The organism is Roseovarius spongiae, assembly GCF_003651245.1.
GTDB classification, from domain to species: domain Bacteria; phylum Pseudomonadota; class Alphaproteobacteria; order Rhodobacterales; family Rhodobacteraceae; genus Roseovarius; species Roseovarius spongiae.
The window spans coordinates 55,637-170,979 of the sequence record NZ_RAPE01000004.1; the positions used below are offsets into that span (position 1 = coordinate 55,637).

At 66.9% G+C, this 115,343-nt stretch carries 98 protein-coding genes, 2 tRNA genes and 1 riboswitch (2 of these 101 running past the window's edge); of the genes, 53 read left to right on the forward strand and 47 right to left on the reverse strand.

What is annotated here, in order from left to right:
- Positions 1-981, reverse strand: partial view of a PAS-domain containing protein gene (locus tag D6850_RS13905; protein WP_121168011.1) — the 5' portion only. The gene continues 543 nt to the left of window position 1, outside the view; the window shows 981 of its 1,524 coding nt (coding positions 1-981); its start codon is at positions 979-981; its stop codon lies beyond the left edge, outside the window.
- Positions 982-1,062: 81 nt separating this feature from the next.
- A complete protein-coding gene (gene regB / locus D6850_RS13910; protein WP_121168013.1) occupies positions 1,063-2,454 on the reverse strand; it encodes a sensor histidine kinase RegB in 1,392 nt (463 codons plus the stop codon).
- Between the two features lie 142 nt (positions 2,455-2,596).
- Between regB and D6850_RS13915 the strand changes: the two genes are divergently transcribed.
- Together D6850_RS13915 and D6850_RS13920 are read left to right on the forward strand one after the other, a co-directional pair.
- Complete coding sequence (locus tag D6850_RS13915; protein ID WP_121168016.1) at positions 2,597-3,226, forward strand: SCO family protein; 630 nt, start codon at positions 2,597-2,599, stop codon at positions 3,224-3,226.
- 89 nt (positions 3,227-3,315) lie between these two features.
- Positions 3,316-3,867, forward strand: a complete 552-nt coding sequence (locus tag D6850_RS13920; protein ID WP_121168018.1) for an ActR/PrrA/RegA family redox response regulator transcription factor — start codon at positions 3,316-3,318, stop codon at positions 3,865-3,867.
- Between the two features lie 78 nt (positions 3,868-3,945).
- Here D6850_RS13920 and D6850_RS13925 read toward each other — a convergent pair whose 3' ends face one another.
- A complete protein-coding gene (locus tag D6850_RS13925) occupies positions 3,946-4,542 on the reverse strand; it encodes an HD domain-containing protein (RefSeq protein ID WP_121168020.1) in 597 nt (198 codons plus the stop codon).
- Positions 4,543-4,702: 160 nt separating this feature from the next.
- Positions 4,703-5,344, reverse strand: a complete 642-nt coding sequence (locus D6850_RS13930) for a VPLPA-CTERM sorting domain-containing protein (RefSeq protein WP_121168023.1) — start codon at positions 5,342-5,344, stop codon at positions 4,703-4,705.
- Positions 5,345-5,705: 361 nt separating this feature from the next.
- Here D6850_RS13930 and ahcY point away from each other — a divergent pair, with 361 nt between their 5' ends.
- From ahcY to D6850_RS13955, 5 genes are all read left to right on the forward strand, one after another.
- Positions 5,706-7,091, forward strand: a complete 1,386-nt coding sequence (ahcY, locus tag D6850_RS13935; RefSeq protein WP_121168025.1) for an adenosylhomocysteinase — start codon at positions 5,706-5,708, stop codon at positions 7,089-7,091.
- A 249-nt stretch (positions 7,092-7,340) separates the two neighbouring features.
- The gene (locus D6850_RS13940) at positions 7,341-8,033 is read left to right on the forward strand and encodes a PRC-barrel domain-containing protein (protein ID WP_121168027.1); all 693 of its coding nucleotides are present in this window, start codon (positions 7,341-7,343) and stop codon (positions 8,031-8,033) included.
- A gap of 198 nt (positions 8,034-8,231) precedes the next feature.
- On the forward strand, positions 8,232-8,573 hold the full coding sequence (locus tag D6850_RS13945; RefSeq protein WP_121168029.1) for a DUF2853 family protein: 342 nt from the start codon (positions 8,232-8,234) through the stop codon (positions 8,571-8,573).
- A 202-nt stretch (positions 8,574-8,775) separates the two neighbouring features.
- Positions 8,776-9,876: a GTP cyclohydrolase FolE2 gene (gene folE2, locus D6850_RS13950; RefSeq protein ID WP_121168031.1), complete on the forward strand. Its 1,101-nt coding sequence runs from the start codon at positions 8,776-8,778 to the stop codon at positions 9,874-9,876.
- Positions 9,877-10,031: 155 nt separating this feature from the next.
- Positions 10,032-10,331 (forward strand): hypothetical protein, encoded by a 300-nt coding sequence (locus D6850_RS13955; protein WP_121168033.1) that lies wholly within the window; start codon positions 10,032-10,034, stop codon positions 10,329-10,331.
- Positions 10,332-10,337: 6 nt separating this feature from the next.
- On the opposite strand, the gene D6850_RS13960 is transcribed toward D6850_RS13955, so the two are convergent.
- The 5 genes from D6850_RS13960 to D6850_RS13980 form a co-directional block, all read right to left on the reverse strand.
- On the reverse strand, positions 10,338-11,237 hold the full coding sequence (locus D6850_RS13960) for a dihydrodipicolinate synthase family protein (RefSeq protein ID WP_121168035.1): 900 nt from the start codon (positions 11,235-11,237) through the stop codon (positions 10,338-10,340).
- Between the two features lie 14 nt (positions 11,238-11,251).
- The gene (locus tag D6850_RS13965; RefSeq protein ID WP_121168037.1) at positions 11,252-12,223 is read right to left on the reverse strand and encodes a D-2-hydroxyacid dehydrogenase; all 972 of its coding nucleotides are present in this window, start codon (positions 12,221-12,223) and stop codon (positions 11,252-11,254) included.
- Positions 12,224-12,418: 195 nt separating this feature from the next.
- On the reverse strand, positions 12,419-13,600 hold the full coding sequence (gene metZ / locus D6850_RS13970) for an O-succinylhomoserine sulfhydrylase (protein ID WP_121168039.1): 1,182 nt from the start codon (positions 13,598-13,600) through the stop codon (positions 12,419-12,421).
- A 53-nt stretch (positions 13,601-13,653) separates the two neighbouring features.
- Positions 13,654-13,730, reverse strand: a riboswitch (SAM riboswitch).
- A 22-nt stretch (positions 13,731-13,752) separates the two neighbouring features.
- Positions 13,753-14,367, reverse strand: coding sequence for an inner membrane-spanning protein YciB (locus tag D6850_RS13975; protein WP_121168041.1), 615 nt, complete (start codon positions 14,365-14,367; stop codon positions 13,753-13,755).
- A 17-nt stretch (positions 14,368-14,384) separates the two neighbouring features.
- The gene (locus D6850_RS13980; RefSeq protein ID WP_121168043.1) at positions 14,385-15,287 is read right to left on the reverse strand and encodes an EamA family transporter; all 903 of its coding nucleotides are present in this window, start codon (positions 15,285-15,287) and stop codon (positions 14,385-14,387) included.
- Between the two features lie 93 nt (positions 15,288-15,380).
- Between D6850_RS13980 and D6850_RS13985 the strand changes: the two genes are divergently transcribed.
- Positions 15,381-15,869: an MgtC/SapB family protein gene (locus D6850_RS13985; RefSeq protein WP_245964195.1), complete on the forward strand. Its 489-nt coding sequence runs from the start codon at positions 15,381-15,383 to the stop codon at positions 15,867-15,869.
- 1 nt (position 15,870) lies between these two features.
- Here D6850_RS13985 and ftsY read toward each other — a convergent pair whose 3' ends face one another.
- Both ftsY and D6850_RS13995 read right to left on the reverse strand, forming a co-directional pair.
- Complete coding sequence (gene ftsY / locus D6850_RS13990; RefSeq protein WP_121168045.1) at positions 15,871-17,247, reverse strand: signal recognition particle-docking protein FtsY; 1,377 nt, start codon at positions 17,245-17,247, stop codon at positions 15,871-15,873.
- A 152-nt stretch (positions 17,248-17,399) separates the two neighbouring features.
- Positions 17,400-19,085 (reverse strand): NAD(P)H-dependent oxidoreductase subunit E, encoded by a 1,686-nt coding sequence (locus D6850_RS13995; RefSeq protein WP_121168048.1) that lies wholly within the window; start codon positions 19,083-19,085, stop codon positions 17,400-17,402.
- Positions 19,086-19,221: 136 nt separating this feature from the next.
- On the opposite strand from D6850_RS13995, the gene D6850_RS14000 reads away from it, so the two are divergent.
- The 4 genes from D6850_RS14000 (at position 19,222) to D6850_RS14015 (ending at position 24,702) form a co-directional block, all read left to right on the forward strand.
- Positions 19,222-20,265, forward strand: a complete 1,044-nt coding sequence (locus D6850_RS14000) for an alkane 1-monooxygenase (RefSeq protein WP_245964196.1) — start codon at positions 19,222-19,224, stop codon at positions 20,263-20,265.
- A gap of 51 nt (positions 20,266-20,316) precedes the next feature.
- Entirely contained in the window at positions 20,317-20,715 is a 399-nt protein-coding gene (locus D6850_RS14005; protein WP_121168052.1) for a hypothetical protein, read from the forward strand.
- 187 nt (positions 20,716-20,902) lie between these two features.
- Positions 20,903-22,957 (forward strand): hydantoinase/oxoprolinase family protein, encoded by a 2,055-nt coding sequence (locus tag D6850_RS14010; RefSeq protein WP_121168054.1) that lies wholly within the window; start codon positions 20,903-20,905, stop codon positions 22,955-22,957.
- Positions 22,954-24,702 (forward strand): hydantoinase B/oxoprolinase family protein, encoded by a 1,749-nt coding sequence (locus D6850_RS14015; RefSeq protein ID WP_121168056.1) that lies wholly within the window; start codon positions 22,954-22,956, stop codon positions 24,700-24,702. Before D6850_RS14010 ends, D6850_RS14015 begins: the two co-directional genes overlap by 4 nt.
- Positions 24,703-24,715: 13 nt before the next feature.
- On the opposite strand, the gene D6850_RS14020 is transcribed toward D6850_RS14015, so the two are convergent.
- Positions 24,716-25,042: a DUF3775 domain-containing protein gene (locus D6850_RS14020; RefSeq protein ID WP_121168058.1), complete on the reverse strand. Its 327-nt coding sequence runs from the start codon at positions 25,040-25,042 to the stop codon at positions 24,716-24,718.
- 150 nt (positions 25,043-25,192) lie between these two features.
- On the opposite strand from D6850_RS14020, the gene D6850_RS14025 reads away from it, so the two are divergent.
- On the forward strand, positions 25,193-27,211 hold the full coding sequence (locus D6850_RS14025; protein WP_121168060.1) for an NADPH-dependent 2,4-dienoyl-CoA reductase: 2,019 nt from the start codon (positions 25,193-25,195) through the stop codon (positions 27,209-27,211).
- 5 nt (positions 27,212-27,216) lie between these two features.
- On the opposite strand, the gene D6850_RS14030 is transcribed toward D6850_RS14025, so the two are convergent.
- The 7 genes from D6850_RS14030 to D6850_RS14060 form a co-directional block, all read right to left on the reverse strand.
- Complete coding sequence (locus tag D6850_RS14030) at positions 27,217-27,912, reverse strand: ABC transporter ATP-binding protein (protein WP_121168063.1); 696 nt, start codon at positions 27,910-27,912, stop codon at positions 27,217-27,219.
- On the reverse strand, positions 27,913-28,620 hold the full coding sequence (locus tag D6850_RS14035; protein ID WP_121168065.1) for an ABC transporter ATP-binding protein: 708 nt from the start codon (positions 28,618-28,620) through the stop codon (positions 27,913-27,915).
- Positions 28,617-29,561 carry a branched-chain amino acid ABC transporter permease gene (locus D6850_RS14040; protein WP_121168067.1) on the reverse strand — a complete coding sequence of 315 codons (945 nt, stop codon included), beginning with the start codon at positions 29,559-29,561 and terminating at the stop codon, positions 28,617-28,619. The genes D6850_RS14035 and D6850_RS14040 overlap by 4 nt, the downstream gene beginning before the upstream one ends.
- Positions 29,558-30,484 carry a branched-chain amino acid ABC transporter permease gene (locus tag D6850_RS14045; protein WP_121168069.1) on the reverse strand — a complete coding sequence of 309 codons (927 nt, stop codon included), beginning with the start codon at positions 30,482-30,484 and terminating at the stop codon, positions 29,558-29,560. Before D6850_RS14045 ends, D6850_RS14040 begins: the two co-directional genes overlap by 4 nt.
- A gap of 174 nt (positions 30,485-30,658) precedes the next feature.
- Complete coding sequence (locus D6850_RS14050; protein ID WP_121168071.1) at positions 30,659-33,670, reverse strand: efflux RND transporter permease subunit; 3,012 nt, start codon at positions 33,668-33,670, stop codon at positions 30,659-30,661.
- Positions 33,671-33,677: 7 nt separating this feature from the next.
- Complete coding sequence (locus tag D6850_RS14055) at positions 33,678-34,730, reverse strand: efflux RND transporter periplasmic adaptor subunit (protein WP_121168073.1); 1,053 nt, start codon at positions 34,728-34,730, stop codon at positions 33,678-33,680.
- 145 nt (positions 34,731-34,875) lie between these two features.
- Entirely contained in the window at positions 34,876-35,712 is an 837-nt protein-coding gene (locus D6850_RS14060) for a MurR/RpiR family transcriptional regulator (RefSeq protein WP_121168439.1), read from the reverse strand.
- Between the two features lie 179 nt (positions 35,713-35,891).
- Here D6850_RS14060 and D6850_RS14065 point away from each other — a divergent pair, with 179 nt between their 5' ends.
- From D6850_RS14065 to D6850_RS14095, 7 genes are all read left to right on the forward strand, one after another.
- The gene (locus D6850_RS14065) at positions 35,892-36,680 is read left to right on the forward strand and encodes an N-formylglutamate amidohydrolase (RefSeq protein ID WP_121168075.1); all 789 of its coding nucleotides are present in this window, start codon (positions 35,892-35,894) and stop codon (positions 36,678-36,680) included.
- On the forward strand, positions 36,673-37,269 hold the full coding sequence (locus tag D6850_RS14070) for a TRAP transporter small permease subunit (RefSeq protein WP_121168077.1): 597 nt from the start codon (positions 36,673-36,675) through the stop codon (positions 37,267-37,269). The genes D6850_RS14065 and D6850_RS14070 overlap by 8 nt, the downstream gene beginning before the upstream one ends.
- Positions 37,269-38,594 carry a TRAP transporter large permease gene (locus tag D6850_RS14075; RefSeq protein ID WP_121168079.1) on the forward strand — a complete coding sequence of 442 codons (1,326 nt, stop codon included), beginning with the start codon at positions 37,269-37,271 and terminating at the stop codon, positions 38,592-38,594. Before D6850_RS14070 ends, D6850_RS14075 begins: the two co-directional genes overlap by 1 nt.
- A 47-nt stretch (positions 38,595-38,641) precedes the next feature.
- Entirely contained in the window at positions 38,642-39,685 is a 1,044-nt protein-coding gene (locus tag D6850_RS14080; protein WP_121168081.1) for a TRAP transporter substrate-binding protein, read from the forward strand.
- A gap of 75 nt (positions 39,686-39,760) precedes the next feature.
- Positions 39,761-41,122 carry a glutamine synthetase family protein gene (locus tag D6850_RS14085; protein WP_121168083.1) on the forward strand — a complete coding sequence of 454 codons (1,362 nt, stop codon included), beginning with the start codon at positions 39,761-39,763 and terminating at the stop codon, positions 41,120-41,122.
- 93 nt (positions 41,123-41,215) lie between these two features.
- Complete coding sequence (locus D6850_RS14090) at positions 41,216-42,598, forward strand: aldehyde dehydrogenase family protein (protein ID WP_121168085.1); 1,383 nt, start codon at positions 41,216-41,218, stop codon at positions 42,596-42,598.
- Complete coding sequence (locus D6850_RS14095) at positions 42,595-43,740, forward strand: iron-containing alcohol dehydrogenase (RefSeq protein ID WP_121168088.1); 1,146 nt, start codon at positions 42,595-42,597, stop codon at positions 43,738-43,740. The genes D6850_RS14090 and D6850_RS14095 overlap by 4 nt, the downstream gene beginning before the upstream one ends.
- Here D6850_RS14095 and D6850_RS14100 read toward each other — a convergent pair.
- Positions 43,722-44,615 (reverse strand): LysR substrate-binding domain-containing protein, encoded by an 894-nt coding sequence (locus D6850_RS14100; protein ID WP_121168090.1) that lies wholly within the window; start codon positions 44,613-44,615, stop codon positions 43,722-43,724. The genes D6850_RS14095 and D6850_RS14100 overlap by 19 nt on opposite strands.
- 102 nt (positions 44,616-44,717) lie before the next feature.
- Here D6850_RS14100 and D6850_RS14105 point away from each other — a divergent pair, with 102 nt between their 5' ends.
- Entirely contained in the window at positions 44,718-45,422 is a 705-nt protein-coding gene (locus D6850_RS14105; RefSeq protein WP_121168092.1) for an SDR family oxidoreductase, read from the forward strand.
- 5 nt (positions 45,423-45,427) lie between these two features.
- Here the strand turns inward: D6850_RS14105 and D6850_RS14110 are convergent, their stop codons facing one another.
- The 6 genes from D6850_RS14110 to D6850_RS14135 all read right to left on the reverse strand — a co-directional run bounded on the left by D6850_RS14110 (position 45,428) and on the right by D6850_RS14135 (position 54,551).
- Positions 45,428-46,021, reverse strand: a complete 594-nt coding sequence (locus D6850_RS14110) for a GNAT family N-acetyltransferase (protein WP_121168094.1) — start codon at positions 46,019-46,021, stop codon at positions 45,428-45,430.
- 139 nt (positions 46,022-46,160) lie between these two features.
- Positions 46,161-50,687 carry a glutamate synthase large subunit gene (gltB, locus tag D6850_RS14115; RefSeq protein WP_121168096.1) on the reverse strand — a complete coding sequence of 1,509 codons (4,527 nt, stop codon included), beginning with the start codon at positions 50,685-50,687 and terminating at the stop codon, positions 46,161-46,163.
- Positions 50,684-51,109: a GFA family protein gene (locus D6850_RS14120; RefSeq protein ID WP_342769540.1), complete on the reverse strand. Its 426-nt coding sequence runs from the start codon at positions 51,107-51,109 to the stop codon at positions 50,684-50,686. Before D6850_RS14120 ends, gltB begins: the two co-directional genes overlap by 4 nt.
- 52 nt (positions 51,110-51,161) lie before the next feature.
- Positions 51,162-52,598 carry an NAD(P)-dependent oxidoreductase gene (locus D6850_RS14125; RefSeq protein ID WP_206019278.1) on the reverse strand — a complete coding sequence of 479 codons (1,437 nt, stop codon included), beginning with the start codon at positions 52,596-52,598 and terminating at the stop codon, positions 51,162-51,164.
- A gap of 150 nt (positions 52,599-52,748) precedes the next feature.
- Positions 52,749-53,552 carry an undecaprenyl-diphosphate phosphatase gene (locus D6850_RS14130; RefSeq protein ID WP_121168100.1) on the reverse strand — a complete coding sequence of 268 codons (804 nt, stop codon included), beginning with the start codon at positions 53,550-53,552 and terminating at the stop codon, positions 52,749-52,751.
- A gap of 18 nt (positions 53,553-53,570) precedes the next feature.
- Complete coding sequence (locus D6850_RS14135) at positions 53,571-54,551, reverse strand: complex I NDUFA9 subunit family protein (RefSeq protein ID WP_121168102.1); 981 nt, start codon at positions 54,549-54,551, stop codon at positions 53,571-53,573.
- Between the two features lie 148 nt (positions 54,552-54,699).
- Here D6850_RS14135 and D6850_RS14140 point away from each other — a divergent pair.
- Positions 54,700-54,785 (forward strand) — tRNA-Leu (locus D6850_RS14140).
- 297 nt (positions 54,786-55,082) lie between these two features.
- Here the strand turns inward: D6850_RS14140 and D6850_RS14145 are convergent.
- Positions 55,083-55,158, reverse strand: a tRNA-Thr gene (locus D6850_RS14145).
- A 68-nt stretch (positions 55,159-55,226) separates the two neighbouring features.
- Complete coding sequence (locus tag D6850_RS14150) at positions 55,227-56,102, reverse strand: hypothetical protein (protein ID WP_121168104.1); 876 nt, start codon at positions 56,100-56,102, stop codon at positions 55,227-55,229.
- Positions 56,103-56,274: 172 nt separating this feature from the next.
- Here D6850_RS14150 and uvrB point away from each other — a divergent pair, with 172 nt between their 5' ends.
- The 5 genes from uvrB (at position 56,275) to infB (ending at position 64,049) form a co-directional block, all read left to right on the forward strand.
- The gene (gene uvrB, locus D6850_RS14155) at positions 56,275-58,497 is read left to right on the forward strand and encodes an excinuclease ABC subunit UvrB (protein WP_121168106.1); all 2,223 of its coding nucleotides are present in this window, start codon (positions 56,275-56,277) and stop codon (positions 58,495-58,497) included.
- Positions 58,498-58,709: 212 nt separating this feature from the next.
- A complete protein-coding gene (gene rimP, locus D6850_RS14160; RefSeq protein ID WP_121168108.1) occupies positions 58,710-59,285 on the forward strand; it encodes a ribosome maturation factor RimP in 576 nt (191 codons plus the stop codon).
- Positions 59,286-59,289: 4 nt separating this feature from the next.
- Entirely contained in the window at positions 59,290-60,909 is a 1,620-nt protein-coding gene (gene nusA / locus D6850_RS14165; RefSeq protein WP_121168110.1) for a transcription termination factor NusA, read from the forward strand.
- A 24-nt stretch (positions 60,910-60,933) separates the two neighbouring features.
- Positions 60,934-61,569, forward strand: a complete 636-nt coding sequence (locus D6850_RS14170; protein WP_121168112.1) for an RNA-binding protein — start codon at positions 60,934-60,936, stop codon at positions 61,567-61,569.
- The gene (gene infB / locus D6850_RS14175; protein ID WP_121168114.1) at positions 61,566-64,049 is read left to right on the forward strand and encodes a translation initiation factor IF-2; all 2,484 of its coding nucleotides are present in this window, start codon (positions 61,566-61,568) and stop codon (positions 64,047-64,049) included. The genes D6850_RS14170 and infB overlap by 4 nt, the downstream gene beginning before the upstream one ends.
- A gap of 78 nt (positions 64,050-64,127) precedes the next feature.
- Here infB and D6850_RS19865 read toward each other — a convergent pair whose 3' ends face one another.
- The 4 genes from D6850_RS19865 to D6850_RS14190 form a co-directional block, all read right to left on the reverse strand.
- Positions 64,128-64,262 (reverse strand): hypothetical protein, encoded by a 135-nt coding sequence (locus tag D6850_RS19865; RefSeq protein WP_281272595.1) that lies wholly within the window; start codon positions 64,260-64,262, stop codon positions 64,128-64,130.
- A 167-nt stretch (positions 64,263-64,429) separates the two neighbouring features.
- Positions 64,430-64,828: an 8-oxo-dGTP diphosphatase MutT gene (mutT, locus tag D6850_RS14180; RefSeq protein ID WP_121168116.1), complete on the reverse strand. Its 399-nt coding sequence runs from the start codon at positions 64,826-64,828 to the stop codon at positions 64,430-64,432.
- Positions 64,825-66,054, reverse strand: a complete 1,230-nt coding sequence (gene argJ, locus D6850_RS14185) for a bifunctional glutamate N-acetyltransferase/amino-acid acetyltransferase ArgJ (protein WP_121168118.1) — start codon at positions 66,052-66,054, stop codon at positions 64,825-64,827. The genes mutT and argJ overlap by 4 nt, the downstream gene beginning before the upstream one ends.
- A 4-nt stretch (positions 66,055-66,058) precedes the next feature.
- Positions 66,059-66,919, reverse strand: coding sequence for a peptidylprolyl isomerase (locus tag D6850_RS14190; protein ID WP_121168120.1), 861 nt, complete (start codon positions 66,917-66,919; stop codon positions 66,059-66,061).
- A 190-nt stretch (positions 66,920-67,109) separates the two neighbouring features.
- Between D6850_RS14190 and secA the strand changes: the two genes are divergently transcribed.
- The 3 genes from secA to D6850_RS14205 all read left to right on the forward strand — a co-directional run bounded on the left by secA (position 67,110) and on the right by D6850_RS14205 (position 72,524).
- The gene (secA, locus tag D6850_RS14195) at positions 67,110-69,821 is read left to right on the forward strand and encodes a preprotein translocase subunit SecA (protein ID WP_121168122.1); all 2,712 of its coding nucleotides are present in this window, start codon (positions 67,110-67,112) and stop codon (positions 69,819-69,821) included.
- A 136-nt stretch (positions 69,822-69,957) separates the two neighbouring features.
- Positions 69,958-70,941: a hypothetical protein gene (locus D6850_RS14200; RefSeq protein ID WP_121168124.1), complete on the forward strand. Its 984-nt coding sequence runs from the start codon at positions 69,958-69,960 to the stop codon at positions 70,939-70,941.
- A gap of 23 nt (positions 70,942-70,964) precedes the next feature.
- Positions 70,965-72,524, forward strand: a complete 1,560-nt coding sequence (locus D6850_RS14205) for a substrate-binding domain-containing protein (RefSeq protein WP_121168126.1) — start codon at positions 70,965-70,967, stop codon at positions 72,522-72,524.
- Positions 72,525-72,588: 64 nt separating this feature from the next.
- Here the strand turns inward: D6850_RS14205 and radC are convergent, their stop codons facing one another.
- Positions 72,589-73,350 (reverse strand): RadC family protein, encoded by a 762-nt coding sequence (radC, locus tag D6850_RS14210; protein ID WP_121168128.1) that lies wholly within the window; start codon positions 73,348-73,350, stop codon positions 72,589-72,591.
- A gap of 102 nt (positions 73,351-73,452) precedes the next feature.
- On the opposite strand from radC, the gene D6850_RS14215 reads away from it, so the two are divergent.
- From D6850_RS14215 to D6850_RS19535, 9 genes are all read left to right on the forward strand, one after another.
- Positions 73,453-73,869 (forward strand): protein tyrosine phosphatase family protein, encoded by a 417-nt coding sequence (locus D6850_RS14215; RefSeq protein ID WP_121168130.1) that lies wholly within the window; start codon positions 73,453-73,455, stop codon positions 73,867-73,869.
- Positions 73,870-73,872: 3 nt separating this feature from the next.
- Entirely contained in the window at positions 73,873-74,580 is a 708-nt protein-coding gene (locus D6850_RS14220) for a 2-dehydro-3-deoxygalactonokinase (RefSeq protein WP_121168132.1), read from the forward strand.
- Between the two features lie 115 nt (positions 74,581-74,695).
- Positions 74,696-75,940, forward strand: a complete 1,245-nt coding sequence (locus D6850_RS14225; RefSeq protein ID WP_206019280.1) for a multidrug effflux MFS transporter — start codon at positions 74,696-74,698, stop codon at positions 75,938-75,940.
- A 73-nt stretch (positions 75,941-76,013) separates the two neighbouring features.
- A complete protein-coding gene (locus D6850_RS14230; protein ID WP_121168136.1) occupies positions 76,014-76,661 on the forward strand; it encodes a helix-turn-helix domain-containing protein in 648 nt (215 codons plus the stop codon).
- A gap of 131 nt (positions 76,662-76,792) precedes the next feature.
- The gene (locus D6850_RS14235; RefSeq protein ID WP_121168138.1) at positions 76,793-77,686 is read left to right on the forward strand and encodes a class II glutamine amidotransferase; all 894 of its coding nucleotides are present in this window, start codon (positions 76,793-76,795) and stop codon (positions 77,684-77,686) included.
- A gap of 1 nt (position 77,687) precedes the next feature.
- Entirely contained in the window at positions 77,688-78,374 is a 687-nt protein-coding gene (locus D6850_RS14240; RefSeq protein ID WP_121168140.1) for a GltB/FmdC/FwdC-like GXGXG domain-containing protein, read from the forward strand.
- Between the two features lie 8 nt (positions 78,375-78,382).
- Positions 78,383-79,729 carry an FMN-binding glutamate synthase family protein gene (locus D6850_RS14245; protein WP_206019282.1) on the forward strand — a complete coding sequence of 449 codons (1,347 nt, stop codon included), beginning with the start codon at positions 78,383-78,385 and terminating at the stop codon, positions 79,727-79,729.
- An 81-nt stretch (positions 79,730-79,810) separates the two neighbouring features.
- Positions 79,811-81,139, forward strand: coding sequence for a type III glutamate--ammonia ligase (gene glnT, locus D6850_RS14250; RefSeq protein ID WP_121168142.1), 1,329 nt, complete (start codon positions 79,811-79,813; stop codon positions 81,137-81,139).
- Between the two features lie 115 nt (positions 81,140-81,254).
- On the forward strand, positions 81,255-83,405 hold the full coding sequence (locus D6850_RS19535) for an OmpA family protein (protein WP_166434075.1): 2,151 nt from the start codon (positions 81,255-81,257) through the stop codon (positions 83,403-83,405).
- A gap of 69 nt (positions 83,406-83,474) precedes the next feature.
- On the opposite strand, the gene fdhF is transcribed toward D6850_RS19535, so the two are convergent.
- A complete protein-coding gene (gene fdhF / locus D6850_RS14265; protein ID WP_121168148.1) occupies positions 83,475-86,255 on the reverse strand; it encodes a formate dehydrogenase subunit alpha in 2,781 nt (926 codons plus the stop codon).
- 191 nt (positions 86,256-86,446) lie between these two features.
- Between fdhF and D6850_RS14270 the strand changes: the two genes are divergently transcribed.
- The 6 genes from D6850_RS14270 (at position 86,447) to D6850_RS14295 (ending at position 92,744) form a co-directional block, all read left to right on the forward strand.
- On the forward strand, positions 86,447-87,097 hold the full coding sequence (locus D6850_RS14270; RefSeq protein WP_121168150.1) for a histidine phosphatase family protein: 651 nt from the start codon (positions 86,447-86,449) through the stop codon (positions 87,095-87,097).
- 19 nt (positions 87,098-87,116) lie between these two features.
- Positions 87,117-87,734, forward strand: a complete 618-nt coding sequence (locus D6850_RS14275) for a glutathione S-transferase family protein (RefSeq protein WP_121168152.1) — start codon at positions 87,117-87,119, stop codon at positions 87,732-87,734.
- 9 nt (positions 87,735-87,743) lie between these two features.
- Positions 87,744-88,799 carry a saccharopine dehydrogenase gene (locus tag D6850_RS14280; RefSeq protein WP_121168154.1) on the forward strand — a complete coding sequence of 352 codons (1,056 nt, stop codon included), beginning with the start codon at positions 87,744-87,746 and terminating at the stop codon, positions 88,797-88,799.
- Complete coding sequence (locus D6850_RS14285) at positions 88,796-89,950, forward strand: saccharopine dehydrogenase family protein (RefSeq protein ID WP_121168156.1); 1,155 nt, start codon at positions 88,796-88,798, stop codon at positions 89,948-89,950. The genes D6850_RS14280 and D6850_RS14285 overlap by 4 nt, the downstream gene beginning before the upstream one ends.
- Positions 89,951-89,985: 35 nt before the next feature.
- Positions 89,986-91,374 carry a hypothetical protein gene (locus tag D6850_RS14290; protein ID WP_121168158.1) on the forward strand — a complete coding sequence of 463 codons (1,389 nt, stop codon included), beginning with the start codon at positions 89,986-89,988 and terminating at the stop codon, positions 91,372-91,374.
- A gap of 86 nt (positions 91,375-91,460) precedes the next feature.
- Positions 91,461-92,744 (forward strand): ABC transporter substrate-binding protein, encoded by a 1,284-nt coding sequence (locus D6850_RS14295; protein ID WP_121168160.1) that lies wholly within the window; start codon positions 91,461-91,463, stop codon positions 92,742-92,744.
- Positions 92,745-92,783: 39 nt separating this feature from the next.
- Here D6850_RS14295 and D6850_RS14300 read toward each other — a convergent pair whose 3' ends face one another.
- The 4 genes from D6850_RS14300 to D6850_RS14310 all read right to left on the reverse strand — a co-directional run bounded on the left by D6850_RS14300 (position 92,784) and on the right by D6850_RS14310 (position 96,661).
- The gene (locus D6850_RS14300; RefSeq protein ID WP_121168162.1) at positions 92,784-93,557 is read right to left on the reverse strand and encodes a DUF3037 domain-containing protein; all 774 of its coding nucleotides are present in this window, start codon (positions 93,555-93,557) and stop codon (positions 92,784-92,786) included.
- The gene (locus D6850_RS19315) at positions 93,554-94,324 is read right to left on the reverse strand and encodes a HipA family kinase (protein WP_166434076.1); all 771 of its coding nucleotides are present in this window, start codon (positions 94,322-94,324) and stop codon (positions 93,554-93,556) included. The genes D6850_RS14300 and D6850_RS19315 overlap by 4 nt, the downstream gene beginning before the upstream one ends.
- Before the next feature lie 88 nt (positions 94,325-94,412).
- Positions 94,413-95,705, reverse strand: a complete 1,293-nt coding sequence (gene pncB, locus D6850_RS14305) for a nicotinate phosphoribosyltransferase (RefSeq protein WP_121168164.1) — start codon at positions 95,703-95,705, stop codon at positions 94,413-94,415.
- Between the two features lie 65 nt (positions 95,706-95,770).
- Entirely contained in the window at positions 95,771-96,661 is an 891-nt protein-coding gene (locus D6850_RS14310) for a DMT family transporter (protein ID WP_281272596.1), read from the reverse strand.
- Positions 96,662-96,822: 161 nt separating this feature from the next.
- Here D6850_RS14310 and D6850_RS14315 point away from each other — a divergent pair, with 161 nt between their 5' ends.
- Positions 96,823-98,886, forward strand: a complete 2,064-nt coding sequence (locus D6850_RS14315) for an oxidoreductase (protein WP_121168166.1) — start codon at positions 96,823-96,825, stop codon at positions 98,884-98,886.
- Between the two features lie 4 nt (positions 98,887-98,890).
- Here D6850_RS14315 and rfbA read toward each other — a convergent pair whose 3' ends face one another.
- The 4 genes from rfbA to rfbC are packed head-to-tail and all read right to left on the reverse strand — an operon-like array spanning position 98,891 to position 102,210.
- Positions 98,891-99,763 (reverse strand): glucose-1-phosphate thymidylyltransferase RfbA, encoded by an 873-nt coding sequence (gene rfbA, locus D6850_RS14320; protein ID WP_121168168.1) that lies wholly within the window; start codon positions 99,761-99,763, stop codon positions 98,891-98,893.
- Positions 99,760-100,608, reverse strand: a complete 849-nt coding sequence (rfbD, locus tag D6850_RS14325) for a dTDP-4-dehydrorhamnose reductase (protein WP_121168170.1) — start codon at positions 100,606-100,608, stop codon at positions 99,760-99,762. The genes rfbA and rfbD overlap by 4 nt, the downstream gene beginning before the upstream one ends.
- Positions 100,605-101,657, reverse strand: a complete 1,053-nt coding sequence (gene rfbB, locus D6850_RS14330; RefSeq protein ID WP_121168173.1) for a dTDP-glucose 4,6-dehydratase — start codon at positions 101,655-101,657, stop codon at positions 100,605-100,607. Before rfbB ends, rfbD begins: the two co-directional genes overlap by 4 nt.
- The gene (gene rfbC, locus D6850_RS14335; protein ID WP_245964197.1) at positions 101,647-102,210 is read right to left on the reverse strand and encodes a dTDP-4-dehydrorhamnose 3,5-epimerase; all 564 of its coding nucleotides are present in this window, start codon (positions 102,208-102,210) and stop codon (positions 101,647-101,649) included. Before rfbC ends, rfbB begins: the two co-directional genes overlap by 11 nt.
- A gap of 201 nt (positions 102,211-102,411) precedes the next feature.
- On the opposite strand from rfbC, the gene D6850_RS14340 reads away from it, so the two are divergent.
- Both D6850_RS14340 and D6850_RS14345 read left to right on the forward strand, forming a co-directional pair.
- Positions 102,412-105,000 (forward strand): calcium-binding protein, encoded by a 2,589-nt coding sequence (locus tag D6850_RS14340; RefSeq protein ID WP_121168177.1) that lies wholly within the window; start codon positions 102,412-102,414, stop codon positions 104,998-105,000.
- Positions 105,001-105,073: 73 nt separating this feature from the next.
- Positions 105,074-105,940 (forward strand): sulfotransferase, encoded by an 867-nt coding sequence (locus D6850_RS14345; RefSeq protein ID WP_121168179.1) that lies wholly within the window; start codon positions 105,074-105,076, stop codon positions 105,938-105,940.
- Here D6850_RS14345 and D6850_RS14350 read toward each other — a convergent pair.
- Positions 105,937-106,740 (reverse strand): ABC transporter permease, encoded by an 804-nt coding sequence (locus tag D6850_RS14350; protein ID WP_121168181.1) that lies wholly within the window; start codon positions 106,738-106,740, stop codon positions 105,937-105,939. The genes D6850_RS14345 and D6850_RS14350 overlap by 4 nt on opposite strands.
- A gap of 106 nt (positions 106,741-106,846) precedes the next feature.
- Between D6850_RS14350 and D6850_RS14355 the strand changes: the two genes are divergently transcribed.
- Together D6850_RS14355 and D6850_RS14360 are read left to right on the forward strand one after the other, a co-directional pair.
- On the forward strand, positions 106,847-108,022 hold the full coding sequence (locus D6850_RS14355) for a KpsE/RkpR family capsule polysaccharide export protein (protein WP_121168183.1): 1,176 nt from the start codon (positions 106,847-106,849) through the stop codon (positions 108,020-108,022).
- Complete coding sequence (locus tag D6850_RS14360; protein WP_121168185.1) at positions 108,022-108,684, forward strand: ABC transporter ATP-binding protein; 663 nt, start codon at positions 108,022-108,024, stop codon at positions 108,682-108,684. The genes D6850_RS14355 and D6850_RS14360 overlap by 1 nt, the downstream gene beginning before the upstream one ends.
- On the opposite strand, the gene D6850_RS14365 is transcribed toward D6850_RS14360, so the two are convergent.
- Both D6850_RS14365 and D6850_RS14370 read right to left on the reverse strand, forming a co-directional pair.
- Entirely contained in the window at positions 108,627-109,838 is a 1,212-nt protein-coding gene (locus D6850_RS14365; RefSeq protein WP_121168187.1) for a glycosyltransferase family 4 protein, read from the reverse strand. The two genes, D6850_RS14360 and D6850_RS14365, sit on opposite strands and share 58 nt — an antisense overlap.
- 22 nt (positions 109,839-109,860) lie before the next feature.
- Positions 109,861-110,787: a glycosyltransferase gene (locus tag D6850_RS14370; protein WP_166434077.1), complete on the reverse strand. Its 927-nt coding sequence runs from the start codon at positions 110,785-110,787 to the stop codon at positions 109,861-109,863.
- Between the two features lie 142 nt (positions 110,788-110,929).
- Here D6850_RS14370 and D6850_RS14375 point away from each other — a divergent pair, with 142 nt between their 5' ends.
- Positions 110,930-112,207 (forward strand): glycosyltransferase, encoded by a 1,278-nt coding sequence (locus tag D6850_RS14375; protein WP_166434078.1) that lies wholly within the window; start codon positions 110,930-110,932, stop codon positions 112,205-112,207.
- Complete coding sequence (locus tag D6850_RS14380) at positions 112,204-113,475, forward strand: glycosyltransferase (protein ID WP_166434079.1); 1,272 nt, start codon at positions 112,204-112,206, stop codon at positions 113,473-113,475. Before D6850_RS14375 ends, D6850_RS14380 begins: the two co-directional genes overlap by 4 nt.
- Here the strand turns inward: D6850_RS14380 and D6850_RS14385 are convergent.
- Both D6850_RS14385 and D6850_RS14390 read right to left on the reverse strand, forming a co-directional pair.
- The gene (locus D6850_RS14385; RefSeq protein WP_121168195.1) at positions 113,414-114,268 is read right to left on the reverse strand and encodes an SDR family oxidoreductase; all 855 of its coding nucleotides are present in this window, start codon (positions 114,266-114,268) and stop codon (positions 113,414-113,416) included. The two genes, D6850_RS14380 and D6850_RS14385, sit on opposite strands and share 62 nt — an antisense overlap.
- Before the next feature lie 117 nt (positions 114,269-114,385).
- Positions 114,386-114,805, reverse strand: a complete 420-nt coding sequence (locus D6850_RS14390; RefSeq protein ID WP_121168197.1) for a VOC family protein — start codon at positions 114,803-114,805, stop codon at positions 114,386-114,388.
- 87 nt (positions 114,806-114,892) lie between these two features.
- On the opposite strand from D6850_RS14390, the gene D6850_RS14395 reads away from it, so the two are divergent.
- A protein-coding gene (locus D6850_RS14395) for an AMP nucleosidase (RefSeq protein WP_121168199.1) crosses the window boundary here: on the forward strand, positions 114,893-115,343 show its start. The gene runs 1,031 nt beyond the window's last position; 451 of the gene's 1,482 nt are visible here — the first part of the coding sequence; it begins with the start codon at positions 114,893-114,895; the stop codon falls past the right edge of the window.

Here is a 115,343-nt window from a genome sequence, read left to right on the forward strand (position 1 = left end):
TTCGATCACCTCGTTGACCTGGGTGCGCCAGCACGCATAGTTGCGCGGTTCGGGCATGACCTGCCGGTCGCGCAGCATGTCGAAGACCCGCATGAGCTCGGGCCGCGCGCTCAGAAAGTCGGGCGGCAGCCCGGTGAGGTCGACCAGCGCGGGGTTGAACAGCGCAAGCTGGCGGTTCTTGTCGAACACGGCGAGGCCGATTGCCAGGTAGGCGAATGTCTTGGTCAGGGTCTGGAGGAAATTGCGCTGCCCGGTCTCGGCGCGCACGATCTTGGTCACCTCGGCGGCGTGGTGCATGACATGCCCGTCGCTCGCGGCGGACTGCACCTCGAACCAGCGTGGCTCGGACGGGGTATCGCCGGGGATCGAAAAGCGGGTTTCGCTGGTGTGGCCGGGATCGGGCGACGGCACGTTCTTGCGCAGGCTGCACGATTCGAACGTCTGCGCGCAGGCCGCGTTGCGCCAGATCAGCGTTCCGTCCGCGGCGGTTTTCCAGATCGGGTAGGGCGCCGCCTGAAGGGCTCGCCGCAGCTCGGCCAGCCGCGCCTGTTCGGCAAGTGCGGCGTGCCGTTCCGCCGGGCAGGCATGCGGCGGGTCGGACAGGATCGCGCGCAGGGTGTCTCCTGTCCGCGTCAGTTCGACCGTGGCGCCGTCATCGGGCGCGTCGTATGAGGGAACGACGATCGACTCGCCCGCCATCGCCTCGATGTTCGCGGGCAGGCCGGGAAACCGAGGCGTCAGCCAATTGCGCAGATCGGACCACGATACCGCGCTCCCCCCGCTGTCGGGAAGCGCGCCGGCGTCGTGATCGATCAGCGCGCCATCCTCGAACAGGAAGCTGGCCGCGCCGCGGGCGGGCGGGGCCGCGCCGGATGCGCCGCCCGTGGGCAGGAACAGCCCGATCAGCCAGAGCGCCGCGAGAGATCCCCCGGCCGCGACCAGGGCCAGCCCGATCCACATCGTGACGCCACCTGCAAACATGCGCTTCGTTCCCTCGATAGCGGACTCATGGGAAACAGCCTTGACCAGCTTCGGTTAACCACGGGTTAAAAGCGGTGCGTTTCAGGGCGTGATCGGCCTGTCCGCTCCTGCCTCCGCGCCACCGGCCGCGGCCTCGAGCGTCTTGCGCGGCCAGGCGACCTCGACAAAGGCGCCGGTGCGCTCGGCCAGCGCCGCGTTGCGGCCGAACGCCTCGGTTCCGTTGGCGAAACTCAGATCGGCGCCCGACCGCTCGAGCAGGGTCTTGGCGATGAACAGACCAAGGCCCATCCCCTCGTAATCCGGGCGCGCCGGGTCGATCCCGCCGCCCCGCCGACGCATCAGCGGATCGCCGATCCGGCCCAGCAGGTGCGGCGGATAGCCCGGCCCGTCATCCATGATGCGGATGCTGACGCGCCTGTCGTCCCAGTCGGATTCGACCCAGACCGTGCGAGCGGCGAAATCGACGGCGTTCTGCACCAGGTTGCGCAGCCCGTGGATCACCTCGGGACGGCGCAGGATCAGCGGCTGCGTGGTCAGGCCCGCGCGGCTGCTGGCGCCGTGATCGAAAAGGATCGTCTTGCCGCGCCCGACATGAGGCTCGGCCGCTTCCTCGATCACCGCCGTCAGCGGCGCGGTGCGCAGGTGCACGTCGTCCTTGCCCGCGCGCCCCAGCGAACGCAGGATGTCGCGGCAACGATCCGCCTGCTCGCGGATCAGCAGCGCGTCTTCGCGCGCGTCGCTTCCCTCGGGCAGTTCGTCCGCCAGTTCGGAGGAGGTGAGCTTGATCGTCGCGAGCGGCGTGCCCAGCTCATGCGCGGCGGCCGCCACCACGCCGCCGAGGTCGGTCAGCTTCTGTTCGCGGGCAAGCGCCATGCGCGTCGCCTGCACCGCGTCCGACATCACCGCCATTTCCGAGACGACCCAGCGCGAATAGACGCCGAGGAAGATCACCGCGATCACGATCGCCGCCCAGTTGCCGAAGAGAAAGATGTCCGGCATGCGCAGGATCTCTCCGTGCTCGGTGCGCAGCGGCAGGTGGATCAGCGCCAGCGCCGAGACTATGGCGATGGCGATCAGCCCGAGAAATACCGTGGAGCGCCTGGAAAGCGACGAGGCGGAGACGATCACCGGGCCGACGATCAGCATCGAGAAAGGGTTGTTGAGCCCGCCGGTCAGGTAGAGCATCAGCCCCAGCTGCAGCATGTCGAAGAGCACGACGGCGAGGTTCTCGGATTCGGTGAGCCGCCTCGTCGCCGGATAGATCGCCGAGGCGACGAGGTTGCTGATCACCGCCGCGCCGATCACCAGGAAACAAAGGCCGATCTCGAAGTCGAGCCGGTAGACGCGCTGCGCGATCACCAGCGCCGCCACCTGCCCGAGCACCGCCCACCAGCGCAGGTAGACCAGCGTGCGCAGGCGGATCCAGTTGCCGCCCGCGCGCAACCGGATCGGATCGGGTGAACTCTTTGTCATCTGCGCGGTTTCGCCCTATTGCGACCATGCCGCGGCCTGCTAGATGTGCCGCGATGAAACGAACCTGCCACAGTCGGGCGGCATAGCCCAGCCCGGCCGGGCCCGCCCCCAACCGGGTCGGGTCGCAGCCAAGGAGACACCCATGACCCGCTCCATCGCGCTTGCCGCCGGACTCGCACTGATCGCTCTCTTGGGGGTGACTTATTACCTGCTCTTTGCGCGTGATGGCGACGACCGCTTCGCCCAGTGCCGTGCCTCGCAGATCGCGGGCGGCGCGGGCAGCATCGGCGGCGATTTCACGCTGCTCGACGAAACCGGCGACACAGTGACCAGCGCCGAGGTGTTGGATGAGCCGGCGCTGATCTATTTCGGCTACACCTTCTGCCCCGATGTCTGCCCGCTCGACGTGGCGCGCAACGCCGAGGCGGTGGAGCTGCTCGAAGAGCGCGGCAAGATGGTCAGGCCGGTCTTCATCTCGGTCGATCCGGCGCGGGACACGCCCGAGGTTGTCGGCGACTACGCCGAGATGATGCACCCCCGCATGGTTGGCCTCACCGGCACGCCCGAGCAGATCAAGGTCGCCAGCGACGCCTACCGCACCTATTACAAGGTCCACGACGCGGCCCCGGGCCAGGAGGATTACTACCTCGTCGACCACTCGACCTTTACCTATCTCACCCTGCCGGGCGAGGGCTTCGTCGATTTCTTCCGCCGCGAGATGAGCGCCGAAGAGATGGCCGACAAGGTCGCCTGTTTCATCGACGCGGACTGACCCGGCCGCACCCGCCGCTGTTTGACGCCTCCCGCCGCGCGGGCTACTTAGGTTCCACGCCGCAATGCACCACCGGGAGACGGGGACACATGGCTGATAGCGATAGCCGGATCGGCGAGGACAACTCGCTCCTGTTGCTCGATGACGACGAGCCGTTCCTCAAGCGGCTCGCCAAGGCGATGGAGAAGCGCGGCTTTGCCGTGGAGACTGCCGAATCCGTCGCCGAAGGGCGCGCCATCGCCAGCGTCCGCCCGCCCGCCTACGCTGTCTGCGATCTGCGGCTCGAGGATGGCAACGGGCTCGACGTGGTGGAGGTGATCCGCGAGCGCCGCCCTGATGCGCGCATCGTGGTGCTGACCGGCTATGGCGCGATCGCCACCGCGGTGGCCGCGGTCAAGATCGGCGCGACCGACTACCTGTCCAAGCCCGCCGACGCCCGCGACATCACCAACGCTCTCCTGGCGGACGAGGACGAACTGCCGCCGCCGCCCGAGAACCCGATGAGCGCGGATCGCGTGCGTTGGGAACATATCCACCGGATCTACGAGCTCTGCGACCGCAACGTGTCCGAGACCGCGCGGCGGCTCAACATGCATCGGCGGACCTTGCAGCGCATCCTCGCGAAACGCTCGCCCCGATAGCCGGTCCTCCGCCCTTCGGGCGTCCTCGCGCAATCGTCCGCCGGCCGGGTATTCTCACCGGGAAAAGCATCCCGCGAGTCACCCCGTCTGTGCGAGCAGCGCCGCCGTGCGGTCGGTATAGGCGGCACGGGTTTCCAGCGGCGCGCGAAGCAGGATGGCGAGGTCCGCCATCACCTTCGGGTCGGGACGACCGAAAAAGCGGTCCGCCTCGGCGTTCGTGAAACCCGCGATCTGCGTCGCCTCCATCCAAGCGCTGATCTTGTCCGCCTTCTTGATCTGTTTCCTGACCGTGGCGGGAATCGCGGCGGGCAGGCCGAAACGGATATGGATCGCCGCGGACAGCCGCTGATCGAGGTCATCATAGCCCGGCCCGACAGCGGCCTTCACCGGCGAGATCATGTCGCCGATCACGTATTCCGGCGCGTCGTGCAACAGCGCGGCCAGTCGCCATTTCGCCGCCGCCTTCGGGCTGAGACGGCCGAACAGCGTCTCGACCAGCAGCGAATGCTCGGCCACCGAATAGGCGTAATCGCCCAGCGTCTGCCCGTTCCAGCGTGCGACGAAGCTCAGCCCGTGGGCGATGTCCTCGATCTCGATATCGACCGGGGTCGGATCCAGCAGGTCGAGCCTGCGGCCCGAGAGCATTTTCTGCCAAGCGCGTGCAGGTCTTGCCATGCGGGTTCCCTCGTCTCATCCGATGCCGGATCGGTTTGTCCCATGAAATCCGCTTGCCTGAAAGGCGCTATCGCTTGGACGGAGCAAAATACAGATCCCGCGACGAAGAAGGGCGTCCCATTGGGACGCCCCTTGTCAGAATTTCACATATTGCTTGAGATCAGGCTGCCTTGCGCCGTTTCCGGCCAAGGGCGACCAGACCGCCAATACCGAAGAGCAGCAGTGGCGCCGCGGCGGGCAGCGGAACTGGCGCTATGTCGGATTGCAGCCAGGCGTTGAGCGAGTACTGGCCTGTGTTTATGCCAGTGAAGTTCGAGGGAGCGCCGACCGCGCCCGCGAGCGCCGCTGTCAGCACTTCATCAAGCGTCACACTGCCATTCACGTCCATCGTAGTCGCTGTCGGAAAGCTGTAGCTGGTGATATCGAAGGTAGCTCCGCCGGCATGACCCGTGCCGACCGCGGCCAGCATCTGGTTGATCGAGAACGATCCAAGGTCGACGGTGTCGTTATAAGACACAGGGCCGAACACGGTCGGATCGTCAAAGGTCGGGGATGCCGCCATGAACTCGAAGCGGAGTTTGAACGACAACACTTCGTCCCGATCAAGAGCCGCGCCCGAGGCCGTCAGGGCGACATGCGCGTCAGGATCGGTGAACGTGACCGTGGGAACGCTCCCGTCGTAGTAGTACGATCCTGTCGAGTAGAGCGCGGCGTAATCGACCGGCGCCGCCGCAGCCATTCCTGCAACTGCGGTGAACGCAGTCGCGCCGGCTATCATCTTGAGACTAGTCGGGAATTTCATAACCTATCCTCACTGTTACTGTCGTTCCATTCATAGGGCGGTCGGCCGTTGGCCAATCTGGATTGGCTCTGACGCATTCGCCCGGACTCAACCTATCAACTATGTGCTTGGGAAAGTAGTTGCAACTGTTCACATGAATGTGATCGCCTGAGCGGGAACGCGCGCGATCTTCCTCCATAACGGATCGCCAATATACAGTTTACCGTCTCGCAAGTCTGCCCCGCCGGCGTCGGCGCCGGGGCCGCGCTTCAGAACGGAGCGCGGCCCGGGTGGGGCGCGGCGGCCCTGCACTTGGCAGATTGTTTTCCACAACGCCCGCTGCTAGAGCCTGACCAAGCTTGAGAGCAAAGGATTATTGCACATGACCGCTGATTATATCGTCAAGGACATCGGCCTCGCCGGCTATGGCCGCAGGGAACTCGACATCGCCGAAACCGAAATGCCCGGCCTGATGGCCCTGCGCGAGGAATTCGGCGAGGACAAACCGCTGAAAGGCGCGCGCATCGTCGGCAGCCTGCACATGACGATCCAGACCGCCGTCCTGATCGAGACGCTGAACGCGCTCGGGGCCGATGTGCGCTGGGCGTCCTGCAACATCTTCTCCACGCAGGACCACGCCGCGGCGGCGATCGCCGAGGGCGGCACGCCGGTCTTCGCCGTCAAGGGCCAGACGCTGGAGGAGCATTGGGATTATCTCGACCGCTCGTTCCAGTTCCCGGAAGGGGCCAACATGATCCTGGACGATGGCGGCGACGCCACGCTCTACGTGCTCCTGGGCGCGCGTATCGAGGAGGGTGAGGAGTTCGGCGTTCCGACCTCGGAAGAGGAAGAGGTCATCCAGGCGCAGATCAAGAAGCGCATGAAGGAAAGCCCCGGCTGGTTCGTCAAGACCCGCGACGCGATCAAGGGCGTGTCCGAGGAAACCACCACCGGCGTGCATCGTCTCTATGACCTGCACAAGAAGGGTCTGCTGCCCTTCCCGGCGATCAACGTGAACGATTCGGTCACCAAGTCGAAATTCGACAACAAATATGGCTGCAAGGAATCCCTCGTCGACGGCATCCGCCGCGCCACCGACACGATGATGGCGGGCAAGGTCGCCGTCGTCATGGGCTATGGCGACGTGGGCAAGGGCAGCGCCGCATCGCTGCGCGGCGCCGGCGCGCGCGTCAAGGTCACCGAGGTCGACCCGATCTGCGCGCTCCAGGCCGCGATGGACGGGTTCGAGGTCGTGCGGCTGGAGGATGTGCTGTCAAGCGCGGACATCTTCGTCACCACCACCGGCAACAAGGACGTGATCCGCATCGAGCACATGCGCGAGATGAAGGACATGGCCATCGTCGGCAACATCGGCCATTTCGACAACGAGATCCAGGTCGCCGCGCTCAAGAACCACAAGTGGACCAACATCAAGGAACAGGTGGACATGATCGAGATGCCCTCGGGCAACCGCATCATCCTGCTGAGCGAGGGCCGCCTGCTGAACCTCGGCAACGCCACCGGGCATCCGAGCTTCGTCATGTCCGCGTCGTTCACCAACCAGGTGCTGGCGCAGATCGAGCTGTGGAAGAACGGCGACCAGTACGAGAACCAGGTCTACATCCTGCCCAAGCATCTCGACGAGAAGGTCGCGCGCCTGCATCTCGACCGGATCGGCGTGCGGCTGACCGAGATGACCAAGGAGCAGGCCGACTACATCGGCGTGCCGCAGCACGGTCCCTTCAAGCCCGAGCATTACCGCTACTGACGGCTCCGCGCCGCTTTAGCGGCGCCGCGACATGTTCAACGCCCGCCCGATCTTCGGGCGGGCGTTTTGCTGTCATGCGGCATGAAAATGGCGGTGTGGACGCCTGGTTCAGTGGGAACCCGCCTATCCCGGCTGCGCCAATCGGCAGGATTCTGCATGGACGCGCGCCTGCCTGACTGGGGCGGAAACCCGAGCGCCCGCCCACGCATTTCGTCATCAGAGCTTCACGCTGACGAAAGGAGTTAAGCCATGAAACTCAAGACACTGATGATGAGCGCAGCCATGTCCGCGCTGGTGGCCGGGGGCGCCGTCGCGCAAACCGACACGGACGCCACCGCCCCGGCCGACGGATCGAGCGCGGCAGGCGTCACCGCCGACGTGAACGCCGCGGCGGCCACGCAGTTCAGTTCGCTTTCGGATATGACCGTGGGCGATCTGATCGGCCAGGACGTCTATACTCCCGATGGCGACACGATCGGCGATGTCGATTACGTGATCGACCAGGGCAGCGGGCCGGAGGCGGTCGTCGGGGTCGGCGGCTTCCTGGGACTGGGCGAATACACGGTCGCCCTGCCGCTGGGCGAGTTCGAGTATGACTCAGCCCAGCAGATGGTCACGCTCAACGCGACCGAGGACCAGTTGAAACAGCGTCCCGAGTTCGATGAATCCACCGCTGAAAGCTTGCCTGACGAAACCGGCCTTGCCGACCTGATGGAAAGCGATGGCGCGTCAGGGAACGCCGCGACAACTGGCGAAGCATCAACCAACGACATGGACTCGGACGACATGTCGGAGTCGGACAACATGTCGGACGGCTCCGCGACGTCGGACGGCGCGGCGATATCCTACGATAACGAGCCCGAGGCCACCGACGATGCGACGCAGACCGACGATTCCGGCGTGACCGACGGCGCCGGCGAACAGGAGAAAACCGACGGTTAACGTCTGGCGGCAGCCTGTCCTGAACCAGTCGCGCCCCCCGGCCCCTGCGGTCCGGGGGGCGTTTGTTCCTTGGCGTCTGCGGGGAACCGTGGCGGATTTTCCCTTTGTCATGCCCGGACAAATCGTTAACCTTCGAAGCCAAGCCGGAATGGCTTGGACAATTAATGTGGCGAAAACTGCCCCGAGGGAGAGACGACAATGGGACGACGTGATGACCTGATCGCGAAATACGCGGATGATCTGCGCACGAAATGCGGCATGCAGCCGGACATGGATCTGCTGACCAAGGTGACGATCGGCTGCGGCCCGGCGATCTACGATGCGGATGCATCCACCGTCGCTGGCGGACAGCCCCACGAACTGGAAACGGTCAAGGACAACTTTCTCATCAAGAAACTGGGGCTGAGCGACGGGCCGAACCTGATGGCGGCCATCGACAGCGTGCTCGACACCTACGGGCGTTCCAACCCGAACAAGTATCGCGCCGTCATCTACTACATGCTGACCAAGCATTTCGGCAAGGAATCGGTCTATAGCTGAGCGACGTCATCGCTGAATGGCATGCGCCCGCCCCAGGTCCGGCGGGCGTTTTGCTTGGCCCTCCGGCATTTTCATCAAGAAGAAACCATTGACGCCCCTGCCGGATGGCGCGACTGCGCGCCGCGAACGGGCGCGAGGCATGGCATACGGCGCTGAAAGGTCTTAGGTATGGTGTCACCATGGCGGTGAGGATGAGAAACCGATGAACCGACACATACCGGACGTGCAACGCGGCCCCGACCGCGACGAGGCGGAAGAGGCGCTCGCGCTCCTGCGGCGCTGGGCGACGCAGGCGACGCCCGAGGAGGTCGCCGATCTCGCGCCCGGCATCGCGCGGCTGTTGCCGGACGCCGGACTGCCGAACTACCCGGCGCTTTCGCGCACCTTCCCCGAGGATTTCAAATCCGACGACGCCTATCGCGCGAGCCTGCCGGATCTGCAGAACGGCCCTGCGTCGCTGATCCGCGGCTCTCGACAGCAGTTGCAGCATGTCGGCATCTCGAATTTCCGCCTGCCGATCCGGTTTCATACCCGCGACGGCGGGGATCTGACGCTTGAAACCTCGGTGACCGGCACGGTCAGCCTCGAGGCGGGGCGCAAGGGCATCAACATGTCGCGCATCATGCGCAGCTTTTACCGGCACGCGGAAAAGACCTTCAGCTTCGAGGTGATCGAGGCGGCGCTCGACGACTACATCGCCGATCTCGACAGCGTGGACGCGCGCATCCAGATGCGGTTCTCCTATCCGGCAAAGGTGAGATCGCTGCGTTCCGGGCTGGAGGGCTTCCAGTATTACGACATCGCGCTCGAACTGGTCGAGGCGGGCGGCGCGCGGCGCAAGTTCATGCATCTCGACTACGTCTATTCCTCGACCTGTCCCTGTTCGCTCGAACTCAGCGAACACGCCCGCCAGATGCGCGGCCAACTGGCGACGCCGCACAGCCAGCGGTCGGTCGCGCGCATCTCGGTCGAGGTCACGGGCGAAGACTGCCTCTGGTTCGAGGACCTGATCGACCACGCCCGCGCCGCGGTGCCGACCGAGACGCAGGTGATGGTCAAGCGCGAGGACGAGCAGGCCTTCGCCGAACTGAACGCCGCCAACCCGATCTTTGTCGAGGACGCGGCGCGGCTGTTTTGCGAGCGTCTGCTGGCCGATCCGCGAATCGGGGATTTCCGCATCATCGCCAGCCACCAGGAAAGCCTGCACAGCCATGACGCGGTGAGCATCCTGACCGAAGGCGACACCTTTACCGTCCAGAGCATCGACCCAAGGCTGTTTTCCACGCTGTTTCACGTCGGTTGATCCCGGTCCGGGATCCGCGGCCCGGCGGGGGATTCCATCCACAGGATCGGCGGATTCCCGTGCATCGGGGCGCCGGGCATCATGCCGCATAGCAGGCGTGTGCACGTCATGCGATACTGGGGCCAGTTCATCCTTCTGCCAGAGGAGACAGGACAATGTCCCGCTCATACACGCCACCTCACTATTCCGCGGTCGGGATCCAGATGATGGGTCAGATGTTCGAGCAGCAGATGCGCATGGCGCAGACCTTCGGCATGGCCGCGATGGCGTCCAACCCGCTGTTCGCCCGCCAATTGGCGCGCGAAACCCCTTCGACCGGGCCGGAACAGGCTGACTTGCCCAAGAAGGCGCGCCCCGTGAACCAGGTCGGCGAGGCGACGATCCGGCGCGCCCGGATGCCGTCCCCGCCACCGATGACGCCGACTTTCGGACGCACCCGCGCCACGCCGGTCTGAGCGCGCTCAGAGCCGCGCGAGCGTGTCCGCCAGCGGCCCGGCCAGCGCCGGATCGGCGGGCATCAGCGGCGCGCGCAGGTTGAGCCAACGCGCGTCCCCGGTCTGCCGCGCCTTCAGCCCCTTCAGTCCCGGGATCAGCCCGCCCGCCTGCACCGCGTCGCGATGCGCGTCGATCTGCGGCGCCAGCGCCTTCGCGCCCTCATCGTCCCCCGCGCGCAGCGTGTCGTATAGCGCGCGGATGCCGGCCACGTTGGTGTTGCAACTGGCCGAGATGCACCCGCCCCCGCCCAGCGCCATCGCGCGCATCATCACGCTTTCCGATCCCGGAAAGACGGAAATGCCCGGCGCGGCCTCGATCACGGCCTTGGTGTTGTCCCAATCGCCCGAGCTGTCCTTGTAGGCGACGACCACCTCGGGGAACGCGTCGTTGAGCCGCCCGGCAAGCGCGGGCGAGACGGCGATGCCGGTATTCTGCGGGATATTGTATAGACATATTCTGAGCGCATCCGATCCCACGCCCTCGATCAGCTGGCTGAAATAGCGGTAGAGCCCCTCGTCGCTCGCCTTCACGAAAAAGAACGGCGGCAGCGTCATCACCGCCGCGCAGCCGAGTTCGACCGCGTGCCGGCTGAGCGTCAGCGTTTCCTCGAGGTTGCACAGCCCCGTGCCCGGCATGAGCTGATCCGCGCGCGCGACCCCGTTCTCGACCAGTTTCTCCAGCGCGTCGATGCGTTCGCGCACCGAATGGCTCAGCGCCTCGCTCGTGGTGCCGAAGGGCGACAGGTAATGCGCCCCATCGGCGAGGCAGCCGGCCGCGTGATCGAGGTAGAGATCGAACGCGATGCTGGAATCGTCGTTATAGGGGGTGAGGAGGGGGGTGATCACCCCGGTGAAACGGTCGGTCATATGATGTCCTTCTTTCAGTAGCCCCGCGCGGGGCTGACGATGTTGGCAAGCGTCTCTCCCCGCCGCCAGCGCGCCAGATTGTCGATGAAAAGCTCAAGCGACGCCATCCCCCAACCTTCGTACACGGCCGAGCAATGCGGCGAAATCAACACGTTTTCTAGATCCCAGATCGGTGAGTCGACCGGAAGCGGTTCGGGGTCGAACACGTCGAGCGCGGCCGCCGCGATCGCCCCGCCGCGCAGCGCGTTGACAAGCGCGGCGCCATCCACCACGCCGCCGCGCGACACGTCGACGAGGATCGCGCTTTCCTTCATCGCGCCCAGCGCCTCGGCCCCGACCAGCCCGCGCGTGGCGGGCAGAAGCGGCACGCTCACCACGACGAAATCGGCGCGAGGCCAGAGACCGGGCAGCGAGTCGGGGGAATGCACCTCGTCCACATGCTCGGTCTCGACGGGGCGCGCGCGGGTTCCGATCACGCGCAAGCCCAGCGCCTTGGCGCGCGCAGCGACCGCCTGTCCGGTATGGCCAAGGCCGACGATAAGCATCGTCTTGCCGTGGATCGGCGTGACCTGCCGCGCGCTTTCCCAGTGATGCGCGGCCTGGTCAAGCATGAGGCCGGGAATATCGATTGCAAAATGCAGGATCGCGCCGAGGACATATTCGGCCATCATCGCGGCGGCGACCCCGGCGGAGTTGGTCACGGTAACCTTTTCTTCGTCCCACATGCGCAGGTGATCCACGCCCGACCCTGCGACCGTGATCCAGCGCGGCCCGTCCGGCCCAAGCAACGCCTCGCGCGGGTAGCCCGAGCGACCGGCAAAGCAGACGCCATAAACAACGTCGGGCCTGAACTCGGCCAGCATCCCGGCCAGCCCCGCGTAGTCGTTGCAGGTCGCGATCTCGGCGTCGGGGGCCGCCTCGGCCAGCCGCGCCTTCATCGCGTCGGTGTCGTCGTTGTGCAGCAGGATGCGGGGGGCGTCGGTCATGGTTTCTCCGGTGGTGCGTGGAGCAGGGTGGCGAGTTCGCAAAGTCGCGCATCGGGCACCGGAAGTCGATCCCGCATCGCCCGGAGGGCGCGGCGGCGCTCTTCTTCCAGGCCTCGGCATCCTCCATCCGCGCGTCCGGCCCGCCGCGCGCGTCGCCACGTCAAACGCGGCACCCTTCGTCGCGCCTGTCCTCAATCAGGCCGCGTCGAGCGCCTGCATCACGTCGGCGAGAAGGTCATCGGTATCCTCTATCCCCACCGAAAGCCGCACGAGGCCGGGGGTGATCCCGAGCGCGGCGCATTGCGCGTCCGTCAGCCGCTGGTGCGTCGTGGTCGCGGGATGGGTGGCGATGGATTTCGCGTCGCCAAGGTTGTTCGAGATGAGCACGATCCGCAGCGCGTCAAGGAACCGGAACGCCGCCGCCTGCCCGCCCGCGAGGTCAAGCGCCAGCACCGTGCCGCCGCCGCCCATGCGTTCGCGGACAAGCTGCGCCTGCGGGTGGCTGCCATGTCCGGCATAAAGCGCGCGGGCGAGTTTCGGATGCCCCTGAACCGCGTCGGCGATGGCATGCGCCGTCGCCGCCTGCGCGCGCACCCGCAGGTCCATCGTCTCGAGCCCCTTGAGCATGATCCAGGCGGTGAAGGGCGACATGGAGCCGCCGGTGTGCTTCATGTAGGTCTGCACCGTGTCGCGGATATAGTCCCGCTTCCCAAGGATCACGCCGCCCAGCGCGCGGCCCTGCCCGTCGATATGCTTGGTCGCGGAATAAACCACCACGTCGGCCCCCTGTTCGACCGCGCGGGAAAACACCGGCGTGGCGAAGACGTTGTCGACGATCACCGTCGCGCCGACCTGGTGGGCGAGCTCTGCGACGGCGGCGATGTCGATCACCTCTAGCGTCGGGTTGGCGATCGTCTCGAAGAACACCGCCTTGGTGTCCTCGCGCAGCGCCGCCTTCCACTGGCCGAGATCGGCGCCGTCGACGAAACTCACCTCGACCCCGAACCGCGTCAGCACCTCGTCCAGAACATAAAGGCACGACCCGAAGAGCGCCCGCGCCGCGACTACGTGATCGCCCGCGCGCAGCATGGAGGTGAGCGCGCCGCTCACCGCCGCCATGCCGGACGCGGTGGCGAAGGCGGCCTCGGCGCCCTCGAGCGCGGCGATGCGGTCCTCGAACATCGCGACCGTGGGGTTGCCGTAGCGCGCGTAGATGAATTCGTCCGGGCCCGATTCGATGAACCGCGCCTCGGCGTCTTCGGCGCTGTCGTAGACGAAGCTCTGCGTCATGTAGATCGCTTCGCTCAGCTCATTATACTGGCTGCGCCGCGCGCCGCCATGCACCAGCCGGGTGCGGGTGTTCCAGTTCTCGCTCATGTCTGACCTCCGGGCCGCGCCCACAAAAAAAGCCCCCGCGCCGGTCAAGCAGAAGGGGCTTCTTCCTGACCTTTTAGCGGCATGTTTAACGTGGCCCACAATCCGGTAACAAATCGCCACGGTGTTTTGTGTAATCCCGCGCGGGTAGCGCGTCAATCGGGCGATGACCCGTCCTCGTCCCCGGTTCCGTGTTCGCGGAACAGTTTGCCCTGCGTGACGAAGAACAGGAAGATCGCCGCGGTGAGGCCGAAGGTCTTGAAATAGACCCAGACCTCTTCGCTCTGGGTGCGCCAGATCGCCTCGTTCAGGATGGCGAGGCCGAAGAAGAACAGCATCAGGCGTTTGGTCAGGATCATCCAGCCGGCATCGGTGAGCGGCATCAGACCGTCCATCACCGATTGCAGCCAGGATTGCCCCCGCAGGAGGCCGAGCCCAAGCAAGCCGCCGAACAGCAGGTAGATGATCGTCGGCTTCATCTTGAAGAAGCGCGGATCGTTAAACCAGACACTGAGTCCGCCGAAAACGGTGATGAGCACGGCGGTCATCACCTGCATCTTGGAGAGATGACCGGTCAGCTTCCACAACAGCGCGATGGACAGCAGGAAGGCGGGGATGAACCCGGCGGTGACGACGACGAAACCGGCGTATTCCGTGCCGCCGAGATTGTAGGTTTGATCCTTCAGCCACAGGTAGGCGAGGAAAAAGGCGAGGATCGGCCCATACTCCAGCCCCGCACGCAGCCCGCTGTTGATCTTCTTGCCTGCCATGTCCGTCCTGCTTTCCCTTATCCGCCCATTTCAACGATGACCGCGCCCAGCGCGATCAGACACATCAGCGCGATCCGGCGCGGCCCGACCGTGTCGCGCAGCACCAGCCAGCCGATCAGCGCGGCGAAGACGGTCGATGTCTCACGCAGAACCGCCGCCTCGCCGACCTTGTCCAGCCGGGTGGCCAGCATGATCGACCCGAAGGACATAAGCGCGATCACCCCGCCAAACACCCCCCGAAGCATCAGGGGGCCGGGGGCGGGCGCGTCCGGCATGGCCCGCCAGCGCCGATAGGCGTAAACCGGGATCGTCAGCCCGTCGATGAAGAAGAACCACGCAAGGAACGTGAACGGATTTTCGGTGGCCCGGATGCCATAGGCGTCATAGGTCGTATAGAGCGCGACCACCAGCCCGGTGCAGAAGGCCAGGCCCAGCGCCAGCGGCAGCGTGTCGCGCGCCTTGACCAGGAAGATCAGGTTATAGACAGCAAGCCCGAAGATGCCCGCCATCAGAACGCCCACGCCCGCCCATTGCGTCAGGCTGAAGACCTCGCCGAAGATGAGATAGGCGCCGATCACGGTGAAGAGAGGCCCGGTCCCGCGCACCACCGGGTAAACCACGGTGTAAGCGCCCTTGGTATAGGCCATCGCCTGCAACACCTTGTAGAGCGTGTGGATCGCCCATGCCCCGGCGAAGATCGGCCACATGTGCGGCTCGGGAAACGGGACGAAGAAGAATGCGAAGGGCGCGGCGATCAGCGCATAGCTGAAATCGACCGCCCCGCGCGTCAGCCAAGGATCGTGTCGTCCCTTCTGCAGCGCGCCGAAGACCGCGTGCAGGAACGCCGCCATCAGCGCCAGCCAGAGCGCGAGCGTATGCCCCGCCTGCGTTCCCTCGAGCGAGATCAGCCAATCGCTCATGCCGCGATCACGTGGGCAAGGGAACCGGAGCCGCGCGTTCTGCGTTCGGCGCACAACCGCGCGCATCCGCGCGCCACGATTCGGGGGGGACGGGTGGAAGCACTGACAGATGAACTGAGTGGCACGTTCTCGGCCGTGCCACCCTCGGTAGCGGCGATCCGGCTGAGCGTCGCCATCGTGCTAGGCGGAGTCATCGGGTTTGAACGCGAACACCGGGGCAAGCCCGCAGGGTTGCGCACGCACATGCTTGTCTCGATGGCTGCGTGCCTCTTCATCATCGTGAGCCAGCAACTCGCCACCATGCCCTTCGGGGCCAAGGACGCGATCCAGGTCGATCCGCTGCGCCTGATCGAAGCGGTGACCGCCGGGGTCGCTTTCCTTGCGGCGGGGATAATCTTCGCCTCGGGCGGGAAGGTGCGCAACACCACCACCGGCGCGTCGATGTGGCTCGCGGGCGGGATCGGCCTTGCCTGCGGGGCCGGGCAGATGCCGCTGGCGGCGATGGCGGCCGGCATCGTGGTCGCGGTTCTGATCGTGCTGCGCGCGCTGGAACGCTGGATGGGCACGCACGACGACAATTGAGTCAAACCTCGAGCCCGGTCAGCGCGGCGGCGAACTCTTCGGGGTCGAAGGGGGCGAGGTCGTCGATCTGCTCGCCGACGCCGATGGCGTGGATCGGCAGGCCGAAGCGGTCGGCAAGCGCCACCAGAACGCCGCCCTTGGCGGTGCCGTCCAGTTTTGTCATCACGAGGCCCGAAACATCCGCCAGTTTCCGGAAGGTCTCGACCTGGGACAGCGCGTTCTGCCCCGTCGTTGCGTCCAGCACGAGCAAGGTGTTGTGCGGCGCGTCCGGGTCCTTCTTGCGGATGACGCGCACGATCTTGGCAAGTTCCTCCATCAGGTCGGCGCGGTTTTGCAAACGACCGGCGGTGTCGATCATCAGCAAATCCGCGCCCTCGGCCTGGGCCTGCCCCATCGCGTCGAACGCAAGGCTGGCGGGATCGGATCCTTCCGGCGCGGTCAGCACCGGCACGCCCGCGCGTTCGCCCCAGACCTGCAACTGTTCGACCGCCGCGGCGCGGAACGTGTCGCCCGCCGCGATCACCACAGACTTGCCCGCGGCGCGGAACTGGCTGGCGAGCTTGCCGATGGTGGTCGTCTTGCCCGAACCGTTGACGCCGACCACCAGCACCACCTGCGGCGTCTTGCGGTAAAGCGGCATCGGCTTGGCGACCGGCTCCATGATGCGCGCGATCTCCTGCGCCAGAAGCTCCTTGATCTCCTGCGTGGAGAGCCGTTTGCCCATGCGCCCCTCGGCCAGATTCGCGGTGACGCGCAACGCGGTGTCCACCCCCATGTCGGCAGCGATGAGCAATTCCTCGAGCTGTTCGAGCATGTCGTCGTCGAGCGCGCGGCGCACGACCCCGGCGTCGCCCCCCCGGCCCAGAAGCCGCCCGAGAAGCCCGGGCTTTGGCTGCCCTGCGCCCTTGGGCAGGGTATCGAGCGGGATTTCCGTCGGCGGCTGTGCCGGCGGCGAATCCGCCGGCCGCTGCGGGATCTCCTGCGGCGGCTCCGGCGGCGTGGGCGACGGCGGCGTCGGCACCTCGGTCGGCGGTTCGGGCGCGGGCTGCGGGCCGGGATCGGGCTGCGGCACGGGGTCCGGAGTCGGCGTCGTGTCGGGCTTGGGGTCCGGCACGGTGGTCGGCTCCGGCTCGGGCACGGTCGACGGGCCGGGGTCGGGCACCGTTTCGGGTTCGGGCTCGGGCGTTGTGTCCGGGCCGGGATCGGGGACCGTCGCCGGCTTGGGTCCGGGTGTCGTATCCGGTGTCGGATCCGGTTGCGACGGCTCCGGCAGGTCGGGTTCGGGCGTGCCGCCCTCCTCGACGATCGCGTCGAGCCCGTCCTCGAGCCGTGAGGACGACTTGAACAGCCTGTCCTTGAGTTTCTTGAAAAACGCCATGTGTTATCCCCTCTGGTCTGACCACTCAGGTTACGGCGCGTCTCGCGCGGGATGTGCGGCGCGCCCGAGGGTGAAACGCGCGGCCACGCGCCCGGGTTGCACGGGCACCGCTCTAGCGCGGTCCGAGGGGATTTGAAAGGGCGGGCGTTGCGCTAAACTTCGTCCGGGAAATGCTTCATGGTCAGGCGGATCGGGTTCGGCGCCGCCTGGCCCAGCCCGCAGATCGACGCATCGCTCATCGCCTGGCACAGTTCCTCGAGCAGCGGCTGGTCCCAGCGGTCGGCCTGCATGAGCTTGACCGCCTTTTCGCAGCCCACCCGGCATGGCGTGCACTGGCCACAGCTTTCGTCCTCGAAGAAGCGCAGCATGTTGAGCGCGGCGTCGCGCGCCGAATCCTGATCCGACAACACCACGACCGCGGCCGAGCCGATGAAGGTGCCGTGTTCCTGCAACACGTCGAAATCCATCGGTATGTCGCCCATCGACGCGGGCAGCAGCCCCGCCGACGGCCCGCCCGGCTGATAGGCCTTGAACGCGTGCCCGTCGAGCATACCGCCGCAGGCCTCGATTATGTCCTGCATGGTGGAGCCGGCGGGCAGCAGGTGCACGCCCGGGTTCTTGACCCGCCCCGAAACGGAATATGAGCGCAGCCCCTTGCGCCCGTTCTTCTCGACGCCCGAAAGGATCTCGCCGCCTTCGCGCAGGATGCGCGCGACCCAGTAGAGCGTCTCGATATTGTTCACCAGCGTCGGGCGGCCGAAGACGCCGATCTGCGCGACGAAGGGCGGGCGGTGGCGCGGCAGGCCGCGCTTGCCCTCGATGCTCTCGATCATCGCGCTTTCCTCGCCGCAGATATAGGCGCCGGCGCCGCGGCGCAGTTCGATATATCCCGGCGCGACGATCTCCGCCTGCTCGAGCGCGGCGATCTCGCGGCGCAGGATCTCCAGCACCGCCGGGTATTCGTCGCGCATGTAGATGAAGCAGGTCTTCGCCTCGATCGCCCATGCTGCGATCAGCATCCCCTCGAGAAAGAGATGCGGCGCCCGTTCGAGGTAGTAGCGGTCCTTGAACGTGCCCGGCTCGCCCTCGTCGCCGTTCACGGCAAGGTAGCGCGGCCCCGGCTCGGCCCGCACAAAGCCCCACTTTCGTCCCGACGGAAAGCCTGCGCCGCCCAGTCCCCGCAGCCCGGCGTCCAGAAGCGTCTGCTGAATCGCCTCGAAATCGCCGCTCTTGCGGATCTCTTCCAGCGTTCCGTAACCGCCATCGCCGCGATAGGCCGCCAGCCCCTCGTAATCGGGAACATCCGGATGCACGTTACCCGCCTCGATAGCCGCCTGCACCTTCTCCGGCGTGGCGTGGTCGATATGGTTGTGACCCAGTTCAAGCACCGGCGCGGTGTCGCAGCGGCCCATGCAGGGCGCGCGCAGCACGCGCACCTGCGCCGGGTCGAGCCCGTCCTCGAGCGCCGCCTTCAACTGCTGCGCGCCGGCCAGTTCACATGACAGCGAATCGCAGACCCGGATGGTGAGCGCGGGCGGCGGCGTCTCGCCCTCCTTCACCACGTCGAAATGCGCGTAGAAGGTGGCGACCTCGTACACCTCGGCCTGCGCGATGCGCAATTCCTCGGCCAATGCGCGCAGATGCGCCGCCGAAAGGTGGCCGTACTTGTCCTGGATGAGATGCAGGTATTCGATCAGCAGGTCGCGCCGCCGCGGCCCGTCGCCCAGCAGCGCGCGGACCTCTTCCCACGGCCCATCCTCGAGCTGCCGCCCCTTGGGCGTATGGCGGCCCTTGCCCTTGCCCGATTTCCAGACGCCCTTGCGATCATCCAGTGCCATGATGAATCCTCGTACCTGTTCCGCTCCCGGACATATCGGCTCGTCCGGGCGCGCGCGACGCCAAAAGCGACGGAAGCGTTGAGACAATCGCCGCATTGCCCGTATCCTGCCGCCAGAGTGCCGCAATCAACGCGTCATGTCACGCGCAGCCAAGGATATGGATATGCCGCTCTTCGCCCTCGCCACGCTGACGCCCGCCGCGCTGATCGCATTCGGCGCGCTCCAGGGCGGCTGGGCGGCGGCGCTGGGGCTGCTCTACATGACGGCGCTGGTCGCCCTGATGGACCGGCTGATCGCCCGCGCGGCGATCAATTCCGACCCCGAGGCGGAGTTTCCGGGCAGCGACGCGCTTCTTGCCGCGCTTGGCGTGGCGCATTTCGCGCTGCTCGCCCTCGTTCTCTGGACTGTCGCGGGCGCAAGCGGCCTTCACGCCCTGCCGCGGGCCGCGATCGGCATCGCGTGCGGACTGGTCTTCGGGCAGATCTCGCACCCGGTCGCGCACGAGTTGATCCACAAGCGCCCCCGCGCGCTGCGCCTGCTGGGGCGGCTGGTCTATACCAGCCTGCTGACCGGCCACCACGCCAGCGCGCATCTGCGGGTGCATCACGTGCATGTCGCCACCGCCAAAGATCCCAACAGCCCCCCGATGGGGACCGGTTTCTACCGATTCGCGCTGTCCGCGGCGCCGGGCAGCTTTCGCGCCGGCCTCGCCGCCGAAAGCGCGATGCTGACGCGCGGAGGCAAGCCGCGGTGGCGGCATCCCTACCTGCTCTATGTCGGCGGCGGCATGGCGATGATTGCCGGGGTCGCCCTGCTGGCCGGATGGCGCGGTCTGATGGTCTACATCGCGCTCTGCCTCTACGCGCAGATGCAGATCCTGCTGTCCGATTACGTCCAGCACTACGGCCTCAGCCGCCGCACCCGAACGGATGGCGCCCCCGAGCCGGTCGGCCCGCAGCATTCCTGGAACGCCCCGCACTGGTTTTCCTCCGCCGTGACGCTGAATGCGCCCCGCCACTCGGATCACCACGTCACCCCCTCACGCGCCTACCCGGCGCTGCAACTCGACGCGGAGCGCATGCCGATGCTGCCCCGCCCGCTTCCCGTCATGGCGGCGGTCGCGCTGGTTCCGCCGCTCTGGCGCCGGATGATGGACGCGCGCGCCCGCCGATGGAACTGACCGCGGGCGATAGCGGTGGCGTCCCGCCCCGCGCTCTGCCAGACTCCGCCCATGAGACACCTGACCCTGATCCCCGCTTTGCTCTGTCTTGCCCTGCCCGCCGCCGCGCAGGACAGCATGAGCGCCGCGGAATTCGACGCCTATACCCGCGGCAAGACGTTCTACTACGGCAGCCTCGGATCCCCTTACGGCGCCGAGGAATATCTTGACGACCGCCGGGTGCGCTGGTCCTTCCTCGACGGGAAATGCCAGGACGGCGTCTGGTATGAGGACGGCCCGCTGATCTGTTTCGTCTACGACGAAAACCCCGACCCGCAATGCTGGAGCTTTAAGCGCGACAGCGGCGGCCTGATCGCCCGGTTCGAAAACGACCCGACCCAATCCGAACTCTACGAGGTCGAGAAAAGCGTCGAACCCCTCCTATGCCTCGGCCCCGACGTCGGCGTCTGAAGCGCCCCCTTCGCTGCATCTTCTTGCCCGAAATATCCCCGCCGGAGGCGCCGCCGACGCCCGCGGCATGGCGCCGATAAACTGATCCGTGCGCCGCAGGCGCTCATCCGGGTCAGCCTCGGCTTTCGTTGACTTTTGCCGGCCTCTCGCCAACTCTCGCCAACAAAGCGGACCGAAGGGGCGGCATGTGAGCGATAACGCGCGGCTGGTGGCCGGGATCGACGTGGGCGGCACGTTCACCGACCTGGTGCAGCTCGACCCCGCCAGCGGGGCGGTGCGCCTGGCCAAGGCGCCGAGCACGCCAGACAACCAGGCTTTCGGCGTGTTGAATGCGCTGGCGGAGGCCGGAAGCGACCTCGCCGCGCTCGACCTCATCGTGCATGGGACGACGACGACGACCAACGCGGTGCTTGAACGCAAGCTGAGCCGCACCGGCCTCATCACCACGGCGGGCTTTCGCGACGTGCTCGAGCTTGGCCGCCGGACCCGCCCGCAACCCTACGGCATGACCGGGCAGTTCACGCCCCTCATCCCGCGCGACCTGCGGCTGGAAGTCGCCGAACGCATGGACGCGCAAGGGGAGGTGGTCACGCCTCTGGACGAGGAGGCCGTGCGCGCCGCCGGGCGCGCGCTGCTGGCGGCAGGGTGCGAATCGCTCGTCGTGCATTTCCTGCACGCCTACGCCAACCCCGCGCATGAACGCCGCGCCGCCGCCCTTCTGCGCGATATCTGGCCGAACGGGCACATCACGATGGGGCACGCGATCCTGTCGGAATCGCGCGAATATGAACGCGGGGTCACGGCGGCGGTCAACGCGGGCGTGCAGCCGATCCTGGCGCGCTATCTCGACCGGCTGACCGCCGAGCTGGCGCAAGGCGGGTACCGACGCGACATGCTGGTGATGAACGGCAACGGCGGCATGGTCTCGGTCCGGCTGGTGGCGCAGGAGGCGGCCAAGACGGTGATGTCCGGCCCCGCCTCGGGCGTGATGGCCGCCGCCTACACCGGCCGCGCGGCGGGGCAGGCGGATCTGATTACCTACGACATGGGCGGCACCTCGACCGACGTGGCGCTGATCCGCGGCGCGGAACCGGCCGTTTCCAACGAGATCGAGATCGAATACGCCATGCCGATCCATGTCCCGATGGTCGACGTGCGCACCGTCGGGGCCGGGGGCGGCTCGATCGCGCGAGTGAACGAGGCCGGGCTGCTCGAGGTCGGGCCCAAGAGCGCGGGCGCCGATCCCGGCCCGATCTGTTATGGCCGCGGCGGCGCGGAGCCGACGATTTCGGACGCCAACCTGCTGCTCGGACGGCTCGACCCGGCTAAACTGGCGATTTCGGGTGGCGTCGCGGTCGATGACGTCGCGGCGATATTCGACGCGAAACTGGCCAAACCGCTGGGGATCGGCGTGTTGGACTCCGCCGAGGCGGTGATCCGCATGGCCAACACCCGCATGGCCGGCGCGATCCGCATGGTGTCGATCTCGCTCGGGGCGGACCCGCGCGATTTCGCGCTCTTCGCTTTCGGCGGGGCCGGGCCGCTGCACGCCGCGGCGCTGGCGCGCGAACTGGGCGTGCCGCGCGTCCTGATACCCTGCCGTCCTGGGATCACCAACGCGCTGGGCTGCGTCATCGCCGATCTGCGGCATGATTTCGTGACCACGATCAACACGCCGCTCGATTGGCTCGATCCCGGCGCGCTTGGCGATGTGTTCGACGCCCAGATCGACCGGGGCGAACGGATGATCGCCAAGGAAAGCATCGAGATCCGCGGCATCCGCCACGTCCACAGCGTCGACATGCAGTTCGTCGGCCAGACCCACCTCTTGCGCGTCCCGCTCACGGCGCCGCATGTCGACGCCGAAACGCTTCAGGCGCTGTTCGAGCGGGCCTATTTCGACCGTTTCCGGGTGAAACTGGATCGAATCCGCGCCAACCTCGTGAACGTCAACACCTCGGTGATCGGTTTGCGCGCGCCGCTCGATCTCAGCGCGCTGATCGACCCCTCCGGGCGCAAGCGGTCGGTCGCCGAGGCGCAGACCGGGACGCGCCCTGTGCGCTTTGACGGAGCGGCTCACGACACGCCGGTTTATTGGCGCGATCACCTGCCGCTCGACGCCGCCCTGAACGGTCCCGCGATCATCGAGCAGATGGACACCACCCTCCTGATCGAACCGGGCGACCGCGCCACGGGGGACGAATTGGGCAATATCAGGGTCGAAATCGGGGGTGCGGGATGAGCCTTGACCCGATCACGCTCTCGGTCATCCAGGCCGGTCTGCAACAGGTCTGCGACGAGATGGATCTTACCTTCTCCCGCGCCGCGTTCTCGCCGGTGATCGCCGAGGCGAATGACCGCTCGGACGGGATCTACGACGCCGCCGACGGCGCGCTGATCGCGCAGGGGGCTGGCGGGCTGCCGGTGTTCGTCGGCACGATGCAATATTCGACCCGGACCCTGATCGAGATGATCGCGGACGGCCGCGCGGCCGCGCCCGCGCCCGGCGACATCTACATCGTCAACGATCCCTATCTCGGCGGCACGCACCTGATGGACGTGCGCTTTGCGCGGCCCTTCTACCGGGGCGGCGAGATCTTCTGCTGGCTCAGCAATACCGGCCATTGGCCCGACACCGGCGGCGCGGTCCCCGGCGGGTTCTCCGCCTCGGCGACCTCGGTCGAACAGGAGGGGCTGCGCCTGCCGCCGGTGCGGCTGTTCAGGCAGGGCGCGCTCGATCCCGAGATATACGCGATCATCTGTTCCAACATCCGCGTCGCCGACCAGCGGATCGGCGACGTGCGCGCGCAGGCCGCCGCGCTCGATCTCGGGGCCGAGCGGCTGGGCCTGCTGCTCGATCGCTACGGCGACGCCGTGGTGCGCGAGGCGATCGACGAGCTGCGCCGCCGCGCCGCCGAGCAGATGCGCGTCTTCATCCGCCAGATTCCCGAGGGGCGGCATGAGAGCGTGGCGTGGATCGACAGCGACGGCGTGGTCGATGAACCGCTCGCGATCAGGCTCTGTATCAGCCGGGAAGGCGATGATCTGACCTTTGACTTCACCGGCAGCGCCCCGCCTTGCCGGGGGCCGATGAACTCGGTCAGGGCGACGACGCTCAGCTCCGTCTACCTCGCGATGCGTCACATTTTTCCCGAAGTTCCGATCAGCGCCGGCGCGTTCGAACCGCTGCGCGTGACCGGCCTTGCCGGCACGTTCCTCGATGCGCAATATCCGCGCCCCGTCTCGGGCTGCGCGGCAGAGGTCAGCCAACGCATCGCGGAGGCTGTTTTCGCCGCGTTAGTGTCTGTTCTGCCCGACCGCGTGACCGCCGCCCCGGCCGGCACCAGCGGCAATTTCGCGCTGGGCGGGCATGACCCGGCGCGTGGGCGGGATTTCGTGATGTACCAGCTTTCGGGCGGCGGCTACGGCGGCCACGCGGGGGGCGACGGGCTGAGCAACGGCTGTTCGACCATCGGCATCTCCAAGGCGCCCCCGGTCGAGATCATGGAACAGGCGTTCCCGGTGCTCTATCACCGCTACGCCCTGCGCGAAGGGTCGGGCGGCGCCGGCGCGCAACGGGGCGGTTTCGGGCTCGATTACGAGGTCGAACTGCGGCGCGGCGCGGCCACGGCGAGCTTCGTGATGGATCACGGGCGCACCGGGCCGCAAGGCGCGCTGGGCGGCGCGGACGGCGCGCTCAACGAGGTGACGGTCTGGCGCGGCGACACGCCCTACATTCCGCTGCACCTGTCCAAGGAACAGGACATCCCGCTGGAACCCGGCGACCGGGTCCGCGTCCGAACGCCCGGCGGCGGCGGTTACGGCGATCCGTTCATGCGGGCACCCGCCCGCGTGGCCGAGGACGTGCGGCTTGGCCGCTATACGGCCGATCAGGCGCGCGCGCTCTTTGGCGTGGTCTGTGATGAAAGCGGAGAGGTCGATCACGCCGCGACCCGCGCCTGCCGGGAACAGCCCCCGCAGGCATGAGGCGCGGCGAGGATCAGCCGCCGCGGATCAGGTCGTCCTCGTCGTCATAGGCCGACAGGCCCAGCGCCTCGAGCCCGTTCTCCAGGTGATCCGACAGGTGCGGCGAGCCGAGCAGGTAATCGGCCGTCGGCGTCGTGGCCTCGTCGCGCGCGGTGCGGATCGCCTCGTCTAGGTCGTCGGCCTCGAAACTCTCACGGCCGATCCACATCACGGCGACGAGGCTGGCCTGTTCTTCTTCGCTCAGCCGGTCGATGAAACCGCGCAGCTCACCCTCGGCGCGGTCGAGCTCTCGCGCCATGAGGACGACCTGCGCGACCTTGTAGGTGCTGATCTCCAACATCCGTCATTCTCCTGTCGCAATCCGCGTGACGTTATGCGGATAGTATGCACCGGACTTTGATCTCACGCAAAGACGCTCTAACGCAGCGTCGCGGGGTGACAAGGGCACGCACGCGCGCCATGCTGCCGCCAAACGCCGAAGGAGGCCGCCATGAGCCGCTACAGCCACCTCTTCTCGCCGCTCGACCTGGGCCATGTCACGCTGAAGAACCGCGTGATCATGGGGTCGATGCATACCGGGCTGGAGGAAACGAAGGACTGGCCGCGCGTCGCCGAGTTCTACGCCGCGCGGGCGCGGGGCGGGGTCGCGCTCATGGTCACGGGCGGCATGGCGCCCAATGCCGAGGGCGGCGTGTTTCCCGGCGCCGCGGGACTGTTCACGGATCAGGACATCGCCAATCACCGGGTCGTGACCGACGCGGTCCATGACGCCGGCGGGCTGATCGCGATGCAGGTGCTGCACGCGGGGCGCTATGCCTACAGCCCCGACTGCGTTGCGCCATCACCGATCAAGTCGCCGATTTCGCCCTTCGCGCCCAGGGAACTGGACGAGGACGGCATCGAAAAGCAGATCGCCGATATCGCGACCGCCTGCGCCCGCGCCCGCGAGGCGGGGTATGACGGGGCCGAGATCATGGGATCCGAGGGATATTTCCTCAACCAGTTCCTGGTCCGGCACACCAACAAGCGGACCGACCGCTGGGGCGGCTCCTACGAGAACCGGATGCGGCTTCCGCTCGAGGTGGTGCGCCGGGCGCGCGCCGAGGTGGGAAGCGATTTCATCCTGATCTACCGGCTGTCGATGATCGACCTCGTGCCGGACGGCTCGACCCATGAAGAGGTCGTGCAGCTTGCCCGCGCGGTCGAGGAGGCGGGCGCGTCGATCATCAACACCGGCATCGGCTGGCACGAGGCGCGGATCCCGACCATCGCCACCTCGGTGCCGCGTGCGGCCTTCGCATGGGTCACGCAGAAGCTCATGGGTAAGGTCGGCGTCCCCATCGTCACCTCGAACCGGATCAACACGCCCGAAGTGGCCGAGAACGTTCTGGCGCAAGGCTGCGCCGACATGGTGTCGATGGCGCGCCCGTTCCTTGCCGATCCCGATTTCGTCGCCAAGGCCGAGGCGGAGCAGGCGCAGTTGATCGCGCCCTGCATCGCCTGCAACCAGGCCTGCCTCGACCACACGTTCTCGGGCAAGATGAGCACCTGCCTGGTCAACCCGCGCGCCTGCCACGAAACCGAGCTGGTGATCGAACCGGCGGCGGAGTCGCGGCGCGTCGCCGTGGTCGGCTCGGGCCCCGCTGGCCTTTCGGCGGCGATCACGGCGGCGGAGCGCGGCCACGCCGTGACGCTCTTTGAGCGGGACGACCGCATCGGCGGGCAGCTCAACATGGCGCGCGTCATCCCCGGCAAGGAAGAGTTCGACGGGCTGGTCGAATGGTACGCCGCGATGCTGGAGGCGACCGGCGTGACGCTGAAGCTGGGCCGCGAGGCGGGCGCGCAGGACCTGGCCGGGTTCGACGACGTGATTATCGCCACCGGCGTTCTGCCGCGCGATCCCGATATCCCCGGCCAGGACGGGCCGAACGTGCTGAGCTATATCGACGTGCTGCGCGGCAAGGCCGAGGTGGGCGAACGCGTCGCCATCGTCGGCGCGGGCGGGATCGGGTTCGACGTGGCCGAATACCTTGTCGAAGCGGGCGAGAGCCCGACCCTGCACCTGCCCGAATGGATGCGCGAATGGGGCGTGACCGACCCTGCCAAGGCGCGCGGCGGCCTCGCCCCCGAGGGGGCGCGCCCCGGCCCGCCCGCAAGGCGCCTCACCCTTCTGCAACGCAAGAACGAACGCCTCGGCAAACGGCTGGGCAAGACGACGGGCTGGATCCACCGCGCGACGCTCAGGATGAAGCAGGTCGAGATGGTCGGCGGCGTCACCTATGAGCGCATCGATGCGGACGGGTTGCACATCACCGTCGACGGTGGCGCGCGGCTGATCGAGGCGGATACCGTCGTTCTCTGCGCCGGACAGGTCACCAATCGCGGCCTTGCCGACGCGCTCGGGACGAGCGGGGCGCGCGTGCATGTGATCGGCGGGGCCGATGTCGCCGCCGAGCTGGACGCGAAGCGGGCCATCGATCAGGGCACGCGGCTTGCGGCGGGGCTGTAGCGCAGTCAGACGCCCACGTAGCGATCCACGATAGCGCGATCGGCCTGCAGCGCGGCGGCGGGCAGGGTCTCTCCGTTGCGGCCGTTCTCGATAAACGCGACGCGGTCCGCGATCGACAGCACCGCATCGATCCGCTGTTCGACCAGCAGCACCGCCACCCCGCGGTCGCGCATTTCGACGATCACCTCGCGGATCGCCTCGATCATCGAGGGCTGCAATCCTTCGGTCGGCTCGTCCAGCAGCAGCACCTTGGGCCGCAGGCAGAGCGCGCGGGCGGTCGCCAGCATCTGCTGTTCGCCCCCCGAAAGCGTCTGCGCCCGCTGGCCCATCCGCTCGCGCAGGCGCGGGAACAGGGCGAGCACCTCGTCCAGCACCTCTGGCGGACTGTTGCGGGTCTGCATGCCGACGGCGAGGTTCTGCGCCACCGTCAGCCCCGGGAACAGCCGCCGCCCCTGCGGGATATAGCCGATCCCGGCGCGAGGAATCATGTGGGCGGGGAGCGCGCCGATATCCGCGCCATCCAGCGTGATCCGCCCCGTCATCAGCAGCAGCAACCCCATGATCGTCTGCATCACCGTCGTCTTGCCCGCGCCGTTGCGGCCCAACAGGCAGAGGATTTCACCGGCGTCGACACGCAGATCGAGGTCGCGCAACACCTGCGCGCGTCCGTATCCCGATCCGACTCCCTGCAATTCCAGCATCTAACCGGTCCCCAGATAGGCGGCCTGCACGGCCTTGTCGGCGCGGATCTCGGCCGGCGCGCCTTCGGCCAGCACCTCGCCGGCATTGAGCACCGTCACCCGGTTGGCAGTTTCCATCACCACGCTCATGTTGTGTTCGATCAGCAGGATCGTCGCGCCGCCGGCGAGGTCACGGATCAGCGACTTGAAGGCGGCGATCTCGCTCTCGGCCAGCCCCTGCGTCGGCTCGTCGAGGATCAGCAGGCGGGGGGCCTGCGCCAGCCCCATCGCGATTTCCAGCAGACGCTGGTGGCCGTAGCTCAGATCGCCCGCAAGCGTGGCGGCGCGGTCAGCGAGTCCGACACGCGCCAGCGCCTCCTGCACGACGGCCTCCACTCCCTCGCCGCGCACCCGCCGCCGCGCGGCGAGCGCGACATTCTCGGCCGCGTCGAGCCGCGCGAAGACCGATGTGATCTGGAACGTGTAGGCCATCCCCAGGTTGATGCGCCTGTGCGCGGGCAGGGCCGTGATGTCCCGCCCGTCGAAATGCACCGTGCCCGAACTTGGCGCGATGCGCCCGCAGATCATGCCGACCAGCGTCGTCTTGCCCGCGCCGTTGGGCCCGATGAGCGCGCGCACCTCGCCGCGTGGCAGGTCGAGGTCGACGCCGCGGACGGCCTGGAGCCCGGCAAAGTGCTTTGACAGTCCCTGCGTGGCGAGCAGCGTCATGGCAGCCACGGCCAGAGCCTGCGGCGCAGTTCTCCGGTCAGTCCCTGCGGCGCGAAGAGCGTCAACAGCACGAGCACCACACCCGCGATCAGCATGTAGGCCGTCGTCACGCCCGAGCTGAGGTCGATCAGGTAGAACATGAACAGCGTGCCGACGAACGGCCCCACCACCACGCCCGCGCCGCCCAGAAGCACCCAGAGCAGCGGAAAGATCGAATACTGCACGCTGGCGAAGGTCGCCCCGACATAGCCGAAAAGCAACCCGTAAACCGCCCCCGCGGCGGCCGAGATCGCCCCCGAAATCACCATCGCGCCCAGCTTGCGCGCGAAGGTGTCGTAACCCAGCATCCGCGTGCGCTCCTCGTTCTCACGGATCGCGATCAGGGTCTTGCCAAAGCGGCTGCGCACCAGCCAGAGGCAGACAGCGAGGCTTACGGCGAACAACGCCAGCGCGGCGAAATAGCGGGACGCCGGATCGCTGAGGTCGACGCCATGCAGCATGCGCGCGGCGCGTGCGATCACGAACCCCTCGTCTCCGTACGTCCATTTTCCGAAATAGAGGATGGCGAGGTATCCCGCCTGCGCGAACATCAGCGTGACGATCATGAACGCCACCCCTGCCGTGCGCAGCGCCAGCAGCCCCAGCAACGCCGAAACCGCCGCCCCCGCCGCCAGCCCCACGATCAGCGCCGGAGCGGGCGACCATCCGAAATGGAGGACGCTCAGCCCCGCGCCATACATGCCGGCGGCGAAGAACAGCGCATGCCCGAGGCTGAGCAGCCCGGTGTAGCCGAAGAGCAGGTTGTACCCGATGGCGAAGCTCGCCAGCACCATGATCCGCGCGAGGTTGCCGTGGTGATAGGCGGGCAGGGCGAATTGCAACGCGAAGAGCAGCACGAGCAGCCCGCCATGCAGGCCGACGACCTTGGCGCGTTCGCTCATGCCTGCCGCGTCCCGAACAGGCCGCCGGGGCGGAACACCAGCACCAGCGCGACCAGCAGCGTCGCGAGGATCTTGGCCAGCGTGGGCGAGAAGAAGACCGAGACGATGCCGTCGCTCAACCCGATCAGGATCGCCGCCACCACCGTGCCGGGCAGGCTGCCCAATCCGCCGATGATGACTACGATGAACGACAGCAGCAGAGGATCGGCCCCCATCAGGTAATGCGCCTGGCTGATCGGCACGATCAGCACCGCCGCCAGCGCCGCCAATCCCGCGCCGATCCCGAAGACGAGCGCGTAGACCCGTTCGACCGGGATGCCGAAGGCGAGCGCCATCTCGCGATCCTGCTGCGTCGCGCGCATCAGCAATCCCGCGCGGGTATGCGTCATGAAGGCCCAGACGCCCAGCAGCACCAGCGCCGCCGCGCCGATCACGGCGAGCTTGTAACTCGTCGTGGCCAGCCCCCAGGGCCAGTACATCTGCAACGCGCCGTCCTTCCATTCCCACCACGGGATCGCGAGGCGGCTGTTGAAGGGCGCCTCTACCGGGCGCGCGTCGGGGCCGTAGCCCATCAGCGTCAGTTGCTGGATGATGTAGAGCAGCCCGATGGTCGCGACGATCGTGCGCTCTGGGTCGTAATCGATCCGCTTGAGGATGGTGACGTCCGCCGCCACCGCGATCGCGCCGACGACCAGCGGCGCGACGATCAGGGCCGCGGCAAAGCCGACCGCGGGGTGCGCGCCCAGCGCCTGGGCGACGAACCATGCGATGACCGCCCCCAGCATGAAGAACTCGCCATGCGCGATGTTGACCACCCGCATCACTCCGAAGACGAGGCTGAGCCCGACCGCGGTCAGCGCCAGCACTGCCGCCGTGACGGAACCCTCGATCGAGGCGAGCAGGATGTAGGGGCCAAGTTCCATGACCGCAACGATTGCCCGCAGAGACGCGGCAGGGCAAGGGAAATGGCTCGGGCGGCAGGCCCGGGCGTTCGGCAATTTGCATTTCCGCCGCGATCCGGGTGGGGTTTCAGCGCCGGCGGCGGGCGCTTCTCGCGCAGGCGACGGGCGCGCGGCGCGCCGGGCGCGGCCGAGAGATCACGCGGCGGAGCGCGAAAACAGGATGTCGTAAAAGACCGGCGCGGCGATCAGCGTCAGGATCGACGCGAAGGCCAGCCCGCCCATGATCGTCACCGCCATCGACACGAAGAACGCATCCCACAACAGCGGCGCCATGCCGAGGATCGTCGTCGCCGCGGCGAGCGTCACGGGCCGCAGCCGTGACGTGCAGGCGGTGACGATGGCCGGGCGCAGCTTCAGCCCCTCGCGGCGCATGATGTCGATCTCCTCGACCAGTACGATCCCGTTCTTGATGAGCATCCCCGACAGGCTGAGCAGTCCCAGCAGCGCGGTGAACGTAAAGGGCAGCCCGGCGCCCAGCAGGCCGATCACCACGCCGCAGACCGACATCGGCACGAGCAGCCAGATGATGAGCGGCTGGCGCAGCGCGTTGAACAGCAGCACCGAAATGAGCACCATCACCAGCAGGCTGAGCGGCAGTTGCCGCCCAAGGCTGGCCTGCGCCTGGGAGGAGTCCTCGAACTCGCCGCCCCAGGCCATCTTGTATCCCAGCGGCAGCGGCATGGACTCGACAGCCTCGCGGATTTCCCCGCGAACCGAGGCGGCGGTCTGATCGGGCGGAATGTCCGCGCCCACGGTCAGCGTCAAGAGTCGGTCGCGGCGATGCACGAGCGTGTTCTGCACCTCGACCTTGAAGCCGTCGGTGACCTGTTCGATCGGCACGAAACTGCCCGCCGAAGACGAATAGACGATCTGATCGCCCAGCCCGACGCTGCTGTCCTCGGACAGGCGCACGATGATCGGGATCAGCCGATCCCCTTCGCGATAGACCCCGCCGTCGATCCCGTCGGTGGCGAAACGCAGCGTCGTCGCCACGTCCTCGCGGGTGATCCCGGCGGTCTGGGCGCGTTCGGTCGCGTAAACCGGTTTGAGCACGATTTCCTGTTCGCGCCAGTCAGTGCGCATGTCGATCACGTTGTCCGAGGCGGCGGCCATCACCTCCATCGCCTGCGCGCCCAGACGGCGCAGCTCTGCCGGATCGCTGCCGGAAAACCGCACCTCGATCGGGTCGCCGCCGCCGGGTCCGAAGACCAGCCGCTTGGTGCGGAATTCCCCCGCCGGAAGCCGGTTGCGCCCGAAGGCGTCGAGCGCGGCGCGCAGCGGCGGGATGTCGTCGAGCGTTTCGGTACGCACGATCATGTGGCCATAGCTCGGGTTCGGTTTCTCGGCCGAATAGGTAAGCAGGAACCGCGTCGCGCCCTGCCCGACGAACGTGGCGACCGACACCACGTCGTCGCGCTGGGCGAGCCAGTCCTCGATCACCGCCATGTCGGCGGCGGTGCGTTCGATCCCGGCGCCCTGGGGCAGCTTGTAATGCACGTAGAACAGCGGCGTGTTCGAGTTGGGAAAGAACTGCTGCTTCAACTGCCCGAACCCGACAAAGCTGGCCGCGGTGACGGCCACCAGCGCCGCCACCACCAGCCAGCGCGCCCGGAGCGCGCCGCGCAACGCGCTTGCGTAGGCGCGGAACATCCAGCCGCCATAGGCGTCGTCGCCGTCGCCCGCGCCCTGGCGGAAGAAGTAATGGCCCAGAAGCGGCGTCACCGTCAGCGCCAGCCCCCATGACAGCAGCAGCGAAATGCCGATCACCGCAAAGAGCGAGAACAGGAATTCGCCCGTCGCATCCGGGCTGAGGCCGATCCCGGCGAAGGCCATGATGCCGATCACCGTCGCGCCCAGCAGCGGGATCTGCGTCTTTCCCGCGACCTCGTCTATCGCATCGCGCGAGGATTTTCCGCGCAGCATGGCGATCTGCATCCCCTCGGCGACGACGATGGCGTTGTCCACCAGCATCCCCATCGCGATCACCAGCGCGCCCAGCGATATGCGCTCCATCTCGATCGAGAAGATCGCCATGAAGAAGAGCGTGCCGACCACCGTGAGAAGCAGCGTCGACCCGACCACCACCGCCGCGCGCCAGCCCATGAACAGCGCGAGCACCAGCACCACGATACCGACCGACATGGCGAGGTTGAGAAGGAAGTCGCTCGACGCCTTGGCGACGACGACATGCTGCTGGTAGATCGGGTGCAGCGTGACGCCGAACGGAATTTCGTCGTCCAGTTGGGCAAGCTTCGCATCGACCCGGTTGCCGACATCGACGATGTTCTCGGACTTGAGCCCGGCGACGCCGATGGTGAACGCCTCCGCGCCGTTGAACCGCACCATCAACTCCGGGTCGTCCTGCCGCCCGCGGCTGACCTCGGCCACATCGACAAGGTTGATGATCTCACCGCCGACGCCGATGGCCAGGCCGGCGATTTCGTTCACCGTGTCGGTGCCGTCGGGCGCCTGGATCATCGTGTCCCCGACCGAGCCCGCCGGCACCACCGAATCGGCGGAGGCGATCGCGCCGACGATGGCCTCGGGCGCGATGCCCTGGTTGGCGGACATGCCGAGGTCGGGCTCCACGAAGACCGCCTCGGGGGCCAGCCCCTCGACGTCGACGTCGGCCACGCCTTTCACCGTCAGCAATTCGCGCCGCAGGAAGGTGGCGAGTTCGTAGCGTTCGGCGTCGCTGAAGCCTGGCGCCGTGACCGCGTAGAAGATGCCGAAGACGTCGCCGAAGCTGTCGTTGACAAAGGGCACGGAGACGCCCTGGGGCAGGCGCCGGGCCGCGTCGCGGATGCGCGCGCGCAGCTTGGTCCAGATGGCGGGCAGTTCGGCGCCGCGCACGGTCGATTTGATCTCGACCTCGATCAGCGACATGCCGGGCCGGTTGACCGAGGTGATCTTGTCCACCTCGCCCATCTTCTGGATCGCGGATTCCAGCGGCTCGCTCACCTCGCGGGCGACCTGTTCGGCCGACGCGCCGGGATACTGCGTCGAGATGACCGCCGCCTTGATGGTAAACGCCGGATCTTCGAGCCGCCCGAGATTGGCGAACCCCCAAAGACCGCCGAAGATGCAGCCGAGGATCAGCAGCCATGTCAGCAGCGGTTTCTCGATGGAGGCGCGGGCGATGGACATGGGCGGCTCAGTTCGGGAAGCCGGTGAATCGGCGCACAGTCATGCCATCTTCAAGCATGCTGACCCCGGCCGCGACGATTTCGTCGCCCGCCGCCACGTCGCCCTCGATGCTGAGGCGGCCATCGATACCTGCGCTGACCTTGACCGGAATGCGGCTCAGCGTGCCGGTATCCTCCGCGCCGGGCGTGAATTTCAGCACCGATGTCGCCCCGTCCGCCGCCGTCGCGATGGCCGAGGCCGGCGCGTACAGCTCCGCGTCGCCCTGCCTGATCCGCGCCGTGATGGTCACGGACGAGCCGGGCAGCACCCGCAGCCCGTCGGGCGGGGGCATGCCGAAGGTCAGCCGGAACGTCTGCCCGATGGCCGAGGTCTCTGCGTTGAATTCGCGTATCTCGACGGGGTAGGCGCGGTCGCTGACAGGGAAGGTTGCGGTGATGCTGACATCCGGGTCTTCCCCGACGCGCTGAAAGAGGATCTCGGGCACGTCGATCTCGATGCGCAACTCGGACATGTCGTGCAGCCGCACGATGGGCTTGCCCGCCGTGACAGTTGTGTAGTTGGCGACCTCGCGCGCGGCGACAAGCGCGTCGAACGGCGCATGCAGCGTCGCATGTTCGAGCGCGTATTCGGCGTTGGCGACGGCGATCCGCGCGAGCCCGGCCTCGGTGGCCGCGTCCTCGCGGCGGACCTCGCTGGCCGAGGCGTCGCTCAACCGGTTCAGCCGCGCGACCGTGCGGTCGGCCTGTTCCTGGCGCAGGCGCGCCTGGTCGAGCGCGAGTTCGAACGTCTGCATGTCGAGCTTCGCGATCAGCCCGCCCTCGGGGACGGTCTGGCCCTCGAGCACCGGGAACTCCACGATTTGCCCGGCCACCTGGAAGGCGAGGTCGACGGTCTGGCGCGCCACGACGTGACCGAAGAACTCCCGCTCGACCCTTTTGTCCCCGGCGCCGAGCGTCATCAGCTTGACCGGCTTGGCCGCTTCCTGCGCCGTCTGGGCGGTCAGGGGCGCCGCACAGGCCAGCGCGGCGATAAGAAGGGCGGGCCGGGTCCATCGGATCATGGTGCGTTCCTGTGCATGGCGGCGGATCGTGACGCGCGGGGCAGAGTCTAAAATGCCTTGACCGTGGAGGAAAATACAACCCGCTTTCGCGTCGCCGCGTCAGATGTCGGCGCCGCGACGTCGCGTCACCGGCGCTGCGCATGGCCTACTTTCCGAACAGGCGGGCCGCGTCGAATATCTCGTCCAGGCGTTCGTAGCGGTCCCGGGTCTCGGGCCAGTCGCGTTCCTGCACGGCGGCGATCAGCGTCTCGAGCAGCATCATGGTGGCGATGTTGCTGTCCCAGGCCGAGGGAACCTCGACCCAGCAATGAAAGGTGTGGCCGGCGACGGCGGCGACCGGGCTGGCCCACTGGTCGGTGACGAGGATCACCAGCACGCCCCGCGCCGTGGCGAGTTCGGCCAGCCGCAACAGGTTCTTTTCGTACCGGCGCACGTCGAACATCAAGAGCACGTCGCCCGCCTCCATGTCGAGCACGTAATGCGGCCACGTCGCCGAGGACGAGGTCATGTGCGTGATCCGCCGGCGCACCGCCTGGAAATGGGTGAAGGCGTAATCGGCCAGCGCCCGCGTGATGCGCCCGCCCACCACGTAAAGCCGCCGCTCGGTATCGGCGAGCGCGTCCGCCGCCGCGTCGAACGCGGCCAGGTCGATATTGGCGAGCGTCTGTTGCATGTTCTGCCCGATCGCCCCCGCGAAACGGTTGAGCATGTGGGATTCGGGCGCCTCGGCGGCCCAGTTGGCGCGGCGCTGGGTGGGGCCGGACACCGTGGCCTCCAGCTCCTTCAGCAGCGCCTGGTGGAACTGCGGAAAGCCCTTGAAGCCCAGCTTCTGCACCATGCGCGCCACCGTGGGCGTCGAGACGCCCGCGTTCGCCGCGACGATGGTGATCGAGGCGAGCCCCGCGGCCGGGTAGTTGTCCAGCAGCGCGGTGGCGAACTTGCGCTCCGACTGCGTCAGCGTCGGGAACGCCTTGCGCAGCATTTCGCGCACGGAGGCGGCGGACGCCGCCTTGGGGGAACTGGCCTGGGTCACGGGGCTTGCACCGCCTCTCGCGTCCGGTTGCAGGGGGCGGGCAAGGGCTCTGCGCCGCCGGTTCTGAAATTAAATTGACAGGTATCGGGCAATATGGAAAGATTTTTTCAGACACGCGTGGGGGCAGCATGACAATCGAGGATCGGAAAAGCGCAGTCGAGATACTGGGCGACGCCGGCGCGGATGCCGGTCCGGCGCTGATCCTCTGCGAACACGCCTCGCATCGCATTCCCGCGCGCTATCACGATCTCGGCCTCGCGCCGCAGCACGCCGAGAGCCACGCGGCCTGGGATCCTGGCGCGCGGGCGCTGGGCCTGCACCTGGCCGCCGCGCTCGCTTCGCCGATGGTCGCGAGCACGGTGTCGCGGCTGGTCTATGACTGCAACCGCCCGCCCGAGGCGGCCTCGGCCATGCCCGAAAAGAGCGAACTGATCGAGGTGCCGGGCAACCGCGGCCTGTCGCCCGATGACCGCGCCGAGCGTGTCCACAGCGTCTATGCGCCCTTCTGCGAGGCGGTGACCGCACAGATCGCCGCGCGGCAGCAACGCGGCCATTCCACGGCGCTGATCACGGTTCACAGCTTTGCCCCCGTCTATTTCGGCAAGCAGCGCGCGGTCGAGATCGGCATCCTGCACGACACGGACAAGCGGCTGGCTGACGCGATGCTGGCGCTTGCGCCGAAGCTGCCGCATCGCAAGATCGAGCGGAACGAACCCTACGGCCCGGCGGACGGCGTCACCCATTCCCTGCAGATCCACGGCATCGCGCAGCGCCTGCCCAACGTGATGATCGAGGTCCGCAACGACCTGTTGCGAACCCCCGAGGACATCGCGCGGATCGGCGATGAGCTGCTCACGATGATCGGGCCGGCGCTGGTTCACCTCGGCCTGCAATCGCAGGGGGCCGCGCATGCCTAGGGCGATCCTCGCCTATATCCGCGGGATCGATGCGATGAACCGGTTCATCGGCCGGATCGTGATGTATCTGGTCTTCGTGATGATCGGCGTGCTGATGTGGTCGACCAGTTCCAAGGTCCTGATGACCCCGGCCAACTGGACGCTGGAGACCGCGCAGTTCCTGCTGGTCGCCTATTTCGTCCTCGGCGGGCCCTATTCGATCCAGATGGGCTCGAACGTGCGGATGGACCTGTTCTACGGAGACTGGACGCCGCGGACCAAGGCATGGGTGGATGCGTTCACCGTGATCTTCCTGATCTTCTATCTGGCCATCCTGTTCTATGGCGGGCTGTCGTCGCTGGCCTATTCGCTGGGGTATTTCGGCAAGGCGCCGCTGGATTTCTTCGGCGCGTTGATCTGGACCTTCGTCACCCAGGGGCAGGATGCAGCGCAGGAAACGCTGGGCTTTCTCGAGCGCAGCCCGACCGCGTGGCGGCCGCTGATGTGGCCGATCAAGCTGATCACCTGTCTCGGCGTGTTCCTGATGATCCTGCAAATGCTGGCCGAGTTCTTCCGCGATATCGGTCGCCTCAGGGGGGTGATCGACTGATGTCCTATGACATGATCGCACTCACGATGTTCAGCACGATGATGCTGATGCTGATGACCGGCCAGCGGGTGTTCGGCGCCATCGGTTTCGTCGCCACCGCCGCCGGGCTGATGCTGTGGGGCGTGGGGGGCGAGGATATTCCCTTCACCGCGGCGATGAAGCTGATGAAATGGTATCCGCTGCTGACGCTGCCGATGTTCATCTTCATGGGTTACGTGATGTCGGAATCGCGCATCGCCGACGACCTGTACCGGATGTTCCACGTCTGGATGGGGCCCGTGCGCGGCGGCCTCGCGATCGGGACCATCGCGCTGATGGTGCTGATCTCGGCGATGAACGGTCTTTCGGTCGCGGGCATGGCGATCGGCGCCACCATCGCCCTGCCCGAACTGCTGCGCCGCGGCTATGACAAGATCATGGTGACCGGGGTGATCCAGGCGGGGTCGTCTCTGGGCATCCTCGTGCCGCCCTCGGTGGTGCTGGTGCTCTACGCAATGATCGCGCGACAGCCGGTCGGGCAACTCTGGTTGGCGGGGGTGTTTCCGGGGCTGATGATGGCGGGGCTCTTCGCCCTCTACATTTATCTGCGCTGCCTCGTGCAGCCCGGCCTCGGTCCGGCGATGGACCGCGAGGAGCGCGAAGCGATCACCATGGCGGAAAAGCTGCGCCTCCTGCGCGCCGGCATCCTGCCGATCGTCATCTTCCTCGTGATGATGGTGCCCTTCGTCAAGGGCTGGACCTCGCTGGTCGAAAGCTCGGCGGTCGGCGCCTCGGCGTCGTTCCTCGCAGCCGTCATCAAGGGCCGGATGACGCGCGAGGTGTTCGAAACCTCGGTGCGCCAGACGCTCGGGATCAGCTGCATGTTCATGTGGATCATCCTGGCCGCCATGGCCTTTGGCGCGATCTTCGACGGGCTCGGCGCGGTGAAGTCGATCGAGAATCTCTTTACCGAGAAGCTGGGCCTCAGCCCCTGGATGATCCTGATCCTGATGCAGCTCAGCTTCATCGTCATGGGCACGTTCCTCGACGATACCGCGATGCTGGTGATCGTCGCGCCGCTTTACGTGCCGCTGGTGGGTGAACTGGGCTTCGATCTGATATGGTATGGCGTGCTCTACACCATCACGACGCAGATCGCCTACATGACCCCGCCCTTCGGCTACAACCTGTTCCTCATGCGCGCCATGGCCCCGCCCGAGATCAGCATGCGCGACATCTACCGCTCGATCATTCCGTTCGTGCTGGTGATGGTCCTGGCGCTCGCGATCGTGATGATCTTCCCGCAGATCGCGCTGTGGTTGCCGGAATACATCTACGGAAAATAACAAGAAGAGCGCCGCCAAGGCCCGATCAATCCAAAAGGAGAGAGAAAATGACCACAAGACGCAAGTTCCTGACGACCGCCGCACTGGGCGCCGCCGCCACGCCGCTGGCCGCGCCCGCGATCGCGCAATCGACGATCAAGTGGCGCATGCAGACCTATGCCGGCGCCGCCCTTGCGGCGCATGTGGCCAAGCCCGCCATCGACATGTTCAACAAGATCGCCGGCGACCGGATGCAGATCGAGCTGTTCAACGCGGATGAGATCGTGCCCACGGGCGAGCTGTTCCGCGCGATGCAGAGCGGCACCATCGACGCCGTGCAGTCGGATGACGACTCGATGGCCTCGCCGACCCAGGTGGCGGCCTTCGGCGGCTATTTCCCGCTGGCTCTGCGCTACAGCCTCGACGTGCCGGTGCTGTTCCACCGCTACGGGCTCGACGAGATCTGGAAAGAGGAATACGCCAAGGTCGGCGTGCAGCATGTCAGCGCCGGCTCCTGGGACCCGTGCAACTTCGCGACCAAGGAACCGGTGAACAGCCTGGCCGACCTCAACGGCAAGCGGATCTTCACCTTCCCGACCGCCGGGCGCTTCCTGTCGCAGTTCGGCGTGGTGCCCGTCACCCTGCCCTGGGAGGATATCGAGGTCGCGCTGCAAACCGGCGAGCTTGACGGCGTCGCCTGGTCCGGCATCACCGAGGACTACACCGTCGGCTGGGCCGACGTGACCAACTACTTCGTGACCAACCCGATCTCGGGGGCCTGGATCGGCCACTTCTTCGCCAACCAGGAGCGTTGGAACGAACTGCCCGAAGATTTGCAAACGCTCTTCAAGGTCTGCTGCGACCAGTCCCACTACTATCGTCAGTACTGGTACTGGGGCGGAGAGGCCTATCTGCGGGTCAATGGCGACAAGATGAAGCTGAGCTCGATCCCCGACAGCGAATGGGCGCAGGTCGAGGCCGCAGCCGAGAAGTTCTGGGACGAGATCGCCTCGGAATCCGAGACCAAGGCCAAGGTCGTCAAGATCTTCAAGACCTACAACGCCGACATGCGCCGGGCCGGACCTCCGTATCGCTACGGCGATCAGACCTGAACCCGGTTTCCCCCAAACCCCGGAAGGCCCCGCAAAGGGGCCTTCCTTCGACTTTCATGACAGGATGCGACAAAGATGACTGGAACGCTGAGCTTTGCCGATCTCGAGAAACAGGTGAAGGCCGGCGCCGTCGACACGGTGCTGGTCTGTCTCGTGGACATGCAGGGCCGACTGCTGGGAAAACGGTTTCACGCCGCGCATTTCATTGACGGCGCCTACGAGGAAACCCATTGCTGCAACTACCTGCTGGCCACCGACCTCGAGATGGACACGCCCGATGGCTACGCCAGCACGAGCTGGCAGGCGGGCTATGGCGATTACGTGATGAAGCCGGACCTTTCGACGCTGCGCCCTGTTCCCTGGCTCGAAGGCACCGCGATGGTGCTTTGCGACGTCCAGGATCACCATACGCATGCGGATGTGCCGCACTCGCCGCGCGCCATGCTGAAGGCGCAGCTAAAGCGCCTGGACGAGATGGGCTACACCGCGATGATGGCGACCGAACTCGAGTTTTTCCTGTTCGAGAAAAGCTACGACGAGATCCGCAAATCCGGCTTCCGCGACCTCGCGCCCATCTCGGGCTACAACGAGGATTACCACATCTTCCAGACCACCAAGGAAGAGCACGTCATGCGCCCCGTGCGCAATCACCTCTACGCCGCGGGCCTGCCCATCGAGTGCACCAAGGGCGAGGCGGAGACCGGGCAGGCGGAGCTGAACATCAAATATGCCGCCGCGCTCGACACGGCGGATTACCACACCATCGCCAAGCACGCGATCAAGGAGATCTCCTGGCAGCATGGCCACGCCGCGTCCTTTCTGCCGAAGTGGCACCATGAGCGCGTCGGCAGCTCAAGCCATGTGCATCAGTCGCTGTGGAAGGATGGCGAAAACGCCTTTTTCGATGCGGACGCCGACCTGGGCATGTCGCAGACGATGAAGCACTACATGGCCGGGTTGCTGAAATACGCGCCGGACTACACGTATTTCTTCGCGCCCTATATCAACAGCTACAAGCGGTTCCAGAAGGGCAGCTTCGCGCCCACGCGCATCATCTGGTCGGTGGACAACCGCACCGCCGGGTTCCGGCTGTGCGGCGAAGGCACCAAGGCGGTGCGCGTCGAGAACCGCGTCGGCGGATCGGACATCAACCCCTATCTCGCGATGGCCGCGCAGCTTGCCGCAGGGATCGCGGGGATCGAGGAGAAGCTCGAGCTTGCCGCGCCGTTCAAGGGCGACGCCTATAGCGGCGACGAGGGGCATATTCCGGGCACGCTGCGCGACGCGCGCGACACGCTCAAGGGCTCCGGGATGCTGCGCGCCGCGCTGGGCGACGACGTGGTCGATCACTACGTGCGCGCCGCAGAGGTCGAGATCGAGGATTTCGAACGCGTCGTGACGGATCACGAGATCGCCCGCGGGTTCGAACGGGCCTGACCGGCGGCCCCCGCGGATGGGCGGGCGCCTCCGGCGGGGATATTTGAGCAAGAAGAAGAATGGGGCCGCGCCATGGCCTCGGGAGATGTGCCAATGACGACGGAACTGAAATGTATCTCGCCGATCGACGGGTCGGTTTTCGCCACGCGCGAAACGCTGTCCGAGGCGGACGCGCGCAAGGCGGCCGAACGGGCCCGCGCGGCGCAGGCCGACTGGGCGGCGCGGCAGTTGAAGGAGCGGATCGAACTGGTGATGGCGGGCGTCGCCGCGGTGGGCGCCATGAACGACGAGATCGTGCCGGAACTGGCGCGGATGATGGGCCGCCCGGTGCGCTACGGCGGCGAATTCGGCGGCTTCAATGAGCGCGCCAGCCACATGGCCGAGATCGCCGAGGACGCGCTTGCCGACATAGAGGTGGGCGAGGACGAGACCTTTCTGCGCTACATCAGGCGGCTGCCGCATGGCGTCGTCTTCGTCGTGGCGCCCTGGAACTATCCCTACATGACCGCGATCAACACCGTCGCGCCCGCGCTGATCGCGGGCAATACCGTGCTGCTCAAGCACGCGACGCAAACGCTGCTGGTGGGCGAGCGGATGGCGCGGGCCTTCCACTCTGCGGGCGTGCCCGAGGACGTGTTCCAGAACGTGTTCCTCGATCACGACACCACCTCGGCGTTGATCGGCGACCGCGCCTTCGATTTCGTGAACTTCACCGGCTCGGTCGGCGGCGGGCGGCAGATGGAGCGGGCGGCGGCGGGCACCTTCACGCCGGTGAGCACCGAGCTTGGCGGCAAGGATCCGGGCTATGTCATGGAGGACGCGGACCTTGACGCGGCGGTCGAGACGCTGATTGACGGGGCGATGTTCAACGCCGGCCAATGCTGCTGCGGGATCGAGCGGATCTACGTCCACGAAAGCCTCTTCGACGCCTTCGTCGAGAAGGCGGTCGGGATCGTGAACGGCTACACGCTCGGCGATCCGCTGGACCCCGAGACGACCCTTGGCCCGATGGCGCATGCGCGTTTCGCCGAAGAGGTGCGCGCCCAGGTCGAAGAAGCGGTGGCGGCCGGCGCGACCGCGCATATCGAACGGTCCAAGGCCGACGATGGCGGCGCCTACCTGTCGCCGCAGATCCTCACCAATGTCACGCATGACATGCGGGTGATGCGCGACGAGAGCTTTGGCCCCGTGGTCGGCATCATGGCGGTCAAGAACGACGACGAGGCGGTGCGCCTGATGAACGACAGCGAATTCGGCCTGACGGCGAGCCTCTGGACCGCCGATATCGAACGCGCGCAGGCCGTGGGCGACCGGATCGAGACGGGCACCGTCTTCATGAACCGGGCCGATTACCTCGATCCCGGCCTCTGCTGGACAGGCTGCAAGAACACCGGACGCGGCGGCGGGCTGTCGATCATCGGATACCAGAACCTCACGCGCCCGAAATCCTACCATCTCAAGAAGGTGACGAAATGACCCCGACAGCCAACTGGTCCTACCCGACCGCGATCAAGTTCGGCCCCGGCCGCATTTCCGAACTGCCCGCCGCCTGTGCGCAGACCGGCATGACGCGCCCCTTGCTCGTAACCGACAAGGGGCTTGCCGACCTGCCGATCACCGCGCGGGCGCTCGACGTACTCGAGCAGGCGGGCTTCGGGCGCGCGATCTTCTCCGAGGTCGACCCCAACCCGAATGAAAGAAACCTCGAGGCCGGCGTCGCGATGTATAAATCCGGCGGCCATGACGGGGTGATCGCGTTCGGCGGCGGCTCGGGGCTCGACCTCGGCAAGATGGTCGCCTTCATGTGCGGGCAGACGCGGCCCGTCTGGGATTTCGAGGATATCGGCGACTGGTGGACGCGCGCCGACGCCGACGCAATCGCCCCCATCGTCGCCGTGCCGACCACCGCAGGGACCGGGTCCGAGGTGGGGCGCGCCAGCGTCATCACCAATTCGGCGACCCATGTGAAGAAGATCATCTTTCACCCCAAGGTGCTGCCCGAGGTGGTGATCTGCGACCCCGAGCTGACGGTCGGAATGCCGAAATTCATCACCGCCGGCACGGGGCTGGACGCCTTCGCGCATTGCGTCGAGGCCTACAGCAGCCCGCATTACCACCCGATGAGCCAGGGCATGGCGCTCGAGGGGATGCGGCTCGTCAAGGATTACCTGCCGCGCGCCTACGCGGACGGCAGCGATCTGGAGGCGCGCGCGCACATGATGAGCGCGGCGCTGATGGGCGCGACCGCCTTTCAGAAGGGGCTGGGCGCGATCCACGCGATGAGCCACCCCGTCGGCGCCGTGTTCCACACCCATCACGGCACCACGAACGCGGTCTGCATGCCCGCCGTTCTCGACCTCAACGCGCCGGTGATCGCCGAGCGGTTCCGCATCGCCGCCGCCTATCTCGATATCTCCGGCGGGTATGAGGGTTTCCGCGCCTTCGTGCAGGAATTCAACGATTCATTGGGCATTCCCCGCTCGCTGCGCGATCTCGGGGTCGATCCCGCGCGGCTGGACGAGCTGATTCCCGAAGCGTTGAAGGACCCGAGCTGCGGCGGCAACCCGGTGCCGCTCACCGCCGAGAACCTGCGCGCGGCTTACGAGGCGAGCCTCTGATCCGCAGCGTCGGATTTGGACAAAAGCCAGCGGCGCACCTTGTCTGCCGCGCCGCCGTCGCGTCGGCGGCGTGGTGACAACAGGTAAAAATACTGCGCCCCGCTCAGCGTTGCCTGCGTGACCTGCACCAGATGCCCGGCGGCGAGGTCGCGCGCGGCGAGAAAGCGCGCGACCAGCGCGACGCCCTGCCCCGAAAGGGCCGCATCGAGGGCAAGCGCCGACTGGCTCAGCCGCAGACCGCGCTCGCAGCGGTCCTCGACCTGCAACAGCCTGAGATAGTCGGGCCAATGATCGTGCGCATCGTGCAGCTTGGGCAGACCGGCCAGCACGTCGGGCGCCAGCGGCAGGGGGCGCCCCGCGATCAGAGCGGGTGCGGCGACCGGGATAATTTCCTGTCGAAACAGGCGCTTGGCCTCCAGTGATGCGCCGAAGGGCGGCTGCCCCTGCCGAATGGCGAGGTCGATTCCGTCGCTGTGAAAGCTCGAAACACGCTCGGTCGCCATGATCCGCAGGTCGATTTCGGGGTGTGCGGCGGCGAAATCCGGCAGGTTCGGGATCAACCATTTGGCGGCGAAGGTGGGGGTCACGCTTACCACGACCTTGTCCGGTTCGGGGCGCAGCACCGCGGTCGCGTCGCGCAGATCGTCGAAGGCCGCCGCGACGCGGGCGTGATAGGCGCGCCCGGCGGAGGTAAAGGCCAACCCCTTGGGCAGACGGTCGAACAGCGGGATGCCCAGTTGCGCCTCGAGCGCGCGCACATGCTGCGCGACGGCCCCCTGGGTCACGCCGAGCGTTTCGGCGGCGACGCGGAAGTTCAGATGTCGCCCGGCGACGTCGAAAGCGCGCAGGGCGTTCAGGGGCGGAAGCGGGGCCATCTGGCGATAGTATATCTATTGTCAGATGCGATCAATTCTGGCGCGCGCGGGCGGTCGCCCTGACCTACACAGAGCCCGAAACACGGAAATGGAGTTCTTATTATGTCTAGACAAAAGACCGCCCTCATCACCGCCGGGGGCAGCGGCCTCGGGGCCGGCGCCGCGCGTCGTCTCGCCGCCGATGGTTACCGGGTCGGCATCCTGTCGTCCTCGGGCAAGGGCGAGGCGCTGGCCGAGGAGTTGGGCGGTTTCGGCGTCACCGGATCGAACCTCGAACCCGACGACCTTGCCGCGCTGGTCGAGGGCGCGCAATCGCGCTGGGGCCGGGTCGATGTGCTGGTCAATTCCGCGGGGCACGGCCCCAAGGGTCCGGTTCTCGATATCACGGACGCGGACTGGCATTTGGGCATGGATGTCTACCTGTTGAACGTGATCCGGCCGACGCGGCTGGTCACGCCAATGATGCAGGCCCAGGGCGGCGGGGCGATCATCAACATATCGACCTTCGCGGCGTTCGAGCCCGACCCGCTGTTCCCGACCTCGGGCGTGTTCCGCGCCGGGCTGGCGGCGTTTTCCAAGCTCTACGCCGACAAACACGCCGCCGACAACATCCGTATGAACAACGTGCTGCCCGGCTTCATCGACAGTCTGCCCGAAGCCGAAGACCGCCGCGCGCGCATACCGATGGGGCGTTACGGCAAGGTGGAGGAGGTGTCATCGCTGATCTCGTGGCTGGCCTCCGAGAACGGCGCATACATGACCGGGCAGAACCTGCGGGTCGACGGTGGGCTGACCCGCGCGGTCTGAGTCCGTTAGCCCAGTTCGGCGAGCCGGTAGGCCTCGGTGAAACCGTCATTCGGAATCGCCGCGGCCTCCGGCGGCCGCGGCCCCAGCGAGACGCGCATCTCGATTTCGGTGGCGTCGCGGCGGATCTCGGTGGCTCCGAGGCGGCGCAGCAGCGCCAGCATCGGCGCGTTTTCGGCATGGACCAGCGCCAGGAAGCTGGTCACGCCGTTCTGCGTCGCGTGCTTGACCAGCGCGCCCATCAGGATGCCGCCAAGGCCGAGCCCCTGGAACCGGTCCACGACGGTCATCGCCATTTCGGCGACATCCCCGCCGGGCTTGGTGCGCACGTAGCGCGCGATACCCAGCGGCTCGACCGAGCGATGCCCCTGCCGTTCGGCGCCGATCACCGCGCGATGGTCGTCCGTGGGGGCGGTGAAATCGTCCAGTTCACGGTGCGAGAGTTGCGGATGCGGCCCGAGGAACCGCAGGTAGCGCGAGCGCTCGGACAACTGCCCGAACCCGGTGAGGATCAGCGCGCGGTCGTGGCGTCCGACCTCGCGGATTCGCACCAGTTCACCCGAGGCGAGCTGCGCGGTGAAGGGAATGAGGCGCACTGTCATGATGTGTCCGGAGCCCTCCGTTGGCGGGACGCCCCGGCCGGGAATGGCCGGGGCTGGGGTTTGTCGGAAACGGTGGCTTCAGTATAGCCCAACGTGCGTCGCGGGAAACGGTTCCACCGCTGGATGAGCGTTCTTTCCGTTACTCCGCCGGCACCGCTTCCTCATCTCGCGTGAGCGGGTGGGGCAGCTTGTCCAGCATTTCGATGGGGCAAACCTGAATGAAGGCGGGCAGTTCGCTTTGCCAGTGTTGCAGGATGTCGGCGGCGCGGCGGCTGCCGGTTTCGGCGGCGTGGCGCTCGATAAGGGCGCGCAGCTCGTCCTGCCAATGCGGGTGGCCGACCGCGCTTGTCACGACTGATTCGCGGTTCATCAGGATCGCGGCGCGGCCTTCGGGGTCATAGAGATAGGCCATGCCCCCGGTCATGCCGGCGGCAAAGTTGGCGCCGATCCGCCCGAGGATCACGGCGACCCCGCCGGTCATGTATTCGCATCCGTTGGAGCCACAGCCCTCGATCACCGTCCGCGCACCGGAATTGCGCACGGCGAACCGCTCGCCCGCGCGCCCGGCGGCGAAGAGATACCCGTCGGTGGCGCCGTAGAGAACGGTGTTGCCGATGATGGTGTTCTCTCCGGCGTCCAGCGGGCTGGCCATTGCGGGACGCACGACGATGATGCCGCCCGACAGCCCCTTGCCGACATAGTCGTTGGCGTCGCCCGATATCTCGAGCTTCAGCCCCGGCGCCGCGAAGGCGCCAAGGGATTGGCCCGCGCTGCCCGTCAGCTTTACCGTCAGGTGATCGGGTTGCAGCGCGTTGCGCATCCCGAACTTGCGCACGATATGGCTCGAAAGCCGCGTGCCCACCGTGCGGTTGGTGTTCTGGATCGCGTAATGGAGCTGCATCTTCTCCCCGTCCTCGAGGAAGCGCTGCGCGTCGCGCACGATTTCCGCATCGAGCGTGTCCGGCACCGCGTTGCGCGCGCGCGCCCGGTCATACGCGCCGGCGCCCTCGACGGTCAGAAGCATCGGATTGAGGTCGAGATCGTCAAGATGCGCCGAGCCACGGCTGACCTGCATGAGCAGATCCGCGCGCCCGATCACCTCGTCAAGGCTGCGCGCGCCGAGCTCCGCCAGCACCTCGCGCACCTCCTGCGCGTAGAAGGTGATGAGGTTCACGACCTTATCGGCGTTGCCGGTGAATTTCTCGCGCAGGGCGGGGTCCTGCGTGCAGACGCCGACGGGGCAGGTGTTGCTTTGGCACTGGCGCACCATGATGCAGCCCATCGCGATCAGCGCAGCGGTGCCGATGCCGTATTCCTCGGCGCCCATCATCGCGGCCATCACGATGTCGCGCCCGGTACGCAGCCCGCCATCGGTGCGCAGCGTGACGCGGTCGCGCAGGTGGTTCATCGACAGCACCTGGTGCGCTTCGGTCAGCCCCATTTCCCACGGAAGCCCCGCATACTTGATCGAGGTCGCCGGGCTGGCCCCGGTGCCGCCGTTGTGGCCGGAAATCAGGATGATGTCGGCCTTGGCCTTGGCCACGCCGGCGGCGATGGTGCCGACGCCGGACTGCGCCACCAGCTTCACCGTCACCTTGGCGCGCGGGTTGATCTGTTTCAGGTCGTAGATGAGCTGCGCGAGATCCTCGATCGAGTAGATGTCGTGATGCGGCGGCGGCGAAATCAGCGTCACGCCCGGCGTCGACAGGCGCAGCCGCGCGATCAGTTCCGTGACCTTCATCCCCGGAAGCTGACCGCCCTCGCCGGGCTTGGCGCCCTGGGCGACCTTGATCTCCAGCTCCTCGCACTGGTTGAGATATTCCGCCGTCACGCCGAACCGCCCTGACGCGACCTGCTTGATCTTGGCCGAGGGGTTGTCGCCGTTGGGTTCGGGGGTGAAATGCGCCGGGTCCTCGCCGCCCTCGCCGGAATCGCTGCGCGCGCCGATGCGGTTCATCGCGACATTGAGCGTCTTGTGGGCCTCGGGGCTCAGCGCGCCGAGCGACATGCCGGGTGTGACGAACCGCTTGCGGATCGCGGTGACGCTCTCGACCTCCTCGAGCGGGACCGGCTTGCCCAGCGGCTTGATCGCCATCAGGTCGCGGATATGGATCGGCGGACCGGACTGCATCAGGGCCGAGTAGCGTTTCCAGAGCTGGAAACTGCCCCGATCGCAGGCGGTCTGCATCATGTGCATGCCCTGCGCGTGCCAGGCGTGGCTTTCGCCCGACTTGCGCGCCTTGTAGAATCCGCCGATGGGCAACACGTTGTCGGCCGTGTCATACGCTCGCGTATGGATTTCTTCGGTCTTGGTCTGGATGCCGCTTACGCCGATGCCGCTGATGCGGCTCATGAGGCCGGGAAAATACTCGGCGCACATCGCGCGGCTGAGGCCGATCGCCTCGAAGTTGAGGCCGCCGCGATAGGACGAGATGACCGAAATCCCCATCTTCGACATGATCTTCAAGAGCCCCGCGTCGATGGCCCGGCGATAGCGCGCCACCGCTTCGGTCAGCGTGCCCTCCATCAGCCCGCGTTCGATCCGGTCGGCGAGGCTGTCCTCGGCCAGGTAGGCGTTCACGACCGTGGCGCCGCACCCGACGAGCACGGCGAAGTAATGCGGGTCGATACATTCCGCCGAGCGCACGTTGAGCGAACAGAACGTGCGCAGCCCCTTGCGCGTGAGGTGGCTGTGCACCGCGCTGGTGGCGAGGATCATCGGCATGCCGATGCGCTTTTCGCTCACGTTCTGATCGGTCAGCACGATATGCCCCGCGCCCGAGCGCACGGCGTCCTCGGCCTCGGAGCGGATGCGTTCGAGCCCCGCCTGCAAGGCGCCGCGCCCGGCTTCGAAGGTGCAGTCGATGGCGGTCACGTCGGCCTGGAAATGCTCCATCAGCACGTCCCACTGGGCGTTGCCGACAAACGGACTTTCGAGCACGATGATCTCGGTCTGCGCGCTCGACTCGTCCAGCACATTCTTGAGGTTGCCGAAGCGGGTCTTGAGGCTCATCACCCGGTATTCGCGCAGGGAATCGATGGGCGGGTTGGTGACCTGGCTGAAGTTTTGCCGGAAATAGTGGCTGAGCGGGCGATACTGTTTGCTCAGCACCGCGCTGGGCGTGTCATCGCCCATCGACCCGATCGCCTCTTTTCCGTCCTCGCCCATCGGGGCGAGGATCTGCTCGAGTTCCTCGATGGTGTAGCCCGCGGCAATCTGCCGGCGGCGCAGGTCGGCGCCGCTGTGCATCGCCGTTTCGCTCACCCCGGCGAGCCTGTCGTCAAGCTCGGTGATCCGGCTCACCCATTCACCGAACGGCAGCGCGGCGGCAAGCCGGTCCTTGATCGCGCGGTCGTCGAAAAGCGCGCCCTCGGCCATGTCCACCGCGATCATCTGCCCGGGGCCAAGCGCGCCCTTCTCCACGACGCTCGCCTCGTCCACCGGGACCATGCCCGCCTCGGACCCCGCGATCAGCAGCCCGTCGCCGGTCACGACATAGCGCATGGGGCGCAGCCCGTTCCGATCCAGCCCGGCGCAGACCCAGCGGCCATCGGTCATGGCGAGCGCGGCGGGCCCGTCCCAGGGTTCCATGACGGAGTTGCAGTAGGAATACATGTCCCGCCACGCCTGCGGCAGATCCTCGGCCTGTTTCGACCAGGCCTCGGGCACCATCATCGTCTTGGCCATCGGGGCGGAGCGCCCGGCGCGCACCAGCACCTCGAACACGGCATCGAGCGCGGCGGAATCGCTTGAGCCGCCGGCGATGATCGGCTTGATATCCTCGGCCAGGTCGCCGAAGGCGCTGCTGGCCATGCGGATTTCATGGCTTCGCATCCAGTTGCGGTTACCCTTCAGCGTGTTGATCTCACCGTTATGGGCCAGCATGCGGAACGGCTGCGCCAGCCACCATTGCGGGAAGGTGTTGGTCGAATAGCGCTGGTGATAGATCGCGAAGGCCGACTTGAACCGCTCGTCCATAAGGTCGGGGTAGAAGACCGCCACCTGCTCGGCCAGCATCATGCCCTTGTAGATGATCGACCGGCAACTGAGCGAGGCGATGTAGAACGCGGCGATCCCGGCGGCGGTCGCGGCCTTCTCGATCCGGCGGCGGATGACGTAAAGCTCGCGCTCGAAATCCTCTTCCTCGATCCCCTTGGCGTTGGAGATCATGATCTGTTCGATCTCCGGCCGGGTCGCGTTGGCCTTCTCGCCCAGGCAGGCGATATCGACAGGCACATGACGCCAGCCATAGATCTTGTGCCCCATGCGCAGCACTTCGGTCTCGACGATGGTGCGGCAGGTTTCCTGCGCGGCGAAGTCGGTGCGCGGCAGGAACACCTGTCCGATGGCCACAAGCTGATCCTCGCGCGGCTCGTGCCCCGTGCGGCGGATCGCGTCGTAGAAGAACGGCGCCGGGATCTGCACATGGATGCCAGCGCCGTCGCCGGTCATCCCGTCCGCGTCGACCGCGCCGCGATGCCAGATCGCCTTGAGCGCGTCGATTCCGGCCTGCACCACTGCGCGGCTCGGCGCGCCGTCGATGCTGACGACAAGGCCGACCCCGCAGGAGGAATGTTCGTCCTCGTGGTCGTACATGCCGTTCTCGGCCAGCCAGTCGCGTTTCAACGCCTCGGCGGCGGCCCATTCGGCGTCATGGATGGTCATGCGTCGTCTCCTTCGACGTGGTTATGGGCGGCCTCGTATTCGGCGCGGGTCCGGGTCGCGTGATCCCCGGCCAGACGGGCCGCCGGCATTGCGCAATCGCTGTAGATTTCCGATCCCAGCGGCCAGCCCAGCGCCGCGTCGAAAAGCCCCGGCATGAGATCGTAGGACGCGTCGGCGCGGTCGGTGTCGCGCATCCACAGATGCGATCCGCAGGTTGCGCAGAACGCGCGTTCGGCAAAGGACGACGACATGTGCCGCGTGACCGGGCCGGTCACGGTGACGGCCTCCGGCGCCGCCTCGAAACACAGGAAGAGCCCGCCGGTCCATTGCTGGCACATGCGGCAATGACAGGCGCCGATCTCCGGCTCATGCGCGCCGGCGAGCGTGATCCGCACCGCGCCGCACAGGCATTCTCCGATCATGCTACCCATCTCTTTCATTGTTCCTCAAATACCCATCGCGCCACATGCGCCGCTATTCCGCCGCCAGCGCGGCGCCAGCCGCGTCAAGATCGCCCAACACCGCATCCGCGCAATCGCGCCCGTCGCGGATCGCCCAGACGACGAGGGAGGCGCCGCGCACGATGTCGCCAACCGCATAGACCCCCTCCATACCCGTGCGTCCGGTCTCGAACTCGGCCCGGATCGTGCCCCAGCGGGTCACCGGCAGGTCCGGCTGGCCCCAGAGCGTCGGCAGATCCTCGGGCTCAAAGCCGAGCGCCTTGATGACCATGTCGGCGGGTTCGTCATGCTCGGCGCCCTCGATCTCCTCGGGCGCCTGGCGGCCCGTCGCGTCGGGTGCGCCAAGACGCATCTGCTGGACGCGCACGGCGTTCACTGGATCGCCTAGGAACGCCCTGGGCGCGCTCAGCCAGTCGAATGTCACGCCCTCTTCCTCGGCGTTGGCGACCTCGCGCTGGCTGCCGGGCATGTTGGCGCGGTCGCGCCGGTAGAGGCATTTCACCGACGCAGCCCCCTGCCGGACCGCCGTGCGCACGCAGTCCATCGCCGTGTCGCCGCCGCCGATCACCACCACGCGCTTACCGGCGGCGTTCAGTTCTCCGCTGTCGAATTCGGGCACCTCGTCGCCGAAGGATCGGCGGTTGGACGCGGTCAGGTAGTCGAGCGCGCGCACGATGCCCACCGCGCCCGCGCCCGGCCCCTGCAATTCGCGCGACTTGTAAACGCCGGTGGCGATGATGATCGCGTCGTGCCGCGACCGGAGCGCGTCAAAGGAAATGTCGGTCCCCACGGCGCAGTTCAGCTTCATCTCGACGCCGCCCTGTTCAAGCTGCTCCATCCGGCGCATGACGACCTCTTTCCCGAGCTTGAAGCCGGGGATCCCGTAGATCATCAGCCCGCCGCCCCGGTCGTGGCGGTCATACACGGTGACCTGCACGCCCGCGCGCCGCAGCGCGTCCGCCGCCGCCAGCCCGCCGGGCCCGGCGCCGATGACGCCCACGCTCTCGGCCCGCTCGCGGCGCGGCGCGATGGGCGGCACCCAGCCCTGTTCCCACGCGGTGTCGGTGATGTACTTCTCGACCGCGCCGATGGTGACGGTCCCGTGGCCGGCCTGTTCGATCACGCAATTGCCTTCGCAGAGCCGGTCCTGCGGGCAGATCCGCCCACAGATCTCGGGGAAGGTGTTGGTCGCCTGGCTGAGTTCATACGCCTCCTGCAGGCGCCCTTCGGCGGTGAGACGCAGCCAGTCGGGGATGTTGTTGTGCAGCGGGCAATGCGTCTGGCAGTAGGGCACGCCGCACTGGCTGCACCGGCTGGCCTGCTCGCGCGCCTTGGCGTCGGCGTATTCGGCGTAGATTTCGTGAAAGTCGCGATTGCGCAGATCCGGCGGCCGCTTTTCTGGCATGTCGCGGGGGGTCGTGACGAATTTCAGCATCGGGTTCTCGGCCACGGGCGCATCTCCGGTTGGACTCGCCGTGGATAAACCGCGCCGCCGGAGAATAAAAGACAGCAATGCTGTCTTAATATGGTTTTTCCAACCTCGAACCTTGCGAAAAGCCGCCTCGTTCCTCAAAAATTAGTAAACAAGTGTGTCCTATCGCTATCCAAGGACGAAAAGCAGCGCCAGCGCGGCGACGCCGGCGGTGATTCGCCACCAGCCGAAGAACGCGTAGCCATTGCGGCTCACGAAGCCCAGGAGCCACTTGACCACCAGCGCCGCGGTGACGAAGGCGCAGGCCAGCCCGACGGCGATATCGCTCACCGCGCCGAGGTCGAGGACGGCGCGATTGGCCCAGAGATCATAGGCGAAGGCCCCCGCCATCGTCGGCATCGACAGGAAGAACGAGAATTCGGCCGCCGCCCGCTTGCCCACGCCCATCAGCAGCGCGCCGACGATCGTCGCCCCCGACCGGCTGGTGCCGGGCACCATGGCAAGGCACTGGAACAGCCCGATGCGCAGCGCGACGTTCAGCGGCAGACGCATCGCGTCGTCGTGGCGCGGGCGCGGCGCGAAGCGGTCCACGAAGAGCAACAGGACGCCGCCGAGGATCAGCATCACCGCGATCAGCATCGGCGTCTCGAACAGGACCGTCTTGATGAACTTGTGCGCGAAGACCCCGATCACCGCCGCTGGAAGGAAGGCGATGAGGATCGACCACAAGAACCGCCGCGCCTGCCGATCACGGGGTGCTGCGCGCGCGACCGCGATCAGCTTGCCCGAATAGATCGTCAGGATCGCCAGCACCGCGCCCAGCTGGATCACCACCTCGAAGGTGCGCCCGGCGCTGTTGAACCCGAGGAAGTGCCCGAACAAGAGAAGATGCCCGGTGGAGGACACCGGGATGAACTCGGTCAGGCCCTCGATCAGCCCGAGAAAGGCCGCGAGAAGCGTCGTATCGGACATCTGGCCTTTCCCGCCGGATCAGGCGCGCAGGTTTCGCGCGGATTCCTTGATCGCTGCGTACTGCCCCGACGGGCGGAAGCGCCAGAGATACTCGGGCAGAACCGCTTCGAGCGACTGCGGCGTGATCCCCAGCGCCTCGAACCCGCGCGCGCCTTCGGGCGCGACGTTGTCGGAGCGTAGCGTCGTCACCTGGTCGCGGGTGATCTGCGCGGGGATGAGTCCGAGGCTCAGGAACTGCACCATCTCCATCACGGCGCCCATGACGCTGGCGATCGGGAACGGGATGTTCATGATCAGCCGCCGCCGCCGGATCACGCCCAGCATCTGGCGGATCAACTCGCCGAAGGTGTTCACGTCCGGGCCGCCCAGCGTGTAGATGCCCGGCGCGGCCGCGCCGGTCGCCCCGAGGAATGCGGCATGCGCGACATCGTCGACATAGACCGGCTGCAACTTGGCGCTGGCCCCGACAATGGGCAGCACCGGCCCAAAGCGCGACATCGCAGCGAAACGGTTGAAGAACGCATCCTCCGCCCCGAAGATCACCGATGGGCGCAGGATCATGGCGTCGGGGAAATGTTCGAGGACCGCCGCCTCGCCCTCGCCCTTGGACTGCGCATAGAGGCTGTCCGCCTCCGGGTCCGCGCCGATCGCCGAGATGTGGACCATGCGCGCAACGCCCTGTTCGGTCGCGATGCGCGCAATGCGCCCCGCGCCCTCGTTCTGCACCGCGTCGAAATTGTTGCGGCCGCCACGATCGAACGTGCCCACGCAGTTGATCACCACGTCCGCGCCGCGCGTCACCGCGCGCACGCTGTCATCGTCGCGGATGTTGCAGAAGACCGGCGCGACCTGCCCGACGACGCCGTAAGGCGTGACATGCATGGCCTCGTTCGGGCGGCGCACCGCGACCCGCACACGCCATCCCGCCTTCGCCAGACGCCGGACGATGTAACGCCCCACAAAACCTGATCCGCCGTAAACGGTGACGAGTTTCGACATGGCTGGCCTCCGCGGCATCGCGTGTTTCGGTCGCTCCAGTCCTACCCGCCCCGCGCCGCCCCGACAAGGCGGAAGGCGCCCGTTTCACGCGGCAAATTGCCGTTGACACCGCCTGTCCCTGCGTCTAAACGCACGGCTCACGGCACCTGCCCAGGTGGCGGAATGGTAGACGCGCTGGCTTCAGGTGCCAGTGGCCGCAAGGCCGTGGAGGTTCGAGTCCTCTCCTGGGCACCACTCTTCTCAGCTAACGCATTGGTAACGCTCCAGCTTTAACTCGAGCCAGGAGCCGTAGACCATGTCGAAGACTACTTCGCCCGGGTTCACCTTCGTTAAAGCGGGGTGTTCTACTTCAGTGGTCGCACCCCTAGAGAGTTGCTTCGCCACTATTCGTCCCCTGGGATCGCCTTCTCTCTGCGCATGAGGTCCGCGAGGGCGAGCTTGGAGTCACGCCCACGTTTGAAAGACGTTTGAAAATATCGACACACCGAGATCAGCGACCTTGATGCTTTCGTTCACTTTCGACGATCTAACTGGTGCCCCCACACGGACTCGAACCGCGGACCTACTGATTACAAATCAGTTGCTCTACCAGCTGAGCTATAGGGGCGCCGGGGGCGGGAGTAGCAGCGGGGCGGGGGCTTGGCAAGAGTGCGCGGGCGCGCTTTCAAAGGCGCGTCACGGGGCGATGAGGGTGATGCCCGGTATGCGCGCGATGGCGTAGACGTCCTCATCATAAAGATCGGTCAACTGATCGACCAGTTCCTCGGTCCAGCCGGGCAGGTCCAGTTCCTGTTCGATCGCGTCCTCTTCGGCGAACTTGTCGAGGAAGGCGACGATGACGCGGCGTTTCTGGATTTCCGTCATGTCCGGATGCTGGGCGAGGTAGGATTCGAAGCGGGCCATGCCGGGTTTGGACATGATCTGGCGCAGCAGAAGGTATTCGCCTTCGATCGGCACGGTCGGTTCGAGCGCGGCCATCTCGCGCAGGATCTGGCCGAAAATCAGCGGCGTGTCCTCGTTGCACCAGATGGTGATCGGGATGTCGGGCGCGGCGGCGCGCATGCGGCCGACAAGGTCGGACCAGCGCATCCCGGCCGGATCGGCGCCGTTCAGGTAGCTGTCGATCGAGTCGAACTGCGTCTGTTGCAGGAGCGCCGGCAGGAAGGTGGCGGGGTTGCAGAGCCCCATGAAGATCTCGATCTCGTCGCCGGCGAAGATCTCGCGCAGCGCCTCGATGCGCGCGCCGGCCGCGGAATAGAACTCACCCCCCGAGGCGGCCATCTTGGGCGTGCCGAAAAACCCGTGATTGGACAGCACCAGCCGTTCGCATTCATCCTCGGGCATGAGCGCGTCGATCACGATGTCGCGGGTTTCCGACGTCGTGTCGCCGTCCATCCCGGCATGCAGGATATCGCGCATCAGCTTGCGGTAGGCGGTCGGGTGCGGCACCGACGTGCCCCGTTCGGCCAGCATGGCCTGGTTGTTTATCAGGCATTTGACCAGCTTGTCCTCGTCCGTGTTGTGGGCGCCTGCGTGTAGAACGAGCTGCATGATCGGGGTGGCTCCGCTTGGATGTCGGCGCAATATATGGGGGTTCTGGCGGCAGATAAACCGCTATTTGCGCCCGTCGCGACGGCCCTGCGGGTTGAAGCGGGCCGGAAAAACGACAAATGTTAAAGCTGACCCTTCCTGCCGGACCGTCCCGTTTCCGAAAGCTCTGCCCATGTCCTACGTCAATTCCGACAAGCAACCCGTGCGCGATATGCCGATGCTGGCCAACCCGGCGCCGGACGTGCGCGAGCGCGAAAAGCTGGAAGGCGGCAAGCGGCTCGAGATGGTGACGGAGTTCGCCCCGGCCGGCGATCAGCCCGCCGCGATCAGCGAACTGAGCGAAGGCGTGCTGAGCGGCGAGCGTAACCAGGTGCTGCTGGGCGCGACCGGCACGGGCAAGACCTACACCATGGCCAAGGTGATCGCGGAGACCCAGCGCCCGGCGATCATCCTCGCCCCGAACAAGACGCTGGCGGCGCAGCTCTATGGTGAGTTCAAGGGCTTCTTCCCGAACAACGCGGTCGAGTATTTCGTCAGTTTCTACGACTATTACCAGCCCGAGGCCTACGTGCCACGCTCGGACACCTTCATCGAGAAGGAGTCCCAGATCAACGAGCAGATCGACCGGATGCGCCACTCGGCCACCCGCGCGCTGCTCGAACGCGACGACGTGATCATCGTGGCGTCGGTGTCCTGCATCTACGGCATCGGCAGCGTCGAGACCTACGGCGCGATGACGCAGGATCTGAAGGTCGGACAAGAATACAACCAGCGGCAGGTGATGGCCGATCTGGTGGCCCAGCAATACAAGCGCAACGACCAGGCCTTTCAGCGGGGCAGCTTCCGGGTGCGGGGGGACGGTCTCGAGATTTTCCCGGCCCACCTCGAGGATCGCGCCTGGCGGCTCAGCTTCTTCGGCGAGGAGCTGGAAGCGATCACCGAGTTCGATCCCCTCACCGGCGAGAAGACGGATACGTTCGATCAGATCCGCGTCTACGCCAACAGCCACTACGTGACCCCCAAGCCGACGATGCAGCAGGCGATCATCAACATCCGCAAGGAGTTGCGCGCGCGGCTGGATCAACTCGTCGGCGAGGGCAAGCTGCTGGAAGCGCAGCGGTTGGAGCAGCGCACAAATTTCGACCTCGAGATGCTGGAGGCCACCGGCGTCTGTAACGGGATCGAGAACTACTCGCGCTACCTCACTGGGCGGGCGCCGGGGGAGCCGCCCCCGACGCTGTTTGAATTCATCCCCGACAACGCCATCGTCTTCGCGGATGAAAGCCATGTCAGCGTTCCGCAAATCGGCGGCATGTACAAGGGCGACTACCGGCGCAAGTTCACGCTGGCCGAGCACGGCTTTCGCCTGCCCAGTTGCATGGACAACCGGCCGCTCAAGTTCGAGGAATGGGACGCCATGCGTCCGCAATCGGTCTTCGTGTCGGCCACGCCGAAGGACTGGGAGCTTGACCAGGCCGGCGGCGTGTTCGTCGAACAGGTGATCCGCCCGACCGGCCTGCTCGACCCGATGGTCGAAATCCGCCCCGTTGAAACGCAGGTCGACGACCTTCTCGACGAGGTGCGCAAGGTAAGCGGCGAAGGCTACCGCACGCTGGTCACCACCCTGACCAAGCGCATGGCCGAGGATCTGACCGAATACATGCACGAACAGGGCATAAAGGTGCGCTACATGCACAGCGACATCGACACGATCGAGCGGATCGAGATCCTGCGCGATCTGCGTCTTGGCGCGTTCGACGTTCTGATCGGCATCAACCTGTTGCGCGAGGGGCTGGATATTCCCGAATGCGGGCTGGTGGCGATTCTCGATGCGGACAAGGAGGGGTTCCTGCGCTCGGAAACCTCGCTGATCCAGACCATCGGGCGGGCCGCGCGCAATGCCGAGGGGCGCGTCATCATGTATGCGGACCGAATCACCGGCAGCATGGAACGCGCGCTGGGCGAAACCGATCGCCGCCGGGCCAAGCAGATCGCCTATAACGAGGAACACGGGATCACCCCGGCGACCGTCAAGAAGAACGTCGAGGACATCCTCGCGGGGCTTTACCAGGGCGACGTGGACATGAACCGCGTCACCGCCACGATCGACAGGCCGATGGTCGGCGGCAATCTTCAGGCGCATCTCGACGGGCTGCGGGCGGATATGCTCAAGGCCGCCGAGAACCTCGAGTTCGAAGAGGCGGCAAGGCTGCGCGACGAGGTAAAGCGCCTTGAGGCGGTCGATCTCGCCATCGCGGACGACCCGCTAGCGCGGCAGCAGGCGGTCGAGAAGGCGTCGGCCGAGGCGACCCGTGGGCGCGGCCGGTCTACCGCCGGCAAGCCGGGGCAGAGGGGCGGGAACGTGCGCCGCCGCCGCTCTCCGGGGCGCGGCTGAGCGGCGCGGCGCGCCTGCGAACACCCGATTGTGACAGCGACGACCGGCGGAGATGCGTCTGCGGCCGCAGTCATGCCTTGCGCCCCGCTTGCAATCGTCCTATATGCTCTTCAACAGCGGCGCGATCGGGTCCAAACCGGAACGCTCCACCGGAAATTCTGACGGGCCGCGCGCCCGTTTTTTTGTGCTTGAAGGACTGTCCAGGAATCCCGATGACCAACGACCTGATCGCCAAGGCCGCCATCGATCGCCGCATGGCCGAGATCATCACCCCGGTGATCGAGGACCTCGGATTCGAACTGGTCCGCGTGCGGCTGATGGGCGGCAAGACCAACACGCTTCAGATCATGGCCGATCGCCCCGAGGGCGGGATCGAGGTCGATGACTGCGCGCAGATCAGCACCGCGGTGAGCGCCGCGCTCGACGTGGAAGACCCGATCGCCGACGCCTACACGCTCGAGGTGAGCAGCCCCGGCATCGACCGCCCGCTGACCCGGATCAAGGATTTCGAAGCCTTCGAGGGCTACGAGGCCAAGTTGGAGACCGGCGAGTTGATCGACGGGCGCAAACGCTTCAAGGGCGTCCTGGCCGGCGTCGAAGGCTCCGAGGTGCTGATCAACGTCGAGGAAGGCACCATCGGGCTTGAATTCGACTGGCTCGCCGACGCCAAGCTGGTGCTGACGGACGAGCTGATCAAGGAAATGCTGCGCCAGCGCAAGGCGGCGGGCGTGATCGACGAAGACAAATTCGATTCAATTGAGACTGACGACGGTTCCGAGGAGGACTGAAAGAATGGCGATTACCTCTGCCAACCAGCTTGAACTGTTGCAAACCGCCGAGGCGGTGGCGCGCGAGAAGATGATCGACCCCGGCCTCGTGGTCGAAGCGATGGAAGAGAGCCTCGCGCGTGCGGCCAAATCCCGCTACGGCGCGGAAATGGACATTCGCGTCAGCATCGACCGCAAGACGGGTCGCGCGACCTTCACCCGCGTGCGCACCGTCGTCGAGGACGAGGAGCTCGAGAATTACCAGGCCGAGATGACGGTCGAGCAGGCGAAACAGTACCTGGACGATCCCAAGGTGGGCGACCAGTTCGTCGAGGAAGTTCCCCCCGTCGAAATGGGACGCATCGCCGCGCAGTCGGCCAAGCAGGTGATTCTACAGAAGGTCCGCGAGGCCGAGCGCGACCGCCAGTACGAGGAATTCAAGGACCGCATCGGCACCATCATCAACGGCCAGGTCAAGCGCGAGGAATACGGCAACGTCATCGTCGATGTCGGCTCGGGCGAGGCGATCCTGCGCCGCAACGAGAAGATCGGCCGCGAAGCCTATCGCCCCAACGACCGCATCCGCTGTTACATCAAGGACGTGCGCCGCGAACAGCGCGGTCCGCAGATCTTTCTGTCGCGCACCGCGCCCGAGTTCATGGAGGCGCTGTTCAAGATGGAAGTGCCCGAGATCTACGACGGCATCATCGACATCAAGGCCTGCGCCCGCGACCCCGGAAGCCGCGCCAAGATCGCGGTCATCAGCTATGATAACTCGATCGACCCGGTCGGCGCCTGCGTGGGGATGCGCGGCAGCCGCGTGCAGGCCGTCGTGAACGAGCTTCAGGGCGAAAAGATCGACATCATCCCATGGAACGAGGACCAGCCGACCTTCCTCGTCAACGCGCTGCAACCCGCCGAGGTCACCAAGGTGGTGCTGGACGAGGAAGCGGGCAAGATCGACGTGGTCGTCCCCGAGGATCAGCTCAGCCTCGCCATCGGGCGGCGCGGACAGAACGTGCGGCTCGCGTCGCAACTGACCGGGCTCGACATCGACATCATGACCGAGGCCGAGGACAGCGAGCGCCGCCAGAAGGAGTTCGAGGAACGCACCGCGCTCTTCATGGAAACGCTCGACCTCGACGAATTCTTCGCCCAGCTTCTGGTCTCCGAAGGCTTCACCAACCTGGAGGAAGTCGCCTATGTCGAGCAGGAGGAACTGCTGGTCATCGACGGCGTCGACGAGGACACCGCGGCAGAGCTTCAGGCCCGCGCCCGCGATATCCTCGAGGCCCGCGCCAAGGAGGCGATGGACGAGGCGCGCAGCCTGGGCGTCGAGGACAGCCTGGTTGAATTCGAGGGGCTGACACCCCAGATGATTCTGGCGCTGGCGAAAGACGATGTGAAGACGCTCGAGGATTTCGCGACCTGCGCCGACTGGGAACTGGCCGGCGGCTGGACCGTGGCGGACGGCGAACGCATCAAGGACGACGGCATACTCGAACCGTTCGACGTCAGCCTCGAGGAAGCGCAGAACATGGTGATGACCGCGCGCATCCTGCTGGGCTGGGTCGACCCGGCCGAACTTGAGCCCGAAGCGCCCGAAGACGCCGAAGGCGCGGAAGAACAGGAGGCCGAGGCCTGACCTCAGGCCTCGAATCGGCACCCGATGGGACGCGGAGGGCAACCCAAAGACCGTGAAAGCGGTCCAGAGCGCAAATGCATCGCCACGGGCGAGGTGCGACCGAAGCATGGGCTTCTGCGTTTCGTCGTCAGCCCGGATGGCGTCGTGCTTCCGGATCTGGCGCACAAGCTGCCCGGACGCGGCATGTGGGTTGCGGCGGATCGCGACGCGCTGGCCAAGGCGGCGGCGAACAAGGGCCTGTTCGCCCGCGCGGCGAAAGGGGTCGTCACGGTCCCCGACGACCTGCCGGCGATGGTGGAAACGATGCTGGCGCGCCGGATCGTCGATCTGATCAGCCTCAGCCGCAAGGGCGGTGATGCGGTGGCGGGCTACGAAAAGGTCAAGGACTGGCTGGCCAAGGAAGAGGCCGAGGTGCTGATCCAGGCCAGCGACGGGTCCGAGCGGGGAAAATCGAAGCTGAGCACGCCTTATGGCGGCTCTTTCATCGGCTGGCTGACGGCGGACGAGCTGGGCCGGGCTTTTGGCCGTCAAACCGCGATTCACGCAGCTTTGCGTGCTGGTGGTTTGACGCAACGTGTTGTAGAGGAGGCGGCAAGGCTGAAAGGTCTGCGCGTCTCGGACGATGGCGGCGGTCGTCGGAAAGGAAAGTGTACCAGATGAGCGACAACGACGGAAAGAAAACCTTGGGTGTGCGCGGTGGTCCCCGGTCGGGGAATGTGAAGCAGAGCTTCAGCCACGGGCGGACCAAGAACGTCGTGGTGGAAACCAAGCGCAAGCGCGTCGTGGTGCCCAAGCCGGGCACCGCGCCCGGAGCGACCTCCACCGCCAAGCCGGCGCCGGCGGGCGATCCCTCCAAGCGCCCGGCGGGCATTTCGGACGCCGAGCTGGAGCGCCGGATGAAGGCGCTCGCCGCCGCCAAGGCGCGCGAGGCCGAAGAGGCCGAGAAGCGCGCCGCGAAGGAAAAGGAACGTGAAGAAGAGCGCCAGCGCCGCCGCGAGGAGGCCGAGGCCAAGGAGCGCGCGGAACGTGAGCGTGAGGATGCGCTCAAGGCCAAGGCCGACGAGGAAGAGCGCGCCCGCCGCGAGGCCGAAGAGGCCAAGCGCGCCGCCGCCGCGCCCACGCCGCCCGCGCAGGAGGCGCCCGCCGGCCGCGCCGCGCGCGCCGACGCCGCGCCTTCGCGCAAGCATGACCGCGACCGCGACCACCGCCCCTCCAAGGGCAAGGGCATGGGCGGCGAGGGTCGGCGCTCGGGCAAGCTCACGCTGAACCAGGCGCTTTCGGGCGACGGTGGCCGGCAGAAGTCGATGGCCGCGATGAAGCGCAAGCAGGAGCGCGCCCGCCAGAAGGCGATGGGCGGCCATGTCGAGCGCGAGAAGATCGTGCGCGACGTGCAGCTTCCTGAAACCATCGCCGTGTCGGAACTGGCCGTACGGATGGCCGAACGGGTCGGCGACGTGATCAAGGCGCTGATGAACAACGGCATGATGGTCACCCAGAACGAGGCGATCGACGCCGATACCGCCGAACTCATCATCGAGGAATTCGGCCACCGCGTGGTGCGCGTCTCGGACGCGGATGTCGAGGACGTGATCGACCAGGTCGAGGACGAGCCCGAAGACCTGAAGCCGCGCCCGCCGGTCATCACCATCATGGGCCACGTGGACCACGGCAAGACATCGCTGCTGGACGCCATCCGCGACGCGAAGGTCGTCGCCGGAGAGGCCGGCGGCATCACCCAGCATATCGGCGCCTACCAGGTGACGACCGACAGCGGCGCGGTGCTGACCTTCCTCGACACCCCCGGCCACGCGGCGTTCACGTCCATGCGCGCGCGCGGCGCGCAGGTGACGGATATCGTCGTTCTCGTGGTCGCCGCTGACGATGCGGTCATGCCGCAGACGGTCGAGGCGATCAACCACGCCAAGGCCGCCGGCGTGCCGATGATCGTCGCCATCAACAAGGTCGACAAGCCCGAGGCCAACCCGCAGAAGGTGCGCACCGACCTGTTGCAGCACGAGGTCGTGGTCGAGGCGCTTTCGGGCGACGTGCAGGATGTCGAGGTCAGCGCGATCTCGGGACAGGGGCTTGACGAGCTGCTCGAAGCGATCGCGCTTCAGGCCGAGATCCTCGAATTGAAGGCCAACCCCGATCGCGCCGCCGAAGGCGCGGTGATCGAGGCGCAGCTCGACGTGGGCCGCGGTCCGGTCGCCACTGTCCTCGTGCAGAAGGGCACGCTGCGGCAGGGCGATATCTTTGTCGTCGGCGAGCAATACGGCAAGGTGCGCGCGCTGGTCGACGATCGCGGCGAGCGCGTGAAGGAGGCCGGCCCGTCGGTTCCGGTCGAGGTGCTCGGCATCAACGGCACGCCCGAGGCGGGCGATGTGCTGAACGTGGTCGGGGCAGAGGCGCAGGCGCGCGAAATCGCCGAATACCGCGAGAAGGTCGCGAAGGACAAGCGCGCCGCCGCCGGCGCCGCGGTGACGCTGGATCAGCTCATGGCCAGCGCCAAGGAAAGCGCGAACGTGGTCGAGATGCCCATCCTGATCAAGTCCGACGTGCAGGGCAGCGCCGAGGCGATCGCGCAGGCGATGGAGAAGATCGGCAACGAGGAAGTGCGCGTGCGCGTGCTGCACTCGGGCGTCGGCGCCATCACCGAGAGCGACATCGGCCTGGCCGAAGCGTCGGGCGCGCCGGTGCTGGGCTTCAACGTCCGCGCCAACGCCCCCGCGCGGCAGAGCGCCAACCAGAAGGGTGTCGAGATCCGCTACTACTCGATCATCTACGACCTCGTGAACGACGTGAAGGCCGCGGCCTCGGGTCTGCTGGGCGCGGAGATTCGCGAGAAGTTCATCGGCTACGCCCAGATCAAGGAGGTCTTCAAGGTCACCGGGGTCGGCAAGGTCGCCGGCTGTCTCGTGACCGAAGGCGTCGCGCGCCGGTCCGCCGGGGTGCGGCTGCTGCGCGATGACGTGGTGATCCATGAAGGCACGCTCAAGACGCTCAAGCGGTTCAAGGACGAGGTGGCGGAGGTCCAGTCCGGCCAGGAATGCGGCATGGCGTTCGAGAACTACGACGACATCCGCCCGGGCGACGTGATCGAGATCTTCGAGCGCGAGGAAGTCGAGCGCACGCTCGAATGACCGCCGCGACGATGCGCGCATGAAAAGGGACGGACCGCGCTGGTCCGTCCCTTTTTCATTTCAACTGGTGAGAACCTGTCAGGCGGCCTTGGACACCGGCATCCCTGCATAGAGGCGATCGCCATCCCGCACCTGAACCCGGCCATCCGGCAGAAGGCGCACGAAAATGCCCTGCACGAGAACGCAACTGCCGAGCCGAATGGTTTGCAACATGCCGTATCCCCCCAGATATCGACTGGTCGAATTTCGTTTGGCGCAACTGCCAGCAACACTAAATTAACAGACCACATGCTAATAATAACTTAAAACCGCGGGACTGGAAGCGGTTTCATCGCACCTGGTTCAGATGGTTGGCGATTTGTCGCCGATTCGGCGCGCGCTCAGAGCCAGTCGCGCAGGATCGGGATCAGCGGCAGGTCGGCGGGCGGCATGGGATAGCTGCGCAAATCGTGCGCGCGCACCCATCTCAGCGCCTGGCCCTCGCGGCTTTGCGGGATGCCCTCCCATTTGCGGCAGGCGAAAAGCGGCATCAGCAGGTGGAAATCCTCGTAACCGTGGCTGGCGAAGGTCAGCGGCGCAAGGCAACTGGCCCAGGTGTTGATGCCCAGTTCCTCTTCGAGCTCGCGGATCAGCGCCGCCTCGGGCGTCTCTCCGGGTTCGACCTTGCCGCCGGGAAATTCCCACAGGCCCGCCATCGGCTTGCCCTCGGGGCGCTGCGCGAGCAGCACGCGGCCGTCGACGTCGATCAGCGCCACGGCGGAGACGAGGACGGTTTTCAAGAGCGGTAATCGGCGTTGATGTCGATATAGCCATGCGTCAGGTCGCACGTCCAGACCCGTGCGGTGCCCCCGCCAAGGCCGAGATCGACATGAATCACCAGGTCCTGCCGTTTCATGTAGGCCGCCGCGTCCCCTTCGGAATAGTCCGGGCTGACCCAGCCGTCGCGCGCGACGAGGATATCGCCGAACCAGATCGAAAGCGTGTCGCGGTCGGCGCGCGCGCCCGACTTGCCCACGGCCATCACGATCCGGCCCCAGTTCGGGTCCTCGCCCGCGATCGCGGTCTTGACCAGCGGCGAATTGGCGATCGACTTGGCGTGAACCTGCGCCTCGGCGTCGCTATGGGCGCCGGTCACGGAAACCTCGACGAATTTCGTCGCGCCCTCACCGTCCCGCACGACCTGATGGGCAAGGTCCAGCATGACGCGCCGCAGCCCTTCCATGAAGCCGACCGAATTCTCGGTGATCGTGACGCCCGACGCGCCCGTGGCGGCGACGAGAAGCGTGTCCGAGGTCGATGTGTCGCTGTCCACCGTAATGCAGTTGAACGTCTTGGCGTTGAGTGCGCTGACCATGGATTGCAGCACCGGCAGATCGGCGCGGGCGTCGGTGAAGATATAGACCAGCATCGTGCCCATGTCGGGTTCGATCATGCCGGATCCCTTGGCGATCCCGGTGATGCGCACAGCCTCACCGTCGATCAGCACTTCGGTCGCCGCGCCCTTGGGGAAGGTGTCGGTCGTCATGATCGCATGGGCCGCTTCGGCGATGCCGTCGCGCTTCAGCGCGCCGGTCAGCTCGTCTATCGCGGCGATGATGCGGTCGTGTTTCATCGGCTCGCCGATCACCCCGGTGGAAGAGGAGAACACCCGCGCCTCGGGGATGTCCAGCGCCTCGGCGACCGCGCTTGTGACCGCACGCACCGATTCGATCCCGCGCCTGCCGGTAAAGGCGTTTGCGTTTCCCGAATTGACGATGATCGCCGCGCCCGCGTCGTCATCGCGCCCGATCTTGGCCTGGCAATCGAGCACCGGCGCCGCCCGCGTGGCCGAGCGGGTAAAGACGCCCGCGACGGTCGCGCCGGGATCGAGCGCGGCCAGCATCACGTCCGTGCGCCCGCTGTAACGGACGCCGGCGGCGACGGTGGCGAAGCGCACGCCTTCGATCACCGGCAGGTCTGGAAAGGCCGCCGGAGCGAGAGGGGAGACATGGGTGATCTTGGCCAAGGGTCTAGTCTTCCAATAGTTCGTATTGGTTCAGAAGCTCAGGGTCGATCGCATCGCCGGTTTCGCGGTCCACCTCGGATTCTTCCAGCAGTCCTTCTACATACGTGTTGAGCGCGTCCTGGCGCACCTGTTCCTCGATCTCGTCGCGCACGTCGTCGAGTTCGGGGCGGTCCTTGGTCCGGGTTTCGTTGAGCTTGATCACGTGCCAGCCGAATTGCGTCTGGACGGGGTCCGACACCTCGCCCGGCTCCATCCCTTCGACGGCGTCCTGGAACTCTTCGACCATCATGCCGGCGCTGAACCAGCCGAGCGCGCCGCCCGAGGGGCCCGAGGGGCCGGTCGAGTGTTCCTTGGCCAGCTCCGCGAAATCGGCGCCGTCCTCCAGTTCGGCGATCAGCTTCTCGGCTTCTTCCTTCGTCTCGACGAGGATATGCGCGGCGCTGTATTCCGTCACGTCCGGCGCTTCGGCGTATTTCGCGTCGAACGCCGCCTTGATCGCCGCGTCGCTCAGCGCGCTTTCGGTGATGCGGCCGATCTCCTGGCTCGCGGCCACCGCGCGGCGTTCGTTGTCAAGCGCGAGCCGGCCGGCGAGCGACAGGTCGCCCTCCATGTTCTGCTCGAGCAGCGTCTGCTGGATCAACTGGTCGAGGATGCCCTTGTAGAGAACCTCCGGCGGCACCTGGGCGAATTGCGCCGGCAGCCCGGCCCGCAGCGCGATCATGTGGCCCAGCGTGATGTCCGTTCCGTTCACCGACGCCACAACGGTGCTGGCGTCCGGCGCATCCTCGGCGTCCGCCGCGCCGGCGGCCAGCGGGGCGATGGCGATCAGCGCGCTCAGTGCGATTGGTTTCAGACGGTCGAACATATGGTCTATCCCTTGGTTTGCGCCGCGCCCCCGCCTTGCCGGGACGCGGCGTTGACACTCTGCCAGCAGGGTCTTACATCGCCTTGTGATCAAGGCATTCCCGCTGTCGTTCGCCCGTTGTAGGCGCGCAACGGAAACGGGGCAAGTCATTGCCATACACAAGAGATCAAATCACCGGAACGGATTGCACATGCTGGGTATAGGAACGGTCGCGCGAAAGGTCTTCGGCACGGCGAACGACCGCAAGGTCAAGGCGACCCGCGGACTCGTGGGAAAGATCAACGCGCTCGAACCCGAGATCGAGGCGCTTGACGATGCGGGCCTGATCGCGCGGACCGAAGAACTGCGCGAACGCGCGCAGGCCGGCGAGTCGCTTGACGCGCTGCTGCCCGAGGCCTTTGCCAACTGCCGCGAAGCGGCGCGCCGCGCGCTTGGTCTGCGCGCCTTCGACGTGCAGCTCATGGGCGGGATCTTTCTGCACCAGGGTAACATCTCGGAGATGAAAACCGGCGAGGGCAAGACCCTGGTCGCCACCTTCCCGGCCTATCTCAACGCGCTGACCGGCAAGGGCGTGCATATCGTCACCGTGAACGACTACCTCGCGAAACGCGACGCCGAATGGATGGGCAAGGTGTTCGCGGCGCTCGGCATGACCACCGGCGTCGTCTATCCCGACCAGACCAACGAGGAAAAGACCGCGGCCTACGCCTGCGACGTGACCTACGCCACCAATAACGAGCTGGGCTTCGACTACCTGCGCGACAACATGAAATCCGAGCTGAGCGAGATGAGCCAGCGCGGCCACAACTTCGCCATCGTGGACGAGGTCGACAGCATCCTGATCGACGAGGCGCGCACGCCGCTCATCATTTCGGGGCCGGCGCAGGACCGCAGCGATCTCTATATCGCCATCGACAAGCTGATCCCCGAGCTGAAGGAAGAGCATTACAGCATCGACGAAAAGACCCGCAACGTCACCTTCACCGACGAGGGCAACGAATATCTCGAGGAACTTCTGGTCATCCGCGGCATCCTGCCCGAGGGTCAGTCGCTCTACGATCCCGAAAGCACGACCATCGTGCACCACGTCAACCAGGGCCTGCGCGCGCACAAGCTGTTCGCCAAGGACAAGGAATACATCGTCCGCGACGGCGAGGTCGTGCTGATCGACGAATTCACCGGGCGGATGATGTCGGGGCGGCGCCTGTCGGACGGTCTGCACCAGGCGATCGAGGCCAAGGAAGGCTGCGACATCAAGCCCGAGAACGTCACGCTCGCGAGCGTCACCTTCCAGAACTACTTCCGTCTCTACGACAAGCTGAGCGGCATGACCGGCACCGCGCTCACCGAGGCCGAGGAATTCGCCGAGATCTACGGCCTCGGCGTGGTCGAGGTGCCGACGAACAAGCCGATCGCGCGGATCGACAAGGACGACGCCGTCTATCGGACCGCGGAAGAGAAATACAAGGCCGTCATCAGGGCGATCAAGGAGGCCCACGAGAAGGGGCAGCCGACGCTTGTCGGCACCACCTCCATCGAGAAGTCCGAGATGCTGAGCCAGATGCTCGACGCCGAGGGCGTGGCGCATAACGTTCTCAACGCGCGCCAGCACGAGAAGGAGGCGCAGATCGTCGGCGACGCCGGCAAGCTGGGCGCGGTGACGATCGCCACCAACATGGCCGGGCGCGGCACCGACATCAAGCTGGGCGGCAACGTGGACATGAAGGTGCTCGAAGCCATCGCCGCCGATCCCGAGACCGACCCGGCCGAGATCCGCGCCCGCATCGAGGCCGAACACGAGGCCGCCGAGAAGGCGGTGATCGACGCCGGCGGGCTCTTTGTCCTCGCCACCGAACGGCATGAAAGCCGACGCATCGACAACCAGCTTCGCGGCCGGTCCGGACGGCAGGGCGATCCGGGGCAATCGGCTTTCTACCTCTCGCTCGACGACGACCTGATGCGCATCTTCGGGTCCGAGCGGCTCGAAAAGGTGTTGTCGGGCCTCGGCATGAAGGAGGACGAGGCGATCATTCACCCCTGGGTGAACAAGAGCCTCGAGCGCGCGCAGGCCAAGGTCGAGGGGCGCAACTTCGACATCCGCAAGCAGCTGCTGAAGTTCGACGACGTGATGAACGAACAGCGCAAGGTGATCTTCAAGCAGCGCCTCGACATCATGCGCGCCGATGACCTCAGCGACATCGTCAAGGACATGCGCAACGAGGTGGTCGACGACCTCGTTGATCAGTTCATGCCGCCCAAGACCTATGCCGAACAATGGGACATGGAGGGCATGCACGCCGCCATCGTCGAGCAGCTCAACATGGATCTGCCGGTGCAGGAATGGGCCGACGAGGAGGGCGTCGACGACGAAGATATCTCCGAGCGGATCGAGAAGGCCGCGAACGAGATGATGGCCCAGAAGGCCGCGGCCTTTGGCCCCGCCAACATGCGCATGGTCGAGAAACAGGTGCTGCTCCAGACCATCGACACCAAGTGGCGCGAGCATCTGCTCACCCTGGAGCACCTGCGCAGCGTCGTGGGCTTCCGCGGCTACGCGCAGCGCGATCCGCTCAACGAGTACAAGACCGAGGCGTTCCAGCTGTTCGAATCCATGCTCGACGGGCTGCGCCAGGACGTGACGCGCCAGCTTGCCCAGGTTCGCCCGATGACCGAAGAGGACCGCAAGGCGATCATGGAGCAGATGGCCCAGCAGCAGGCCGCGCTCGAGGCGCAGGCCGACGCCGCGCGGACCTCCGAGGACGGCCCGCGGGGGGAAAACGCCGCGGCGGTGGAGGGCTTTGACGAGAACGATCCCGAAACCTGGGGCAACCCGGGGCGCAACGCGCCGTGCCCTTGCGGGTCGGGCAAGAAGTTCAAGCATTGCCACGGACGCCTGGCCTGACCTAAGCGCGCTGACGTCGCTAAAATCCTGCCGGATCGCCACAATGCGGTCAGAATGACTCCGCGCGGTGGCCATATGCCTGCCGCTTTGATCGCGCATGTTGCCCGCAACCCATTCTCGGTTCGGGAGGCATGCAATGTCCAGGATTAGATTTTTGACGCTCGGATGCGGCACGGTCGCCGCGGCGCTGTTCGCCGGCTATTTCATCCAGCACAGCGACGCGTCCGCCCCGGCTGTCGCGGCTCCGGCTGAACAGCCCGACGGCATGTCCGGGGCGGCGGATGAGGTCAATCTCAACTCGATCACGCTGACCTCGGCCCTGCCGGAAGCCCCGGCAGAGATGAGCTTTGCCGCGCTGCCGACGCCCGAGATCACGCTTGCGGCGCTGGACGACACGCCGATCGGCGACATGCCCGGCGAAGAGCCGGCCCCCGCCTTCAACTGCGATTACACGCTTGACGCCACGCCCGCGGCCGGCGCGATGGTTGATCTGAACCTTGCCGCGCCCTGCGCGCCCAACGAGCGGTTCACCCTCCATCACAACGGGCTGATGATCTCGGCGGTGACGGATGCCGACGGGCAATGGAGCGCACAGGCGCCCGCGCTTGCGCGCACGGCGGTCTATATCGTCGCCTTTCCGAACGGCGACGGGGCGGTGGCGAACGTGTCGGTGCCGTCGCTTGATCAGTACGACCGGGTCGCGGTCCAGTGGCGCGGCGACAGCGGCATTCACATTCATGCGCTGGAATACGGCGCGGATTACGGCGAGGCGGGCCATGTCTGGGCCGACGCCCCGCACGGGGTCGAACAGGCGGTGGCCGGCGACAGCGGTTTCCTGACTCCGCTTGGCGATCCCAACCTTCCCGACGCGCTGCGCGCCGAGGTCTATACTTTCCCCAGCACGATTGCCGGCGAAGATGGCGATGTGCGCCTTGTGGTCGAGGCGTCGGTGACGCGCGATAACTGCGGCCGCGACGTCGAGGCGCAATCCATCGAGGTCAGCGCCGCCGGCGCCCCCCGGGTGCAGGATTTGACGCTGGCGGTGCCGGAATGCAACGCGGTTGGCGACTTTCTGGTGTTGAAAAACCTGCTGAATGACCTGAAGATCGCGCGCAAGTAATTCGCAGCGATCGGGTCTGACATATGACATGGGTGCGTGCGGCGATCGTCGCCGCACTTTTTCTGATGGGGGCCGCACCGGCTGCGCAGGCGCAGGATGTCACGCTCACATCCCGCGACGGGGCGGTCGAAATCTCGGGCGACCTGCTTGGCTTTGACGGTGAATTCTACCGGGTCGACACGATCTATGGCGAACTGACGGTGGATGGGTCGGGGGTGCTCTGCGAAGGGCCGGGATGTCCCAACCTCGCCGATTACGTGGCCGAAGCGCGCCTGTCCGGCTCTCCGGTCATCGGCCGCGTCCTGATGCCGGCGCTGCTCGAGGCGTTCGCGCTCAAGAACGGTCTCGACCTCGCGCGCGGCGCCGAAGAGGACCGGTCCGTCACCTACACGTTGTCGGACAAGCAAAGCGGCGAGCCGCGCGGGCGGTTCCATTTTCACCTGACCAACAGCGACGAAGGGTTCGCCGATCTCATCGCGGACGAGGCCGACATGGTGATGTCCCTGCGCGAGGCGCGCCCCGCCGAGGTGCGCCGCGCGCGCGAGGCGGGACTTGGCGATCTGACCGATGCGCGCCGCAGCCGGGTGCTCGCGCTCGATGCGTTGGCGCCGTTGGTCGCTGCAGAGAACGACGTGACCGCGATCACGACCTCGCAACTGGCCGCGGTGCTGACCGGCGAAATCGACAACTGGTCGGACCTGGGTGGTCCGGACGCGCCGATTGCCGTGCATCTTCACGATCCGCGCTCGGGGCTCGGGCAGGCGACCGAAGACCAGATGCTGCGCGGCGCGGGGCAGAGTATCCGCGCGGACGCCATGCGTCACGAGGATGGGCCGTCGCTCACCGCCGCCGTCGCGCGCGATCCCTTCGCCATCGGCGTGGGCAGCCGCGCGGAACTCGACCTCACGTTCGAACTGGCGCTCGAGGGAGCGTGCGGCTTCGCCATCAGCGCCACCCGCCGCGCGGTCAAGACCGAGGATTACCCGCTATCGGCGCCGATGTTTCTCTATCTGCCGGCCCGCCGCTTTCCCAAGCTGGTGCGCGAATTCCTCGTCTTCACCCGCGAGCCCGCCGCGCAGCTGGTGATTCGACGCGCCGGTTTTGTCGACCAGCTCCCCGAGGAGATCGAGATCGACGAACAGGGCGACCGGTTCGCCAACGCGATCCTGAACGCCGGCGACGAGGTTACGCTCGAGACGTTGCAGGGCATGGTGCGCGCGCTCGCGCCGCTCAAGCGGCTTACCACGACGTTCCGGTTCGAGCCGGGGTCGATCCGGCTCGATGCGCAATCGCGCTCGAACGTGGCGCAACTCGCCCGGGCGCTGGAAAGTGGGTATTACGACGGTCGGCGCATGGTCTTTGTGGGATTCAGCGACGGGAAGGGGGCGGCGACGGTCAACCGCAACATCGCCCGCCGCCGGGCCCGCGCCGTGTATGACGCCGTGCTGCGCCAGGCCGAGACGCTGAACCCCGCGCGGCTCACGCTTGAGATAGAGGCGTTCGGCGAGGCGATGCCGATGGCCTGCGACGACAGCGACTGGGGTCGCCGGGCCAACCGCCGCGTGGAAATCTGGGTGCGCTGACGCCGCAACTCTCCTTGCAACAATAATTTGCAGGGCTTTTCCGCAAGAGCATTGCCGCTCCGGCTCAGAGGTAGCCTTCGGAGCGAAAGCTCAGCTCGCAGGATTTGCCGATGATGAGGTGGTCATGCAGCGTGACGCCCATCACCGCCGCCGCCTCCGCGATCTTGCGGGTCATGGCGATGTCGCTCTCCGACGGGGTCGGATCGCCGGAGGGGTGGTTGTGCACCAGGATGAGCGCCGATGCGTTGAGTTCGAGCGCGCGCTTGATCACCTCGCGCGGATAGACCGGCACGTGATCGACCGTCCCGCTCGCCTGTTCCTCGTCCGCGATCAGCGTGTTCTTGGTGTCGAGGAAGAACAGGCGGAACTGTTCCGTGCCGCGATGCGCCATCGTCGTGTGGCAATAGTCCAGCAACGCGTCCCAGCTCGAGATCACGTGTCGCCGCATGACCCGCGCCCGGGCGAGCCGCTGGCTGGCGGCCTCGACGATCTTCAGCTCGGTGATGACCGCGTCGCCCACGCCGCTCACCTCGCCCAGTCGCGCGGGCGGGGCGGAGATCACCCCGTTGAAATCTCCGAAACTGTCCAGCAGCGCGCGCGCCAGCGGTTTCACGTCGCGCCGCGGAATGGCGCGGAACAGGACCAGTTCCAGCAACTCGTAATCAGGCAGGGCCTGTGCGCCGCCGCTGCGGAACCGATCGCGCAGCCGCCGCCGGTGGTCGCGGATATAGGAGGGCTGGCACGCCTTCGACCCGACCGGAACGACAGTTTCGTCCGGCTCGAAGAGTGGCAGTGGACCTTCTGCGAATTGGGATTGCCGCGTCATGCGCCCACCTTGACGCCTACGGGGTTAACCGCCGGTTAAGAGGATTGAAATCGCACCCGCATTGACGGCATATTCGGGGGCGTCACCCAAGGAGCCCCAGATATGGACCTGCGCCCGGTCACCGAAGATTTCTCCGTCTCTCCGCAGATCGCGCCCGAAGACCTGCCCGCCATCGCCGCCGCCGGCTATCGATCGGTGCTGTGCAATCGCCCGGATGGCGAGGCGCCGGGACAGCCGGACGTCAAAGCCATCGAGGCCGCGGCAAAGGCGGCGGGGCTCGAATTTCGCGCGGTTCCGATCACGTCAGGACAGGTGACGGAACAGGACCTCGCGGCGTTCAACGCGGCATTGGCGGAGGAGCCTTCGCCGGTGCTGGCCTATTGCCGCAGCGGCACGCGCTGCGTGATGCTGTGGAGCATTGCGCAAATGGGCCGGATGGAGCCCGAGCGGATCGTCGCGGCGGCAGCGGGGGCCGGGTATGACATGTCAGGCCTCGTCGCACAGCTGCAACGAGGCTGAGCCGTGACCCGTTGGCTTGCGGTCGGCCCCGAGGCGGACATGGTGCGCGCCTGCCTCATGGATGGCGATATTCTGCTGGAACAGAGCCTGTTTCGGGATGAGGAGGCGGCGCTTGCCGCCTACCCGGACCATGCCGAGAAGGCGGTTCGCGTCGGCGCCGGCGCGCCGCACGCGACGCCAACGGCGATTTTGCCGAACCTGGTCGCACAAGTTCCCGCCGTGACGCAGGAGACGCCGCCCGATTTGCTTGGCGGCTGGGCGCGTCTGCGGGTCGCCGGAGTGGCCGCATCGCGCCCGCACTGGGAGGGGGTCGTGCTCGATGCCGGGTCCGAGAGCAACCATTGGGTGCATGTCAGCGCGGATGAGATCGTCAGCTTCCAGGGCGCGGCGACGCCGCGCCTGATCGCGGCGCTGGACGGCGCGCCCGTCGCAGATGACGAGGCTGCGGATTCGACCCTGTCCCGGCCCGAAAGGCTCTCTGCGCATCTGCATGGCGCGCTTCTTGCAGGAGATGCGCGCGCCGTCACCGGCCATCTTCTGGGGGCCGAGATCGCGGCCGCGAAACCCTACTGGCTGGGGCAGGAGGTGATCGTGCTGTCGCAAACCGACACGCTCGCCGCGCTGCTGCGCGGCCAGGGCGCGGACGCGGTGACGGCCGCCCCCGACGACATGCTCGCGCGGGGTCTTGCGGCCCGCGCCGCCGGTGGCTGACGGATGGGCGGCGCTGCACGGTTCGGGCGGGAATTCCGTACGCCGCTGTGTCTGGTGATGCCGGACGATTGCGCCTAGGGTCCGCCGGAATATCACGGCAAGGCAAGGCACACTCATGAGCAGACAGAGACGCCGCATCGGTGAAATGCCGGTCCATGGCGAATTGGCCGCGCCCGCGCCCCGGCTGGCCGAGGCGGAATTCGTGACGCTCATCGCGCTGCTCATTTCGATGGTGGCTCTGGGAATCGATACGATGCTGCCCGCGCTGCCGGTCATGGGCGACGATCTGGGCGTGGACGGCAATGCGCAGCAGGCGATCATATCGCTGTTCTTCCTCGGGCTGGGGCTGGGCCAGATGATCTGGGGGCCTCTGTCGGACACGGTCGGGCGCAAGCGGGCGATCTATGGCGGCATGGCGCTGTTCATGGCCGGTTCGGTCCTGTCGGCGCTGACGGGCAGTTTCGTGCTGATGCTCCTGGGCCGTATGATGCAGGGGTTCGGCGCCGCCGCGCCGCGCATTGTCGTGATCGCGATGGTGCGCGACCAGTATGCCGGCGCGGCGATGGCGCGGATCATGTCCACGGTGATGGCGGTGTTCATCGTCATCCCCGCCGCCGCGCCCGCCCTGGGGCAGGGAATCATCGCCATCGCGCATTGGCGGGCGATTTTCGCGCTGTTCTTCGGCATGGCGGTCATCGCGTCGGTCTGGCTGGCCCTGCGCCAGCCCGAAACGCTGACGCCCGCGCGCCGCCGCCGGTTTTCCTTCCACGCGCTCTGGCGCAGCATCATCGAGGTGATGCGCAACCGGGTCGCCGCGGGTTACATGCTGGCGGCGAGCTTCGTCTTCTCGGCCTTCGTCGGCTATCTCGTCACCGCGCAGCAGATTTTCCAGGATCTCTACGGGGTGGGCGATCTCTTTGCGCTTTATTTCGCGGTGCTGGCGCTGGCGATCGGGGCGTCGTCGCTGGCCAATGGCCGGCTCGTGGCGCGCTACCGGATGGCCACCCTGTCGAGGGTTGCCGCCATGAGCATGGTGGCGATCAGCGGCCTCTTTCTGGCTTACGATCTGGCCGTGCCGGGCCCGCCGCCGCTGTGGCTGTTCATGGCGGCGTTCACGCCGCTGTTCTTTGCCGTGGGGATCATGTTCGGCAATCTCAACGCGCTCGCGATGGAGCCGATGGGCCATATCGCCGGGACCGCCGCCGCCGTGATCGGGTCGATGACGACGCTGGTGTCGATGGTGATGGGATCGCTGACCGGTGCGCTTTATCACGGGACGCTGACGCCGCTGCTGGCGGGATTCGCGGTGTTCGGGAGCCTGTCGCTTGGCTGCATCCTCTGGGCCGGGCGGGGGAAATAGCGGGGCTGGACGTTTCCTGCGCGGTTGTGGACTATCCCCCGGCAGGAAACCCCCTATCGCAGGAGTCGTCCCTATGACCCAGCGCAACCCGCCCACGGCCCGCCGGCTGACGCAGGACCCGCACCGCGTCCGCGGCGGGCGCGAGGCGAACCTCGAGGCGGCCATCGGCAAGGAGGTGCGCGCCCATCGCAAGCAGCAGAAGCTGACCGTCGCCGCGCTGTCGGAGCTCACCGGCCTCTCCATCGGGATGCTGTCCAAGATCGAGAACGGCAATACCTCGCCTTCGCTCACCACGCTTCAAACGCTGGCGCACGCGCTGAGCGTGCCGATCACCGCCTTCCTGCGCGGGTTCGAGGAAACCCGCGGCGTGATGCTCACCCGCGCGGGCGAAGGCGTGGAGACGCGGCGCGACGGTACGCGCGCGGGGCATCAATACAACCTTCTGGGCCATATCGGGTCGAACGCGAGCGGCGTCACGGTCGAGCCCTACCTGATCACGCTGACCGAGGCGTCCGATGTCTTTCCCACCTTCCAGCATGACGGGATCGAGACGATCTACATGCTCGAAGGGGAAGTGTCCTACCGGCATGGGAGCGAGGTGTTCCACCTGCGCCCCGGAGACACGCTGTTCTTCGACGCGGACGCGCCGCACGGCCCCGAAGAACTGATCAAATTGCCCGCACGATACCTGTCGATCATCGCCTATCCGCAGGCCAGGTGACGAAGTTCACCCGGATGGGGCGGATCAGCCGATAATAATCCATGATAGGAAACAAAATTTCATGGCAGTTGGCGTCGTTCGAATCCTCTGCTAGCGTCCGATTCGGGATCGTTGCAAAGGGATGATCGGAGATGTGCGGGATCGTCGGACTCTTTCTGAAGGACAGGGCGCTTGAGCCGCGGCTGGGCGCGATGCTGACCGATATGCTCGTCACCATGAGCGACCGGGGACCGGACAGCGCCGGCATCGCGGTCTATGGCGAAGATGCCGGCGCGGGCAAGCTGACGGTGCAATCCGCCGACCCGGCCGCCGATTTCGCCGGGCTGGCGGAGGAGCTGGGCGCGGCCTTGGGCTGTGACGTGCGATTGCGCCCCGTCGATACCCATGCGGTCCTGTCGCTGGACGCCGACAAGCTGGCCGCCGCCCGCGCCGCGCTGCGCGACCTGCGCCCCGGCCTGCGCGTGATGAGCGGCGGCGAGCGGATCGAGATCTACAAGGAGGTCGGCCTGCCGCAGAGCGTGGCGGACCGGTTCGGCATCGCGGGGATGCGCGGCACGCACGGGATCGGGCACACGCGGATGGCGACCGAATCGGCGGTGACGACGATGGGCGCGCACCCGTTCTCCACCGGGGCCGACCAGTGCCTCGTGCATAATGGGTCGCTTTCGAACCATAACAGCCTGCGCCGCAAGCTGCGCCGCGAGGGCATGAATATCGACACCGAGAACGACACCGAGGTCGGCGCCGCCTATCTGAGCTGGAAGATGCAGACCGGCAGCAGCCTCGGTGAGGCGCTGGAAAGCTCGCTCAATGATCTCGACGGGTTCTTCACCTTCGTCGTCGGCACCCGGGACGGGTTCGGCGTGGTGCGCGACCCCATCGCGTGCAAGCCCGCCGTGATGGCCGAGACGGAGAGCTATGTCGCCTTCGGCAGCGAATACCGCGCGCTGGTCGACCTGCCGAGCATCGAGGCCGCCCGCGTGTGGGAGCCCGAACCCGCCACCGTCTATTTCTGGAGCCACTGACATGAGCGACGTCCAGACCATCGACCTCGAGGCGACAGGCCTGCGCGCGATGAACGCGCAGCTTCAGGCGCAGGCGCGGCAGACCAACCGGACCGCCTGGGAAATCGTCAACGCGCGCGGCGCCCATGCCATCGCCGCCGGGCTCGATGCGCCGATCGAGGTGACGGTGAGGGGATCGACCGGGTATTATTGCGGCGGGATGAACCAGCAGGCATTGATCCATGTCCACGGTTCCGCCGGGCCGGGCGTGGGTGAAAACATGATGTCGGGCAGTATCGTCATCGACGGCGACGCCAGCCAATACGCGGGCGCGACCGGGCATGGCGGGCTGCTTGTCATCAAGGGCAATGCAAGCTCGCGCTGTGGAATTTCCATGAAGGGGATCGACATCGTGGTGCATGGCGATGTCGGGCACATGTCCGCCTTCATGGCGCAATCCGGCAACCTCGTGGTGCTGGGCGACGCCGGCGACGCGCTGGGCGACAGCATCTACGAGGCGCGGCTGTTCGTGCGCGGGAAGGTCCGCAGCCTCGGCGCGGATTGCGAGGAAAAGGAGATGCGCGCCGAGCATCTCGATATCCTGCGCGACCTGCTTGAACGGGCCGGGGCGGATGCGCGCCCGGAGGAATTCCGCCGCTATGGCTCGGCCCGCAAGCTCTATAACTTCGACATCGACAACGCGTATTGAGGCCTGCCGTGACCGACCATGACCCCAAGGGCATCCCCCGCACCACCCCGCGCCAGTCCGCGACCTTCAGCCGGGACGTCAACAGCGACATCCGGCGCGCGGCGGCGACCGGCATCTATGACATTCGCGGCGGTGGGGCGAAGCGGCGCGTGCCGCATTTCGACGATCTGCTGTTCCTCGGCGCGTCGATTTCGCGCTACCCGCTCGAAGGCTACCGCGAGGCCTGCGGAACTGACGTGACCCTTGGCGCGCGCCATGCGCAGAACCCGATCCGGCTCGAAATCCCGATCACCATCGCGGGGATGAGCTTCGGCGCGCTTTCCGGCCCCGCCAAGGAGGCGCTGGGCCGCGGGGCGAGCGCGGCTGGCACCTCGACCACCACCGGCGATGGCGGCATGACGCCGGAGGAGCGCGGCCATTCCAAGACGCTGGTTTACCAGCTTCTGCCGTCGCGATATGGCATGAACCCCGACGACCTGCGCCGCGCCGACGCGATCGAGGTCGTCGTCGGCCAGGGCGCGAAACCGGGCGGCGGCGGGATGCTGCTGGGTCAGAAGATCTCCGACCGCGTGGCGGAAATGCGCGATCTTCCCAAGGGGATCGACCAGCGCAGCGCCTGCCGGCACCCGGATTGGACCGGGCCGGACGACCTCGAGATCAAGATACTGGAACTGCGCGAAATCACCGGCTGGCGCGTGCCGATCTACGTCAAGGTGGCGGGCGCGCGGCCCTATTTTGACACCACGCTCGCGGTCAAGGCGGGGGCGGACGTAGTCGTGCTTGACGGGATGCAGGGCGGCACGGCGGCGACGCAGGACGTGTTCATCGAGCATGTCGGTCAGCCCACGCTTGCCTGCATCCGCCCCGCCGTGCAGGCGTTGCAGGACCTCGGCGTTCACCGCGAGGTTCGGTTGATCGTCTCGGGCGGCATCCGCTCGGGCGCGGACGTGGCCAAGGCGATGGCGCTGGGCGCCGACGCGGTGTCGATCGGGACCGCCGCGCTTATCGCGCTCGGGGACAACGATCCCCGGTGGGAGGCGGAATATAACGCGCTCGGCACCACCGCCGGCGCCTATGACGACTGGCACGAAGGGCGCGACCCGGCGGGCATCACCACGCAGGATCCCGACCTGATGGCGCGCTTTGATCCCATCGAAGGGGGGCGGCGGTTGCGCAACTACCTCAAGGTGATGACGCTCGAGGCGCAGACCATCGCGCGCGCCTGCGGCAAGAGCCACCTGCACAACCTCGAGCCCGAGGACCTGGTCGCGCTGACCATGGAGGCCGCGGCGATGGCGCGGGTGCCCCTTGCCGGAACGGAGTGGTACCCGGGCAAGCCGGGCGCGACATTCTAGCAACGGACACCGCGCGGGCCAAAGGCACCGCGCGGTTTCATTTTGAAGCCATAAGAAACTGAAGAACAGGGAAAACCATAGATGAAGACAGACCTTGCCGAATTTGCCGCCAAGAGCGGCGTCAAGTATTTCATGATCTCATTCACCGACCTTTTCGGCGGCCAGCGGGCCAAGCTGGTTCCGGCGCAGGCGATCGCCGACATGGCGCGCGACGGCGCCGGGTTCGCGGGCTTCGCCACCCATCTGGACATGACGCCGGCGCATCCCGACATGCTCGCCATTCCCGACCCTCACTCGGTGATCCAGCTGCCGTGGAAGCCCGAGGTCGCCTGGGTCGCCGCCAACCCGGTGATGGAGGACGCCGAGGTCGCCCAGGCCCCGCGCAACGTGCTGCGCCGGCTGATCGGCGAGGCCGCCGAGGAAGGGTTGCACGTCAAGACGGGCGTGGAGGCCGAGTTCTTCCTGCTCACCCCCGATGGTTCCGACCTCGCCGATCCTTACGATACCGCCGCGAAGCCCTGCTATGACCAGCAGGCGGTGATGCGCCGCTATGAGGTGGTGCGCGAGATCGGCGACTACATGCTCGGCATGGGCTGGGGGCCGTACCAGACCGATCACGAAGACGCCAACGGCCAGTTCGAGATGAACTGGGAATTCGACGACGCGCTGGCGACGGCGGACAAGCATTCCTTCTTCAAGTTCATGGTCAAATCCGTCGCCGAGGCGCACGGACTGCGCGCCACCTTCATGCCCAAACCGGTCGAGGGGCTGACCGGCAATGGCTGTCACGCGCATATTTCGGTCTGGGACGCGCCGGGGGACGCCGCCCGCGTCAACGTCTTCGCCGGTGAGGGCGAGGGCCAGACCGGCGAGGTCGGGCTGGCCGAACGCGGCAAGCATTTCCTCGGCGGGATCATGAAGCACGCCAGCGCCCTGGCCGCGATCACCAACCCGACGGTGAACAGCTACAAGCGCATCAACGCGCCGCGCACCACGTCGGGCGCAACATGGGCGCCCAATACCGTCACCTGGACTGGCAACAACCGCACGCACATGGTGCGCGTCCCAGGCCCGGGCAGGTTCGAACTGCGCCTGCCGGACGGCGCCGTGAACCCGTATCTGTTGCAGGCGGTCATCATCGCCGCCGGATTATCGGGCATCCGTTCCGAGGCCGATCCGGGCAAGCGGCGCGATATCGACATGTATGCCGACGGCCACAAGGTGCGCGGCGCGCCGAAACTCCCGTTGAACCTGCTCGACGCGCTGCGCGCCTATGACCGGGACAAGCGGCTGAAATCCGCGATGGGCGATGAATTCTCGGCCGCCTTTCTCAAGCTCAAGCATGACGAATGGCACGCCTTCACGGCCCATTTTTCGCCGTGGGAGCGGGAACATACGCTGGACATCTGATCGGCGGGACGCCGCTCTGTCCGCTTTCAGCGCGTATTTTTCGGGAACCAAACGCATGTCGCGGGCATGAGTCTCTGACGGCCGAAAACCGGCCCCCACAACGTCAGAGGCCCAAATGAAACTGTCCGCATTGAAATCCTCCACCGCCGCCGTGATGTGCCTGAGCCTGATGGCGCAACCGTTGCCCGTGATCGCGCAGGCTTCCGACACGCTCGAAGCCGCGGAAGAAACCGTGAGCGATGCGACCGACGCCGCGCAGGACGAAGCCGAGAACGCGGCCGAGACCGCAGAGGAAGAGGCCGAGGAAGCCGCCCAGGAGGCGGAAACCGCCGCCGAAGAAGCCGAGGAAGCCGCCGCCGAGAAGGCCGAAGCCGACGCCGCCGCGGCGGAAGCGCAGACGGAGGCCGATCAGGCCGCCGCCGAGATGCAGGCCAAGGAAGACCAGGCCGCTGCGGACGAAGCCGCCGCCGAGGCGCAGGCCGAAGCCGCCGAGGCCGCCGAGGAACAGGCCGCCGCCGAGGCCGAGGCGAAAGCCGCCGCGGAAGCGCAGGCAGAGGCCGAGGCGGAAGCCGCCCAAGTGGAGACCGAGACCGAAGCGGAAACGGAAGCCGAGGTTGAGGCCGATACCGCCGGGCAGGCGGACTCGGACGCGCAGGCGCAGACCGACGCGGAGGCGACCGCTGCCGAGGCGGCCGATGGCTCCGAAGAGGCGAATCCGGACGCCGCCGGGCAAGCCGCTGAAGACGCACCGGAAGGATCCGGGGACGCGCAAGCCGACTCCGGTCAGACAACCGGGGAAGCGAACAGCGACGATGTCCAATCGGGCGATGAAGACGCGACCGGCGCGGACGCCCAGGCCGAAGCCGCCGAAACCATCGAAGATCAAACCGAAGCCGACACCGCCGACGCGACGGACGCTGAAACCACGGAAGCGCAAGCCGAAGCCGACACCGCCGACGGGGCGGAAGCTGAAACCGAAGCGCAAGCCGAAGCCGAGACCAACGACGGGGCGGAAGCTGAAACCGAAGGGCAGGCCGAAGCCGAAACCGCCGACGGGACGGAAACTGAAACCACGGAAGGGCAGACCGAAGCCGAGGTGACGGAAACGACCGACGACGCGGATGCCGGCCAGACGGAAGCCGCCGAAACCGACGCCGGCGAAGCGGGCGGCGAACAATTGAGCGACGCCGAGCGACAGGCGCTCGAGCAGGAGCGCGCCGAGCAGGAAGCCGCCGCCGCCGCGTCAGAGGACGCCGCGACAGAGGAGGCCGAGGTCGAGACCCAAACCGTCACCGAAGAGGACGTGCGCAGCAGCGCCGAGGAGTTCGCGACCGACGTGACCGGCAACGCGCAGGCGACCGCCTCCTCCGAGGACGAAGGGCTTTCGAATCTCGAGAAGGCGCTGCTGCTGGGCGCCGGCGCGGCTGTGGTTGGTGCGATCCTGTCCAATGGCGACAAGGTCGTGTCGAACTCGGGCGACCGGATCGTGGTCGAGCGTGACGGGCAATTGCGCGTGCTGAAGAACGACGACGAATTGTTGCGCCGTCCCGGCGCGCAGGTCCGCACGCAGACCTTTCAGGACGGATCGACCCGCAGCACCGTGGACTATGAGGACGGCAGCCAGATCGTCACCGTCCGCGCCGCCGACGGCACGGTGTTGCGCCGCACGCTGATCCGCGCGTCGGACGGGCAGGAGGTTGTGTTGTTCGACGACACCAAGAAGGCAGAGCCGATCGATTTCGACCGCCTGCCGTCGATGGAGACGATCTCGGCGCGGCAGCGCGACGTGACGCTCGATGACAGGGCGGCGCTGCAGGACGCGCTCCAGCGGGTGAAGCTGGCGGACGTGGATCGCACCTTCTCGCTCCGGCAGGTGCGCGATTACAAGCGGGTGCGCGCGCTCGCACCCGTGATCGAACTCGACGCGATCACGTTCGAGACGGGATCGGCCGCGATCCGCCCGGACCAGGCCGAGGCGCTGGCCGATCTAGGGAAGACGATGCGCGAACTGGTCAAGGAGAACCCGCGCGCGATCTTTCTGGTCGAAGGCCATACCGACGCGATCGGCGACGCGACCTACAACCTCGCCCTGTCGGACCGGCGGGCCGAGACGGTCGCCCTCGCGCTGACGGAGTATTTCGACGTCCCGCCGCAGAACCTCATCACGCAGGGTTACGGCGAAAGCGATCTCAAGGTGCGCACGCTGCAGGCCGAACGCGCCAACCGCCGCGCGGCGGTGCGCAACATCACGCATCTGCTGCACTGAGCGCAGGGCGCTCTCAATCGGCCCAGTCCCGCCCCGGCCTCCGCGCCGGGGCGGTGTGCGTTCGTGGCGCTATTCCGCCGCGACCTGTCCGCTTGCGGGCTCGACCCGGACGGCTGAATACTTGAATTCGGGGATCTTGCCGTAGGGGTCGATCGCCGGGTTGGTCAGGATGTTGGCCGCCGCCTCGACGAAGGCGAAGGGCATGAACACGTTGTCAGGCGCGATGGCGCGGTCGACGCGGACCATCAGGGTGATCGAGCCGCGTTTCGTCGTCAGTCGCACCATGTCGCCCGGCTCCACCCCGAGCTTGCGCAGCGTCGAGGGGTGCATCGAGCAGTTGGCCTCGGGCTCGACCGCGTCGAGCACCGTCGCGCGGCGGGTCATCGACCCTGTGTGCCAGTGTTCGAGCTGCCGCCCGGTGATCAGGACCATCGGGTAATCCGCATCCGGCACGTCGTCCGGCGGGATGATCGACGCGGGTGTGAACCGCGCCCGCCCCTCCGCGCGCGGAAAGCCGTCGCCAAAGACGATGGCCTGCCCCGGATCGTCAGGCGAAAGCGACGGGTAGGTGACCGAGTTCTCCTTCATCAACCGGTCCCATGTGATGTTGTCGAGCGAGCGCATGTTGATCTTCATCTCGGCGAACACGTCCGCCGGGCTGTCGTAGCGCCAGTCGAGCCCGATGCGCTGCGCCAGCTCCACCGTGATCTTCCAGTCCTCGCGCGCGTCGCCCGGGGGCGAGAGGGCGGGGCGGCCCATCTGCACCTGCCGGTTGGTGTTGGTCACGGTGCCGGATTTCTCGAAGAAGGTGGAGGCGGGAAGGATCACGTCGGCGTAGTTCGCCGTTTCGGTAAGGAAGATGTCCTGCACCACCAGGTGTCCGAGCTTGGCGAGCGCGTCGCGGGCGTGTTCCACGTCCGGGTCGGACATGGCGGGGTTCTCGCCCAGGACATACATGCCGCGCGTGTTGCCGGCATGGACGTCGTCCATGATCTCGGTCACGGTAAGCCCCTTCTCGGCGCTGAAGTCGCCCGACTCCCAGACCTCGGTAAAGGCGCTGCGCACGCCGTCGTCGGTCACGTCGAGATAGTCGGGCATGAACATCGGGATCAGCCCTGCGTCCGATGCGCCCTGCACGTTGTTCTGCCCGCGCAGCGGATGCAGCCCGGTGCCGGGGCGGCCAACCTGCCCGGTCATGAGCGCCAGGCTGATGAGACAGCGGGAATTGTCGGTGCCGTGGATGTGCTGGCTTACGCCCATGCCCCAGAAGATCATTGCGGCGCGCGCGCCCGCGAACGTGCGCGCCACGTCGCGCAGCGTGGCGGCGGGAATGCCGCAGATGGCCTCCATCTTCTCGGGCGGGAAATCGGCCAGGTGCGCTTTTTCCGCTTCCCAGTTCTCGGTATAGGCGTCGATATATTGCTGGTCGTAGAGCTTTTCCTCCACGATGGTGTGCATGATCGCGTTCAGCATCGACACGTCGGCGCCCGGCTTGAACTGAAGCATGTGCGAGGCGAAGCGGCGCAGTCCCACGCCGCGCGGGTCCATGACGATCAGCTTGCCGCCGCGCTTGGTGAACTGCTTGAAAAAGGTCGCGGCGACGGGGTGGTTCTCGATCGGGTTGGCGCCGATCACGATGGCCACGTCGGCGTTCTCGATCTCGTTGAAGGTGGCGGTGACGGCGCCCGAGCCGACATTCTCCATCAGCGCGGCGACCGAGGACGCATGGCAGAGACGGGTGCAGTGATCGACGTTGTTGTGTCCGAAACCCTGGCGGATGAGCTTCTGGAAGAGGTAGGCCTCTTCGTTGGTGCACTTGGCGCTGCCGAACCCGGCGACCGATGCGCCGCCGTGTTCGTCCCTGAGCCGTTTCAGCCCGCCGCCGGCGAATTCCATCGCCTCGTCCCACTCGGCCTCGCGGAAGAAGGTCCGCCAGTTGTCGGGATCGACGTTGAGCCCCTTGGCGGGCGCGTCGTCGCGACGGATCAGCGGTTTGGTCAGGCGGTGTTCGTGGTGGATGTAGTCAAACCCGAACCGTCCCTTGACGCAGAGCCGGCCTTCGTTCGCGGGGCCGTTGATGCCGTCCACCTTCTTGACGCGCCCGTCCTTGACCTTGACGCTGATCTGGCAGCCGACGCCGCAGAAGGGGCAGATGCTTTCGATTTCGCTGTCGTAATCGGCGCTGTCGCCGACCTGATCCGCGTTCACCACGCTGGATTCGATCAGCGCGCCGGTGGGGCAGGCCTGCACGCATTCGCCGCAGGCGACGCAGGTGGAATGGCCCATCGGATCGGCGAAATCGAAGACGGGATACGAGTCGTGCCCGCGTCCGGCCATGCCTATCACGTCATTGACCTGCACCTCACGGCAGGCGCGCACGCAGAGGCCGCATTGGATGCAGGCGTCGAGGTTCACCGACATCGCGACATGGCTGTCGTCAAGCAGCGGAATGCGCCCCTCCTCCAGCTTTGGAAAGCGGCTTGTCGAGACGCCCTGCATCGCGGCCATGTCCCAGAGATGGCTGGACTTGTCATGCGCGCGTTCCTGTTCCGGCTGATCGGCGATGAGCATCTCCATCACCATCTTGCGTGCGGCTGAGGCGCGGGCGCTGTCGGTGGTGACGACCATGCCCTCGGCGGGTTCGCGGATACAGGACGCGGCGAGCACGCGCTCGCCCTCGATCTCGACCATGCAGGCGCGGCAGTTGCCGTCGGGACGATAGCCTGGCGCGGGCTTGTGGCAGAGATGCGGAATGATGAGGCCACGGCCGTTGGCGACGTCCCAGATCGTCTGGCCCGGCTGGGCCTCGACCTCTTTGCCATCGAGTGTGAATCGGATGATGTCGGACATGTCGGCCTCCCTCGGTACGCCGTCATTCTAGACCACGAAAGCCAAATGAAAAGGCCGCCAATCCCGACGCCTGCAACGAGTTTTACGCCATTCCGACCCGGAAGCGGGCCGGCTCGCGGAAATCGCGCGCGCCATCTTTTACCCGGCGGTTCGGCGGGGTAGGTTGCGCGTGTCAGCCAAGGGGGGGCCGAGTGACGGAAATCGTGATCGTGCGGCACGGGCAGGCCAACAGCGCCGCCACGGACGAGGAAGGATATGACCGGCTCTCGGATCTCGGGCGGCGGCAGGCGGCGTGGCTGGGCGACCACCTGGCGGCAACCGATCCGCAGTTCGATCACGTCATCACCGGCACGCTGCACCGGCAGGCCGATACGGCGCGCGCGATGGGGTATGAGCCGCAGGTGCGTGACCCGCGCCTGAACGAGATGACCTATTTCGACCTCGCCCGCGCGATGGAGATGCAGCATGGCGTGCCGGCCCCCACCACCGCCGCCGAATTCGCCCGCCACCTGCCCGAAGTGATGACCATGTGGGCGGAAGGGCGGCTCGACGCCGTTCCCGAAAGCTTCGATGCGTTTCACATGCGCGTGACGGAACTACTCGGAGAACTGAGCGCGCGCCGGGGGCGGGTGCTTGTGGTAACCTCGGGCGGCGTGATCGGCATGGCGCTGCGGCATGTGCTATCGCTCGACACCGGGGGCATGGCGCAGATCATGTTGCAGGTGATGAATAGCTCTGTCCACCGGATGAGCTATGTTCACGAGCGGCTGATGCTGGCCGGGTTCAACGCCACGCCGCATCTGGACGCCCCCGACCGCGCCCATGCGCGGACCTTCATCTGATCCCGGAAAGGATAGCCCGATGGAACTCTACTACGCCCCCAACACGATCTCGATCGCCTCGGCCATCGCCCTGCACGAGGCTGACGCCAAGTTCACCCTCCGCGCCGTCGACTTCAAAGCGGGCGAGCAGACCAAACCCGTCTATCACGCGATCAATCCCAAGGGCCGTGTGCCGGTGCTTGATCTCGGTGAGACGCGGCTGACCGAAACCGGCGCGATCCTCGAATATATCGCGGCGACGCATCCCGACGCGGGCCTCATGCCCGATGATCCGATCGATGCGGCGCATGTGCGGATGGTGATGTATTACCTGGCCAGCACGATGCACGTGAACCACGCGCACAAGATGCGCGGCGCGCGCTGGGCGGACAAGGAGGACAGCCTCGCGGACATGAAGGCGAAGGTGCCCGAGACCATGACCGCAAGCGCGCAATACGTCGAGGAGAACTGTCTGCGGGGCGTCTACACGCTTGGCGATCGGATCAGCATTGTCGATCCCTATCTCTACATCCTCTGCAACTGGCTGGTGGGGGACCGGGTCGATATTGCGCCGTTCGAGCGGATCCGCGCCTTCCTCGAGGCAATGAACGCGCGCGCCTCGGTCAAGGCCGTGCGCGATGCCGGCATGCTCTCGTAAGGGGAAGACATGACACATCTTTGGGTAAGGGCCGAGCAGCGCCCGCATGAGGAGCGCGTCGGCCTGACGCCCGAGGGCGCGGCGGAACTGATCGCGGCCGGCATGACCGTCACGGTCGAGCAGAGCCGCAGCCGCGCCATCCCGATCGACGGCTACGCCGCGGCCGGATGCAGCATCGCGCCCGAGAACGCCTGGCCCGACGCGCCGCGCGACGCGATCATCTTCGGGCTGAAGGAACTGCCCGAGGATGGCGCGCCCTTGTCGCACCGGCACATCATGTTCGGCCATGCCTTCAAGGGCCAGCATTCGGGCCGCGCGCTTCTGGACCGCTTCGCGGCGGGGGGCGGCGCGCTTTATGATATTGAATACCTGGTGGACGGGGACGGCCGCCGCGTCGCCGCCTTCGGTTACTGGGCGGGCTTCGCGGGCGCAGCGATCGCGCTGAAATCATGGGCGGCGCAGCAATCAGGCGGCATCTGCCCGCCGGTCGCCGCCTATTCGGGCAAGGACGCGATGCTTGCGGATCTTGCGCGTGACCTCGGGGGGCAGGCCAGTCCGACGGCGATCATCATCGGCGCGCTGGGCCGGGTCGGAACCGGGGCGGCGGATCTCTGCGCCCTGATGGGGATAGACCCCACCCGCTGGGACATGGCCGAGACCGCATCGGGCGGGCCGTTCCCGGAAATCCTTGCGCATGACGTCTTTCTCAACTGCATCTTCGCGCGGCCGGGCACGCCGGTCTTCGTGCCGAAATCCGCACTCGGTTCCGACCGGGCGCTCAGCGTCGTCGGCGACATCGCCTGCGACCCCGACAGCGATTACAACCCGGCGCCGATCTACGACGCACCGACCGACTGGACCGCGCCGGCGGTGCGGGTGCACGACGCGCCGCCGATGGACGTGATGGCGATCGACAACCTGCCGTCGCTCCTGCCGGTCGAATCCTCGCGCGATTTCGCGGCGCAACTCTTGCCCTCGCTGAAAACACTGGGCAATCTGGACGCCGGCGTCTGGAAACGGGCGGAAACGACATTCAGAGACGCGATGAGGGAACTGAACACATGACGATCCACTGGTGCGGCGCCGGCCTCTCGGCGATCCCGGGCCTGCGCCGGCTGATCCAGGCGGGGCATGAGGTCACCGTCTGGAACCGCTCGGTCGAGAAGGCCGAGGCGGCGGTCGGCGATCTCACCCAGCGGATCCAGGCGTTCGACATGGACGCGCTCACCGCCGAGGCGCAGGCGGGCGATATCGTGGTCTCCATGCTGCCGGGCGACTGGCATGTGCCGCTGGCCGAGATGGCGATCGCCAAGGGCGCGCATTTCGTCAGTTCCTCCTACATCTCGCCCGAGATGCGCGCGCTGCACGCAAGGGCCGAGGCGGCGGGCCTGCGCCTCGTCAACGAAATCGGGCTCGACCCCGGCATCGACCATCTGATGGCGCATGCGCTGATCGCCGATTACCGGGGCGGCGACGCCTGTGACGCGGACAACGACCTGTCGTTCATCTCCTATTGCGGCGGCATCCCGAAACACCCCAACCCGTTCCGCTACAAGTTCAGTTGGTCGCCGCTCGGCGTGCTGAAGGCGCTGCGCTCGCCCTCGCGGTCGATCCGGGATCATGCGGAGCGCAAGGTCGCCCGGCCCTGGGACGCGATCAGCAGCTACACTGCCCCGCTGCCGACGCCCGAGACCTTCGAGGTCTATCCCAACCGCGACAGCGTGCCCTTCATCGAGCAGTACGGCTTTGACCCCGACTGGAAGGTCAAGGATTTCGTGCGCGGCATGTTGCGGCTGGGCGGCTGGGCCGAGGCGTGGAAGGACGTGTTCGCCGAGGTCGAAACGCTCGAAGGCGCGGCGGGCGATGCGCGGCTGAAGGAGATGTCGGACGCCTTCTGGGCCGAGAACGCCTATGACGAGGGCGAACCGGACCGCGTCGTGCTCTGCGTGTCGCTCAAGGCCGAGCGCGACGGCGCGACCCGGTGGCACAAGACATTCGTGATGGACGCCTGGGGCGACGCGCGCGGCACCGCGATGGCGCGGCTGGTGTCGATCCCGCTGTCGCTGGCGGTCGAATCGGTCGCCAATGGCGAGATCCCGGCAGGGGTTTCCGCGGCGCCCGACGACCTCGGGCTGGTCGAACGCTATCTCGGCGAAGTCGCCACGCTGGCGCAGCACCTCGCGGTCGTGGACCACACGAAGCCGCCCGAGAGCTGAGCCGTGACAGACCGCGCAGGCGTCGCCATGGGGCAATGATCCGGCGGTTTCTTCCCGTTTCGCTCGGCGTCGCGCTCTGGCCGGGGCGGGCGGCGGCGCATGCCGCGGAGCAGGGCTTTGTGCTGCTGCTGCCATGGGATGTCTATATCACCGTCGGGGCGGGTTGCGTCGCGCTGACGGTGCTGATCCTCGCGCTGGTTCCCGACGGGCTGGTGCGCGCCGCGTTCCGGGGCCGCGCGCTGTGGCGCACGCCCCGCGGCGTCGGGCGGCACGGCGCCAGTCTCCTTTCGGCCGGCGTGCTGGTCGCGCTGGTGCTGGCTGGGCTTCGGGGCGGGGGCGATCCGCTGACCAATCCGCTGCCGCTGACGGTCTGGACGGTCTGGTGGATCGGCATGGTCAGCGTTCAGGGTCTGATCTGCGATCACTGGCGCTGGACCAACCCGTGGACCGGTCCCGCCGCGCTGATGGCCCGCGCGACGGGCGAGCGCGCGCCGCTGCGCTATCCCCGCGCTCTGGGCCATTGGCCGGGGATCGTGATCCTGGTCGCGTTCTGCGGGTTCCTGCTCGCCGATCCGGCGCCGGCCGACCCGCGCCGCCTTGCGGTGATCGTGGGCGGTTACTGGCTGGCGATGCTGGGCGGTCTGGCGCTGTTCGGCCCGGTCTGGCTGTTGCGGGTGGAGGCGGTGAGCATCCTCATGCGCCTTTATGGCCGACTCGCGATGCTGGGCCGGCGCAAGGGGCGGCTGGCGCTGGGCCTGCCGGGCTGGCGGATCGCGCGCGGGCCGCGCTGGCCGCTGGGGGCAGGGCTGTTCGCGCTGCTCCTGCTGGGGGGCGGCAGTTTCGACGGGCTGAACGAAACGTTCTGGTGGCTCGGCCGGATCGGGGTGAACCCGCTGGAGTTTCCGGGCCGCTCGGCGGTGATCGGCTCGACGCTTGCCGGGCTGGTCGCGGCGGACGCCGCGCTGATCGCCGTCTTTGCCGTTTCCACCTGGCTGGGCGTGCGGCTCGCCGGGGGCGGGGTCGGGACGCGCGCGGCCATTCGCGCCTTTGCCCCTGCGATCCTGCCCATCGCGCTGGGCTACCATATCGCGCATTACCTCGTCTCGTTCCTCGTGGACGGGCAATACGTGCTGGCATGGCTGAGCGATCCGCTTGGGCGCGGCTGGGATCTTCTGAACCTCGGGGCGCATAGCGTCACCACCGGATTCCTGAACAGCCAGGGGTCGGTCAGGGCGATCTGGCTCAGCCAGGCGGGGGCGGTGGTGATCGGCCACGTGATCGCGATCCTGCTGGCGCATGCCCTTGCGCTCGACCTTTACGCCGACCGCCGCCGCGCGGTGCTGAGCCAGCTTCCGCTGGCCGTCTTCATGGTCGCCTACACCACCTTCGGGCTGTGGTTGCTGGCTTCGCCCAAGGGGATGTGATGCGCAAAAAACTGGACAAGGGGCGGTTTGCTTCGCAGGATCGAGGCAAATCGCGGCCCCGGACCGCGCCAAACGGGAGAGAGACCATGACCACGACCCCGAAACCCAAGGGACGTTTCACGCGCCGCGGCGCGCTCGGCACGCTTGCGGGGGCGGCTTCGCTGCCGCTCTGGGCGCGCTATACTCATGCGCAGACGGCCGAGCCGATCAGGATCGGATTCCAGATCCACCGCACCGGCATCGGCGCCGCCTATGGCCGCTGGTACGGGCGGACCACCGACGCGGCGGTGAAGCTCATCAACGAGGGCGGCGGCATCAACGGCCGCCCCATCGAGATCATCGCCGAGGACGACGGCACCGATCCCAAGCGCGGCGCCGAGGTGATCGAGAAATTCGCCAACCAGCACAATTGCGATATCGCCTACGGCACGCTGTTTTCCCATGTCGTCATCGGCTCCGCCCCCCGCGCGGGCGAGCTGAAGCTGCCCTATTTCGTCGTCTCTGAAGGGCATCACGTCGCCAGCGGCATGCTGAACCGCTACACGCTGCAACCGGGCATCACGGACGTGAAGAGCCAGGTGCAGGCGATGGCGCCCTTCATCAGCGACACCCTGGGCAAGAAGGTCACGATGATCTTCCCGGATTACGGGTTCGGCTACGATCACCGCGACAACCTGCCCGATGCGATCAAGGCGCAGGGCGGCGAGGTGATCGCCCAGATCGCCATTCCCCCGTCCGAAACCTCGTTCACCAAGTATTTCCCCAAGATCCCGCGCGAGACGGAGGTGCTCTATCACGTCATGGTCGGTCCCGCCGTGCTGACCTTCGTGAAGGAGCTCGGCGAATTCTTCGGCCCCTCCGCGCCGCAGCTCTTCGGCTTCATCGACAGCCTCGAGGCGGTTGACATCGCGAGCCCGGGTCTCGAATTTCTCGAGGGCACGCATTTCTGGGAGGGCGCTCCACGCTACGCCCAGAAGGATCAGACCGAACACGACAAGTTCTACCGCGAGGCGGTCGGCGTTGACGACAACGGCGCCTCGGTCAGCGATCCTTCGGATATCTCCACCTACGCGCACATGTTCGGCTGCTGGGAGACGCTGCACGTCATCAAGGCGGGGATGGAGGCGGCGGGCTATTCCGGCCCCGCCGACCGCGCCGCGCTGATCGAGGCGGTCGAGGCGATGACCGACATGCCCGAGGGACGCGCCCATCCGCAGGGGGCCAAGGTCTTCAACGGCAAGACCCACCAGGTGTTTGGGCACCAGTACATCTCGAAGGTCGAGGACGGAAAGCTCGTGAAGGTGCACACCGCGTCGATCGAGGACGGGATGTACCCGGACGAAGTGGATTATACGAAGGAGGCGTTTTGAGGCGGAGGAAAAGGTGAAAGTCGCTGCGATTCGCGTGTCTCAATGCAGTGTATACCGCTTCGCCAACTCTCCGAGTTCATTAATAAGAAAGAGGCTGGTATTCGACCGGGCTAAATCTTCCTTTATCGCTGCAACGTAATCGTTTGATTGCTCGCCAAAGTCGCCGACCACTACTAACTGCATCCCTAGATTCTTCATGAGCGCTCGCCCTGCCAAAGCGTGTTTTCCCGCTTGCTCAAGGCCGCGCTCTGGCTCGTCGAAGCGCGATGCTTCGATGAGATTGTAGCGCTCTCTCCGTATCGCCAGATCAGGCCGGAGCTTGAGATTGTAGCGCGGTAGGCTGATAGGTTGAGGATTTTGATCAAACCGATCTAGGAGGTTGAGGCGACGCAGTTCCCTCTTTAACTTCACTGCTACCTTGCTCTTACGAGGTTTCCGCTCAACATCACCGACAAGATCGTCATACAAGCGTTCTATCTCAATTTCCGCATCTTCTGCAAAGGTCGGCAGGAAAGGCGTCAATCGGATGTTGTTTGCCCGCATAGACTGGAACCGCTTCAAAGATTCAAACGCGGGCTTCTTCGCAATCTCGCGATCGATCCTAGATTTCAGCTCATCAATCGCGATGTTCAAGAACGATTTGTTTATCGCGGCAGAACTCTTCATGATCCGGGAAAAGTCACTACTGAACCGGGATAAGACGCGTTCCTTGTCTGCATCATAGAGCAGAACGCCGAGATTAAGCCCTTCCTCCCGCACGGAGTCGGGAAAAAACTGAACAATCGAGTATGATGTTTGGCTACGCTTCATCATCTTTTACCCAGTTCATAACCTAGTGGAGGCTCCCGGAGTAGCTTTCGCGGCAGCCAATGTTTCATTTCGCCAGCACGGTTGAGCAAGCCATCTACTAGACGGACTCTTGCCCTTTGCGACAACCCCCATTCTGGCGGGACGAGTCCAACTATTCGCTCAAGTTGTTCCCTACTAACTGCAGATATCTCATCCAAACCTTGATGCAAGGCATCCTCCCTGACAAATGTGGCGAGACTTTGGTGGGTGCCGCAAACATCCTCGTCATCCCACCAGTCGTCTGAAAATCCATCTTCGAAGGTCGTTTCCGTAAATGAATGTGAATGATCAATGACCATCATTCTCACCCTCTTGTTGTCCGGCACAAACAACAAGTTATCGAGGTTTTCAGTCGAGAGGCCGGGTGACGAGACGAATCGATCAACATTCTTAATCCAGGTGTCGAACACTAAAACTTTGGAAACCATCTCTGGGTTCGAGACACTGTCAAGCAAGCCGCCTTCGCCGGAAAACGTGATCGCCAACGGCTCCCAGCGTGTTAGGAAGGCTGTGCCATCCTCTACGTGCACGCCAAATTCCTGGAGATCGAACCTCTTCGATAAGCGAACAAGCGCGTGAGCTGGCGCATCATAGCTGAGAAGCGCCAGAAGCTCAGATGCAATTAGTTCAGAGCAAAGCGCATCCGTGCCCGCCGGGTTGCCGCAATACTTGCACAGTGCAGTTCCAACGTCTGTCTCTACGACCAACGGCTTGGTACTAGTTCCCAGCACCTTAACAACTCTAGTTATCCGTGTCGGCCTCCAATCCACACCATGTCCTTCTACACTGATCAGTATCAGCCTATCCGACTGTCATGCATCACACCACAACCTCCAACGCCTCCTGCTCGCCCACCCCGAACACCCGCTTGTACCGTTCTATCTCGGCGGCGGGGCCCATCGCCTTGCGCGGGTTGTCCGACAGTTTCACCGTCGGCCGCCCGTTTACCGATACCGCCTTGCAGACCAGCGAAAACGGCGCGAGCGCGTCGTCGGGGGTGAGGCCCTTGAAATCGTTGGTGAGATGCGTGCCCCAGCCGAAGGACAGTTGCGCGCGGCCGGCGAATTGCCGCTGCAGCCGCACGATGGTGTCCACGTCGAGCCCGTCGGAGAAGATGATGAGCTTCTCGCGCGGATCCTCGCCGCGGGACGCCCACCAGTCGAGCGCGAGCTCGGCGCCCGCCGCAGGATCGCCGGAATCGATGCGGATGCCGGTCCACCCGGCCAGCCAGTCAGGCGCATTGCGCAGGAACCCTTCGGTGCCGTAGGTGTCGGGCAGGATGATCCGCAGGTTGCCGTCATGCTCCTCGTGCCAGTCCGAGAGCACGTCATAGGGCGCGCGGGCCAGTCCCTCGTCCGTATCGGCCATCGCGGCATAGACCATCGGCAGTTCATGCGCGTTGGTGCCGATCGCCTCGACCTCGCGGCTCTTGGCGATGAAGCAGTTGGAGGTGCCGACGAATTTCTCGCCCAGCCCCTCGATCAACGCCTGCACGCACCAGTCCTGCCACAGGAAACTGTGCCGCCGCCTTGTGCCGAAATCCGCGACCCGCAGGTCGGGAACGTCGCGCAGGCGCTCGACCTTTTCCCAAAGCTTGGTCATCGCGCGGGCGTAGAGCACCTTGAGCTCGAACCGGCCCAAGTCGTGCAGCACGGCGCGGCTGCGCAATTCCATCAGCACGGCGAGCGCGGGCACCTCCCACAGCATCACCTCGGGCCAGGCGCCTTGGAAGGTCAGTTCGTACTGGTCGCCCCGGCGCTCCAGGTGATAGGGCGGCAGGCGCAGCGCCTCGAACCATTCCATGAATTCGGGGGTGAACATCTGCCGCTTGCCGTAGAACATGTTGCCGCGCAGCCATGTGCTTTCGCCCCGGCTGATCGACAGCGTGCGGATATGATCGAGCTGTTCGCGCAATTCGCCCTCGTCCACCAGGTCGGCGAGCGGCACATGGGCGGAGCGGTTGATGAGGCTGAACGTCACCTGCGCGTCGGGGCGGTTGCGGAACACCGACTGGCACATCAGCAGCTTGTAGAAATCGGTGTCGATCAGGGACCGGACGATCGGGTCGATCTTCCATTTGTGGTTGTGAACGCGGGTGGCGATATCGACCATGACGGCCTCCGATTGAACGTTCCGACGGTTAAAGCAGCGGGCGCAGGGGGTGGCAAGGGGATCGCTCAGCCCCGCGCGCGACCCCGCACGAAGATGAAGAGCCCCGACGCCACGACGATCACGCAGCCAGCCGCCGTCGCGGTATCGAGCGTTTCGCCGAACCACACGACGCCCAGCGTGATCCCGAACAGGAGGCGCGTGTAACGGAACGGCGCCACGACCGACACGTCGCCGGTGCGCATCGCGCTCATCAGCGCGCCGTAGGCCATCGCCCCCACCGCGCTCGCCGCGCCGATCGCGGCGAGCGCCGAAGGCTCGGGCCAGACGAAGGCGCGCTTCTCCCACAGCGACCAGAGGGCGCCGGCGACGGCGATTGCGGCAAAGCCGTAGATGCCCAGCACCACGCTGCTGAGCGACACCGGCGCGGCCCGCGAGGCGAGGTCGCGCAGCGAAAAGCCGAGCATCCCCAGCACCGCCAGGAGCGACAGCGCCGAAAAGCTGTCGGTCGCGGGCCGCAGGATCACCAGCACGCCGGTCAGCCCGATCGCCACGGCGGTCCAGCGCCGCCAGCCGACCCGTTCGCCGAACACCAGCGCCGCGCCCATCACCACCACGATCGGCGCCGCCTGGAGGATCGCCGTCGCCGACGACAGCGGCGTCAACACGATGGCCAGCGTGTAAAAGAGCCGCGCGCCCATCTCGAAGGCAAAGCGCCAGCGCATCGTGGGCGACAGGACGTCGCTGCTGAACAGCCGCTCGCCCCGCGCCGCCGCGGTCGCGGAAAAAAGCAGCGCGCCGCCCGCGCCGAACAGGATCATCAGCTGGCCCACCGGCACCGCGTCAGACGCCTGCTTGAGCAGCGCGTCCTCGACCGCGAAGCCCGCCATAGCGGCGATCATCCAGAGCGTGCCGATCACGTTGGCGCGTAGGGTTGCGGGCTGGTAAGGCGCGGTCACGGCACAGGCATCCTGAACGGAAGGAAAGGCGCATCGCCAATGCAGCGCCATCCTCCCTTAGCCTGTCGCGCGCGCCGTCCGCAATCCCCCCGCCGCTCTGGTCGGCGTCGCCTGAGCGTGTAGAGTGCCGCCCACGCAAGACGAGACGAAAAGGACGCGCCATGCCAGCACCCGATCACGCCATCCTGTTCGAGCCGGTCAGGATCGGCCCGGTCACCGCGCCCAACCGGTTCTACCAGGTGCCGCACTGCACCGGCATGGGCTATCGCTATCCGCGCAGCGAGGCGGCGCATCGCAAAGTCAAGGCGGCGGGTGGCTGGGGCGTGGTGTCCATGCAGGAGGCCGAGATCCACCCGACCTCGGACATCACCCCGGCCAATGAATCCCGGATCTGGGACGATTCCGACATTCCCGCCCTGCGGCTGATGACCGAGGCGGTGCATGAACATGGCAGCCTCGCCGCGATCCAGCTGGTCCATAACGGGCTGCACGCCGCGAACCGGTATTCGCGCCGCCTGCCGCTCGCGCCGTCGGCGGCGCCGGTGGATTGCGACGATCCCGTCAATGCGCGGGCGATGGACAAGGCCGACATCGCCGAATTCCGCCGCTGGCATGTCGACGCCGCCCGGCGGAGCAAGGCGGCGGGCTTTGATATCGTCTATGTCTATGCAGGGCACGACATGACGCTGTTGCAGCATTTCCTGCTGCACCGGCACAATCACCGCACGGATGAGTATGGCGGATCGCTTGAGAACCGGATGCGGCTGTTCCGCGAGGTGATCGCCGACACCCGCGACGCGATCGGCGACAGTTGCGCCATCGCCGTGCGCCTTGCGGTGGAGGAACTGCTTGGCGACGAGGGCATGCGCCACGATGTCGAGGCGCGCGAGGTGATCGAGGCGCTGGCCGAGGAGCCTGACCTTTGGGACGTCAACATGGCGGACTGGGCGAATGACAGCCAGACGTCGCGTTTCGCCAAGGAAGGCTATCAGGAGCCTTATACGGAGTTCGTCAAATCCGTCACCAGCAAGCCCGTGGTCGGCGTCGGGCGTTATACCTCGCCGGACACGATGGTGCGGCTGGTCCGGCAGGGCCGGCTCGACCTGATCGGCGCGGCGCGGCCATCCATCGCCGATCCCTACCTGCCGAGGAAGATCGAGGAAGACCGGCTCGAGGAAATCCGCGAATGCATCGGCTGCAATATCTGCGTGTCGGGCGACAATACCTCGGTGCCGATGCGCTGCACGCAGAACCCCACCGTGGGCGAGGAATGGCGGCGCAACTGGCATCCCGAGATCGTGACGCGGGCGCGCGAGGCGCAGCCCTACCTCGTGATCGGCGGCGGCCCCGCCGCGCTCGAAGCGGCGTGCGTGCTGGTCAAGGGCGGCAATGACGTGATCGTCGCCGAGGCGGGCGATCACTGGGGCGGGCGCGTCACGCGCGAGAGCGCGCTGCCCGGCCTTGCCGAATGGGCGCGCGTGCGCGACTGGCGCATGTGGCAGTTGCAGCAGGTGCAGAACGCGGAGCTTTACCTGAACAGCCCGCTCGGCGCCGATGACGTGCTGGCCTACGGCATTGCGCATGTCGCCATCGCCACCGGAAGCCATTGGCGCGCCGACGGGGCCGGGCGGGCGCATCGCCGGCCGCTGGATTTCCTGGAGGCCGGCCCGCTCATGACGCCCGACGCGGTCATGCAGGGCGCGCTAAGCGCGGATGACGCGACGGGGCCGGTGGTGATCTTCGACGACGACCGCTTCTACCTTGCCAGCGTGCTGGCTGAACTGGCCGTCGCGACCGGGCGCGAGGTCATCTTCGTCACGCCTTCGCCGGTCGTCGCGCCGTGGAGCGAGCGCACGCTGGAGCAGCGGCGCATCCAGACGCGGCTGATCGATCTCGGGGTCGAGATCGCCACCGGGCACAAGCTGGCGGGCCGTGACGCGGATACGCTGAGCATCGCCTGCGTCTATTCCGGCAAGGTGCGGCGGGTCGCCTGCGCGACGCTCATTCCCGTGACGGCGCGGCTGCCGGATGACGCGCTATGGACAGCGCTTGCCGCGCGGCGGGAGGAATGGCGCGACGCCGGGATCGCCTCGGTCACGCGGATCGGTGAATGCCTGGCGCCGGGTCTGATCGCGGCGGCGGTCCATTCGGGCCACGCCTACGCCCGAGAGGCGATGGGCGAGGGCGACGCCGTCCTGCGCGAGGACAGGCACACCGATCTCTGAGCGCTCAGCCCAGCAGCCGCAGCAGGTACGCGCCGTAGCTGTTCTTGGCGAACAGCTCGGCCCGCGCGCGCAACTGGTCGGCGTCGATCCAGCCGCGGCCAAAGGCGATTTCCTCGGGGCAGCCGGCCTGCAAGCCCTGCCGTTCCTGGAGCGTGCGCACGAAGTTGCCCGCGTCCAGCAGGCTGGCGTGCGTCCCGGTGTCGAGCCAGGCATAGCCGCGCCCCATCCGGCGCACACGCAGCGCGCCCTCATCGAGATAGCTCTGCAGGAGCGAGGTGATCTCAAGCTCGCCCCGCGCCGAAGGGGTGACGCGCGCGGCGCGGTCGGGGGCCGTGCCGTCGAGGAAATAGAGCCCGGTCACCGCGTAAGGCGAGCCGGGTTTTTCCGGCTTCTCGACGATCGACACCGCGCGATCCTGCGCGTCGAAGGTCACCACGCCGTAACGTTCGGGATCGGCCACGTGATAGCCGAAGACCTCACCGCCCGCCTCCTGCGCGTCCGCCTCGGCCAGCATCTCCGGCAGGCCGTGCCCGAAGAAGATGTTGTCGCCCAGCACCATCGCCGAGGGCGCGCCATCGAGGAAATCGCGCGCCAGCAGATAGGCCTGCGCGAGCCCGTCCGGCGAGGGTTGCACGATATACGTCAGGCGCAGCCCCCATTGCGACCCGTCCCCCATCAGGCGCTGGAACTGCGTCTGATCCTCGGGCGTGGTGATGACCGCGATTTCGCGGATGCCGGCCAGCATAAGCGCCGAGAGCGGGTAATAGACCATCGGCTTGTCGTAGATCGGCAGCAGTTGCTTGCTGACGCCCATCGTGATCGGGTGCAGCCGGCTGCCGGTTCCCCCGGCGAGGATGAGTCCCTTGCGCTTGGTCATGTGACGTTCAGCTCCTGCAATACGCGCGCCAGGCCCGCGCGCCAGTCGGGCCGCGCGATCCCGTGATCGCGCATGAGTGACGTGCAATCGAGGCGGGAATTGGACGGGCGTTTGGCGGGAGTCGGGTATTCGCTGGTCGGGATGTCGCTCACCTCGGTTTGCATCCCCGCCTGTGCGAAGATCTCGCGCGCGAACCCGGCCCAGCTGACATCGGGCGCGCCCGCGAAATGATAGGCGCCGCCCGGCGCGCCGTCGCGCAGGTTGCGCGCCAGCGTCAGGCAGGCCTGCGCGATGGCGTCCGCCGGCGTCGGGCCGCCCACCTGGTCTGCGACGATGCGCAGCGCGTCGCGTTCGGCCCCGAGGCGCAGCATGGATTTGACGAAGTTCGCGCCATGCGCGGAGAACACCCAGGAGGTGCGCAGGATGGCGTGCGGCCCGCCTGCGCCGCGCACCGCCTCCTCGCCCGCCAGTTTGGTGCGGCCATAGGCCGAAAGCGGCGCGGTGGGCGAATGCGGCAGCCACGCGGTATCGCCCGCGCCGTCGAAGACGTAATCGGTCGAGATCTGCACGAAAGGGACGCCGCCGGCGGCGCATTCGGCGGCGAGAACGCCGGGCGTGCGCGCGTTGACTTGCAGGGCGAGCGGCTCTTCCTCCTCGGCGCGGTCGACGGCGGTATAGGCGGCGGCGTTGATCACCGCCTCCGGCGCGTGGCGCTTGAGCGCGGCGAGGCAGGCCAGCGGATCGGTGAAATCGGCCTCGTCGCGGCCGATGAACGCGGCGTCGGGTATCGCGCGCGCCAGTTCGCGCGCCACCTGTCCGGTTCGCCCGAAGATGACGACCCTCATGCGCGCCCCAGCCTCTTGCCGACTCCGTCGCGCGTCATCAGCGCGCGCCACCAGTCCTCGTTGTCGAGATACCAGCGCACCGTGCGGCGCAGCCCTTCGTCCAGCGTGACGGACGGTTTCCAGCCCAGTTCGTCCCTGATGCGGCTTGCGTCGATGGCGTAGCGCGCGTCGTGGCCGGGCCGGTCCGCGACAAAGACGATCTGATCGCCGTAGGGCGCGGCGGCGGGGCGCATTTCGTCGAGGATGCCGCAAATCGCGCGCACGAGGTCGATGTTGCGCCGCTCCGCGTTGCCGCCGATGTTGTAGCTGCGCCCCACCTGCCCGCGCGCCGCGACGGTCAGCAGCGCGTCGGCGTGGTCCTCGACATAGAGCCAGTCGCGCACGTTCTCGCCCGCGCCGTAAATCGGGATCTCGTGGCCGTCCAGCGCGCGGATGATGACCACCGGGATCAGCTTTTCGGGGAAATGGAAAGGGCCGTAATTGTTCGAACAATTGGTCAGCACCACCGGCAGCCCGTAGGTTTCGCCCCAGGCGCGCACCAGGTGGTCCGAGGACGCCTTGGAGGCCGAATAGGGGCTGCGCGGATCGTAGGGCGTGTCCTCGGTGAACAGCCCATCGGTGCCGAGCGAGCCATAGACCTCGTCGGTCGAGATGTGGTGAAAGCGGAAATCATCGGGCCGGCCCTCGGCCTGCCAGTGGGCGCGCGCGGCCTCGAGCAGCGTGTAGGTGCCCATCACGTTGGTGTCGATGAAGGCGCCGGGGCCGTCGATGGAGCGATCGACATGGCTCTCGGCGGCGAGGTGCATCACCGTGCCGGGGCGATGGCGCGCGAATATCCGGTCGAGCGCGGCGCGGTCGCGGATATCGGCGTGCTCGAACGTGTAGAGGTCGCTGTCCGCGACCGAGGCCACGTTGGCGGGGCAGGCGGCGTAGGTCAGCGCGTCGAGGTTCACGACGCGCAGCCCCCGCGCCACTGCCTGGCGCACCACGGCGGAGCCGATGAACCCGGCGCCGCCGGTGACGAGAAGGGGGCGCGCCTTATCCGTCATGGCGGAACGGGCTCTGGAAGTCGCGCAGGCGCGGCGCGTTGGCGTCCTTCTCTGACAGGGTCGGCGTGGTGTCCCCCAACCCCCAATCGATGCCGATGTCGGGGTCGTCCCAGCGCACCGCGCCATCGCATTCGGGGGCGTAGTAGTCCGAGCATTTGTAGATGATCTCGGTGTCGTCCTCGCGGGTGACGAACCCGTGCAGGAATCCCGCCGGGATCAGCAGCTGCCGCCCGTTGTCAAAGCTCAGCTCCTCGCCCACCCACTGCCCGTAGGTCGGGCTGCCGCGGCGCGCGTCCACCGCCACGTCAAAGAGCCGCCCGCGCCCGCAGCGCACCAGCTTGGCCTGGGCGTGGGGGGGCGACTGGTAGTGCAGCCCGCGCACCGTCCCCGCGGCGGCCGAGAGCGAATGGTTGTCCTGCACGAAATCGATCTCGATCCCGGCCTCGGCGAGCGTTCGCCTGTTCCAGCTTTCGCAGAAGAACCCGCGCGCGTCGCCAAAGCGCCGTGGCGTCAGAACCAGTACGCCGGGGAGCGCGGTTTCAGTAATTTCCAATGGCTCGGCTCCTCCGACCGGGTGCAGTTTCGAAGGTGATAGCAACGCCGCCCGCATATGTCACCCGCCAAGCGGCGCGCGGGGCATGAGCCGGGCGCGTCGAATTGTTCCCAAGGTCCATCTTTACGTCACATTCACAAAGGTTGCCGTTAACTTGCCCGCGCCATCCTGCCCCACGGGTCAGGAGTGGAAGGGTGTGAGATGGGCAGCATTGTCCTGAACGCGGCGGGCGCGCCTGGCGTCGCCGATCCCGAGGCGTTGATCGGGATCACCGACATCGCCGTCGTGAACGGGCCGTGGGGGCCAATGCTGCTCAGCACGACGCGCGGCGACGGCTGGGTGACGGCCTTTGACATCAACGCGGGCGTGGCGGTTGAACTGGACAGCTGGCGCATCGCGTCGAACCGGTTGCAGCTCGAATCGACCGACCTTGCGGTGATCGGCAGCGGCGCGGACACGCGGCTGTTGCTGGCCGGGCTGGCGGGCAGCGGGTTGACCGGGCTTTCGCTCGACCCGTTGGGCCTTGGCGACCCGACGACCTACAGCGCGTCCGGTTTCGACATGGGCAATCTGCGCGCGCTGGCGACGAAGGGCGAGATCGGCTTTGCCGCGCTGCGCACCGGGGGGTTCAGCGTGATCGATTTCTCGGGTGCGGCGCCGCAGGCGCATGCGGTGGCCGGCGGCGACCCGGTCAACGCGGAGCGCGCCAGCGCGGTGGCGATGATCGACGTCGCCGGCATGACCTACGGGGTCGCCGCGTTCGGCCGGCATGACGCGCTGTCGACCTTCCGCATCGACGCGGGCGGGGCGATCCCGCTCGCCACGCTCACGACAGAGACGGTCGGCGGCGCGCTGGCCGGCCCGCAGGCGCTGCGCGCGGCGACGGTCGAGGGACGCCCATACGTCATCGCCGCCGCGACTGACACCGGCTCGCTCTCGGTATTCGCGATCGACGGAACCGGCGCGCTCACCCTTGTCGATCAGGTGATGGACAGCCGGGACACGCGCTTTGCCGACGCCGCGCATCTGGAGGTGCTGACGCTCGACGGGCGCACCTATGTCGCGGCGGCGGGGTCGGACAGCGGGATCAGCCTGTTCACGCTGCTGCCGGGCGGGCGGCTGCATCACCTCGACACGATCGCGGCGACCAACGACGCGCCGCTCCGCGGGATCACCGATATCACGCTGGCCGCGGTCGGCGGCAACCTGCACATCTGGGCCGCCACCCAGGCCGCGCCCTACCTCGTGCAGTTCACCGCGACCGGCTTCGACATCGGCCAGACAAGGCAGTTCGGCGATCAGGGCGGCACGATGAGCGGCGGCGCCGATGACGACGTTCTCGTCGGCGGCGCGGGGGACGACGCGATCAACGGCTACGGCGGGCGCGACGTGCTGGTCGACGGGGCGGGGAGTGACACGCTCTGGGGCGGGGCGGGGGCTGATACATTCGTCTTCGTGATCGACAGCGACGATGACTGGGTGCTCGATTTCACACCGGGCGAGGACCGGCTCGACCTGAGCGCGCTGCCGGGGATCTGGGACGTGAGCGACCTCCAGGTGGAAACCAGGAGCTGGGGCGCCGAGCTGCATTACCGCGGCGAGACGATGTTTATCCAGAGCGCCGATGGCGGCAGCCTGAGCCGTGCGGACTTCGTCGACGGCGGCCTCACGTGGATCGACCGCGTGACCCTGCCGGAGGCGGCGGGCACGATCACCGGGGCGCTCTCGGCCGAGACGTTCATCGGCACCGACCTGGGCGAATCCTATGACGGGCAGGCGGGCGACGACATCCTGCGCGGCGAGGGCGGCGACGACACGCTCTATGGCAACGGCGGCGACGACACGCTCTCGGGCGGGTTCGGTGAGGACCTGCTTTATGGCGGCGACGGCATGGATCTCATCACCGGCGACGCCGGGTTCGACACGATCCACGGCGGGCGCGGCGGCGATTTCCTCAACGGCGGCGGGCAGGCCGACCTGATCTATGGCGGCGAGGGCAACGACCGCATCCTCGGCGAAGACGGGTACGACCAGCTGCACGGCGGACCGGGCGACGACACGATAATCGGCGGCGACGATCCCGACCGCCTGTTCGGCGGCGACGGAAATGACAGCCTCAGCGGCGGCACCAACGTGGGCTACAGCGTCGATGGCCTGTTCGGCGAGGGCGGCGATGACACGCTGATGGGCGATGGCGGGTTCGACTATCTCGACGGCGGGGAGGGGGATGACTACCTCGATGGCGGGTTGCAGGCCGACAACCTCTTTGGCCGCGCCGGTGATGATTACCTGGTGGGGGGCGGCGGGCTCGACCGCTTGTTTGGGGGGCCGGGCGACGACATGCTCGACGGGGGCGAGGGCGACGATGGCCTCTTTGGCGACGCCGGGAATGACAGCCTCTGGGGCGGCGCGGGAAACGACCGCTTCTTCGGCGGCACGGGCGACGACGTGCTTTCAGGCGATGAGGGCGACGATACGCTGAACGGCGGCGCAGGCTTTGACACGATCTATGGCGGCGCCGGCGACGACGTCATGCGCGGGGATTTCAACGCCGACATCTTCGTCTTCGAGGACGGCCACGGGCATGACCGGATCGAGGATTTCGAGGCGACCAACGATTATGAACGCATCATGCTCTGGGGGGTGTCCGATATCGACAACTTCACCGATCTCTGGGCCAACCACATCCACCAGAGCGGCGCCGACGTGGTCATCACCTCGGCCAGCGGCACGATCACGCTCGTTGAGGTCGATCTGAACGATCTCGATTCGTGGGATTTTATCTTTTGAACGGGCGCGGACGAGCAGTTTCTTAAGGTTGGCGGCGTAGCTCTTGGCGGTAGGCAGACTGAAGGCGACGCAGATGACAGCCCCCCGCATGTTCGGCGATCTCTTTCTCGGCGTGGGCGCGATGAAGGCCGGGACGACCTGGCTTTACGCGATGCTCGAACGGCACCCGCAACTGCATTTCTGCCCGGAGAAGGAAATTCACTACTTCTATCACCGCTACGTTGATTCCGCCCAATTGGATGAGCGGCGCAGGCTCGAAAACGCGCGGTCGCGCTATCTTTTGCGGTTCGATCCCGCGAGCGCCAATATCGACCGCATCCGCCAGAACCTGCACTGGGTCAGCGCCTACCTCTCCGGACCGGTCGACGATCACTGGTATCGCGGGCTGTTCCAGATGCGCGCGCATCACCGCTACGCCTGCGATTTCTCGAACCTTTCCGCGCATCTCCCGCCCGAGGTCTGGCCGCGGATCGAGGCGTCCTGCGACCGGCTGCGCGTGCTTTACACCATGCGCGACCCGCTGCGCCGCCTCTGGAGCCACGTGAAGTTTCATCTGGAACTGACCGGCCGGCTGCACCTGCTTGACGATTGGGGCCCGCCCGAGATGGAAGCTTTCGCGCGCGCGCCGTTCATCTGGGAGAACGCCGAATACGGCCGCACCCTGCGCGCGCTTCACGCGGGCCTTGCCGCGCCCAACCGGATGGCGATCTTCTACGAGGACATCCACGCCGACCGCCGCGCCATGCTGGCCCGGATCGAACGGTTCCTCGGCGTTGAGCCGCAGGACTATCCCGACGCGCTGCTGAGGCGCCGGTTCACCGAATCCGCGCCGCGCCAGATGCCGGACTACTTCGCGCCGCTCTTTGCCGATGACATGGCGCGCATCACGGCGGAGGTCGCCGATCTTGGCTACGTCATACCGGCTGGTTGGGGCACCTAACGGTGCAGGATGTCCCGGTGATGCCGCCAGAGCAGGAACAGCCCGCTGATGAAACACGCCGCCGCCACCCCCGCCACGTAAAGCGGTGAAACGTAATCCGGCCGGTAGAACGGATAGACCCCCTGGCGCATCAGCCCGGTCACGTGCACCAGCGGGTTGAACCACAGCAGACCGTCCCAGGGCTGCGGCACCGAGCGGTAGAGAAAAAAGATGCAGGACACGATGAAAAGGGGCCGCGTCGCGATCGCCCAGATCGTCGTCCAGAGCGGCCAGGCCAGCGACAGGAACGCGTTGAGCGTGCCGATCCCCGCGGCAAGGCCCAGCGCCAGCAGCGCGGCCGCGCCCAGTGCGGCGAAATCCACGCTCGCCCGCGCGCCGAGGCCGAGCACGATGAACGCCAGCACGATCACCCCCGCCATCATCTGCACGCCGCCGTTGAGGAACAGCCGCGCGAGGATCGCGTCGAGGAACGTAACCCGCGGATAGCGCAGCAACGCCTGCGAGAACTGCACCGTCTGCCCGATCTTGTTGGCGACATCGGTGAACATCAGGAACGGCAGCACCCCCGTCGCGTAGAAGAGCGGAAAGCTCACCCCGAGGGGCGGCGCGCGGAACCCGATCGAAAACACCACCGTGAGCAGCGCCACCCCGGCGGCTGGTTCGATCACCGCCCAAAGGTAGCCGCCGGGCGAGCGGCCATAGGTCGTCGCCATCTCGCGCAGCATCAGCGCGAGGATCGCCCGCGGCGCGTGGCGCACCGGGCTGCCGCGCCGCACCCTCAACCTGCCCTTTCCGGCCATCGCCCGATTCCTTTCCCTGCCGTCCGGTCTAGCGCGCGGGGATTAAGGAATCCTTCAGCGACGGCGGTTAGAAGAATGAGGAACCAGCAGCAAGACGAGGGGCGCAATGTCCAACGCGCAGGCGATCGACAAGACGGGGGCGGAAGCAATCCCGCCCCTCGCGCCGCCGAGCCGGATGGCGTTGCGGCACCGCTTCGTGCTCTTCAGCTTCGTGCTGATGGTCCTGATGCCGGTCTATACGGTGGGCTGGTATCTCTGGACGCGCGCGGCGGATCAATACGCCTCGCATCTCGGGTTTTCCGTGCGGGCAGAGGAAAGCGGCCCGGCGATCGAACTCCTGGGCGGGGTGACGTCGCTGTCGGGGTCGTCGTCGTCGGATACCGATATCCTTTTCGCCTATCTCACCAGCCAGAAACTTGTGCGGCTGATGGATGAGCGCGTCGATCTGCGCGCGATCTGGGCTGATCCGACCGGCGGGCGCGACCCGGTCTTCGCCTTCGATCCCGCCGGCACGATCGAAGATCTGCAGGCGCATTGGGCGCGCAAGGTGCGCCTCGTCTATGACACCGGCGCCGGCATGATCGATCTGCGCATCCTGGCCTTCACATCCCGCGACGCCACGCGCATCGCCCGCGCGCTCGAGGCGGCGTGCAGCGCGATGATCAACGATCTCTCCGCCGCCGCGCGCGAGGACGCGATCGGGTACGCGCGCGCGGAACTGAACGGCGCGGTCGCGCGGCTCAAGGCGGCGCGCGGCGCGCTCACCGCCTATCGCAACCGCAACCAGATGGTCGACCCAAGGATGGACACCGCCGGGCGCATGGGGCTGGTCACCACGCTCCAGCAACAACTGGCTGAGGCGCTGATCGATCTCGACCTTCTGCGCGAATCGACGCGCGCCAGCGATCCGCGCGTGGTGCAGGCGACCCGTCGGGTGGCGTTGATCGAGCAGCGCATCGCGGCCGAGCGCCAGACGCTCGGCCTTGGCGCGGAGGGCGATACCGGGAGCGCCTTCGCCGCGCTTGTCGGCGAATACGAAAGCCTGATCGTCGACCGCGAGTTCGCCGAAACCGCCTACACCGCCGCGCTCGCCGCCTATGACGCCGCTCAGGCCGAGGCGCAGCGGCAGAGCCGCTACCTCGCCGTGCATATCGAGCCGACGCGCGCGGAGACGGCGGAATATCCCGAACGGCTGCGGCTGCTCGCGCTAAGCGCGGTCTTCGCCTTCCTGCTCTGGGCGATCGCGGTGCTCATCTATTACAGCCTGCGCGACCGGCGCTGATGATCCGCCTCGACGGTTTGAGCAAGTGGTTCCCGGTGCGCGGCGGCGCGCGCCGCGCGGTGATCGAGAACGCCAACGTGACCTTCCCGGGCGGGCGCAGCGTGGCTCTCCTGGGGCGTAACGGCGCGGGCAAGAGCACGCTGCTCGACATCGTCGCGGGCACCTTGCGCCCGAGTGCGGGGCGCGTGCGCGCGCGCGGCAGCGTCTCCTACCCGGTGGGGTTCGCGGGCTCGTTCCACCCCGACCTGACGGGCGCGCAAAACGCGCGCTTCGTGGCGCGCATCTACGGCGTGGACAGCGATGCGCTGGTGGGTTTCGTCGCGGAGTTCGCGCAGCTCGGCGCGCATTTCCACATGCCGCTGCGGGCCTATTCCGCGGGGATGAAAGCGCGGCTCTCCTTCGGCGTGTCGATGGGCATCCCTTTCGACACCTACCTCGTGGACGAGGTCACGTCGGTCGGCGACGGCGCCTTCCGGGCGCGCAGCATCGCACTGTTCGAGGCGCGCCGCGCAGCGGCGGGGGCGGTCGTGGTGTCCCATTCCATACCGATGATCCGGCGCGTCTGCGATATGGGCGCCGTGCTCGAGAACGGGAGACTGCAGGTTTACGATGATCTCGAGGAGGCGCTGGAGCGGCACGCGCGCAACCTCGCCGAAGGCTGAGTGCGGGCCGTCTCATCCGCCCGGATGGGCGTCTGCGACGGCGCGAGGACGCTGTCAAGCAGGGTGCGCGCGTCCGCCTGCCAGCGGTCAAACGGGTAGCTGCGCCGCCAGGCCGCGCGGATGCGCGCGGAATTGGCGAGACGGTCGCGCGCGAAGGCCTCGACCAGCGCGGTGACGCGCGCGGCATCGCGCGGCAGGTCCTGAAGCGCCACGCAGAGCGCCATCGGGTGCCCCGTGATCAGGTCCGGGGCGGTGTCGAACGGGCCGAGGATCAGCGGCAGCCCGGCCTCGAACGCCTCGATCGCGCCGATCGGCAGGCCCTCGTAGCGCGAGGTGAGCAGGTAGCCGTCGGCCTCGGCCAGCAGCGGGCGGATGTCGGCCAGCGATCCGGCGAAATGGATGCGCGCCCGCGCGCCGGGGTCCAGCCGATCCAGCAGGTGCGCCTGCACGGCGGGATCATCCGAACCCGTGCCGCAAAGCGTGAGCGAGTAGTCGGCGGGCAGGTGCTCCATCAGCCGGACCGCGCGGGTATAGTTCTTCTGGTAGCCGGCCCGGCCCGTGACGACCAGCCGCCGGTGGTTGCGCCCCGTGCGCGCCTGCGGCAGCACGCCAAGGTGCGAGCTGTTGGCAAGCACATGCAGCCGGTGCCGCGCCAGCCGCGCGCGTCCGACGCCGCGCTCCAGCGCGATCGCCATGCTCCGGCTCAGCACGACGAGGTCCATCGGCGGACAGCGCGCGAGCAGGAATCGCTCCATCCGCCGCGACGCCCAGACGGCCAGCGGGCGATGGCCGGGATCGAAGGGAAGACCGTGATAGCTGAGCACCACCCGCGCATCGGACGAGAGCCGCAGCAACCCGAGCGCGAGGGCGAGCCGCAGCAGCAGCGCCGGCAATCGCGCATGCAGCCATATCACGTCCCAGGGCGCGGCGCGGGCCAGCCAGAGCACCGCCCGCCAGCCGCGCCACGCCATGCGCGGGTCAAGGCTGCTGCGCAGGCCGGGCAGTTCCATATGCCGCGCCCCGGCGCGCGTGATACCGTCATAGCCGCCGGCGTTCACGTCGCTGGCGACGGTGATCTCGGCCCGGCCGCGCAAGGTTTCGCACAGCTGGCGCAGGTGGGTCGGCACGCCACTGCGCCCGCCATCGCCGCCCATGAGCAGGACTTGCGGTCTCGGGCTAGACCCGGCCAAGCGCCGCCGCCCCCCAGAACGCCGCTGACCCCCGCCGCGCCTGGCGGTAGGGTGCGATGGCGTGCAGCCTGGCGAGCCGCACCGCGCCGCACGCCTGCCGCGCCGCCGCGAAACGCTCGAGCAGCGCGCGGTTTTCCTCGGTGAGCGAGGCGGCGCAGTTCCGCATTGCCCTGATGTTCCCGTCCATCCGTTCACGGAACGCGCCGCGCAGCACCGCGCGTTTGCGGGCGATCTGCGCGCCCAGGCCACAGCGGGCGCCGATCGCGTTCGCCCCGTGCTGACGATAGAGCAGCACGCGCGCCGGATCGGCGAGGATCGCCCCGCCCGCGCCCGAGATCAACAGGTAGAGCCACCAGTCATGGGCAAAGACCGGCCCCGCGCGCGCCGCCATGTCCCGCACGAGCCGCGCCGCCGCCGCGTTGAGCACGATGGTGTTGCCCGGCGCGATGTTTTCGATCAGCGCATTGCGGAACCCGGCATCACGCACGCGCCGGTCGGACCCGCGACGCAGATGGTCCGCCCCGTCCCAGGCCCAGCGGCGCGCGGCGTAGAGCGCGGGGCGCCCGCCGCGCACCTGACTCAGACGGCCAAGCGCGCGGTCCAGCTTGCCGGGCATCCAGATGTCGTCCTGGTCCGACAGGGCCACCGCGCCCGGATCGCAGGGAAGCGATGCGATCAGCCGCAGGTAGTTCGCCGCGAACCCGGCGCGCGGGCCGTGCAGCAGCGTCACATGCTCGCGCCGTACTTCGGCGAAACGCTTGATAATGGCGCGGCTTACGTCGCGCGATCCATCGTCGCTGCATGTAAGCCGCCACGCGACGCCGCGCTGACGCGCGATGCTGGCCAACTGATCGGGCAGGTGCGCCGCCCCGTCGCGCACGCCCATCAGGATATGAACCCTGTCCGGCCCCATGTCGTCCCTCGGAAACGAATCTGCTGCTTCGTCATGAATACCGCGCAGCCGTAAACCGGCCTTTAATTTTGCTATGCGATTGCTGGGGTCGAGATCGTGACGGAAGGGGGCGGACTTGGTCGGATACATGCGGGCATCCCTGTTGCGCAGATTCGTCGCGCTGTGGCGCAGCGATGGCGCGGCCGCCGCGCTGGCGCGGGCGCGGGAATATCTCGTCGCGCGACGCGGGGGCGCGGCCCCCGGCACGATCCGGCCCGCGCCGGGTTGCGCCGGGGCGCCGTATCTCGGCGGCGTTTGGCAGAGCCTCGCGCAGGCGGGGGCGTTTCACGTGAGCACCGCGCCGGCGCGCCCCGCGCGTCAGCGCCGGATCGCGCTGATCGGCGATCTCAACCTGCCGCAATGCCGCAAGTACCGGGCTGAGCAACTGGCGGAATTCTGGGCGCTCCATGATGTCGAATTCGCCTATGCCCATTACCTCGACCTGCCGCGCGCGGTGCAACTGATGCAGCAGGCGACGCATCTGACGCTTTACCGGCTGCGCAGCGGGCCGGAGGTGTCGATGCTGCTCTACGAGGCGCGCCGCCTGCGCCTGCCGGTGCTCTATGACATCGACGATCCGCTGTTCTCGGTCTCGGCGTACGAGACCTACGCGAACATGGCCGCGCTGGGCAGTGAAGCGCATCGCCGATTCGTGCAGGAGGCGCCGGCCTATCTCGACGTGATGAACGCCTGCGACATGGTGAGCGTATCGACCCCCGCCCTCGCCGATCACGCGCGTCTGCACACGCCGCGCCCGGTGGTATTGCGGCGCAACTTTGCCGATGCGGCCACGCTCGCGGCCGGGCGGCGGGCGATGCAGGCGGCGCAGGATCGCGATGGGCTGTTCCGGGTCGCCTTCGCCAGCGGATCGCGCGGGCACGAGGCCGATTTCGCGCCCGTGGCGGCAGACATCGCCGCCTTCATGGAGGGTGATCCGCGCCGCCGGCTGATGATCCTCGGGCATTTCGACCGCGCGCATCTGCCCGCGGGATTGGCCGCGCGCACCGAATGGCGCCGATTTGCCGGTTATGGCGACTATCTCGGCGCGCTGGCGCGGGCCGACTGCGCGATCCTGCCGCTTGCCGATGACAGCTTCAACCGGTGCAAGAGCGCGGCGCGCGCGCTTGATGCGGCGGCGGTGGGCGTGCCGGTGCTTTGCGCGGCTGTCGGCGATTCGCCTGCCGTGATCCGCAACGGGCAGACCGGGTTCGTGATCGACAAGCCGGGCGGCTGGGCCGACGCTCTCGCCCGGCTGGCGCGGGATCCGTCCGGCGCGCGGGCGATGGGCCTGCGCGCCCGCCGCGATGCCGAGCGGCGCTGGTCGGCGCAGGACGCCGCTCACGTCGCTGACGCCGCATTGGCGAAATGGGTGTCGGCATGACCCAGCCGCATATCATGGTGGTCAACGTGTATTTCGCGCCCAACTCCTACGGCGGCGCGACCGTCGTCGCCGAGGAGGTGGCGCGCGCGCTGGCGGGCAGGGGATGCCGGATCACCGCCGTCTCGATGGTTTGCAGGGGAGAACTTGCGCCCTACGCGGTCATCAAGTCCGAGGTGGGCGGGATCACCTCCTACCTCGTCAACCTGCCCGCCCGGCGCAGCACGGCCGAGGCCTATGACAACCCCGCCGTCGCCGAAGCGCTGGGCGCGCTGATCGACGGTGAGCGCCCCGACCTTCTGCATGCGCATTGCGTGCAGGACGTGGGCGCGGGTGTGATCGCCGTGGCGCGCGCCCGGGATGTGCCGGTGGTGCTGAGCGTGCATGACTTCTGGTGGATCTGTTCGCGTCAGTTCATGGTCACGCCCGACCTGCGCTATTGCGGGCAATCGCCCGTGCGGCTGGAGAAATGCCGCGGCTGCGTGCCGGACATGAGCGCGGCGCGCACGCGGTCGGCGGTCCTGCTGCGCCAGGCGGAAATGGCGGATGCGATCACCTATCCCGGCCGCTTCGCCCGCGATCTCTGCGAGGCGTCCGGCCTTGCGCCGGGGCGCGGCGTGATCTGGCCCAACGGCGTGCGCCTGCCCGGACCCGCGTTCGGAAAATTGCAGGCCGCGCGCCGCGCGCGCGACCCGCAGCTTGCCTTCGGCTATCTCGGCGGCCCGTCAGAGATTAAGGGATGGCCGGATATCCGCGCCGCGTTCAACGGGCTGAAACGGTCGGATTTCTCCGTGCACCTCGCCGATGGCAGCACCGATGGCAGCTGGTGGCGGGGCGCTGATTTCTCGGCGCTGCCGGGCGACTGGCGGGTGCATCCGCGCTTCTCTCAGGAGGGGATGGATGCGTTCTATGCGCAGATTGACGTGCTGCTCTTCCCCTCGCAATGGAAGGAGACCTTCGGACTCGCGATCCGAGAGGCGCTGGCGCGGGGCATCCGGGTGATCCAGACCGACAGCGGCGGAACGGTCGAACACGGCGCGGCGGATCCGGCCGGGCTTATCCCCATCGGCGCCGGCCCCGGCCCCCTGCGCGCCCGGATCGAGGAGGAGTTGCGCGCGGGCATACGCCCGATGGAGCCTGTGCCGGTGACCTCGTTCGAGGATCAGGCGGAGGCGTTCCTGGCCCTGGCGCGCCCGCTTCTCGGTGAAATCAGCCCTCCGACCGCAACAGCGCAGCCAGCCCGTCACGGTAACTGGGATAGCGCAGCGTGACGCCCAGCTCGTCCTTGATCCGGTCGTTGCGGACGCGCTTTGACTCGGCATAGAAACTGCGCGCCATCGCACTCATCTCCGCCTCCTCGATCGGTATCGCGGGCGGGACCGGCGCGCCAAGGAGATGCGCGGCGTGCGCGATCACGTCCTCGGGCGGAGCGGGATCGTCGTCGCAGAGGTTGTAGATGGCGCCGGGCGCGGGCGCCTGCATCGATGCGTGGAGAACCTGCGCGACGTCCTCCACGTGGATGCGGCTGAACACCTGTCCCGGCTTGACGATGCGCCGCGCGGTCCCGGCGCGCACCTTGGCGAAGGGGCCGCGCCCGGGGCCGTAAATCCCCGCGAGACGGAAGATATGCAGCGGCAGGCCGGGGATCGCCCGCCACGCGGCCTCGGCCTCGGCGCGCAGACGGCCGCGTTTCGTGGAGGGGCTGGGCGGTGTCGTTTCATCGACCCAGCCGCCGCCGTGATCGCCGTAAACCCCGGTGGTGGAGAGATAACCGGCCCAGACAAGACGTGGCGCCGCGCGCGCGATGTCGCGCTTCAGCGCGTTCAGCACCGGATCGCCCGCCTCGTCCGGGCCGGCCGAGATCAGCAGATGCGTCGCCACGCGCAGCGCCGGCGTCATGTCGGCCCCGGGCCAGATCAGCGGCTCCACACCCTCGCCCTGCAGCGTGGCGGCCTTGTCGGCCGAGCGGGTCGTGCCGATCACGCGCCAGCCCTCGGGCGCCAGGAGCCGGGTCAACGCGCGCGCGCAATATCCGTGGCCGAAGGACAAGAGCGTCTTGGTCATGGCGCGGTGTATGCGCGGCGCGGCTGCGGTTGGCAAGCGGCTCAGCCATACATCCGTTTCTTGCGCGCCTGCGCCTCGGGTACCGATATTCGCGTCGCAATCCGGCGCTCTTGAGGATCACAAGGGCCGCGAGGCGACCCAGGCATAGCCGTTTTCGCACAGGATATAGACCTCGCGCAGGCCGTGGGGCTTGTCCTGCGCTTCCATCAGCACATGTGCGCCGCGCGCCTCGGCGCGGGCCTGCGCCGCGTCCGGGTCGGTGTGGTAGAAGCGGAACTCGGCCCCGCCGCCGCGTGCGCCCGCCTCGGGGACAAGGCCGAGCAGCGGGTTGGAATGATAGGTGGCGTCACGGTGCAACTGCATGATGGAGCCGTGATAGCGCAGGATCGCGAAATCGTCGCTGACGCGGAACGCCTCGACGCGCAGGATGTCGGTGAGAAACTCGACCTGCCGGCGCACGTCCCGCACGAGGATGTTGAGCCCGACACCCGTGAGCGACGCGCCGAAATCCTCCGCGCTGATATCGTCGTAGTCCATCCCCGCCGCCTCTGACCCGCGCGGCGCAGCTTGATCCCCGTGCCGGGGCATGTCAACGTGCCGCGGATCAGGCAGGACAGGCGCGACATGAACAAAGGCCAGGTAACGCTGCACACACCCGAGGCGCATCCGCCCGAGTATTTCAGCGATGCGCGCGCGGCCGTGGATCGGCTCTGCGCGCTTTATGACCAGGCCGTGGATTTCCTCTGCGCCTCTTTCGAGGCGGCGATGAGCGGGCCGGCGCCGACGGGAAGGTTTCGCGCCTATTACCCCGAGGTCCGCATCACCACCACGTCCTTCGCCAAGGTGGACAGCCGGCTCAGCTTTGGCCATGTGTCCGAGCCCGGCACCCACGCCACGACGATCACCCGCCCCGATCTCTTTCGCAACTACCTCGTGCAGCAGATCGAGCTTCTGATCGGAAATCACGACGTGCCGGTGCGCATCGGCCTGTCGGACACGCCGATGCCGGTGCATTTCGCCGTTGCGCGGGATTCCGAAATGGCGGTGCCGCACCAGGGGGCGGCGGGCTTCACGC

What these genes read in the sequence shown, in the direction of transcription:
- regB (WP_121168013.1), bottom strand. Translation starts at nt 2,454, where the DNA reads ATGACAAAGAGTTCACCCGATCCGATCCGGTTGCGCGCGGGCGGCAAC.
- D6850_RS13915 (WP_121168016.1), top strand. Translation starts at nt 2,597, where the DNA reads ATGACCCGCTCCATCGCGCTTGCCGCCGGACTCGCACTGATCGCTCTC.
- D6850_RS13920 (WP_121168018.1), top strand. Translation starts at nt 3,316, where the DNA reads ATGGCTGATAGCGATAGCCGGATCGGCGAGGACAACTCGCTCCTGTTG.
- D6850_RS13925 (WP_121168020.1), bottom strand. Translation starts at nt 4,542, where the DNA reads ATGGCAAGACCTGCACGCGCTTGGCAGAAAATGCTCTCGGGCCGCAGG.
- D6850_RS13930 (WP_121168023.1), bottom strand. Translation starts at nt 5,344, where the DNA reads ATGAAATTCCCGACTAGTCTCAAGATGATAGCCGGCGCGACTGCGTTC.
- ahcY (WP_121168025.1), top strand. Translation starts at nt 5,706, where the DNA reads ATGACCGCTGATTATATCGTCAAGGACATCGGCCTCGCCGGCTATGGC.
- D6850_RS13940 (WP_121168027.1), top strand. Translation starts at nt 7,341, where the DNA reads ATGAAACTCAAGACACTGATGATGAGCGCAGCCATGTCCGCGCTGGTG.
- D6850_RS13945 (WP_121168029.1), top strand. Translation starts at nt 8,232, where the DNA reads ATGGGACGACGTGATGACCTGATCGCGAAATACGCGGATGATCTGCGC.
- folE2 (WP_121168031.1), top strand. Translation starts at nt 8,776, where the DNA reads ATGAACCGACACATACCGGACGTGCAACGCGGCCCCGACCGCGACGAG.
- D6850_RS13955 (WP_121168033.1), top strand. Translation starts at nt 10,032, where the DNA reads ATGTCCCGCTCATACACGCCACCTCACTATTCCGCGGTCGGGATCCAG.
- D6850_RS13960 (WP_121168035.1), bottom strand. Translation starts at nt 11,237, where the DNA reads ATGACCGACCGTTTCACCGGGGTGATCACCCCCCTCCTCACCCCCTAT.
- D6850_RS13965 (WP_121168037.1), bottom strand. Translation starts at nt 12,223, where the DNA reads ATGACCGACGCCCCCCGCATCCTGCTGCACAACGACGACACCGACGCG.
- metZ (WP_121168039.1), bottom strand. Translation starts at nt 13,600, where the DNA reads ATGAGCGAGAACTGGAACACCCGCACCCGGCTGGTGCATGGCGGCGCG.
- D6850_RS13975 (WP_121168041.1), bottom strand. Translation starts at nt 14,367, where the DNA reads ATGGCAGGCAAGAAGATCAACAGCGGGCTGCGTGCGGGGCTGGAGTAT.
- D6850_RS13980 (WP_121168043.1), bottom strand. Translation starts at nt 15,287, where the DNA reads ATGAGCGATTGGCTGATCTCGCTCGAGGGAACGCAGGCGGGGCATACG.
- ftsY (WP_121168045.1), bottom strand. Translation starts at nt 17,247, where the DNA reads ATGGCGTTTTTCAAGAAACTCAAGGACAGGCTGTTCAAGTCGTCCTCA.
- D6850_RS13995 (WP_121168048.1), bottom strand. Translation starts at nt 19,085, where the DNA reads ATGGCACTGGATGATCGCAAGGGCGTCTGGAAATCGGGCAAGGGCAAG.
- D6850_RS14000 (WP_245964196.1), top strand. Translation starts at nt 19,222, where the DNA reads ATGTCACGCGCAGCCAAGGATATGGATATGCCGCTCTTCGCCCTCGCC.
- D6850_RS14005 (WP_121168052.1), top strand. Translation starts at nt 20,317, where the DNA reads ATGAGACACCTGACCCTGATCCCCGCTTTGCTCTGTCTTGCCCTGCCC.
- D6850_RS14015 (WP_121168056.1), top strand. Translation starts at nt 22,954, where the DNA reads ATGAGCCTTGACCCGATCACGCTCTCGGTCATCCAGGCCGGTCTGCAA.
- D6850_RS14020 (WP_121168058.1), bottom strand. Translation starts at nt 25,042, where the DNA reads ATGTTGGAGATCAGCACCTACAAGGTCGCGCAGGTCGTCCTCATGGCG.
- D6850_RS14025 (WP_121168060.1), top strand. Translation starts at nt 25,193, where the DNA reads ATGAGCCGCTACAGCCACCTCTTCTCGCCGCTCGACCTGGGCCATGTC.
- D6850_RS14030 (WP_121168063.1), bottom strand. Translation starts at nt 27,912, where the DNA reads ATGCTGGAATTGCAGGGAGTCGGATCGGGATACGGACGCGCGCAGGTG.
- D6850_RS14035 (WP_121168065.1), bottom strand. Translation starts at nt 28,620, where the DNA reads ATGACGCTGCTCGCCACGCAGGGACTGTCAAAGCACTTTGCCGGGCTC.
- D6850_RS14040 (WP_121168067.1), bottom strand. Translation starts at nt 29,561, where the DNA reads ATGAGCGAACGCGCCAAGGTCGTCGGCCTGCATGGCGGGCTGCTCGTG.
- D6850_RS14045 (WP_121168069.1), bottom strand. Translation starts at nt 30,484, where the DNA reads ATGGAACTTGGCCCCTACATCCTGCTCGCCTCGATCGAGGGTTCCGTC.
- D6850_RS14050 (WP_121168071.1), bottom strand. Translation starts at nt 33,670, where the DNA reads ATGTCCATCGCCCGCGCCTCCATCGAGAAACCGCTGCTGACATGGCTG.
- D6850_RS14055 (WP_121168073.1), bottom strand. Translation starts at nt 34,730, where the DNA reads ATGATCCGATGGACCCGGCCCGCCCTTCTTATCGCCGCGCTGGCCTGT.
- D6850_RS14060 (WP_121168439.1), bottom strand. Translation starts at nt 35,712, where the DNA reads ATGCTGCGCAAGGCGTTCCCGACGCTGACGCAGTCGGAGCGCAAGTTC.
- D6850_RS14065 (WP_121168075.1), top strand. Translation starts at nt 35,892, where the DNA reads ATGACAATCGAGGATCGGAAAAGCGCAGTCGAGATACTGGGCGACGCC.
- D6850_RS14070 (WP_121168077.1), top strand. Translation starts at nt 36,673, where the DNA reads ATGCCTAGGGCGATCCTCGCCTATATCCGCGGGATCGATGCGATGAAC.
- D6850_RS14075 (WP_121168079.1), top strand. Translation starts at nt 37,269, where the DNA reads ATGTCCTATGACATGATCGCACTCACGATGTTCAGCACGATGATGCTG.
- D6850_RS14080 (WP_121168081.1), top strand. Translation starts at nt 38,642, where the DNA reads ATGACCACAAGACGCAAGTTCCTGACGACCGCCGCACTGGGCGCCGCC.
- D6850_RS14085 (WP_121168083.1), top strand. Translation starts at nt 39,761, where the DNA reads ATGACTGGAACGCTGAGCTTTGCCGATCTCGAGAAACAGGTGAAGGCC.
- D6850_RS14090 (WP_121168085.1), top strand. Translation starts at nt 41,216, where the DNA reads ATGACGACGGAACTGAAATGTATCTCGCCGATCGACGGGTCGGTTTTC.
- D6850_RS14095 (WP_121168088.1), top strand. Translation starts at nt 42,595, where the DNA reads ATGACCCCGACAGCCAACTGGTCCTACCCGACCGCGATCAAGTTCGGC.
- D6850_RS14100 (WP_121168090.1), bottom strand. Translation starts at nt 44,615, where the DNA reads ATGGCCCCGCTTCCGCCCCTGAACGCCCTGCGCGCTTTCGACGTCGCC.
- D6850_RS14105 (WP_121168092.1), top strand. Translation starts at nt 44,718, where the DNA reads ATGTCTAGACAAAAGACCGCCCTCATCACCGCCGGGGGCAGCGGCCTC.
- D6850_RS14110 (WP_121168094.1), bottom strand. Translation starts at nt 46,021, where the DNA reads ATGACAGTGCGCCTCATTCCCTTCACCGCGCAGCTCGCCTCGGGTGAA.
- gltB (WP_121168096.1), bottom strand. Translation starts at nt 50,687, where the DNA reads ATGACCATCCATGACGCCGAATGGGCCGCCGCCGAGGCGTTGAAACGC.
- D6850_RS14120 (WP_342769540.1), bottom strand. Translation starts at nt 51,109, where the DNA reads ATGATCGGAGAATGCCTGTGCGGCGCGGTGCGGATCACGCTCGCCGGC.
- D6850_RS14130 (WP_121168100.1), bottom strand. Translation starts at nt 53,552, where the DNA reads ATGTCCGATACGACGCTTCTCGCGGCCTTTCTCGGGCTGATCGAGGGC.
- D6850_RS14135 (WP_121168102.1), bottom strand. Translation starts at nt 54,551, where the DNA reads ATGTCGAAACTCGTCACCGTTTACGGCGGATCAGGTTTTGTGGGGCGT.
- D6850_RS14150 (WP_121168104.1), bottom strand. Translation starts at nt 56,102, where the DNA reads ATGCAGCTCGTTCTACACGCAGGCGCCCACAACACGGACGAGGACAAG.
- uvrB (WP_121168106.1), top strand. Translation starts at nt 56,275, where the DNA reads ATGTCCTACGTCAATTCCGACAAGCAACCCGTGCGCGATATGCCGATG.
- rimP (WP_121168108.1), top strand. Translation starts at nt 58,710, where the DNA reads ATGACCAACGACCTGATCGCCAAGGCCGCCATCGATCGCCGCATGGCC.
- nusA (WP_121168110.1), top strand. Translation starts at nt 59,290, where the DNA reads ATGGCGATTACCTCTGCCAACCAGCTTGAACTGTTGCAAACCGCCGAG.
- D6850_RS14170 (WP_121168112.1), top strand. Translation starts at nt 60,934, where the DNA reads ATGGGACGCGGAGGGCAACCCAAAGACCGTGAAAGCGGTCCAGAGCGC.
- infB (WP_121168114.1), top strand. Translation starts at nt 61,566, where the DNA reads ATGAGCGACAACGACGGAAAGAAAACCTTGGGTGTGCGCGGTGGTCCC.
- D6850_RS19865 (WP_281272595.1), bottom strand. Translation starts at nt 64,262, where the DNA reads ATGTTGCAAACCATTCGGCTCGGCAGTTGCGTTCTCGTGCAGGGCATT.
- D6850_RS14190 (WP_121168120.1), bottom strand. Translation starts at nt 66,919, where the DNA reads ATGTTCGACCGTCTGAAACCAATCGCACTGAGCGCGCTGATCGCCATC.
- secA (WP_121168122.1), top strand. Translation starts at nt 67,110, where the DNA reads ATGCTGGGTATAGGAACGGTCGCGCGAAAGGTCTTCGGCACGGCGAAC.
- D6850_RS14200 (WP_121168124.1), top strand. Translation starts at nt 69,958, where the DNA reads ATGTCCAGGATTAGATTTTTGACGCTCGGATGCGGCACGGTCGCCGCG.
- D6850_RS14205 (WP_121168126.1), top strand. Translation starts at nt 70,965, where the DNA reads ATGACATGGGTGCGTGCGGCGATCGTCGCCGCACTTTTTCTGATGGGG.
- radC (WP_121168128.1), bottom strand. Translation starts at nt 73,350, where the DNA reads ATGACGCGGCAATCCCAATTCGCAGAAGGTCCACTGCCACTCTTCGAG.
- D6850_RS14215 (WP_121168130.1), top strand. Translation starts at nt 73,453, where the DNA reads ATGGACCTGCGCCCGGTCACCGAAGATTTCTCCGTCTCTCCGCAGATC.
- D6850_RS14225 (WP_206019280.1), top strand. Translation starts at nt 74,696, where the DNA reads ATGAGCAGACAGAGACGCCGCATCGGTGAAATGCCGGTCCATGGCGAA.
- D6850_RS14230 (WP_121168136.1), top strand. Translation starts at nt 76,014, where the DNA reads ATGACCCAGCGCAACCCGCCCACGGCCCGCCGGCTGACGCAGGACCCG.
- D6850_RS14235 (WP_121168138.1), top strand. Translation starts at nt 76,793, where the DNA reads ATGTGCGGGATCGTCGGACTCTTTCTGAAGGACAGGGCGCTTGAGCCG.
- D6850_RS14240 (WP_121168140.1), top strand. Translation starts at nt 77,688, where the DNA reads ATGAGCGACGTCCAGACCATCGACCTCGAGGCGACAGGCCTGCGCGCG.
- glnT (WP_121168142.1), top strand. Translation starts at nt 79,811, where the DNA reads ATGAAGACAGACCTTGCCGAATTTGCCGCCAAGAGCGGCGTCAAGTAT.
- D6850_RS19535 (WP_166434075.1), top strand. Translation starts at nt 81,255, where the DNA reads ATGAAACTGTCCGCATTGAAATCCTCCACCGCCGCCGTGATGTGCCTG.
- fdhF (WP_121168148.1), bottom strand. Translation starts at nt 86,255, where the DNA reads ATGTCCGACATCATCCGATTCACACTCGATGGCAAAGAGGTCGAGGCC.
- D6850_RS14275 (WP_121168152.1), top strand. Translation starts at nt 87,117, where the DNA reads ATGGAACTCTACTACGCCCCCAACACGATCTCGATCGCCTCGGCCATC.
- D6850_RS14280 (WP_121168154.1), top strand. Translation starts at nt 87,744, where the DNA reads ATGACACATCTTTGGGTAAGGGCCGAGCAGCGCCCGCATGAGGAGCGC.
- D6850_RS14285 (WP_121168156.1), top strand. Translation starts at nt 88,796, where the DNA reads ATGACGATCCACTGGTGCGGCGCCGGCCTCTCGGCGATCCCGGGCCTG.
- D6850_RS14290 (WP_121168158.1), top strand. Translation starts at nt 89,986, where the DNA reads ATGATCCGGCGGTTTCTTCCCGTTTCGCTCGGCGTCGCGCTCTGGCCG.
- D6850_RS14295 (WP_121168160.1), top strand. Translation starts at nt 91,461, where the DNA reads ATGACCACGACCCCGAAACCCAAGGGACGTTTCACGCGCCGCGGCGCG.
- D6850_RS14300 (WP_121168162.1), bottom strand. Translation starts at nt 93,557, where the DNA reads ATGATGAAGCGTAGCCAAACATCATACTCGATTGTTCAGTTTTTTCCC.
- pncB (WP_121168164.1), bottom strand. Translation starts at nt 95,705, where the DNA reads ATGGTCGATATCGCCACCCGCGTTCACAACCACAAATGGAAGATCGAC.
- D6850_RS14315 (WP_121168166.1), top strand. Translation starts at nt 96,823, where the DNA reads ATGCCAGCACCCGATCACGCCATCCTGTTCGAGCCGGTCAGGATCGGC.
- rfbA (WP_121168168.1), bottom strand. Translation starts at nt 99,763, where the DNA reads ATGACCAAGCGCAAGGGACTCATCCTCGCCGGGGGAACCGGCAGCCGG.
- rfbD (WP_121168170.1), bottom strand. Translation starts at nt 100,608, where the DNA reads ATGAGGGTCGTCATCTTCGGGCGAACCGGACAGGTGGCGCGCGAACTG.
- rfbB (WP_121168173.1), bottom strand. Translation starts at nt 101,657, where the DNA reads ATGACGGATAAGGCGCGCCCCCTTCTCGTCACCGGCGGCGCCGGGTTC.
- D6850_RS14340 (WP_121168177.1), top strand. Translation starts at nt 102,412, where the DNA reads ATGGGCAGCATTGTCCTGAACGCGGCGGGCGCGCCTGGCGTCGCCGAT.
- D6850_RS14345 (WP_121168179.1), top strand. Translation starts at nt 105,074, where the DNA reads ATGACAGCCCCCCGCATGTTCGGCGATCTCTTTCTCGGCGTGGGCGCG.
- D6850_RS14350 (WP_121168181.1), bottom strand. Translation starts at nt 106,740, where the DNA reads ATGGCCGGAAAGGGCAGGTTGAGGGTGCGGCGCGGCAGCCCGGTGCGC.
- D6850_RS14355 (WP_121168183.1), top strand. Translation starts at nt 106,847, where the DNA reads ATGTCCAACGCGCAGGCGATCGACAAGACGGGGGCGGAAGCAATCCCG.
- D6850_RS14360 (WP_121168185.1), top strand. Translation starts at nt 108,022, where the DNA reads ATGATCCGCCTCGACGGTTTGAGCAAGTGGTTCCCGGTGCGCGGCGGC.
- D6850_RS14365 (WP_121168187.1), bottom strand. Translation starts at nt 109,838, where the DNA reads ATGGGCGGCGATGGCGGGCGCAGTGGCGTGCCGACCCACCTGCGCCAG.
- D6850_RS14370 (WP_166434077.1), bottom strand. Translation starts at nt 110,787, where the DNA reads ATGGGGCCGGACAGGGTTCATATCCTGATGGGCGTGCGCGACGGGGCG.
- D6850_RS14380 (WP_166434079.1), top strand. Translation starts at nt 112,204, where the DNA reads ATGACCCAGCCGCATATCATGGTGGTCAACGTGTATTTCGCGCCCAAC.
- D6850_RS14385 (WP_121168195.1), bottom strand. Translation starts at nt 114,268, where the DNA reads ATGACCAAGACGCTCTTGTCCTTCGGCCACGGATATTGCGCGCGCGCG.
- D6850_RS14390 (WP_121168197.1), bottom strand. Translation starts at nt 114,805, where the DNA reads ATGGACTACGACGATATCAGCGCGGAGGATTTCGGCGCGTCGCTCACG.